This window comes from Paraburkholderia sp. BCC1884 (assembly GCF_900996225.1).
Lineage (GTDB): Bacteria > Pseudomonadota > Gammaproteobacteria > Burkholderiales > Burkholderiaceae > Paraburkholderia.
The window spans coordinates 1-114,586 of sequence record NZ_CAAJGL010000064.1; the positions used below are offsets into that span (position 1 = coordinate 1).

Annotated in this window: 102 protein-coding genes, 3 tRNA genes, 1 other RNA gene, 2 pseudogenes and 1 riboswitch (1 of these 109 cut by a window edge); of the genes and pseudogenes, 44 read left to right on the forward strand and 64 right to left on the reverse strand. The window is 63.4% G+C overall.

Annotation, left to right across the window (positions count from 1 at the left end):
* The 4 genes and pseudogenes from FQ705_RS05180 to FQ705_RS05195 all read right to left on the reverse strand — a co-directional run.
* Positions 1-134 (reverse strand): annotated as a pseudogene (locus tag FQ705_RS05180) (electron transfer flavoprotein subunit beta/FixA family protein); the annotation flags it as partial.
* 239 nt (positions 135-373) lie between these two features.
* A complete protein-coding gene (locus tag FQ705_RS05185; RefSeq protein WP_144138346.1) occupies positions 374-1,171 on the reverse strand; it encodes a MetQ/NlpA family ABC transporter substrate-binding protein in 798 nt (265 codons plus the stop codon).
* Between the two features lie 51 nt (positions 1,172-1,222).
* Positions 1,223-1,876, reverse strand: a complete 654-nt coding sequence (locus FQ705_RS05190) for a methionine ABC transporter permease (RefSeq protein ID WP_144138347.1) — start codon at positions 1,874-1,876, stop codon at positions 1,223-1,225.
* On the reverse strand, positions 1,866-2,900 hold the full coding sequence (locus FQ705_RS05195; protein ID WP_144138348.1) for a methionine ABC transporter ATP-binding protein: 1,035 nt from the start codon (positions 2,898-2,900) through the stop codon (positions 1,866-1,868). Before FQ705_RS05195 ends, FQ705_RS05190 begins: the two co-directional genes overlap by 11 nt.
* 240 nt (positions 2,901-3,140) lie before the next feature.
* Here FQ705_RS05195 and FQ705_RS05200 point away from each other — a divergent pair, with 240 nt between their 5' ends.
* Positions 3,141-4,040 (forward strand): alpha/beta hydrolase, encoded by a 900-nt coding sequence (locus FQ705_RS05200; protein WP_144138349.1) that lies wholly within the window; start codon positions 3,141-3,143, stop codon positions 4,038-4,040.
* Between the two features lie 21 nt (positions 4,041-4,061).
* Here the strand turns inward: FQ705_RS05200 and FQ705_RS05205 are convergent, their stop codons facing one another.
* Both FQ705_RS05205 and FQ705_RS05210 read right to left on the reverse strand, forming a co-directional pair.
* Complete coding sequence (locus FQ705_RS05205; RefSeq protein WP_144138350.1) at positions 4,062-4,862, reverse strand: enoyl-CoA hydratase; 801 nt, start codon at positions 4,860-4,862, stop codon at positions 4,062-4,064.
* A 52-nt stretch (positions 4,863-4,914) separates the two neighbouring features.
* The gene (locus tag FQ705_RS05210; RefSeq protein ID WP_144138351.1) at positions 4,915-5,838 is read right to left on the reverse strand and encodes a histone deacetylase family protein; all 924 of its coding nucleotides are present in this window, start codon (positions 5,836-5,838) and stop codon (positions 4,915-4,917) included.
* 288 nt (positions 5,839-6,126) lie between these two features.
* On the opposite strand from FQ705_RS05210, the gene mltB reads away from it, so the two are divergent.
* Positions 6,127-7,284, forward strand: coding sequence for a lytic murein transglycosylase B (mltB, locus tag FQ705_RS05215; protein WP_144138443.1), 1,158 nt, complete (start codon positions 6,127-6,129; stop codon positions 7,282-7,284).
* A 110-nt stretch (positions 7,285-7,394) separates the two neighbouring features.
* Here the strand turns inward: mltB and cysM are convergent, their stop codons facing one another.
* From cysM to gyrA, 17 genes are all read right to left on the reverse strand, one after another.
* The gene (gene cysM / locus FQ705_RS05220) at positions 7,395-8,297 is read right to left on the reverse strand and encodes a cysteine synthase CysM (protein WP_144138352.1); all 903 of its coding nucleotides are present in this window, start codon (positions 8,295-8,297) and stop codon (positions 7,395-7,397) included.
* Between the two features lie 289 nt (positions 8,298-8,586).
* Positions 8,587-8,952, reverse strand: coding sequence for a ComEA family DNA-binding protein (locus tag FQ705_RS05225; RefSeq protein ID WP_144138353.1), 366 nt, complete (start codon positions 8,950-8,952; stop codon positions 8,587-8,589).
* Positions 8,953-9,029: 77 nt separating this feature from the next.
* Positions 9,030-10,022: an ADP-glyceromanno-heptose 6-epimerase gene (rfaD, locus tag FQ705_RS05230; protein WP_144138354.1), complete on the reverse strand. Its 993-nt coding sequence runs from the start codon at positions 10,020-10,022 to the stop codon at positions 9,030-9,032.
* 91 nt (positions 10,023-10,113) lie between these two features.
* On the reverse strand, positions 10,114-11,121 hold the full coding sequence (gene rfaE1, locus FQ705_RS05235) for a D-glycero-beta-D-manno-heptose-7-phosphate kinase (RefSeq protein ID WP_144138355.1): 1,008 nt from the start codon (positions 11,119-11,121) through the stop codon (positions 10,114-10,116).
* Positions 11,087-12,490 carry a UDP-glucose dehydrogenase family protein gene (locus FQ705_RS05240; RefSeq protein ID WP_144138356.1) on the reverse strand — a complete coding sequence of 468 codons (1,404 nt, stop codon included), beginning with the start codon at positions 12,488-12,490 and terminating at the stop codon, positions 11,087-11,089. Before FQ705_RS05240 ends, rfaE1 begins: the two co-directional genes overlap by 35 nt.
* Before the next feature lie 144 nt (positions 12,491-12,634).
* The gene (lapB, locus tag FQ705_RS05245; protein WP_144138357.1) at positions 12,635-13,810 is read right to left on the reverse strand and encodes a lipopolysaccharide assembly protein LapB; all 1,176 of its coding nucleotides are present in this window, start codon (positions 13,808-13,810) and stop codon (positions 12,635-12,637) included.
* A 70-nt stretch (positions 13,811-13,880) separates the two neighbouring features.
* Positions 13,881-14,174: a lipopolysaccharide assembly LapA domain-containing protein gene (locus FQ705_RS05250; protein WP_144138358.1), complete on the reverse strand. Its 294-nt coding sequence runs from the start codon at positions 14,172-14,174 to the stop codon at positions 13,881-13,883.
* A 255-nt stretch (positions 14,175-14,429) separates the two neighbouring features.
* Positions 14,430-14,753, reverse strand: coding sequence for an integration host factor subunit beta (locus tag FQ705_RS05255; protein ID WP_007180889.1), 324 nt, complete (start codon positions 14,751-14,753; stop codon positions 14,430-14,432).
* Between the two features lie 21 nt (positions 14,754-14,774).
* Positions 14,775-16,508 carry a 30S ribosomal protein S1 gene (rpsA, locus tag FQ705_RS05260; protein ID WP_144138359.1) on the reverse strand — a complete coding sequence of 578 codons (1,734 nt, stop codon included), beginning with the start codon at positions 16,506-16,508 and terminating at the stop codon, positions 14,775-14,777.
* Positions 16,509-16,670: 162 nt separating this feature from the next.
* Positions 16,671-17,357: a (d)CMP kinase gene (cmk, locus tag FQ705_RS05265; protein ID WP_144138360.1), complete on the reverse strand. Its 687-nt coding sequence runs from the start codon at positions 17,355-17,357 to the stop codon at positions 16,671-16,673.
* A gap of 35 nt (positions 17,358-17,392) precedes the next feature.
* Positions 17,393-18,697, reverse strand: a complete 1,305-nt coding sequence (aroA, locus tag FQ705_RS34415; protein ID WP_260854398.1) for a 3-phosphoshikimate 1-carboxyvinyltransferase — start codon at positions 18,695-18,697, stop codon at positions 17,393-17,395.
* An 18-nt stretch (positions 18,698-18,715) separates the two neighbouring features.
* Positions 18,716-19,657, reverse strand: coding sequence for a prephenate dehydrogenase (locus FQ705_RS34420; protein ID WP_260854399.1), 942 nt, complete (start codon positions 19,655-19,657; stop codon positions 18,716-18,718).
* 52 nt (positions 19,658-19,709) lie between these two features.
* The gene (hisC, locus tag FQ705_RS05275) at positions 19,710-20,822 is read right to left on the reverse strand and encodes a histidinol-phosphate transaminase (protein WP_144138361.1); all 1,113 of its coding nucleotides are present in this window, start codon (positions 20,820-20,822) and stop codon (positions 19,710-19,712) included.
* Between the two features lie 119 nt (positions 20,823-20,941).
* Positions 20,942-22,024, reverse strand: a complete 1,083-nt coding sequence (pheA, locus tag FQ705_RS05280; RefSeq protein ID WP_144138444.1) for a prephenate dehydratase — start codon at positions 22,022-22,024, stop codon at positions 20,942-20,944.
* A gap of 63 nt (positions 22,025-22,087) precedes the next feature.
* On the reverse strand, positions 22,088-23,170 hold the full coding sequence (serC, locus tag FQ705_RS05285; protein WP_144138362.1) for a 3-phosphoserine/phosphohydroxythreonine transaminase: 1,083 nt from the start codon (positions 23,168-23,170) through the stop codon (positions 22,088-22,090).
* Positions 23,171-23,374: 204 nt separating this feature from the next.
* Entirely contained in the window at positions 23,375-23,977 is a 603-nt protein-coding gene (locus FQ705_RS05290) for a DUF2059 domain-containing protein (RefSeq protein WP_054037403.1), read from the reverse strand.
* Between the two features lie 119 nt (positions 23,978-24,096).
* Positions 24,097-26,733, reverse strand: coding sequence for a DNA gyrase subunit A (gyrA, locus tag FQ705_RS05295; protein WP_144138363.1), 2,637 nt, complete (start codon positions 26,731-26,733; stop codon positions 24,097-24,099).
* A gap of 476 nt (positions 26,734-27,209) precedes the next feature.
* Between gyrA and ompA the strand changes: the two genes are divergently transcribed.
* The 5 genes from ompA to FQ705_RS05320 all read left to right on the forward strand — a co-directional run bounded on the left by ompA (position 27,210) and on the right by FQ705_RS05320 (position 30,615).
* On the forward strand, positions 27,210-27,857 hold the full coding sequence (ompA, locus tag FQ705_RS05300) for an outer membrane protein OmpA (RefSeq protein ID WP_028200089.1): 648 nt from the start codon (positions 27,210-27,212) through the stop codon (positions 27,855-27,857).
* Positions 27,858-28,086: 229 nt separating this feature from the next.
* Positions 28,087-28,785 carry a bifunctional 2-polyprenyl-6-hydroxyphenol methylase/3-demethylubiquinol 3-O-methyltransferase UbiG gene (ubiG, locus tag FQ705_RS05305; protein ID WP_144138364.1) on the forward strand — a complete coding sequence of 233 codons (699 nt, stop codon included), beginning with the start codon at positions 28,087-28,089 and terminating at the stop codon, positions 28,783-28,785.
* 32 nt (positions 28,786-28,817) lie between these two features.
* A complete protein-coding gene (gene gph / locus FQ705_RS05310) occupies positions 28,818-29,531 on the forward strand; it encodes a phosphoglycolate phosphatase (protein WP_144138365.1) in 714 nt (237 codons plus the stop codon).
* A gap of 129 nt (positions 29,532-29,660) precedes the next feature.
* Positions 29,661-30,030, forward strand: a transfer-messenger RNA (tmRNA) gene (gene ssrA / locus FQ705_RS05315).
* 225 nt (positions 30,031-30,255) lie between these two features.
* Positions 30,256-30,615 (forward strand): hypothetical protein, encoded by a 360-nt coding sequence (locus FQ705_RS05320; protein WP_144138366.1) that lies wholly within the window; start codon positions 30,256-30,258, stop codon positions 30,613-30,615.
* Positions 30,616-30,748: 133 nt separating this feature from the next.
* Here FQ705_RS05320 and FQ705_RS05325 read toward each other — a convergent pair whose 3' ends face one another.
* Both FQ705_RS05325 and FQ705_RS05330 read right to left on the reverse strand, forming a co-directional pair.
* Entirely contained in the window at positions 30,749-31,015 is a 267-nt protein-coding gene (locus FQ705_RS05325) for a hypothetical protein (RefSeq protein WP_144138367.1), read from the reverse strand.
* Between the two features lie 114 nt (positions 31,016-31,129).
* Complete coding sequence (locus tag FQ705_RS05330) at positions 31,130-32,209, reverse strand: substrate-binding domain-containing protein (RefSeq protein ID WP_144138368.1); 1,080 nt, start codon at positions 32,207-32,209, stop codon at positions 31,130-31,132.
* A 134-nt stretch (positions 32,210-32,343) separates the two neighbouring features.
* Between FQ705_RS05330 and FQ705_RS05335 the strand changes: the two genes are divergently transcribed.
* The 4 genes from FQ705_RS05335 to FQ705_RS05350 are packed head-to-tail and all read left to right on the forward strand — an operon-like array spanning position 32,344 to position 37,644.
* On the forward strand, positions 32,344-32,862 hold the full coding sequence (locus FQ705_RS05335) for an NAD(P)H-dependent oxidoreductase subunit E (protein ID WP_144138369.1): 519 nt from the start codon (positions 32,344-32,346) through the stop codon (positions 32,860-32,862).
* A complete protein-coding gene (locus FQ705_RS05340; RefSeq protein ID WP_144138370.1) occupies positions 32,859-34,424 on the forward strand; it encodes a formate dehydrogenase beta subunit in 1,566 nt (521 codons plus the stop codon). Before FQ705_RS05335 ends, FQ705_RS05340 begins: the two co-directional genes overlap by 4 nt.
* Positions 34,425-34,438: 14 nt before the next feature.
* Positions 34,439-37,384: a formate dehydrogenase subunit alpha gene (fdhF, locus tag FQ705_RS05345; protein ID WP_144138371.1), complete on the forward strand. Its 2,946-nt coding sequence runs from the start codon at positions 34,439-34,441 to the stop codon at positions 37,382-37,384.
* An 8-nt stretch (positions 37,385-37,392) separates the two neighbouring features.
* Positions 37,393-37,644, forward strand: a complete 252-nt coding sequence (locus tag FQ705_RS05350) for a formate dehydrogenase subunit delta (RefSeq protein ID WP_144138372.1) — start codon at positions 37,393-37,395, stop codon at positions 37,642-37,644.
* Positions 37,645-37,665: 21 nt separating this feature from the next.
* Here FQ705_RS05350 and FQ705_RS05355 read toward each other — a convergent pair whose 3' ends face one another.
* Together FQ705_RS05355 and FQ705_RS05360 are read right to left on the reverse strand one after the other, a co-directional pair.
* A complete protein-coding gene (locus tag FQ705_RS05355) occupies positions 37,666-39,402 on the reverse strand; it encodes an FAD-dependent monooxygenase (protein WP_144138373.1) in 1,737 nt (578 codons plus the stop codon).
* 147 nt (positions 39,403-39,549) lie between these two features.
* Positions 39,550-40,560, reverse strand: a complete 1,011-nt coding sequence (locus tag FQ705_RS05360; RefSeq protein WP_144138374.1) for a cation diffusion facilitator family transporter — start codon at positions 40,558-40,560, stop codon at positions 39,550-39,552.
* A gap of 263 nt (positions 40,561-40,823) precedes the next feature.
* On the opposite strand from FQ705_RS05360, the gene FQ705_RS05365 reads away from it, so the two are divergent.
* Positions 40,824-42,671, forward strand: coding sequence for a tetratricopeptide repeat protein (locus FQ705_RS05365; RefSeq protein ID WP_144138375.1), 1,848 nt, complete (start codon positions 40,824-40,826; stop codon positions 42,669-42,671).
* 113 nt (positions 42,672-42,784) lie between these two features.
* On the opposite strand, the gene FQ705_RS05370 is transcribed toward FQ705_RS05365, so the two are convergent.
* Positions 42,785-44,086 carry an MFS transporter gene (locus FQ705_RS05370; RefSeq protein WP_144138376.1) on the reverse strand — a complete coding sequence of 434 codons (1,302 nt, stop codon included), beginning with the start codon at positions 44,084-44,086 and terminating at the stop codon, positions 42,785-42,787.
* Positions 44,087-44,389: 303 nt separating this feature from the next.
* On the opposite strand from FQ705_RS05370, the gene FQ705_RS05375 reads away from it, so the two are divergent.
* Positions 44,390-44,914, forward strand: coding sequence for a GNAT family N-acetyltransferase (locus FQ705_RS05375; RefSeq protein ID WP_144138377.1), 525 nt, complete (start codon positions 44,390-44,392; stop codon positions 44,912-44,914).
* 1,312 nt (positions 44,915-46,226) lie between these two features.
* On the opposite strand, the gene FQ705_RS05385 is transcribed toward FQ705_RS05375, so the two are convergent.
* The 3 genes from FQ705_RS05385 to FQ705_RS05395 all read right to left on the reverse strand — a co-directional run bounded on the left by FQ705_RS05385 (position 46,227) and on the right by FQ705_RS05395 (position 50,761).
* On the reverse strand, positions 46,227-46,943 hold the full coding sequence (locus FQ705_RS05385; protein WP_144138379.1) for a DUF2968 domain-containing protein: 717 nt from the start codon (positions 46,941-46,943) through the stop codon (positions 46,227-46,229).
* Between the two features lie 354 nt (positions 46,944-47,297).
* Entirely contained in the window at positions 47,298-48,875 is a 1,578-nt protein-coding gene (locus FQ705_RS05390; protein ID WP_144138380.1) for a gamma-glutamyl-gamma-aminobutyrate hydrolase family protein, read from the reverse strand.
* A 128-nt stretch (positions 48,876-49,003) separates the two neighbouring features.
* On the reverse strand, positions 49,004-50,761 hold the full coding sequence (locus tag FQ705_RS05395) for a cation:proton antiporter (RefSeq protein ID WP_144138381.1): 1,758 nt from the start codon (positions 50,759-50,761) through the stop codon (positions 49,004-49,006).
* A 164-nt stretch (positions 50,762-50,925) separates the two neighbouring features.
* Between FQ705_RS05395 and FQ705_RS05400 the strand changes: the two genes are divergently transcribed.
* The 10 genes from FQ705_RS05400 (at position 50,926) to guaD (ending at position 63,853) form a co-directional block, all read left to right on the forward strand.
* Positions 50,926-51,612 (forward strand): DUF2848 domain-containing protein, encoded by a 687-nt coding sequence (locus tag FQ705_RS05400; RefSeq protein WP_144138382.1) that lies wholly within the window; start codon positions 50,926-50,928, stop codon positions 51,610-51,612.
* Positions 51,613-51,619: 7 nt separating this feature from the next.
* Positions 51,620-52,966: an MFS transporter gene (locus FQ705_RS05405; RefSeq protein ID WP_144138383.1), complete on the forward strand. Its 1,347-nt coding sequence runs from the start codon at positions 51,620-51,622 to the stop codon at positions 52,964-52,966.
* A gap of 103 nt (positions 52,967-53,069) precedes the next feature.
* Positions 53,070-53,750 (forward strand): GntR family transcriptional regulator, encoded by a 681-nt coding sequence (locus FQ705_RS05410; protein ID WP_144138384.1) that lies wholly within the window; start codon positions 53,070-53,072, stop codon positions 53,748-53,750.
* A gap of 74 nt (positions 53,751-53,824) precedes the next feature.
* Positions 53,825-55,204, forward strand: coding sequence for an amidase (locus FQ705_RS05415; protein WP_144138385.1), 1,380 nt, complete (start codon positions 53,825-53,827; stop codon positions 55,202-55,204).
* A 112-nt stretch (positions 55,205-55,316) separates the two neighbouring features.
* Positions 55,317-55,826, forward strand: a complete 510-nt coding sequence (locus FQ705_RS05420; RefSeq protein ID WP_144138386.1) for a disulfide bond formation protein B — start codon at positions 55,317-55,319, stop codon at positions 55,824-55,826.
* A gap of 314 nt (positions 55,827-56,140) precedes the next feature.
* The gene (xdhA, locus tag FQ705_RS05425) at positions 56,141-57,688 is read left to right on the forward strand and encodes a xanthine dehydrogenase small subunit (protein ID WP_186307795.1); all 1,548 of its coding nucleotides are present in this window, start codon (positions 56,141-56,143) and stop codon (positions 57,686-57,688) included.
* Positions 57,688-60,111, forward strand: a complete 2,424-nt coding sequence (gene xdhB, locus FQ705_RS05430; RefSeq protein ID WP_144138388.1) for a xanthine dehydrogenase molybdopterin binding subunit — start codon at positions 57,688-57,690, stop codon at positions 60,109-60,111. The genes xdhA and xdhB overlap by 1 nt, the downstream gene beginning before the upstream one ends.
* Before the next feature lie 109 nt (positions 60,112-60,220).
* A complete protein-coding gene (gene xdhC / locus FQ705_RS05435; protein WP_144138389.1) occupies positions 60,221-61,237 on the forward strand; it encodes a xanthine dehydrogenase accessory protein XdhC in 1,017 nt (338 codons plus the stop codon).
* A gap of 93 nt (positions 61,238-61,330) precedes the next feature.
* On the forward strand, positions 61,331-62,383 hold the full coding sequence (locus FQ705_RS05440) for an adenosine deaminase (RefSeq protein ID WP_144138390.1): 1,053 nt from the start codon (positions 61,331-61,333) through the stop codon (positions 62,381-62,383).
* A 105-nt stretch (positions 62,384-62,488) separates the two neighbouring features.
* Entirely contained in the window at positions 62,489-63,853 is a 1,365-nt protein-coding gene (gene guaD, locus FQ705_RS05445; protein WP_144138391.1) for a guanine deaminase, read from the forward strand.
* 82 nt (positions 63,854-63,935) lie between these two features.
* Here guaD and FQ705_RS05450 read toward each other — a convergent pair whose 3' ends face one another.
* Positions 63,936-65,180, reverse strand: coding sequence for an NAD(P)/FAD-dependent oxidoreductase (locus FQ705_RS05450; protein ID WP_144138392.1), 1,245 nt, complete (start codon positions 65,178-65,180; stop codon positions 63,936-63,938).
* 131 nt (positions 65,181-65,311) lie between these two features.
* Between FQ705_RS05450 and FQ705_RS05455 the strand changes: the two genes are divergently transcribed.
* A complete protein-coding gene (locus FQ705_RS05455; RefSeq protein WP_144138393.1) occupies positions 65,312-66,040 on the forward strand; it encodes a class I SAM-dependent methyltransferase in 729 nt (242 codons plus the stop codon).
* A 16-nt stretch (positions 66,041-66,056) separates the two neighbouring features.
* Here the strand turns inward: FQ705_RS05455 and FQ705_RS05460 are convergent, their stop codons facing one another.
* The 18 genes from FQ705_RS05460 to FQ705_RS33975 form a co-directional block, all read right to left on the reverse strand.
* On the reverse strand, positions 66,057-66,479 hold the full coding sequence (locus FQ705_RS05460; protein ID WP_144138394.1) for a signal peptidase: 423 nt from the start codon (positions 66,477-66,479) through the stop codon (positions 66,057-66,059).
* Between the two features lie 38 nt (positions 66,480-66,517).
* Positions 66,518-67,756, reverse strand: a complete 1,239-nt coding sequence (locus FQ705_RS05465; RefSeq protein WP_144138395.1) for a beta-ketoacyl-[acyl-carrier-protein] synthase family protein — start codon at positions 67,754-67,756, stop codon at positions 66,518-66,520.
* The gene (locus FQ705_RS05470) at positions 67,753-68,979 is read right to left on the reverse strand and encodes a beta-ketoacyl-ACP synthase (RefSeq protein ID WP_144138396.1); all 1,227 of its coding nucleotides are present in this window, start codon (positions 68,977-68,979) and stop codon (positions 67,753-67,755) included. Before FQ705_RS05470 ends, FQ705_RS05465 begins: the two co-directional genes overlap by 4 nt.
* A complete protein-coding gene (locus FQ705_RS05475; RefSeq protein WP_144138397.1) occupies positions 68,979-69,704 on the reverse strand; it encodes a 3-ketoacyl-ACP reductase FabG2 in 726 nt (241 codons plus the stop codon). Before FQ705_RS05475 ends, FQ705_RS05470 begins: the two co-directional genes overlap by 1 nt.
* Positions 69,701-70,186, reverse strand: coding sequence for a hotdog family protein (locus tag FQ705_RS05480; protein ID WP_144138398.1), 486 nt, complete (start codon positions 70,184-70,186; stop codon positions 69,701-69,703). The genes FQ705_RS05475 and FQ705_RS05480 overlap by 4 nt, the downstream gene beginning before the upstream one ends.
* 8 nt (positions 70,187-70,194) lie before the next feature.
* Positions 70,195-71,379 carry a beta-ketoacyl-[acyl-carrier-protein] synthase family protein gene (locus FQ705_RS05485; RefSeq protein ID WP_144138399.1) on the reverse strand — a complete coding sequence of 395 codons (1,185 nt, stop codon included), beginning with the start codon at positions 71,377-71,379 and terminating at the stop codon, positions 70,195-70,197.
* The gene (locus FQ705_RS05490; protein ID WP_144138400.1) at positions 71,376-73,808 is read right to left on the reverse strand and encodes an MMPL family transporter; all 2,433 of its coding nucleotides are present in this window, start codon (positions 73,806-73,808) and stop codon (positions 71,376-71,378) included. The genes FQ705_RS05485 and FQ705_RS05490 overlap by 4 nt, the downstream gene beginning before the upstream one ends.
* Positions 73,808-74,494, reverse strand: a complete 687-nt coding sequence (locus FQ705_RS05495) for a LolA family protein (protein WP_144138401.1) — start codon at positions 74,492-74,494, stop codon at positions 73,808-73,810. Before FQ705_RS05495 ends, FQ705_RS05490 begins: the two co-directional genes overlap by 1 nt.
* On the reverse strand, positions 74,482-74,913 hold the full coding sequence (locus tag FQ705_RS05500; protein WP_144138402.1) for an acyl-CoA thioesterase: 432 nt from the start codon (positions 74,911-74,913) through the stop codon (positions 74,482-74,484). The genes FQ705_RS05495 and FQ705_RS05500 overlap by 13 nt, the downstream gene beginning before the upstream one ends.
* A complete protein-coding gene (hutH, locus tag FQ705_RS05505) occupies positions 74,910-76,523 on the reverse strand; it encodes a histidine ammonia-lyase (protein WP_144138403.1) in 1,614 nt (537 codons plus the stop codon). Before hutH ends, FQ705_RS05500 begins: the two co-directional genes overlap by 4 nt.
* Positions 76,510-78,219 carry a glycosyltransferase family 2 protein gene (locus tag FQ705_RS05510; RefSeq protein WP_144138404.1) on the reverse strand — a complete coding sequence of 570 codons (1,710 nt, stop codon included), beginning with the start codon at positions 78,217-78,219 and terminating at the stop codon, positions 76,510-76,512. Before FQ705_RS05510 ends, hutH begins: the two co-directional genes overlap by 14 nt.
* Positions 78,219-79,925, reverse strand: coding sequence for an AMP-binding protein (locus FQ705_RS05515; RefSeq protein WP_144138405.1), 1,707 nt, complete (start codon positions 79,923-79,925; stop codon positions 78,219-78,221). Before FQ705_RS05515 ends, FQ705_RS05510 begins: the two co-directional genes overlap by 1 nt.
* Positions 79,922-80,590, reverse strand: a complete 669-nt coding sequence (locus FQ705_RS05520) for a hypothetical protein (protein ID WP_144138406.1) — start codon at positions 80,588-80,590, stop codon at positions 79,922-79,924. Before FQ705_RS05520 ends, FQ705_RS05515 begins: the two co-directional genes overlap by 4 nt.
* A complete protein-coding gene (locus FQ705_RS05525) occupies positions 80,590-80,841 on the reverse strand; it encodes an acyl carrier protein (RefSeq protein ID WP_144138407.1) in 252 nt (83 codons plus the stop codon). The genes FQ705_RS05520 and FQ705_RS05525 overlap by 1 nt, the downstream gene beginning before the upstream one ends.
* 3 nt (positions 80,842-80,844) lie before the next feature.
* The gene (locus tag FQ705_RS05530; protein ID WP_144138408.1) at positions 80,845-81,141 is read right to left on the reverse strand and encodes a phosphopantetheine-binding protein; all 297 of its coding nucleotides are present in this window, start codon (positions 81,139-81,141) and stop codon (positions 80,845-80,847) included.
* Positions 81,116-81,910, reverse strand: coding sequence for a lysophospholipid acyltransferase family protein (locus FQ705_RS05535; RefSeq protein WP_144138409.1), 795 nt, complete (start codon positions 81,908-81,910; stop codon positions 81,116-81,118). Before FQ705_RS05535 ends, FQ705_RS05530 begins: the two co-directional genes overlap by 26 nt.
* The gene (locus tag FQ705_RS05540; RefSeq protein WP_144138410.1) at positions 81,894-82,625 is read right to left on the reverse strand and encodes a beta-ketoacyl synthase chain length factor; all 732 of its coding nucleotides are present in this window, start codon (positions 82,623-82,625) and stop codon (positions 81,894-81,896) included. The genes FQ705_RS05535 and FQ705_RS05540 overlap by 17 nt, the downstream gene beginning before the upstream one ends.
* 175 nt (positions 82,626-82,800) lie before the next feature.
* Complete coding sequence (locus FQ705_RS33975; protein WP_186307797.1) at positions 82,801-82,974, reverse strand: hypothetical protein; 174 nt, start codon at positions 82,972-82,974, stop codon at positions 82,801-82,803.
* Between the two features lie 89 nt (positions 82,975-83,063).
* Positions 83,064-83,281: riboswitch (yybP-ykoY riboswitch) on the forward strand.
* A 7-nt stretch (positions 83,282-83,288) separates the two neighbouring features.
* Here FQ705_RS33975 and FQ705_RS05545 point away from each other — a divergent pair.
* The gene (locus FQ705_RS05545) at positions 83,289-83,861 is read left to right on the forward strand and encodes a TMEM165/GDT1 family protein (RefSeq protein ID WP_144138411.1); all 573 of its coding nucleotides are present in this window, start codon (positions 83,289-83,291) and stop codon (positions 83,859-83,861) included.
* A 110-nt stretch (positions 83,862-83,971) separates the two neighbouring features.
* On the opposite strand, the gene FQ705_RS05550 is transcribed toward FQ705_RS05545, so the two are convergent.
* Positions 83,972-84,676 (reverse strand): DUF4136 domain-containing protein, encoded by a 705-nt coding sequence (locus FQ705_RS05550; protein WP_144138412.1) that lies wholly within the window; start codon positions 84,674-84,676, stop codon positions 83,972-83,974.
* A gap of 205 nt (positions 84,677-84,881) precedes the next feature.
* Here FQ705_RS05550 and pepN point away from each other — a divergent pair, with 205 nt between their 5' ends.
* The 5 genes and pseudogenes from pepN to FQ705_RS05575 all read left to right on the forward strand — a co-directional run bounded on the left by pepN (position 84,882) and on the right by FQ705_RS05575 (position 89,636).
* On the forward strand, positions 84,882-87,578 hold the full coding sequence (gene pepN / locus FQ705_RS05555; RefSeq protein WP_144138413.1) for an aminopeptidase N: 2,697 nt from the start codon (positions 84,882-84,884) through the stop codon (positions 87,576-87,578).
* 153 nt (positions 87,579-87,731) lie between these two features.
* A pseudogene (locus tag FQ705_RS05560) lies at positions 87,732-87,896 on the forward strand (type II toxin-antitoxin system RelE/ParE family toxin); the annotation flags it as partial.
* Between the two features lie 16 nt (positions 87,897-87,912).
* Entirely contained in the window at positions 87,913-88,368 is a 456-nt protein-coding gene (locus tag FQ705_RS05565; RefSeq protein WP_144138414.1) for a HigA family addiction module antitoxin, read from the forward strand.
* Positions 88,369-88,488: 120 nt separating this feature from the next.
* Entirely contained in the window at positions 88,489-89,505 is a 1,017-nt protein-coding gene (locus FQ705_RS05570; RefSeq protein ID WP_144138415.1) for a class 1 fructose-bisphosphatase, read from the forward strand.
* Positions 89,506-89,560: 55 nt separating this feature from the next.
* A tRNA-Thr gene (locus FQ705_RS05575) sits at positions 89,561-89,636 on the forward strand.
* 81 nt (positions 89,637-89,717) lie between these two features.
* Here FQ705_RS05575 and FQ705_RS05580 read toward each other — a convergent pair.
* Positions 89,718-89,912, reverse strand: a complete 195-nt coding sequence (locus FQ705_RS05580) for a hypothetical protein (RefSeq protein WP_144138416.1) — start codon at positions 89,910-89,912, stop codon at positions 89,718-89,720.
* A 214-nt stretch (positions 89,913-90,126) separates the two neighbouring features.
* Between FQ705_RS05580 and FQ705_RS05585 the strand changes: the two genes are divergently transcribed.
* The 3 genes from FQ705_RS05585 (at position 90,127) to FQ705_RS05590 (ending at position 94,360) form a co-directional block, all read left to right on the forward strand.
* A complete protein-coding gene (locus FQ705_RS05585) occupies positions 90,127-92,820 on the forward strand; it encodes an excinuclease ABC subunit UvrA (RefSeq protein ID WP_144138445.1) in 2,694 nt (897 codons plus the stop codon).
* Between the two features lie 511 nt (positions 92,821-93,331).
* On the forward strand, positions 93,332-93,481 hold the full coding sequence (locus FQ705_RS33980; protein ID WP_186307798.1) for a hypothetical protein: 150 nt from the start codon (positions 93,332-93,334) through the stop codon (positions 93,479-93,481).
* Between the two features lie 282 nt (positions 93,482-93,763).
* The gene (locus FQ705_RS05590; RefSeq protein ID WP_144138417.1) at positions 93,764-94,360 is read left to right on the forward strand and encodes a chorismate mutase; all 597 of its coding nucleotides are present in this window, start codon (positions 93,764-93,766) and stop codon (positions 94,358-94,360) included.
* Positions 94,361-94,532: 172 nt separating this feature from the next.
* Here the strand turns inward: FQ705_RS05590 and FQ705_RS05595 are convergent, their stop codons facing one another.
* Both FQ705_RS05595 and FQ705_RS05600 read right to left on the reverse strand, forming a co-directional pair.
* Positions 94,533-95,684: an exonuclease domain-containing protein gene (locus FQ705_RS05595; RefSeq protein ID WP_144138418.1), complete on the reverse strand. Its 1,152-nt coding sequence runs from the start codon at positions 95,682-95,684 to the stop codon at positions 94,533-94,535.
* Between the two features lie 249 nt (positions 95,685-95,933).
* On the reverse strand, positions 95,934-96,137 hold the full coding sequence (locus FQ705_RS05600) for a cold-shock protein (protein WP_144138419.1): 204 nt from the start codon (positions 96,135-96,137) through the stop codon (positions 95,934-95,936).
* Between the two features lie 395 nt (positions 96,138-96,532).
* On the opposite strand from FQ705_RS05600, the gene FQ705_RS05605 reads away from it, so the two are divergent.
* Complete coding sequence (locus FQ705_RS05605) at positions 96,533-96,781, forward strand: hypothetical protein (RefSeq protein WP_144138420.1); 249 nt, start codon at positions 96,533-96,535, stop codon at positions 96,779-96,781.
* Positions 96,782-97,310: 529 nt separating this feature from the next.
* Entirely contained in the window at positions 97,311-98,456 is a 1,146-nt protein-coding gene (locus FQ705_RS05610) for a porin (RefSeq protein WP_144138421.1), read from the forward strand.
* A 96-nt stretch (positions 98,457-98,552) separates the two neighbouring features.
* Here FQ705_RS05610 and greB read toward each other — a convergent pair whose 3' ends face one another.
* Positions 98,553-99,122 (reverse strand): transcription elongation factor GreB, encoded by a 570-nt coding sequence (gene greB, locus FQ705_RS05615; RefSeq protein ID WP_144138422.1) that lies wholly within the window; start codon positions 99,120-99,122, stop codon positions 98,553-98,555.
* Positions 99,123-99,242: 120 nt separating this feature from the next.
* On the opposite strand from greB, the gene FQ705_RS05620 reads away from it, so the two are divergent.
* Positions 99,243-99,319, forward strand: a tRNA-Arg gene (locus FQ705_RS05620).
* A gap of 124 nt (positions 99,320-99,443) precedes the next feature.
* On the opposite strand, the gene FQ705_RS05625 is transcribed toward FQ705_RS05620, so the two are convergent.
* The 5 genes from FQ705_RS05625 to FQ705_RS05645 all read right to left on the reverse strand — a co-directional run bounded on the left by FQ705_RS05625 (position 99,444) and on the right by FQ705_RS05645 (position 104,411).
* On the reverse strand, positions 99,444-99,932 hold the full coding sequence (locus tag FQ705_RS05625) for a phage protein NinX family protein (RefSeq protein WP_144138423.1): 489 nt from the start codon (positions 99,930-99,932) through the stop codon (positions 99,444-99,446).
* Positions 99,933-100,058: 126 nt separating this feature from the next.
* Complete coding sequence (locus FQ705_RS05630; protein ID WP_144138424.1) at positions 100,059-102,416, reverse strand: RelA/SpoT family protein; 2,358 nt, start codon at positions 102,414-102,416, stop codon at positions 100,059-100,061.
* A 108-nt stretch (positions 102,417-102,524) separates the two neighbouring features.
* Positions 102,525-102,728 (reverse strand): DNA-directed RNA polymerase subunit omega, encoded by a 204-nt coding sequence (rpoZ, locus tag FQ705_RS05635; protein WP_073427086.1) that lies wholly within the window; start codon positions 102,726-102,728, stop codon positions 102,525-102,527.
* 60 nt (positions 102,729-102,788) lie between these two features.
* Positions 102,789-103,469 carry a guanylate kinase gene (gmk, locus tag FQ705_RS05640; RefSeq protein ID WP_144138425.1) on the reverse strand — a complete coding sequence of 227 codons (681 nt, stop codon included), beginning with the start codon at positions 103,467-103,469 and terminating at the stop codon, positions 102,789-102,791.
* Positions 103,470-103,487: 18 nt separating this feature from the next.
* The gene (locus FQ705_RS05645) at positions 103,488-104,411 is read right to left on the reverse strand and encodes a YicC/YloC family endoribonuclease (RefSeq protein WP_144138426.1); all 924 of its coding nucleotides are present in this window, start codon (positions 104,409-104,411) and stop codon (positions 103,488-103,490) included.
* 222 nt (positions 104,412-104,633) lie between these two features.
* Between FQ705_RS05645 and rph the strand changes: the two genes are divergently transcribed.
* The 4 genes from rph (at position 104,634) to FQ705_RS05665 (ending at position 107,385) form a co-directional block, all read left to right on the forward strand.
* Complete coding sequence (rph, locus tag FQ705_RS05650; RefSeq protein WP_144138427.1) at positions 104,634-105,374, forward strand: ribonuclease PH; 741 nt, start codon at positions 104,634-104,636, stop codon at positions 105,372-105,374.
* Positions 105,367-106,014 carry an RdgB/HAM1 family non-canonical purine NTP pyrophosphatase gene (gene rdgB, locus FQ705_RS05655; protein WP_144138428.1) on the forward strand — a complete coding sequence of 216 codons (648 nt, stop codon included), beginning with the start codon at positions 105,367-105,369 and terminating at the stop codon, positions 106,012-106,014. Before rph ends, rdgB begins: the two co-directional genes overlap by 8 nt.
* On the forward strand, positions 106,011-107,240 hold the full coding sequence (gene hemW / locus FQ705_RS05660; protein ID WP_144138429.1) for a radical SAM family heme chaperone HemW: 1,230 nt from the start codon (positions 106,011-106,013) through the stop codon (positions 107,238-107,240). The genes rdgB and hemW overlap by 4 nt, the downstream gene beginning before the upstream one ends.
* Positions 107,241-107,295: 55 nt before the next feature.
* Positions 107,296-107,385: transfer RNA gene (locus tag FQ705_RS05665), tRNA-Ser, on the forward strand.
* 180 nt (positions 107,386-107,565) lie between these two features.
* On the opposite strand, the gene FQ705_RS05670 is transcribed toward FQ705_RS05665, so the two are convergent.
* Complete coding sequence (locus tag FQ705_RS05670; RefSeq protein ID WP_186307799.1) at positions 107,566-108,906, reverse strand: hypothetical protein; 1,341 nt, start codon at positions 108,904-108,906, stop codon at positions 107,566-107,568.
* 401 nt (positions 108,907-109,307) lie between these two features.
* Here FQ705_RS05670 and FQ705_RS05675 point away from each other — a divergent pair, with 401 nt between their 5' ends.
* The gene (locus FQ705_RS05675) at positions 109,308-109,763 is read left to right on the forward strand and encodes a hypothetical protein (RefSeq protein WP_144138431.1); all 456 of its coding nucleotides are present in this window, start codon (positions 109,308-109,310) and stop codon (positions 109,761-109,763) included.
* A gap of 10 nt (positions 109,764-109,773) precedes the next feature.
* Here the strand turns inward: FQ705_RS05675 and FQ705_RS05680 are convergent, their stop codons facing one another.
* From FQ705_RS05680 to FQ705_RS05690, 3 genes are all read right to left on the reverse strand, one after another.
* Positions 109,774-110,178 (reverse strand): RidA family protein, encoded by a 405-nt coding sequence (locus FQ705_RS05680; protein ID WP_144138432.1) that lies wholly within the window; start codon positions 110,176-110,178, stop codon positions 109,774-109,776.
* A gap of 25 nt (positions 110,179-110,203) precedes the next feature.
* Complete coding sequence (locus FQ705_RS05685) at positions 110,204-110,434, reverse strand: hypothetical protein (protein ID WP_144138433.1); 231 nt, start codon at positions 110,432-110,434, stop codon at positions 110,204-110,206.
* Between the two features lie 114 nt (positions 110,435-110,548).
* Positions 110,549-111,769 carry a Bcr/CflA family multidrug efflux MFS transporter gene (locus FQ705_RS05690; RefSeq protein WP_144138434.1) on the reverse strand — a complete coding sequence of 407 codons (1,221 nt, stop codon included), beginning with the start codon at positions 111,767-111,769 and terminating at the stop codon, positions 110,549-110,551.
* A 231-nt stretch (positions 111,770-112,000) separates the two neighbouring features.
* On the opposite strand from FQ705_RS05690, the gene FQ705_RS05695 reads away from it, so the two are divergent.
* From FQ705_RS05695 to ribD, 3 genes are all read left to right on the forward strand, one after another.
* Positions 112,001-112,582, forward strand: coding sequence for a hypothetical protein (locus FQ705_RS05695; protein WP_144138446.1), 582 nt, complete (start codon positions 112,001-112,003; stop codon positions 112,580-112,582).
* A 138-nt stretch (positions 112,583-112,720) separates the two neighbouring features.
* Positions 112,721-114,004, forward strand: a complete 1,284-nt coding sequence (gene hemL, locus FQ705_RS05700; RefSeq protein ID WP_144138435.1) for a glutamate-1-semialdehyde 2,1-aminomutase — start codon at positions 112,721-112,723, stop codon at positions 114,002-114,004.
* Positions 114,005-114,086: 82 nt separating this feature from the next.
* On the forward strand, positions 114,087-114,586 hold the start of the coding sequence (gene ribD / locus FQ705_RS05705) for a bifunctional diaminohydroxyphosphoribosylaminopyrimidine deaminase/5-amino-6-(5-phosphoribosylamino)uracil reductase RibD (protein WP_144138436.1). The gene runs 670 nt beyond the window's last position; 500 of the gene's 1,170 nt are visible here — the first part of the coding sequence; the start codon lies at positions 114,087-114,089; its stop codon lies off the right edge, out of view.

Genomic DNA, 114,586 nt, shown 5'->3' on the forward strand with positions numbered 1-114,586 from the left:
TCTTCCACGGCGATTTCGTCGAACGGATTCATCGACATCTTCACGTTCGCGATGTCGACACCCGTGCCGTCCGATTTGACCCGGACCTTCACGTTGTAGTCGACCACTCTCTTGACTGGCACCAGGATTTTCATGCACACGCTCCAAAGTTACGAATACGTCAACCCAGCGAACATTATAGCGACTGCCCTCATGGCAACCTTTTGTCGCGGGCGCTTTAGCAGGAGGATATCGCTCCCCAGCGGCGTGACGGCAATATCGAACGATCGTTCTATTTTAATCTCGAAAAAACCCGGGCGGCAACCCCGGGTTCCGACTTACGACTCTAATTTCGCACCGCCGTCGTGCTTTTTTACGTCTGAAGGCCGTCAGATCACCACGCGGTGATCACCGAGCCGCCGAATTTCGTGTCCACGAACTGCTTCACTTCCGGCGAATGATACGCCGCGACCAGTTTGGCCACCCACGGCTTGTTTCTGTCGGCTTCGCGGATCGCGATGATGTTCACGTACGGACCCTTCGGGTCTTCGATCGCAATCGCATCCTGCCTGGGCTTCAAACCCGCTTCCATCGCGAAGTTCGTGTTGATCGCAGCCGCATCCACGTCGTTCAGCGAGCGCGGAATCTGCGCCGCGTCGAGTTCGACGATCTTCAGCTTCTTCGGGTTGTCGACGATGTCGATCGGCGTCGCCTTCAGGCCCGCGTCCGGACGTAGTTTCAGCAGACCTTGCTTCTGCAGCAGCAAGAGTGCCCGGCCGCCGTTGGTCGGATCGTTCGGCACGGCGATCTTCGCGCCCGGCTGCAACTCGGCCAGCGTCTTGATCTTCTTCGAATAGATGCCCATCGGGTACGTGACCGTATCCGCGATACGGATCAGCTTGTAGCCGCGGTCCTTGACCTGCGCCTGCAAGTACGGGTCGTGCTGATAGCTATTAGCGTCCAGATCGCCGCCGGCGAGCGCGGCATTCGGCTGCACGTAGTCGGAGAATTCGATGATCTTGATGGTCAGACCGTTCTTCGCCGCGACCGTCTTCACGACTTCCATGATCTGCGCGTGCGGGCCGCCGGTGACGCCGACCTTGATCGTGTCGTCGGCGTTGGCGGCGTTGGCGGCGAACAGCGACGCGGCGCCCAGAGCCGCAGCGAGTTTGAGAATGAAACGACGTTGCATGATGGATCTTCTCCGAACCTGTTGATTCTATTTAGCGGGCTCAATGCCCTTTTATTTATGGCTCAAACGACGCACGAGCCAATCCCCGAACGACTGCACCAGTTGCACGAAGACGATCAGAATCACCACGACCGTCAACATCACTTCCGGCAAGAAACGCTGATACCCGTAACGGATGCCGAGATCGCCCAGACCGCCGCCGCCGATCGCGCCGGCCATTGCCGAATAACCGACCAGCGAGACGAACGTGATCGTCAACCCGGCGATCACGCCCGGCAGCGATTCCGGCAACAACACCTTGAAGACGATCTGGCTGGTAGTCGCGCCCATCGCCTGCGCGGCTTCGATCAGCCCGCGATCCACTTCGCGCAGCGCCGTCTCGACCAGACGCGCGATGAACGGCGCGGCTGCGATCGTCAGCGGCACGACGGCCGCCGCGGTCCCGATCGACGAACCCACCACCAGACGCGTGAACGGAATCACCGCGACCAGCAAAATGATGAACGGCGTCGAACGCACGGCGTTGACGACCACGCCCATCACGCGATTCACCGCGATGTTCTGCAACACGCCCTGACGGTCCGTCAGATACAGCAGCACGCCGAGCGGCAATCCCACCGCTGCGCCGACCAGTCCGGAAATGCCCACCATGATGAGCGTCTCCCAGAACGACTGGACGAACATATCGAACATTTCACTCAACATACGAGAGCTCCTCCACCACCACACCCTGCTCACGCAGATACGTCAGCGCCTGCGCCACCTTCGCCGGTTCGCCGCCCGCGAGCACCGCGAGCGAGCCGAACGCCTGCCCCTGGATCTCGTCGATCTGACCGTGCAGGATGTTGAAGTCGAGTTCGTAGCGGCGAATCGTCTCGGACAGAATCGGCTGGTCGACGCCCGTACCGGTAAAGGCCAGACGCAGCAGATGACCGCTGCCCGTCTTAAGCCGTTCGGCGACGCGCGCCTTCATGGCGGGCGGCAGTTCCTGCGCAATCACGTCGCCGATCAACGCGCGCGTGACCTCGTGATGCGGTTGCAGGAACACGTCGATGACCTTGCCTTCTTCGACCACGCGGCCCGCGTCGAGCACGGCGACGCGGTCGCAGACCTGCTTGATCACATCCATCTGGTGCGTGATCAGCACGATCGTCAGATTCAGTTCGCGGTTGATGCGCTTGAGCAGATCGAGAATCGCGCGGGTCGTTTCGGGATCGAGCGCGGAAGTGGCTTCGTCGGAAAGCAGCACTTTCGGCTTGCTCGCCAGCGCACGTGCAATGCCCACGCGCTGCTTCTGGCCGCCGCTGATCTGCGCAGGATAACGATCCTTTTGCGCCGACAAGCCGACCAGATCGAGCAGCGGCAACACATTCGCTTCGATTTCGGCGCGTTTCATGCCGGCGAGTTCGAGCGGTAGCGCCACGTTCCCGTACACCGTACGCGACGACAACAGGTTGAAGTGCTGGAAGATCATGCCGATTTCGCGACGCGCCTCGCGCAATTGCGCAGCAGGCAAGGTCGTGAGATCGCGGCCATTGACGACGATGTTGCCCTCGGATGGGCGCGTCAGCAGATTGAGGGTGCGCACGAGCGTACTTTTACCCGCACCGCTACGGCCGATGATGCCGAACACCTCGCCCGCCGGAATCGACAGATTGACGTTGTGCAGCGCCTCGACCCAGCCCCGGGGCCCGGCGAACCGCTGGGATATGTTGCGTATTTCGATCATGGAAAAACGAAACGGCGGACTCTGCCACAGAGCGTCTTGCGCTCCCGACAAGCGGCCGCCGTTGCTTTTATTGGGATTTGAGGCCGTAATTCTACCGCAGCGACGTCATTCCCTTTAATAATCAATTGCGAGCTTTTTATAACCTATGGGTATTAGAGGCCGTGTCTGTGAGACAAACTCGCGCCTTGACCATCGCTGCGACTATGATCGGGCGAAACAAATTCAGGACAGACCGCAGCCATGGAGACATCCCCAAGCAGCACCGCGCGCCCCGTCGGCATCAATAAGGGGGACCGCGCGCCGGAGCGCTCGTCGGTCACGACCCGCGACGGCGTGGAATTGCCACTGTACCGGTGGTCTGCCACCGCGCCGATGCGTGCCACGGTCGCGCTCGTCCACGGACTGGCCGAGCATGCGGGCCGTTACGCCGCGGTAGCCGCGCGTCTGAACTCGGCTGGAATCGAAGTGGTCGCGATCGACTTGCGCGGCCACGGACACGCGCCCGGCAAACGCGCCTACGTCAAACGCTTCGACGGCTATCTGCTCGACGCGCAAGCCCTGCTCGACGCCGCCGCGCAGAGCTGCGCCCCGCTCTTCCTGATGGGTCACAGCATGGGCGGCGCCATCGCTGCGCTGTATGCAATCGAGCGTCTCGGCGCGAGCGGCCGGAAACTGAACGGCCTGATCCTGTCGAGCCCCGCGCTGGCGCCCGGTCACGACGTGCCACGCTGGATGTTGAAGCTGAGCCAGGTAATCAGCCGCCTCTGGCCGAGCTTCCCCGCGATGAAAATCGATGCAACGCTGCTCTCGCGTCTGCAGCCCGTCGTGAAGGCGAATCTCAACGATCCGCTCGTGCATCACGGCGCGATTCCCGCGCGCACCGGCGCGGAACTGCTGCTGGCGATGGCGCGTATCGAACGGGGCCGCGCGGACTTGCGCGTCCCGCTGCTGGTCTATCACGGCACCGAGGACAAACTCACCGAGCCGGAAGGCAGTCGTCAGTTCGGCGCGCACGCGGGGTCGCCGGACAAGACGCTCACGCTGCACAAAGGCAGTTATCACGAGACGATGAACGATCTCGATCGCGATCGGGTGATCAATGCATTGATCGATTGGATCGAGAGACGACTAAGGGCGTAGAGCGGAGTCGGGAGCGCGCGTCTAGCGCTTCCAATCCGGCGGGCGTTTGTCGATGAAGGCCTGCACGCCTTCGAGCGCCGAGTCATCCATCATGTTGCAGGCCATGGTTTGGCCCGCAAGTTGATACGCGGCTTCGATGCCCATTTCCAGTTGACGATAGAACAGGCCCTTGCCCGCGCTCACCGCTTCGGCGGGTTTTGCGCAGATGCTGGTCGCGAGACGGGTGACTTCCGAGTCGAGTGCGTCGGCCGGCACCACGCGGTTCACGAGGCCCTGTTGCCGCGCCTGAATGGCGTCGATGAAATCGCCCGTGAGCAGCATCTCGAGCGCGGCCTTACGCGACACGTTGCGTGACAAGGGCACGGAAGGTGTCGCGCAGAACAGTCCCAGGTTCACGCCCGACACCGCAAAACGCGCCGTGTCGGCGGCGACCGCCAGATCGCACATCGCCACCAGTTGACAGCCCGCCGCCGTGGCGATGCCATGCACGCGCGCGATCACCGGCTGCGGCATGCGCTGAACGGTCATCATCAGTTTCGTGCAGCGGTTGAACAACGCCTGGTAGTAAGCCTGCGACGGCTCAGCGCGCATTTCCTTCAGATCGTGGCCCGCACAGAACGCGCGACCGGCGCCCGCTATCACGACCACACGCGCGTCCGACTGCGCGATCGCGTTCAGCGCCGTCTGTAACTCATCGAGTAGCGCTTCTGAGAGCGCATTGAACGCATCGGGCCGGTTCATCGTCAGACGCACGACGCCCGGCACGCCATACGCATCGTGTTCGACCTCGACCAGTGCAGCGCTGCGCACGTCGGCGTTCATAGCAGAAGCTCCTCTTTTAGCTGATGCCGTCCGCGCAGCAGCGCGTCGCGCTTCAGATACCGGCCAGCGAACGCACGTGCGCCACGACACTACGCCCGAGCGCCGACAGGTTGTAGCCGCCTTCAAGACAGCTGACGATGCGCCCACGCGCATAGCGCTTCGCTACCTCGCGCATCTGATCGGTGATCCACGCGTAGTCGTCCTCGACGAGACCCATGTTGCCGAGATCGTCCTCGCGATGCGCATCGAAGCCGGCCGAGATGAACAGCATCTCCGGCTTGAACTCATGCAGACGCGGTAGCCACAACATGTCCACCGCCTCGCGTACCGCCATGCCTTTCGAGCGCGCCGGCATCGGCACATTGCACATGTTCGGCGCCTGATTGTCGGCGCCGGTGAACGGATAGAACGGATGCTGGAAGATGCTGCACATCAGCACGCGCGGATCGCCCGAGAAAGCCGCTTCGGTGCCGTTGCCGTGATGCACGTCGAAGTCGATGATCGCGACGCGCTCCATGCCGTGCACGTCGAGCGCATGACGCGCGGCGATCGCGACGTTGTTGAAGAAGCAGAAGCCCATCGCGCGCGCCGGCTCCGCATGGTGGCCGGGCGGGCGCACACTGCAGAAGGCATTGTCGTAACGGCCTTCGATCACGGCGTCGGTGGCAGCCACCGCGGCGCCCGCCGCGCGCAACGCGGCTTGCCAGGTGTGCGGGTTCATCGACGTATCGGGGTCGATTTCGGCGTGGCCTTCGGTGGGCGAGCGGCTGCGGATGTAGTCGACGTGCGCCTGGGTATGCACACGCAGGAGCGCGGCTTCGTCGGCGAGCGGCGGCGACTCGCGCTCGATGAGCGAATCGATGCGGCTCGCGATCAATTGATCTTCGATCGCCTGCAGACGCGCGGGGCATTCGGGATGCCATTGCCCCATTTCGTGCAGCAGACAGTCGGCGTGGGAATAAAAGCCTGTTGCCATGATTCTCTTCTGCGGCGCGGCACCGTTTGAGGCGCGCGCGGCGTGTCTCCATCCAGGGGCGCGCGCCCTCGGCGCGCCAACATTTATCAAGTTACCACACGACGCCGCTGTCTCGCGTTCGGCACAGTTTTGCAGAAGGCGTCGGGTATACTGCCCCGAACTGTTTTCCTCTGTGTTCCTCCTGTCTCTTGCGCACTGCGCCCCTAGCTCACTATGACCGTCAAGCTTGCTCTGTCTGCACGAAACCGGCTACGCACCGTGGCCACCGCACTGTCCGTCGCATCGTGCATGTTCATGGCAACCACCCCGGCGCTAGCGCAGAGCGCCGGCAGGAAACCGCCGGTGCTGGTCGCGCAAAGCCAGCCGCAGCCCTCGGTGCCGCAAGGCCAGACGTTCGAAGAAGAGATCATCCCGCAACGCTACGCCAACAACGCGAATGTCGATGCGTTCATCAACGACATGGTCGCGCGCTACGACTTCGACGAAGCGTCGCTGCACGCGCTCTTTGCCGGCGTGAGCTATTCGGCGACCGCCGTGAAGCTGGTGACGCCTTCGCCCACGCCGTCGGTCAAGAACTGGCGCGTGTACCAGTCGCGCTTTCTCGATCAGGTCCGCATCAACGCGGGCGTGCGCTTCTGGCGCGCGAACCAGGCGACGCTGCAACGCGCTTATGAAGAGTTCGGCGTGCCGCCGGAAGTGATCGTCGGGATTATCGGCGTGGAGACGATCTATGGTCGCTTCATGGGCAACTTCCGGGTGCTCGACGCGCTGACCACGCTCAGTTTCGATTACCCGAGCACGGCCAATCGCGCGGATCGTCAGGCGACCTTCCGCAAGAATCTCGAAGACTATCTGGTGTGGACGCGCGATTCGCAGATCGACCCGACCACGGTGCTCGGTTCGTACACGGGTGCGATCGGCATTCCGCAGTTCTTGCCGAGCAGCATCGTGCAATACGCGGTGAGCTACGACGGCAACAAGCAGATCGACCTGCGCACGAGCCAGGCGGACGCAATCGGCAGCGTGGCGAACTATCTGCGACAAAACGGTTGGGAAAGCGGCCGGCCAGTGGTGTGGAAGATCGGTTCGGACGCCGGCAGCCTGGGCGTCGCACAAGCAGCGGCCGACGGTCAGCCGGAGCCGCACTGGCCGCTCGACCAGTTGCTGCGCGCGGGCTTGCTGCTCAACGAACCGGGCGTGGACGTCGCGTCAGAAGCCGGTACGCCGGTGACGGTGGTGGACCTGCCTTCGCCGGGTCGCGGCACCGAGTTCATGCTGGGCCTGAAGAACTTCTATGTGCTGACGCGTTATAACCGCAGCTTCTTTTACGCACTCGCGGTTTATCAGTTGGGCATGCGGGTCAAGGCGCAAATGGAAGCGAGCGACGCAGCCAGCGCAGTCAACAGCGCAGTCAACAGCGCGGCGCCGGCGGCGGCTTCGCAATAAATCGGCGATACGCGAATCGTTCAGTCCGCGTTCCCAGCAGGCAGATATAAAAAAGCGCCGGTTCTTCACGAACCGGCGCTTTTTCATTTAGCGAACTCGATCGAGCAAACTCAAGCGGGAAAAACGCCTGTCGACAAATACCGGTCGCCACGATCGCAGACGATGAACACGATCGTCGCGTTCTCGACCTGACGCGCCAGGCGCAGCGCCACTTCACACGCGCCGCCCGACGAGATGCCGGCAAAAATACCTTCCACCGACGCCATACGACGCGCCATCGCCTCGGCCGCAGCCTGGCTCACGTTTTCGACGCGATCCACGCGGCTACGGTCGAAAATTTTCGGCAGATACGCTTCCGGCCATTTGCGGATGCCCGGAATGCGCGAACCTTCTTCCGGCTGCGCGCCGACGATCTCGATCGCCGGATTCTCCTGCTTCAGATAGGTGGAGACGCCCATGATCGTGCCGGTCGTGCCCATCGACGATACGAAGTGCGTAATGCGCCCTTCCGTATCGCGCCAGATTTCCGGGCCCGTGCCTTCGACGTGCGCCGCCGGATTATCCGGATTGGCAAACTGGTCGAGAATGATGCCTTTGCCTTCGCGCTGCATCTGCTCAGCCAGGTCGCGCGCGTACTCCATGCCGCCGGTGACGGGCGTAAGGACGATCTGCGCACCATAAGCGGCCATGCTCTGACGGCGCTCCACCGACAGATCTTCCGGCATGATCAACACCATCTTGTAGCCACGGATCGCGGCCGCCATGGCAAGCGCGATGCCGGTGTTGCCGCTGGTCGATTCGATCAGCGTGTCGCCCGGCTTGATGCGGCCGCGCGCTTCCGCCTTCTTGATCATCGACAAGGCCGGGCGATCCTTCACCGAACCCGCGGGATTATTGCCCTCGAGTTTCGCCAGGATCACGTTATTGCGGCTGCGGATTTCGTCGTCGGGAAGACGGACGAGTTGCACGAGCGGCGTGTTGCCAATCGTGTCTTCGATGGTTTTGTATGCCATATCGGTTCTGGTGCAGTCGATGCGCGGAGTCTTCAATCCGTCGATTCTAAACCACCGTGCCCGCACCTGCCGTGCGGCCCTTCTGTCCGCATGGATGCACGAGCCCTCCAGTAAGCGCGCCGAAAGTGAGCGTCCAGGCAAAAAGCCCGCGGCTGAGAACCGCCGCGGGAGCCAGTCATCTGCATGACAGCTGAAGGAGTGCTGTTACCAGCTCCGACCATGAATGGGGTACTGCAGGAGCGGGCCACGCGCGCGGTCAACTGAAGCCGCGCGGGTGGTCCGCGTCGGGCTACTTCTTCACCGCCACCGTGGTGTTGGTCTTTGCGGCGTTGGCCGGAACGGCCGCGCCCTTGGTCTGTGCAGACGCCGCAGCCTGCGCGTTAGCAGCCGCGCCAGCCGGACCGACAGCGAGACCCTCCGCCTGCAGGCGCTCGACGGTATGCCCGCCCATGCCTTTGACGCGCTTGCCAAGATCGGCCGGGTCCTTGAACGGACCATGCGCCGAACGCTCTTCGAGAATGGCTTTCGCTTTGGCAGGACCGATGCCCTTGATGCCGCGCAGCGCATCTTCGTTAGCCGTGTTGACGTCGACGGCCGCATAAGCGTGACCGAAAGCGGCAAGCATCGCCGCGGTAACCAGAATTTTTCGAAACATATGGAATCTCCCTCGTACAACCGGTTGGCGACCATCACCAACCGGGAGATTCCAGTTTAAAGAGGTATCCGAATTATTTACACCTGGCCGAATAGCCAACGTACGTAGCGATCGACACCTTCCTGCACGCTCAGGAACGGCGCGTCGTAGCCGGCTGTGCGCAGCTTCGATTGATCGGCCTGTGTGAAGCACTGATACTTGCCGCGCAAAGCGTCCGGGAACGGAATGTATTCGATCAGCCCGCGCTGCACCTGATCCGCCAGCGACAACGCCGGCTCGTTGTTCAGCGCGCGCATCGTGTTGACCACCGTGCTCGCGATGTCGTTGAACGGTTGCGCGCGGCCGCTGCCAAGATTGAAGATGCCCGACTTGTCCGGATTGTCGAAGAAGAACAGGTTGACCTTCACCACGTCTTCGACGGAAACGAAGTCGCGCGTCTGCTCGCCTGCCGCGTAGCCGTTGTACTCGCCGAACAGCTTGACCTTGCCTTCGGCGCGGAACTGGTTGAAGTTGTGAAACGCCACCGACGCCATGCGCGCCTTGTGCGTTTCGCGCGGTCCATACACGTTGAAGTAACGAAAGCCCGCGATCTGGCTTTTCGCGGTGGGCAACACGCGGCGGATCACCTGGTCGAACAGGAACTTCGAATAGCCGTACACGTTCAGCGGCTGCTCGACTTCGCGCTCTTCGACGAAGCGGCTCGAACCGCCGTACGTAGCCGCCGACGACGCGTACAGAAACTGGATGTTCTGCTCGAGGCAGACATCGAGCACGTCGCGGCTATAACGGAAGTTGTTATCCATCATGTAGCGGCCGTCGGTTTCCATCGTGTCCGAGCAGGCGCCTTCGTGGAAAATCGCGCGTACCTTGCCGAAGTCACCACGCTTGAAGCGTTCGACGAATTCGGTTTTATCCACGTAGTCGTCGATTTCACAATCGACCAGATTCTTGAATTTGTCGGCGCGCGTGAGGTTGTCGACGGCGATGATGCGTTGTTCGCCGCGCTCGTTGAGCGCCTTCACGAGATTGCTGCCGATAAAACCGGCCGCGCCGGTGACGATGAGGGTCATGATGATCCTGCGGTAAGGAGTTTCAATCGACGCCCCGCGGATCTCGTTGCCGCGCTCGTGACGCGCGCGATGAGAGATCCGGCGGGCCGCATCAATGAAAGAGTTCGTCGTAATCGACGGTGGCGGTGCCGAGTTTGCCGACCACGATGCCGGCCGCGCGATTCGCCAGTCCGACCGCTTCGACCAGCGTGAGACCCGCGCCCAGCATGGCGGCGAGCGTGGCGATCACGGTGTCGCCGGCACCCGAGACATCATACACTTCGCGTGCGACAGCCGATGCGTGCAGGATGCCTTCGTCGGAGAAGAGCGTCATGCCCTCTTCCGAGCGCGTCAACAGCAGCGCCTTGAATTGCAGTTCGGCACGCAGCTTCGTCACACGCGCGATCAGATCTTCTTCCGACTTCCATTGGCCGACCACTTCGCGCAACTCGGCGCGATTCGGTGTGATCAGCGTGGCGCCGCGATAGCGATCCCAGTCGTCGCCCTTCGGATCGACTAGCACCGGCTTGCCCGCGGCGTGCGCTTTCGCGATCATCTGCGTGACGTGGGTCAGCCCGCCCTTCGCGTAATCGGACATCAGGATCACATCGTGCGACGGCAGCAGTTCGTCGAAACGCGCGAGACTCGCGAGCAACACTTCATGCGCGGGCGAGTTTTCGAAGTCGACGCGCAGCAACTGTTGCTGACGCGACAGCACGCGCAGTTTGATCGTCGTGAGCAGGTCCGGGTCGCGTTCGAGATGCGGCGTCACCCCGCTTTCGTCCAGCAACTGCACGATGCGCTCGCCGGGTTCGTCGTGACCGACCACGCACAGCAGACCCGCTTGCGCACCGAGCGCCACCGCATTGCGCGCGACGTTCGCCGCGCCGCCGAGGCGATCTTCCTGACGCTGCACGTGGACGACAGGCACGGGCGCTTCCGGCGAAATACGGTTCACGTCGCCGAACCAGTAGCGGTCGAGCATGACGTCGCCGACCACCAGCACACGCGCCGCGCCAAGCTGCTCGCGCGGCACCACGGTCAACTCAGGGCCCGCCGTGGACGCTGCGGCCTCGTGCATGATCTCAGGCATCGGCCGGGAGTTCAGAGGGTTGGGCATAAGGGCGTCCAATCGAGTGATAGTCGATGCCGATCTCCGTCATCGCGTCCGGTTCGTAAAGGTTGCGGCCGTCGAAAATCAACGGCGATTTCAGCACCGATTTCAGATGCAGGAAATCCGGGCTCTTGAATTCCTTCCATTCGGTCACGATCACGAGGGCGTCGGCGCCGGTCAGCGTTTCGTCCTGCGTGCTCGTGAAGGTCAGACGCGCGAGCTGGTCCGGCGTGTCGTGCAAATCGAGCGCGAACACACGACGTGCTTCAGCCACCGCCACCGGGTCGTACGCACGCACTTGTGCGCCACGCGCCAGCAGTTCGGCGATCACGCGACGGCTCGGCGCCTCGCGCATGTCATCCGTATTGGGCTTGAACGCGAGACCCCACACGGCGAATGTGCGGCCGCTCAAGTCTTCGCCGAGCTTCGCCGTAATCTTGTCTACCAGCACGTCCTTCTGCTTGTAATTCACTTCCTCGACTGCTTCGAGAATGCGCAGCGGGTGGCCGCTTTCGCTGGCGGTACGGATCAGCGCCTGCACGTCTTTCGGGAAGCACGAGCCGCCGTAGCCACAACCGGCATACAGGAAGTGATAACCGATGCGCGGGTCGGAGCCGATGCCGCGCCGCACCGATTCAATATCCGCGCCTACGCGGTCGGCCAGATTCGACATCTCGTTCATGAACGAGATGCGCGTGGCCAACATGGCGTTGGCGGCGTATTTGGTGAATTCGGCCGAGCGCACGTCCATGTATAACGTGCGTTCGTGATTGCGGTTGAACGGCGCGTAGAGACGCTTCATCAGCTCGCGCGCGCGCTGGCCGGCTTCGTCTTCGTCGAGACCCAGCACGATGCGATCCGGGCGCATGAAGTCGTCGACGGCGGCGCCTTCCTTCAGGAACTCGGGATTCGATACGACGGAAAAACGATGCTGCTCGCTGTCGGCGAGGCCACGCTTTTCGAGCTCTTCGCGCACCACGGCCTGCACGCGCTGCGCGGTGCCGACCGGCACCGTCGATTTATCGACGATCACCTTGAAGCCGTTCATCGTGCGGCCGATGTTGCGGGCCGCTTCGAGAACGTATTGCAGATCCGCGGAGCCATCTTCGTCGGGCGGCGTGCCGACGGCGATGAACTGCACCTCGCCGTGCGCCACGCTGGCTTCGATGTCCGTCGAAAACGTGATGCGGCGGGCGGCGCGTGTGCGGTTGATGATCTCCAGCAGGCCCGGTTCGTGGATCGGCACGCCACCGCTGTTGAGGATTTCGATCTTGCGCGGATCGACGTCGAGGCAGAAGACGTCGTGACCGATTTCAGCGAGACACGCGCCTGTGACGAGGCCGACATAGCCCGTGCCGATAATGGTGATTTTCATACGCTTTCCGGTAGAGGGTTCCGGTGATGATTCCCGGTGATGAAGCCGGTAACGAACACTTGGCGATAGCCGCGCGCGCCTGGATTTCGGCCCTGCGCGTGGCGCGCGAGCCGCACGGCTGAAACCGCCGCGGCCAGCGTGGCGTCAGTTCGACGCGGTGATCGGTTCGACTCGACGCGGCGCATAGGTTTCCCAACCGCTGCAACCCGGACACTGCCAGTAGAAAAGCCGCGCCCTGAAACCACAATTCTGGCACGTATACCGTGGCAGATTTTTGGTGCGCTGACGGATCAGCGTGCGCATCAGTTCGAGCTCGCTGCGGCGCGGCTCTTCCGCGACGGCTTGCTGCGCCTCGAGCAGACGGGTCATGCCGGCCAGATTCGGCGACTTCTGCATCTGCGAACGCGCCAGCGCATGCGCCGCGTCGGGTCCGCGCAGGGACGCGACGTGCTGGTAGGCCACGTCCAGCAGATCGTTGGTCGGATAGCGATCCACCCATGTCGTGAGCAGGTCGGCGCCCTCTTGCGGGCGGCCAAGCGCTTCGTAGGCCTTCATCAGCTTTTCCGCGACGAGCGGCAGATAAGCCGGATTCTGCTCCTCCACGCGCCGCCATTGAGCGATGGCGGCTTCCTGGGCGCCGCCGGCCGCGTCGACATCGCCGAACAGGATCGTGGCGCGCACGTTGTTCGGGTTGGCCTTCAGCGCGAAGCCGAGTTGACGGCGGGCTTCGTCGGGGTCTTTTTGTTGCAGCGCTTCTTGCGCGAGTTCGCAATGGAACTGGGCGATTTCCTTGTCGAGCGATTCTGCGCCCATCGTTTCGAGATGGCGGGCGGTGTCGATCGATTTGACCCAGTCCTTCTCGATTTCGTAGATGGTAAGGAGCGCGCGTTGGGCGCCGAGGGCGTAGTCGCCGGTTTCCAGCGAACGGAAGGTTTCTTCGGCGCGGTCGAGCAGACCGGCTTTCAGGAAGTCCTGACCGAGTTCGTAGAGCGCGTGGTCGCGCTCGGTGACCGGCAAATCGGCGCGGCTCAGCAGGTTCTGATGCACACGGATCGCACGATCCGTTTCGCCGCGACGCCGGAACAGATTGCCCAGTGCGAAGTGCAATTCGACCGTTTCCGGGTCGAGCTTGACCACTTCGATGAACGCATCGATCGCCTGGTCCGGCTGCTCGTTGAGCAGGAAGTTCAGCCCGCGAAAATACGATCGCGGCAGGTTGGCGCTTTCGGACAGCAGCGTCTTGAGGTCGTAGCGTGCAGCCATCCAGCCGAACGCGAATGCGACGGGTATGACCAGCAGCCACCAGAAGTCTAGATCCATGCGATTAATGCAAATGTGCGGGAAAGCGAAAACGGAACGCCGCGCCTGAGGCCGCGCGGCAGAAGACAGCTTAGATCAGCGGCGGCATGGGCGGCTGTTCGACCACCACAGGCGTTTCACGCGCTACTCGCAACTCGCGCTTGAGTCGGCCATTTTCCATGCGCAAGCGCAGCATGGCGGGCAACGACGACACCAGCCCGGCCAGCAGCCCCACCACGAAGAACGCAAGGCCGATCAGAATCAAAGGCGCCGACCACGCATAGCCAGCGAGGAAATTCAGCGTAGCAGGTTGTGTGTTGGAGAGCGCCAGCACCAGCAGCAGCACGAACACCAGCACACGGATCAGCCAGACGATAAATTTCATGAATTAGGTCTCTTGACGGCAGTTGCGGGGTGACGCCGGCTTGATGACGCGTCGCGCCACGGTGTTGCCCGCGCCGAAGTGACCCGTATTGTAATTGAAGCCCTCGCGGCTGGGCAGGAACTGCCTGATAGGGAAAGGAAGAACAGGAAAATGCGGGCGAAAAAAAAGCGCCCGGGGGCGCTTTTCTGGTCTTTTGCCGACTGGCTTTGGCCGCTGACGCTGCCAACACACGCTGCGAACCACACAGCGAAGCATTTACAGATCGTCATCCGGCTCTTCAGCCTTCAGCGGCTCGCCCGCGCGACGATCAACCCGTTCGCGCAACTCCTTGCCCGGCTTGAAGTGCGGTACGTACTTCTCAGGTACCAACACCTTCTCGCCCGACTTCGGATTGCGACCGACGCGGGAGGGACGACGGTTGAGGCCGAAGCTGCCGAAGCCACGAATTTCGATGCGATGACCGTTGGCAAGCGCCTCCGACATCGCATCAAGCATCGTCTTCACCGCGAAATCCGCATCTTTAAGAACAAGTTGCGGAAATCGCGTAGCCAGCTGGGCGACCAATTCCGATTTGGTCATACTGCAGCAGACCTCTCAGGCTTACTGGTTCTGGCCGTCGAGCTTGGCCTTCAGCAGCGCGCCGAGGTTCGTCGTGCCGGTAGCAGCCGAGCTCGAGTCCGACGAAGCCAGGCCGCGGATCGCTTCCTGTTGCTCAGCCGAATCCTTGGCCTTGATCGACAGGTTGATGCCACGCGACTTGCGATCGATGTTGATGATCATCGCGTTGACCTTGTCGCCTTCCTTCAGCACGTTGCGAGCATCTTCCACGCGGTCCTGGGCGATTTCCGAAGCGCGCAGGTAGCCTTCGACTTCCATCGACAGCTGAACCACTGCACCCTTCGCATCTACCGTCTTGACCACGCCGTCGACAGTCGAACCCTTGTCGTTCATTGCAACGAAGTTGCTGAACGGGTCGCCTTCGAGTTGCTTGATACCCAGCGAAATGCGTTCCTTCTCGACGTCGATGCCGAGAACGATCGCTTCCACTTCGTCGCCCTTCTTGTACTTGCGAACTGCTTCTTCGCCCGTTTCGCTCCACGACAGGTCCGACAGGTGAACCAGACCGTCGATGCCGCCCGGCAGACCGATGAAGACGCCGAAGTCGGTGATCGACTTGATTGCGCCTTGCAGCTTGTCGCCCTTCTTGAAGTTGCGGCTGAAGTCGTCCCACGGGTTCGGCTTGCATTGCTTCATGCCGAGGCTGATACGGCGGCGGTCTTCGTCGATTTCGAGAACCATGACTTCGACTTCGTCGCCCAGCTGCACAACCTTCGACGGCGCAACGTTCTTGTTCGTCCAGTCCATTTCCGACACGTGAACCAGGCCTTCGATGCCCGATTCCACTTCGACGAATGCGCCGTAGTCGGTGATGTTGGTGACCTTACCGAACAGACGCGTGCCCGACGGGTAACGGCGCGAGATGCCTTCCCACGGATCGTCGCCCAGTTGCTTGATACCCAGCGAAACGCGGTTCTTCTCTTGATCGAACTTGAGGATCTTCGCGGTGACTTCCTGGCCAACCGACAGCACTTCGCTCGGGTGACGCACACGACGCCATGCGATGTCGGTGATGTGCAGCAGGCCGTCGATACCGCCGAGGTCCACGAATGCGCCGTAGTCCGTGATGTTCTTCACCACGCCTTCAACGATCGCGCCTTCCTTCAGCGTTTCGAGCAGCTTTGCGCGCTCTTCGCCCTGGGTCGCTTCGATCACAGCGCGGCGCGACAGCACCACGTTGTTACGCTTGCGGTCCAGCTTGATGACGCGGAATTCCAGCGTCTTGCCTTCGTACGGGGTCGTGTCCTTGACCGGACGCGTGTCGACCAGCGAACCCGGCAGGAACGCGCGGATGCCGTTGACCATCACGGTCATGCCGCCCTTGACCTTGCCCGTGATCGTGCCGGTCACGAGTTCGTTGTTGTCGAGAGCCTTTTCCAGCGACAGCCACGAAGCCAGACGCTTCGCCTTGTCGCGCGACAGGATCGTGTCGCCGTAGCCGTTTTCCAGCGCGTCGATCGCGACGGAAACGAAGTCGCCCGCCTGCACTTCTACCTCGCCCGCGTCGTTCAGGAACTCTTCGAGCGGGATGTAGGCTTCGGACTTGAGACCAGCATTGACGACCACGAAGTTGTGGTCAACACGCACGACTTCGGCGGAGATCACTTCGCCGGCGCGCATGTCTTGCTTGGTCAGCGACTCTTCGAACAGAGCCGCAAAAGATTCGGTATTCGGGGTAGAGGTTTGCAGGTCGGACATAAAAATCAAAATTTGCATGGTTCTCGCGGTGCCCGGCTGGCCGGACGGTCAGCAACTTCGGCAAGAATGCGAATGCCACGCGGGGTTAAGGGGTTAATACAACGCTTCACGACGTTCGCGAAGCACCTACTGACAACGGACATCTACTGCTAGCACGCCTGATGCACAACACATACTTCATCAGGCATGCGGGACTAAAGCTTCGTACCATTGCACCACTTGCTCGACCGCCTGGTCGACCGACAAGGCGGAGGTATCAAGCAGCCTGGCGTCCGCTGCGGGCTTGAGCGGCGCGGCCGCGCGCTGACTGTCACGCTCGTCGCGCTCACGCAAATCCCGGAGCAAGTCATCTATATTAGCAGAAAATCCTTTTTGGATCAATTGCTTATGCCGGCGTGCCGCGCGGGCCTCCACGCTGGCCGTCATGAACACTTTCAGCGCAGCATCCTGGAAGATCACCGTACCCATGTCGCGGCCGTCCGCGACCAGCCCCGGCTCCTTGCGGAACGCCCGCTGGCGGGCCACCAGCGCGGCTCGCACGGGCGCATGTACCGCGATTGCCGAGGCACGGCTACCCACTTCCTCGGCGCGAATATCGGCTGAAACGTCGGCTCCGTCGAGCAACGCCAATCCTTCGCGGAAGGTGATGTGCAGGTCGTCGATCAGTTGCGTGAGAGCGCCGGCGTCATCCGCCACGACGCCGTAGCGCAGGCTCGCCAGCGCGGCGAGCCGGTAAAGCGCGCCGCTGTCCAGCAAGTGAAAGCCGAGGCTCGCGGCAACCAGCGCAGCCACGGTGCCTTTGCCGGAGGCACTCGGGCCGTCGATCGTAATGACGGGCGTCTGGTGAAAGGGACGGGTCGGTTTCATCGAAAAAGTCGCACGTCAGTCGATTCGGGAGCGAATCAGGGTTGAGCGAGCGCAATGAAGCGCTCGAAATAATCGGGAAAAGTCTTGCCGACGCATTTCGGATCGTTGATCCGGATCGGCACGCCGCCGAGGCTCACCAGCGAGAAGCACATCGCCATACGATGATCGTCGTAGGTATCGATCGCGGCGTTCGGGATCAGCTTTTCAGGTGGCTCGACGACGAGGAAGTCCTCGCCCTCCTGCACCTTGGCGCCGACCTTGCGCAACTCCGTCGCCATCGCCGCGAGGCGGTCGGTCTCCTTCACGCGCCAGCTGGCGATATTGCGCAGCGTGGTCGCGCCGTCCGCGAACAGCGCGGCGACGGCGATCGTCATTGCCGCATCGGGAATCAGGTTGCAGTCCATGTCGATCGGATCGAGCTTGCCACTGTCGTTACCGACGCCGCGCACTTCGATCCAGTCGTCGCCCATTTGCAGGTTCGCGCCCATGCGGATGAGCGCATCGGCAAAACCGACGTCGCCCTGGATGCTCTTGCGGCCGACGCCTTCCACCCGCAGCGGGCCACCGCCAAGCGCACCGGCCGCGAGGAAATACGACGCCGACGACGCGTCGCCTTCGACCATGATCGTGCCCGGCGACTGATAGCGCTGACCTGACGGCACGACGAACTGATGCCAGCCATTACGCTCGACATCGATACCGAAGCGCTCCATCAGCTTGATCGTGATCTCGATATAGGGCTTCGAGATCAGTTCGCCGTCCACCTGCACGGTAGTCACGCCGCTTTCGGTGCGCAGCAGAGGTAGCGTCATCAGAAGCGAGGTCAGGAACTGGCTCGACACATCGCCGCGCACGCGGATCGGCGCGTCAGCCGTGATCTGCGCCGGGCGAATCCGCAGCGGCGGGTAGCCTTCGTTCTCTTCGTAATCGATGCGCGCGCCGATCTGCCGCAAACCGTCGACCAGATCGCCGATCGGCCGTTCATGCATGCGCGGCACGCCGAAGATCCGATAGTCGCCGCCGTTCACTGCCAGCGCCGCGGTCAGCGGACGCACCGCCGTGCCCGCGTTGCCGAGGAACAGGTCAGCGGTACGTGCCGTGAACGCGCCGCGCGTGCCGGTCACGACGCAGGTGTCGCCGTCACGCTTCAGGCGCACGCCGAGCTTTTCGAGCGCGTCGAGCATCACGCGGGTGTCGTCGGAGTCGAGCAGATTCGTGATCGTGGTTTCGCCTTCGGCGAGCGCCGCGAGCAGGAGCACGCGATTCGAAATGCTCTTCGAGCCAGGCAGACGCACCGTGCCGGACGCACGAGTAAAAGGTCCGAGATCGAGGAATTCCATGATTGAGTCCAGTTCCGGTTATGTCGACGCGTCGCTCTGGGCGACGCTGGCAGCACGCTGCTCCTGCCATTCGGTACGCGCCACACGCGAGCGCGCGAATACGGCTTCGAGCGCGGCACCGTCGCCGGCTTCGATGGCGGCGCGCAAGCGCGCCAGCACGGCCGTGTAGGCATCGAGTTCGTCCAGCAGCGCAGCGCGATTGGCGACGCACACGTCGCGCCACATTTCCGGACTCGACGCGGCAATGCGCGTGAAGTCGCGGAAACCGCCGGCTGCGAATGAGAATTTCAGTGCGGCGTCGGGCGAGTTGAGAATCTGTTCCACCAGCGCAAACGACAAGACATGCGGCAAGTGACTGACCGATGCGAGCACGCGATCGTGCTGCTCGGGCGGCATGTCGCGCACGACGGCGCCGGTCGCGCGCCACATCGCCGCGACCCGCTCGACGGCTTCCGACGTGTTCTCCGGCAACGGGCACAGGATCACATTGCGGTTCACGTACAGGTCGGGCAACGCGGCGTCCGGGCCACTCGCCTCGCGGCCGGCAATCGGATGGCCCGGCACGAACTGGCCGATGCGCGCGCCAAGCGCCGCACGCGCTGCGGCGACCACGTCGGACTTGGTGCTGCCCGCATCGGTGACGATCGTGTCGGCGTCGAGAAATGGTGCGATGCGTTCGAGCAGAGGCTGCGTTTGCGCGACGGGCGCCGCCAGCAGCACGACGTCCGCGCCGGACAGCGCTTCGCGCAGCGCGGCGTCGTCGCCCAATGCGGCAACGCCGTCGACCACACCCAATTCCAGAGCACGCGCGCCCGACGTCGACGAGCGGCCAATGCCGATCACCCCACGCGCACCCGCCGTCTCGCCACGTTCGCGCAGCGCGCGCGCAAGCGATCCGCCGATCAGGCCGACACCGAAAATCACCAGCTTGTTAAAAGAAAACGCGGCCACATCGGTCACAGAAAAAGCGCGCCTTGCATGCAAGCCTGGCGCGCGGGTCAAAAGTCACCGCTTACGCGGCGGCGAGCGTCTTTTCGAGCGCCGCGAGGAACGCGTCATTTTCGTCGGGCAGGCCGATGGTAATGCGCAGCCATTGCGGCAAACCGTAGTTGCCAACCGGACGCACGATCACGCCCTGCTTCAGCAATGCGAGGTTGACGCGATTGCCCGCTGCGTCGTCGTGGCCGACGCGCACCAGCACGAAGTTGCCGTCCGACGGTACATATTCGAGACCGAGCTTCTCGAACGCTTCGGTCAAACGGCGATAGCCTTGCGCGTTCAACGCCGCGCTCTTTTCCAGAAACGCCGTATCGTTCAGCGCCGCGATCGCCGCAGCTTGAGCCAGCGTATTCACATTGAACGGCTGACGCAGACGATTCAGCAGATCGGTCAATTCAGGCTGCGCAATCGCAAAGCCGACGCGCAGTCCTGCAAGACCAAACGCCTTCGAGAACGTGCGCGACACCAGCAGATTCGGATAACGACGCACCCACGCGATCGAGTCGTAGCGCTTCTCTGCCGGCAGATATTCGGTGTACGCCTCGTCGAGCACGACGACTACGTGAGCCGGCACCTTGTCGAGAAACGCTTCGAGCTTCGGGCCTTCGATAAACGTGCCGGTCGGATTGTTCGGATTCGCGACGAACACGAGACGCGTGTCGTCGGTGATCGCGGCGAGCATCGCGTCGAGGTCGTGGCCGTATTCGACGGCCGGCACGACGATCGCGCGGGCACCGACGCCTTGCGTAGCCAATGCGTAGACCGCGAACGAGTACTGCGCGTAGACGATCGACTGGCCCTTCTCCACGAATGCGTGCGCGGCAATTTCGAGAATATCGTTGCTGCCGTTGCCGAGCGTGATCCAGTCGGCCGGCACGCCGTAGCGTTCGCCCAACGCAGTCTTCAATTCGAACGCATTCGCGTCCGGATAGCGGCCCAGTTCGCTGGCGGCCTGCGCCATTGCGCGTTGCGCCGACTCCGGCATGCCGAGCGGATTTTCATTCGACGCCAGCTTCACGATAGTCGCTTCATCCAGACCAAATTCGCGAGCCACTTCCGAAATCGGCTTGCCGGCGATGTAGGGGGCAATCGCGCGCACGTAGGAAGGACCGAAAGACGCTGTCATGACACTCTCCGAACGACTATGACTATGAATAAATGAATGGGCGGCGGGTGCGCTTTAGTACGTCACGCCAGTACGTCACGCAATGCCGCCGCAGTCCGGCCAGATCCGTCAAACGACGCTTAACGCGCGCGCGGATACGAGCCGAGAATTTTCAGGAACGCGGCTTTCTCACCGAGTTCGGTCAACGCGGCGGCGACCGCCGGATCGTCGCGATGACCTTCGACGTCGATGTAGAAGTAGTACTCCCACGTGCCGACGCGCGCGGGACGTGATTCGAAACGCGTCATCGATACGCTGTGGCGTGCCAGCGGCTCCAGCAGCTTGACCATCGCGCCCGGCTCGTTCACGACCGACACGATCAGCGACGTCTGGTCATAGCCGCTCACGCCAGCCGGCTGCTTGCCGATCATCACGAAGCGTGTGCGGTTGTGCGGATCATCCTGAATCAACGCGTAGGCCACTTGCAAACCATAGTGGGTCGCTGCGCGATCGCCGGCGATGGCAGCAATGGTCGGATCTTCCGCCGCCATGCGAGCGGCTTCGGCATTACTCGACACGGCCTGGCGCTCGAGATGCGGCGCGTTGGTCGACAGCCAGCGCTGACACTGCGCCAGCGCCTGCGCATGCGCGCAGACGCGCGTCACGCCGGCGAGCCCGCCATTCAGCGACAACAGATTGTGGTGAATCGGCAGAGCCAGTTCGCCGCCGATCGTGAGCTGCGTTTGCAACAGCAGATCCAGCGTGCGCGACACGGCGCCTTCGGTCGAATTCTCGACCGGCACGACGCCGAATTCCGCGGCGCCGGCCTCGACCGAACGAAACACCTCGTCGATCGACGGGCACGGTAGGCCTTCGATCGATTGACCGAAGTACTCATGCATCGCCTGTTCGCTATAGGTGCCGACCGGGCCGAGATAGGCGGCCTTGATGGTCTTTTCGAGCGCACGACTCGCGGCCATGATCTCGCGCCAGATTGCGCTGATGTGTTCGCTCGCGAGCGGCCCTTCGCTCATGTCCTGCAAACGCGCGATCACCTGCTGCTCGCGCTCGGGGCGGAACACCGGCGCGTTGAAATGCTTCTTGACCTCACCCACTTCGAGCGCCACCGCGGCGCGCTGATTGAGCAGCGCGATCAACTGGGCGTCGAGCGCGTCGATGCGCTCGCGAAGAGGTTTGAGTCGGGTATTGAGTTCGTCGTCCATGCGTGAAAACGGCCCTGCCGGGTAGCTGCTGGAAAGGATACGCGCACCGAATGCCTGAGGCACTCAGGCGCTGCGCTGTTCGAATTCCTTCATGTATTCGACAAGCGCTTTGACGCCTTCGAGCGGGACGGCGTTATAAATCGACGCCCGCATGCCGCCGACGGACTTGTGGCCCTTTAGCTGCACCATTCCCCGGGCTTTCGCACCGGCCAGGAAATCTTCGTTGCGCGACTCGTCGGCGAGGAAGAACGGTACGTTCATCCGCGAGCGCGAGCCACGTTCGACCTTGTTCAGATAGAAGCTGCTCGAGTCGATGGCGTCGTACAGCAGCTTCGACTTTTCGAGGTTACGCGCTTCCATCGCGGACAGGCCGCCCTGCTTTTTCAACCACTTGAACACCAGCCCGGCGACGTAGATCGCGTACGTGGGCGGTGTGTTGTACATCGAATTGTTTTCGGCGACGGTCTTCCATTCGAACGCCGACGGACAGATCGGCTGCGCGCGATCCAACAGGTCTTCGCGCACGATCACCACGGTCACGCCGGCCATGCCGATATTCTTCTGCGCGCCGCCGAACAGCACGCCATACTTGGCGATGTCCATGGGACGCGACAGGATATGAGACGAGGCATCCGCCACCAGCGGAATATCGCCGAGGTCGGGAATCTCGAAGGTCTCGACGCCGTGGATGGTCTCGTTCGTGCACAGATGCACATAAGCCGGATCGTCCGACAACTGCCATTCCGAACGCGCGGGCGCGCGCGTGAAGCCGTCTGCCGTCTGACCGCTTGCCGCAAGATGCACGGCGCCGTATTTCTGCGCCTCTTTAAACGACTTCTGCGACCACGAACCGGTCACGACGAAATCCGCGCGCGGTTTCGCGCCGAGCAGATTCATCGGCACGATCGCGTTTTCGCCCAGACCGCCGCCCTGCAGAAACAGAATGCGGTGGCTCGCCGGCACGTCGAGCAACTCACGCAGATCGGTGAGCGCTTCTTCATGGATCGACATGAACTCTTTGCCGCGATGGCTCATCTCCATCACGCTCATGCCGCTGCCATGCCAATCGAGCATCTCGTCGGCCGCCTGACGCAGCACTTCTTCGGGCATGGCCGCTGGGCCGGCGGAGAAATTAAAGAGGCGCATCGTGAGATCCTGGAAGCAGGCGCAAAAAACGAAAATCGCGCAGATTTCGCGCCAAAAAAGAAAATGGCCGTCTGCGCGTGTGCGCAAACGGCCATTATCGCATTGTCACCGCCAACCCGCCAAACCCGGCGCGCCATCAAACCCACGAGGCAGCTTACCGGATAGCGGCTAGCGCGATGTCAGCGCAGCCTGTCGATCTTGAACTTACTTGGCCGGCTTGACCGAAGCGACTTCCTTGTCAGCCTGGTCACGCGTTGCCTTGATCGATTGCGGCATGTACTTTTGCATCAAGCCATTCACGACGTCGCGGCCAACCTGGTCTTGCACCTGGATGAACTTGCGACCGGTCGGGCTCTTGTAAAACGCCGTCAGATCCTTGATTTCCGAGGTGCTGTAGTACTTCGCGTAAGCGTCGTACTGAGCTTGCATAGCGTCTTGACGGAACGAGTCCGTTGCAAACACTTGACCTGCGCCGTCAACCAGCTTCGGCACTGCGTTCTTCTGCAGCGTCGGGACGGAAGCCTGCTTCTGCTTGTCCGTCATCGTCTTGTTTTCGCTCAGGGCATCCGACAGAATCGCCGGAACCAGCTGCTTGGCCTGCATCTGGGCGCTGTTGCCGATTGCACCGACGAGCTTCTGCGCGTCGATTGCGTCCAGCAAGTCCTTAATTGCAGCCTGCTTGGCCGGATCAACCGGTGCCGCGGCAGCAGCCGGGGCCGCCGGAGCCGGGCTCTGAAGCGCTTGAGCCATAGCGAAGGTCGGCACGAGGGCAGCCAGCAACATCAGTTGTTTGAATCGTTTTTGCATCATCACTCCCTAGAGAAATTAATTTGAACTGCGCTGCGCGGGATACGTATCGGCCCGATACGCCATTATTCCCGGCGCAGCTTTCAACCAGTTACTGAGACTGAAAGCTGCTGACCCAATCAGGCCGCACCGCCTTCATCACCGCCGTTTGTACCTTCAGCGGGACCTTCGGCGTCGCTCTCCACATCACCTTCGGCTTCCGCTTCAGCAACCTGTTGCAGACCTGAAAGCTTGGTCCCTTCGTCAAGGCTGATGAGTGTAACACCTTGGGTTGCGCGTCCCATTTCCCGAATTTCCGATACACGCGTACGAATCAACACGCCTGTATTGGTGATCAACATGATCTGCGCTTCCGAGTCCACCAGCGTCGCGGCGACCACCTTGCCGTTACGTTCCGAGGTCTGAATGGCGATCATGCCCTTTGTGCCACGCCCGTGACGGGTGTACTCGATGATCGGCGTGCGCTTGCCAAAACCGTTCTCGGTTGCCGTGAGCACCGACTGCTGCTCGTCGCCGGCCACCAGCAGCGCGATGACGCTCTGACCGTCTTCGAGCTGCATGCCTCGCACGCCGCGTGCCTCGCGGCCCATCGGACGAACGTCGTTTTCGTCGAAGCGAACCGCCTTGCCCGAATCGGAGAACAGCATCACGTCGTGCTGACCGTCGGTAATCGCCGCGCCGATCAGGTAATCGCCGTCGTCCAGACCGACCGCAATAATACCTTTGCGCAGCACGCGGCCAAAAGCTTCTAGCGGCGTCTTTTTTACCGTTCCTAACGCAGTGCCCATGAAGACGAATTTGTCGGCCGAGAATTCCTTGACCGGCAAAACGACCGTGATCTTCTCACCTTCCTGCAGCGGGAAGATATTGATGATCGGACGGCCGCGCGAGTTCCGCGAACCTTGCGGCACTTCGTAGACCTTCACGCTATAGACGCGGCCGCGATTCGAGAAGCACAGAATGTGATCGTGCGTGTTCGCGATGAACAGCGTGTCGATCCAGTCGTCTTCCTTCATTGCCGTGGCCTGTTTGCCGCGGCCGCCACGCTTTTGCGCACTGTATTCAGACAGCGGCTGCGATTTCACGTAGCCCGCGTGCGACATGGTCACGACCATTTCCTGCGGCGTAATCAGGTCTTCGGTGTTCAGTTCGGTGGCGTTCAGCTCGATCTTCGAGCGGCGCGCGTCGCCGAATTCGGCTTTGATCGACGTCAGTTCGTCGACGATGATCGCCGTAATGCGTTCCGGGCGAGCCAGAATGTCCAGCAGGTCGGCGATCTGCGCCATCACTTCGCGGTACTCGCCGATGATCTTGTCCTGCTCGAGACCCGTCAGGCGCTGCAGACGCATCTGCAGGATTTCTTGAGCCTGGGTATCGGACAAACGGTAGAGGCCGTCGGTTTGCATACCGAACGTCGGATTCAGTCCGTCAGGACGATAGGCTTCGCGACCGCCAGCCGACGCGTTGTCCGTCTCGGCGCGCGCCAGCATCTCACGCACCAGCGACGAATCCCACGGACGCGCCATCAATTCCTGCTTGGCGATCGGCGGAGTCGGCGCGGCCTTGATGAGCGCGATGAACTCGTCGATGTTGGCGAGCGCCACCGCCAGACCTTCGAGCACATGACCACGTTCGCGCGCTTTGCGCAGCTCGTACACCGTGCGCCGCGTCAGCACTTCCCGACGATGCGACAGGAAACACGACAGCATTTCCTTCAGGTTCAGCAGCTTTGGCTGGCCGTCGACCAGCGCGACCATGTTCATGCCGAAGGTGTCCTGAAGCTGGGTCGCTTTATACAGATTGTTGAGAACGACTTCCGGCACTTCGCCGCGCTTGAGTTCGATCACGACACGCATGCCGCTCTTGTCGGACTCGTCGCGGATGTCGGAGATGCCCTCGAGCTTCTTCTCGTTGACCAGTTCGGCGATGCGCTCCAGAAGTGAGCGCTTGTTCACCTGATAAGGCAACTCGTCGACGATGATCGACATGCGCTGGCCGCGGTCGATCTCCTCGAAGTGCGTGAGCGCGCGCATCAGCACGCGGCCGCGGCCCGTGCGATAGCCGTCGCGCACGCCGGCCACGCCGTAGATGATGCCGGCGGTCGGAAAATCGGGGGCCGGAATGATCTCGATCAGTTCGTCGATCGTGGCTTCCGGGTTTTTGAGCAGATGCTGGCACGCGTCGACAACCTCGTTGAGGTTGTGCGGCGGGATGTTGGTGGCCATACCGACCGCGATACCCGACGAACCATTGATCAGCAGATTGGGAATCCGCGCCGGCAGAATGGCCGGTTCGTTTTCGCTGCCGTCGTAGTTCGGCGTGAAGTCGACGGTTTCCTTGTCGATGTCGGCGAGCAACTCATGGCCGATCTTGGCCATGCGGATTTCGGTGTAACGCATCGCGGCGGCGTTGTCGCCGTCGACCGACCCGAAGTTGCCCTGGCCGTCCACCAGCATGTAGCGCAGCGAAAAGTTCTGCGCCATCCGGACGATGGTGTCGTAGACAGCCGTGTCGCCGTGCGGGTGATATTTACCGATCACGTCGCCGACGATACGCGCCGACTTCTTGTAAGCCCGGTTCCAGTCGTTATTCAGTTCGTGCATCGCGTACAGCACGCGCCGGTGGACCGGCTTCAGGCCATCGCGAACATCGGGAAGCGCACGCCCCACGATTACGCTCATCGCGTAATCGAGATACGAACGGCGCATTTCCTCCTCTAGGGAGATTGGCAGAGTCTCTTTGGCGAATTGATCCATTATCCGTATCTTTTACGTGCCAAGGCGCGGTATTAACCGCGCCTTCGCGTAAGCATTGCAGGCGCAACGCATCACGCGATTCTAACATGCCGTGAATCCGCTCCCGTCGGGGGGACGTATACCTATTAGAGGAAGGCAAGTGACACGAACCGCGACGCCCCAATTTAGCGCCGGTCAGGCTCGATTCGTGCGTGGGGCAATCCGCCGCTCAGCCATGACTGGCGGCGCCTCCAGCGGATTACTTCTGTTGCGCATGCACCACATTTGGAAGGCGATTTGATTGGGGGCAGATTTTTTTATCGTTGGAAGGGAACGATATGGCAAAATGCCAACGCACAAAGAGTTAGACACTGCTCGAAGTCTACACAGCACGTTTTTTGTTCTACACCGATGTTATACTTCGAGCAATGTATGACTTGTCTTCGTCAACAGGCTCGCAGTAAACCTGCGGTAATCTCAATTTCGAGAGGAGAAATATGAATAAACTTTCAAAGCTCGCGTTCATTGCAGCTACCGCAGTTATGGCTGCATCCGCTATGGCGCAATCGGTGCCGGCGTCGCGACAAGCCACGAACGACAACTGGGTGAATGGTACCGGCGAATACGTGTGGATGAACGGCACGAACGAGCTTTGCTGGCGCGATGCATTCTGGACGCCGGCAACGGCCAACGCAAAGTGCGATGGCGCCCTGGTTGCCCAGGCTCCGACCCCGCCGGCTCCGGTCGCTCCTGCTCCGGCGATCACCAGCCAAAAGATTACGTATCAAGCTGACGCACTGTTCGACTTCGACAAGGCAATCCTGAAGCCGGCTGGCAAGGAAAAGCTGGACGATCTGGCATCGAAGATCGGCGCGCTGAATCTCGAAGTCGTCGTCGCAACGGGTTACACGGACCGTATCGGTTCGGACAAGTACAACGACCGTCTGTCGCTGCGCCGTGCACAAGCTGTCAAGGCATACCTGGTCAGCAAGGGCATCGAATCCAACCGTATCTATACGGAAGGCAAGGGCAAGCGCAACCCGGTCACGACCGGTTGCAACCAGAAGAACCACAAGCAACTCATCGCCTGCCTCGCACCGGATCGTCGCGTGGAAGTCGAAGTTGTCGGTACTTCGAAGCAGTAAGCTACAGGTTATCGCAGCATCAAAAAGCCCCGCTTCGGCGGGGCTTTTTTTATGCCACGCGTGATCCCGTAGGCCTGTTGCCTGCTTCGACTGTCGAGAAGTAGCGCACCGCGCCCGCGAATCCACGCCATGGACGGGGGCGCCATTTTGCCGCCCCGCTCCTCGGCCTATATACTCAGGGTTTATCCTCGAGCGCCGATTTACCGCTCTCATCGAGGCAGCTTCCGCCATGACCAACGCCGATCCCCACGAATTGCAGAAATTCAGCGACCTCGCACACCGCTGGTGGGACCCGAACGCCGAATTCAAGCCACTCCACGAGCTCAACCCCATCCGCCTGAGCTGGATCGACGCCCATGCGCATCTGGCCGGCAAGAAGGTGCTGGATATCGGCTGCGGCGGCGGCATCCTGTCCGAGTCGATGGCCGGGTTGGGCGCCCACGTGAAGGGCATCGACCTGTCGACTCAGGCGCTCGGTGTGGCCGATCTGCACAGCCTTGAAAGCGGCGTTACCGTCAACTACGAAGAGATCGCTGCCGAAGCACTGGCTGCCCGCGAGCCGGGCACGTACGACGTCGTGACCTGCATGGAAATGCTCGAACACGTGCCGCAACCGGCCGCCATCGTCGAAGCCTGCAAGACCCTGGTGAAGCCAGGCGGCTGGGTGTTCTTTTCCACCTTGAACCGCAACGTGAAGTCGTACCTGTTTGCCGTGATCGGCGCCGAATACATCGCGCGCATGCTGCCCAAGGGCACGCACGATTACGCCCGCTTCATCCGTCCGTCGGAACTGGCCAGCTTCGTGCGCGCCGCCGACCTGCGCACGGCGGACATCAAAGGTATCGTCTACAACCCGCTCAGCAAGCATTTCACGCTGTCCGCCGACACGAGCGTGAACTACATGCTCGCCTGCCGCCGCGACGTCTGATCCGCCCCGACCTGCCGGACCCGAACCCATCAATGAGCGATCCCACGCCCCTGCCCCAACGCGAAGATAACGAAGACGCACTCGGTCTTTGCCAGGCTGTCCTGTTCGACCTCGACGGCACGCTTGCCGACACGGCGCCGGATCTTGCGGCCGCCGTCAACAAGATGCGCCACGATCGTGGCCTCGAGATGGTGCCGCTCGAGGATCTGCGCCCGCTGGCCTCGGCTGGCGCGCGCGGCCTGATCGGCGGTGCGTTCGGCATCGGTCCGGACGATCACGAGTTCGCGTCGATGCGCGAGGAGTTTCTCGCCAACTACGAAGCGGACCTGTGCATCGAGACCACGCTGTTTCCCGGCGTGCCGGAATTGCTCGACGATCTCGACGCACGTGGCGTGCGTTGGGGCATCGTCACGAACAAGGTTGCCCGACTCACCGAGCCGCTGATCGCGCAACTCGGCCTGGAAGAGCGCGCCGGCTGCGTGGTGAGCGGCGACACGACGCCGCACTCCAAACCGCACCCGGCGCCCTTGCTGCATGCCGCACGTGAGCTCGACGTCGTGCCGGAGCGCATCGTCTACGTCGGCGACGATCTGCGCGACGTGCAGGCAGGTTTCGCCGCCGGCATGAAGACGATCGCGGCCGCCTACGGCTATTGCGGCAACGACATTCCGCCGACCCAATGGCACGCTCAGCACGTCGTCAATTCGCCGGCTGAGTTGCAGAAGCTGTTGCGCGACATCGGCTAAGCAGTGCTGTCGAGCAGCCCAGACGCGAGCCGGGCACTGCGCCGCTCGTGCCCGGCCAATCAGTCGGCACGCGGCCGTCAATCTATTGTAAAATCTACGCTGGCTCAGACGTTTTGAGCAACGAACCGCGGGGGCGACCTGGTTTCGACAGGGGTTGCGAAGCGGCTAGGGCATGTCGAGGACCCGTCACCTCGTTAATCAATGGGAAAAACGTAACTGCAAACGACGAAACGTTCGCACTGGCAGCCTAAGGGCCGCCGTCCTCTGCCTAGTTCACTGACGGGCTAGAGTCGCAAGACCGGTAGCAATACCGACAGAGGTCATATACGTCAGTTAAGCCTTGGTGGTGTCACGACATCCGGGTCGAAAACCTAGTGAATCGCCTGAGTGCAGCGTGTTCGTCCGCGTCGCTCGGGTTAAATCAAATGACAGAACTAAACATGTAGAACTAGTCGTAGAGTGCTTCTGGACGCGGGTTCGATTCCCGCCGCCTCCACCAGACACCGTTTCAAGCTGCACCTTCAAGTCTTACCAGAAACCCGCAAACAGCCTGCTGCTTGCGGGTTTTTTGTTGTCCGCACGCGGCGCGAAAAGGCGTCTAATAAAGCAGCACGAACTCTCGCACGGAATAACCCCAGTCCGCCGACCGTTTATGCCGCACGCGCACACGCCGCGTTCTCGCGCTTCGCGCGACACCAACAGCAAAAGATCAGGAGCCCACATCATGCGCAAGACTCTGTTCTGCCTCGCCCTCCTCGCACTGCAACAAAGCGCCTTCGCCGAAGCGCCCAAAGTCATGGACGGCCGTTTCGTCAACGCGGACGGCATGACCCTCTATACCTTCGACAAGGACACCAAGCCCGGCGCGAGCGCCTGCACCGGCGGCTGCATGAATTACTGGCCGGCAGCGATGGCGAGCGCATCGGACAAACCGTCCGGTGACTGGACGCTAATCGCCGCCGCCGACGGCAAACAGCAATGGGCGTACAAGGGCCATCCGCTGTATCGCTACGCGGCGGACAAACAGGCAGGAGATATGAAGGGTGACGGCTTCAAGGACATGTGGCACACGGCCAAGCCTTAACCGGCAGCCGCGCAAACCGCCGCGCCCACCGCGAGCCTCAAAAAGAAAACGCCGGCAGACTGCCGGCGTTTTTACAGCTACGAACACTGAAACCGCGATAAAAGCTACGCGAGCTTCAAACGCGCGTATCCGCTCATTCGTCTTTAGGACACTGCAGATTACAGCCGTTCGGATCGCCATTGTCGCCGCGCTTGCGCATAGCCGATTTCTTGTCGGACTGGAATTTGTCCGACGGCGAGGAAGCGGCAAACGGCATCTGCGGATGCTCGGCAAGCCGGAACTGGTCCTGCAGGATGCCGCCCGGCACGCCCGGCGAATTCTGGGCGAAAGCCAGGGAAGCGGTGGCGAGCAGCACACCGGCCGTCGCGGCGGCAGCACATGCGTGAAGAAGAACTTTCATATCGGTTCGGTGCGACAAAGCACGCGGTTAAGGCGAAAGGGGAACAGCAGTCTAGAGATTATCCCAAACGAACGCCACACGCAGTGCCGATCGCAGCTTTCTGGTTACTGCCTCTTACACCGTCGCCTCGCCGAGCCCCTCTTCGAGATCGACCAGTTCGCCGCAATCGCACGGATCATAGCCTTCGAGCAGCTCGACGCTACGGTGAAACGGGCTGCCGCGCAGCAGCTCGATCACCGTCGCAAGCGGCGCTCGCTCGAGCCGGGCACGGTCGCAGGCGAAGTAATAGTCTTCGTCGACGACCGGAATGAAGTCGAGGCCGAAGTGATGCGCCGCCGGTTCCACGCCGAAGCCCACATCCGCCATACCGCTTGCGACGAACGCCGCGATCGCCGAGTGCGTCAGCTCCGTCGACGCATAGCCATTGACCCGATCCGGATCGACGCCGACCTTGCGCAACGCCAGATCGAGCACCATGCGCGTGCCGGAGCCGGGCTGACGGTTGACGAAGCGAATGTCGTCGCGCGCGAGATCGCCAAGACCGGCGATGCCGCGTGGATTGCCCTTGCCGAGAAAGAGTCCCTGCTTGCGGCGCGTGAGATGCACGAGCACGTGACGCTGCGGATCGAGCCAGCGCCGGTAGGTATCGGCGCAGGCCGCACGAAACTCGCCGCGTGGCAGATGAAAGCCCGCCATATCGCATTCGCCCCGCGCGAGCGCACTGACGGCGTCCGCGCTGTCGCGGTATTTGATGTCGACGGGCAGATCCTTCGCGACCAGCGCCGTCACCAGTGCCGCTACGGCGTAGCCATGCGAGGCGTAGATGCGCACGTCGTCGGCGGGGGGCGCAAGCCAGCGGTTCAGGTCGCTCGCCACTTCGCTCGCGAGTGCCTGCATGTTGCCGTCGAGCCGTTCGCCGCACAGCCGCTGCGCGCGTAGCACCGCCTGCCCGAGTTCGGACAGCACCGAGCCGCGTCCGCGCTCCTTCGCGATCAACGCGCCGCCCAAACGCTCTTCGATGCTGCGCAATAAACCCCACGCATGGCGGTAGGACAAACCCTTAAGCGTAGCCGCTTGCGCGATGCTGCCGGATTCATCCACCAAGGCAAGCAAGGGCACGACGTCCGACAGGCTTGCCTCGCGGCCGTCCGGACCCTTCACTACCAGCTGCGCCTGACACTCGATTCTGATCATATATGCTTAACGCCTTCCTATTGCGCGTGCTATTTACCGCGCCTATTGTACGGCTACACCATATCGAATAAACGAAGCATAGGTGCACGCATTATGAATAACAAGTGCATATATGACTTCTGGAGGAGCCCCAATTGGATGATTCCATCGCCATCGCGCCGGAACAGCTCGTGCAGCGTCACGCGCAGCCGGGAATGTCGCTGCTAGCGGTACTGCATGCGATCCAGGACGAACTCGGCTACGTGCCACCCGACACGGTTGCGCCGCTTGCGCGTGTGATGAACCTGTCGCGCGCGGAAGTGCACGGCGTCATCACCTACTATCACCATTTCCGCACGCAGCCCGCCGCGCCCGTCACGGTTCAACTGTGCCGCGCGGAAGCCTGCCGCAGCATGGGTACCGAGGCGCTCGCGCAGCATATCGAGCGGCACACGGGCTGCCGGTTCGACGCTGAGCACGGACAAGCCCACGAGCACGGCCCGGACGCGACGGTGGAACTGCAATCGGTCTACTGCCTCGGTCAATGCGCGCTCTCGCCGGCCATGACGATCAACGGCACTTTGCACGCCAAAGTCACGCCGAAAAAATTCGACGCGCTATTCGACGCGCTTTTGGCCGCGGCCGCCAATAAATGCGTGGAGGTGATGGCATGACGCGCCTCTACGTTCCGCGCGATTCGTCCGCGCTGGCGCTCGGCGCCGACCGACTCGCCGAGACAATTGCAGCCGAAGCCGCGCGTCGCGGCATCGAAATCGAACTGGTCCGCAACGGTTCGCGCGGCCTGCTGTGGCTCGAACCGCTTGTCGAAGTCGCGACGCCGGCAGGCCGCATCGGCTACTCGAATGTCGAAGCAGACGACGTCGCCGCGCTGTTCGACGCCGGCTTCCTGCAAGGCGGCGAGCATGCGCAGTGTGTCGGCGTGGTCGATGACATTGCGTATCTGAAGAAGCAGCAGCGTCTGACCTTTGCGCGCATCGGCATCACCGATCCGCTCTCCATCGACGACTACCTCGCCCACGGCGGTCTCCAAGGTCTGCGTGAGGCGCTGCAAACCGACGGCGACGCCGCCTGCGAAGCCTTGATCGAATCCGGCCTGCGCGGCCGCGGCGGCGCAGCCTTCCCGGCCGGCATCAAATGGCGCACGGTGCGCGGCGCGAAAGCGGCGCAAAAGTACATCGTCTGCAATGCGGACGAAGGCGATTCGGGCACCTTCTCCGATCGCCTCGTGATGGAAAGCGATCCGTACATGCTTATCGAAGGGATGATCATCGCGGGCATCGTGACGGGCGCGACAGTCGGCTACATCTACGTGCGCAGCGAGTATCCGCATTCGATCGCCACACTCGAAGCCGCCATCGCCAAAGCACGCGCCGCCGGCTGGCTCGGCGACAGCGTACTCGGCTCGGCCGCGCATCGCTTCGATCTGTTCGTCGCGAAAGGCGCAGGCGCATATGTTTGCGGCGAGGAAACCGCGCTGCTCGAATCGCTCGAAGGCAAACGCGGCATCGTGCGCGCGAAGCCGCCGGTGCCGGCGCTGGTCGGCCTGCACGGCCAGCCGACCGTCATCAACAACGTCATCACGCTCGCCACCGTGCCGATCATTTTCGCGCGCGGCGCAGCGTTCTACAAAGACTTCGGCATGGGCCGCTCGCGCGGCACGCTGCCGTTCCAGCTAGCGGGCAACGTCAAACAAGGCGGCCTCGTCGAACTCGCGTTCGGCGTGACGCTGCGCGAACTGCTGGTCGACTACGGCGGCGGCACGGCGAGCGGACGTCCGGCGCGCGCGGTGCAAGTGGGCGGCCCGCTCGGCACCTATCTGCCGGAAACCCAGTGGGACATTCCGATGGACTACGAGGCTTACGCGGCAGTCGGCGCAGTAGTCGGCCACGGCGGTCTCGTCGTGCACGACGACACGTCGAATCTCGCCGAACTCGCGCAGTACGCGATGCATTTCTGCGCGCTCGAATCATGCGGCAAGTGCACGCCGTGCCGGATCGGCTCGACACGCGGTGTCGAAGTCATCGGACGGATTCGCAACGGCGATACGTCCACCCGGCAAGTGCAACTGCTGCGCGATCTGTGCGACACGATGGTGTCCGGCTCGCTGTGCGCGATGGGCGGCATGACGCCGTTTCCGGTGCTGTCCGCGCTCGATCATTTCCCCGAAGACTTCGGTCTCGCCGATGTGTCCCAACACGCGCCCAAAGCGGCCTGACCCAGGAGCCTCACATGTCCGACCTGCTCAACTCCCCTGCCGGCGGCTGCGGCTCCGGCAATTGCGCCTGCAAGCAGCAGGTGCAACAACGCGCGCCGCACTCCTTCTTCGATGACACCGACTACGGCACGCCCGCGCGTCACGCCGACGTCGACGTCACGCTCGAAATCGACGGTCAAGCGGTGACGGTGCCCGCGGGCACCTCGGTGATGCGCGCCGCCGCCGAAGCCGGCGTCAACGTACCGAAGCTCTGCGCGACCGATTCGCTCGAACCGTTCGGCTCGTGCCGTCTGTGTCTCGTCGAGATCGAAGGCAAGCGCGGCTATCCGGCTTCCTGCACGACGCCCGTCGAAGCCGGCATGAAGGTCCGCACGCAAACCGACAAGCTGCAGTCGCTGCGCCGCAACGTGATGGAGTTGTACATCTCCGATCACCCGCTCGATTGCCTCACCTGCCCCGCCAACGGCGATTGCGAATTGCAGGACATGGCGGGCGTCACGGGTCTGCGCGAAGTGCGCTACGGTTTCGACGGCGCCAATCACCTGAAGGACAAGAAGGATGAATCGAATCCGTACTTCACCTACGATCCGTCGAAGTGCATCGTCTGCAATCGCTGCGTGCGCGCCTGCGAAGAAACCCAGGGTACCTTCGCGCTGACCATCGCGGGACGCGGCTTCGAGTCGCGCGTGGCGGCAAGCGATAACCAGCCGTTCATGGAATCGGAGTGCGTCTCGTGCGGCGCCTGCGTGGCCGCGTGCCCGACCGCGACGCTGCAGGAAAAGACCGTCATCATGCTCGGCCAGGCCGAGCATTCGGTCGTCACCACGTGCGCGTACTGCGGCGTGGGCTGCTCGTTCAAGGCGGAGATGAAGGGCAATCAGGTCGTGCGCATGGTGCCGCATAAGAACGGCCAGGCCAACGAAGGCCACGCGTGCGTGAAGGGCCGCTTCGCATGGGGCTACGCGACGCACAAGGACCGCATCACCAAGCCAATGATCCGCGCGAAGATCACCGATCCGTGGCGCGAAGTCAGCTGGGAAGAAGCGCTCACTTACGCGGCTTCGGAATTCCGCCGCATCCAGGCCAAATATGGCCGCGATTCGATCGGCGGCATTACGTCGTCGCGCTGCACGAACGAAGAAACGTATCTGGTGCAAAAGCTCGTGCGCGCCGCGTTCGGCAACAACAATGTCGATACCTGTGCACGGGTTTGCCATTCGCCGACGGGCTACGGCCTGAAGACCACGCTCGGCGAATCGGCCGGCACGCAAACCTTCGCCTCGGTCGATAAAGCCGACGTCATCATGGTGATCGGCGCGAATCCGACCGACGGTCATCCGGTGTTCGGCTCACGTCTGAAGCGCCGCGTGCGCGAAGGCGCGAAACTGATCGTGGTCGATCCGCGCCGCATCGATATCGTCGATACGGCACACGTGAAGGCCTCGCATCATCTGCAATTACGGCCGGGCACGAACGTGGCGATCGTGAATGCGCTCGCCCATGTGATCGTCACCGAAGGCCTGGTGAACGAAGCGTTCGTCGCCGAGCGTTGCGAAACGCGTGCGTTCGATCAATGGCGCGATTTCGTCGCACTGGCCGAGAACGCGCCGGAGGCAACCGAAGCCATCACCGGCGTGCCGGCGCAAGCCGTGCGCGAAGCCGCGCGCATCTTTGCCACCGGCGGCAATGCCGCGATCTATTACGGCCTCGGCGTCACCGAGCACGCGCAAGGCTCGACCACGGTGATGGGCATCGCCAACCTCGCGATGGCGACCGGCAACATCGGCCGCGAAGGCGTGGGCGTGAATCCGCTGCGTGGCCAGAACAACGTGCAGGGCTCCTGCGACATGGGCTCGTTCCCGCACGAACTGCCGGGCTATCGCCACATCAGCGACTCGATCACGCGCGCGCTCTTCGAGGAAGCCTGGAACGTCACGCTGCAACCCGAACCCGGCCTGCGCATTCCGAACATGTTCGACGCCGCCGTGCACGGCACCTTCATGGGCCTGTACTGCCAGGGTGAAGACATCGTGCAGTCGGACCCGAATACGCATCACGTGTCGGCGGCGTTGTCGTCGATGGAATGCATCGTTGTGCAGGACATTTTCCTCAACGAGACTGCCAAGTACGCGCACGTGCTGCTGCCGGGCTCGTCGTTCCTCGAAAAGGACGGCACCTTCACCAATGCCGAGCGCCGCATTTCACGCGTGCGCAAGGTGATGCCGCCGGTGCCGGGCTACGCGGACTGGGAAGTCACGGTGATGCTCGCACGCGCCCTCGGCTATGAAATGGGCTACACGCATCCGTCGCAGATCATGGACGAGATCGCACGACTCACACCGAGCTTCCACGGCGTGTCGTATCGCAAGCTCGAAGAACTCGGCAGCATCCAGTGGCCGTGCAACGACGCTGCGCCCGAAGGGACGCCGACCATGCACATCGACACCTTCGCGCGCGGCAAAGGCAAGTTCGTCATCACGAAGTTCATTGCGACGCCGGAAAAGGTCACGCGCAAATTCCCGCTGCTGCTCACCACGGGCCGCATCCTCTCGCAGTACAACGTGGGCGCGCAGACGCGCCGCACCGAGAATTCGCGCTGGCACGACGAGGACCGGCTGGAGGTGCACCCGCACGATGCCGAAGAACGCGGCATCAAGACGGACGACTGGGTCGGCATCGAATCGCGCGCGGGACAAACCGTGTTGCGCGCGAGGGTAACGGAGCGGATGCAGCCGGGCGTGGTGTACACCACCTTCCACTTCCCCGAATCGGGCGCGAACGTAATCACCACGGATAGCTCCGACTGGGCCACCAACTGCCCCGAATACAAGGTGACCGCGGTGCAGGTGATGCCGGTCGAACAACCGTCGCAATGGCAGCAGGATTACTCGCGCTTCAACACCGAGCAGCTCGATCTGCTCAGGCAGCGCGAGCTGGCCAACGCGACGTCGGGTAAGTGAGGCGAGCCATGGACAATCAGAACCTGATCGACATGGCGAACCGGATCGGCGAGTTTTTCGATTCGATGCCGGATCGCGAAGAAGCGCTCACGGGCATCGCCGATCATATTCGCCGTTTCTGGGAGCCGCGCATGCGGCGCGCGCTGCTGGGCACGCTCGACGAGCCGGATGCGCAAGGCGTGGAGATGCTGGGCATCGTCAGGGAAGCGTTGCTGAAGCATCGCGAGCAGCTGACGCCTGCGGCACCGGCGGCGGTTTAGCGCGGCGATTGTCGCGCCCTGCTACAACGCGGCCTGCTCCGGTATCTCGCCGCCCACCGCGAACCAGGCTTCGCAATGCCGCAGCAAGCCGTGCAGATCGGAGCCGGTGCGCCCGCGCGCGCCGATGTAACCGTCGGGGCGCACGAGATAAAACGACGGCCGCGTGCGTCCATACGATTCGGACAACGGCGGTGCACCGTCGCCATGGGTATCCGTTACGCGCCAGATGCGCACCGCGCCCGGCAACAGCCGCTCGACTTCGGCGGCAAGGCGCTCGATTTCCTTATCGGGCGGCGCTTCATGTTTCGCAGCCGGATCGAGCGGCTTTTCGTCGACCGGCAGCGGCGGGATCAGCAGAAACAGCGAGAAGAACGCCGGGTCGTGCAAGTCGAAAATGCAGCCGACGCCCGGCGCACGTCCCAGCGGTCCGTCCACCACATGCACCAGCGCATCGGGCGCGCGCTCGCCGGCGCGTGGTCCGCCGTCAAGCACACGCTCGAGCGTCAGCGGACTGCGGCGATACTGGATCGACAACTCGCTGATAGTCAGACGCGCGGCGTCGCGTAGCGGACCGAGCGCGGCCAGCACCGGCATCACGCGTTCGCGCAGCAGCTTCAGCGGCCCGTGATCGGCTTCGGCCATGTGGGTGATGAAGCCGGTTTGCCGCAGCACGTCACGCTCGATCGGATGCCGTTCGAGGTGATACGTATCCAGCAACCGATCCGGCGCCGCGCCCCTGATCACTCGCGCGAGCTTCCAGCCGAGATTGAGCGCCTCCTGAATGCCGGTATTCATGCCTTGCGCGCCGGCGGGGCTATGCACATGCGCGGCATCGCCCGCGAGAAAGATGCGGCTGGCACGCAGCCGGTCCACCATGCGGCTATTCAGATGAAAGTACGACGACCACGCGAGATCCGACACGGCGACGCGTTCCTGCACGCGCCGCGCGATCAGCGCCTTGCATTCCTCCAGCGAGGGCGCCGGCACCCGGTTCAACGGAGGTTCGCCCAACACGGCGGGCGTGACCGGCGCAGCGACCGCCGCGGGCTCGACGGCATGGTCCGCAATCAGTCGATGGCGGCCGTGCCCCATCGGAAACAGCGCGACCAGTCCCTCGCCCGAGGCGAAGATGTGGAACTCGTCATCGGGCCAATCGGTTTCGGCGTGCAGGTCGGCCAGCAGGAAAGTCTGCTCGAGGGTCTTGCCCGCGAAGTTCAAGCCAAGCCGGTGACGAATTGTGCTGTGCGCGCCGTCGGCGGCGATCATGTACGACGGGCGCATCGTTTCCGTGTGACCGTCCGCGCGACGCAGCGTGGCCTGAACGCCGGTGGCGCCCTGCGCGAACATCGTCAGCTCGACGCCGCGTTCGACCGTCACGCCGAGCGTGGCGAGATGCTCGGTGAGCAGACGCTCGGTCACGGACTGTTCGATAAACAGCAGATAAGGATAGCGTGTGCGCAAAGGATCGAAATCGAGCTGCGCGAGACGCATGCCGTTCGAAAACAGATTGGCAATGCGGGCACGGTGACCGAGTTCCAGAAACGGTTCGACGAGACGGTGCTGTTCAAGCAGTTCGAGCGTGCGCGCCTGGATGCCGATGGCCCTTGAATATGGGTTCGGTTGCATGGCTTTGTCGATCAGCCGCACGGGGATGTGGGCACGCGCCAGACTCATGGCGGCGGCGAGCCCGGTGGGGCCCGCTCCGACGATCAGCACCGGCGATGGGTCGTTTGCAGCGCCGTTTGCAGCAGCGTCCATGCGCAACTCCGGAACACGACAGTGCACACTAGTGTACGCCCGCCGGAGGACCGCCTGGCGACGCCGCCGGTGCGTGGTTCGACGGTGCGGCGCATCGATCGTCGGCCTGGCCGGCCGGCGATGCGGCGATGCCGATGCTGCGCCGCGTCAGTGCGCGTGATCCATCGCGCAACGATGCCGCGTGGTGCCGAGGTCCACTTGCAGCGTCGCGTGCTGCATCGAAAAACGTTCGCGCAAGACGATGACGATGCCGTCGAGCGACTCGTCGCCCGGATGCCCTGCCGGCATCACCAGATGCGCGCTCAGCGCGTTGCCGGTGGTGGAGAGCGCCCACACGTGCAGGTCGTGCACGTCGACGACACCGGGCTGCTCCGCCAGATAGGCGCGAATCAGTTGCAGGTCGACGCCGGGCGGCACGGCGTCGAGTGCGAGTCGCACGGAATCGCGCAACAACCCCCAGGTGCCGTAGACCACGACCGCGACCACCAGCAGGCTCATCGCCGGGTCGAGCCACGTCCAGCGGGTATAGAGAATCACGAGCCCGCTGATAGCGACGGCCGCCGAAATGCCGGCGTCGGCCGCCATGTGCAGGAAAGCGCCGCGAATGTTGAGATCTTCCTTCTGGCCGCGCATGAAAAGCCACGCGGAAACGCCGTTCACGACCACCCCGATTGTCGCGACGACGAACACTGCCAGCCCGGCCACGGGCGCCGGATTCATGAGCCGCCCGATCGCCTCGGCGACGATCACGCCGCACGCGAACAGCAGCAGCCCGGCATTGACGAGCGACGCGAGGATCGACGAACTGCCGTAGCCGAAGGTGTAGCGCGCCGACGGCTGGCGGGTGGTGAGCCACGTGGCGCCCCATGCGAGCAGCAGACCGAGCACGTCGGAGAGATTGTGGCCGGCGTCGGCGAGCAGCGCGGTGGAATGCGCGAGTACGCCGTAGATAGCCTGGATTATCACGATGGCGATGTTCAGCGCAACGGCGAGTGCGAAGGAGCGGCCGTGGCCGGGCGCTGGAGCGTGGGCGTGGCTGTGGCCGGCGTGGTTGTGACTGGCGTGGTCGTGGTCGGCGTGGTCGTGGTCGGCGTGGTCGTGGCCATGACCGTCCAGATGTTCTTGCGCGTCCCGCTCCGGGATGCAGTTTTTCGTCATGACGGGTCCTGAGAATAATCACCGGCCGGTGGCTCGGCCGCATGTGCGAGCATGCAGGCACAGCATCTCATCGATATGCCGGTCGCTGCGTGATAGAAGCCCTACCGGCCAAGGTGACGCGAACCGCGGCGGGTGGGCTGTCAGCCGACCCACAAGCCGCTACTCACAGGTTAGGGCGATCGACACCACCGGTCAATTTCGGGCAGCCACCGGCGAGTGTGGGAAAATGCGGCCTCTGCCTCATCGAACACCCATCCCCCGTCATGCAACCTGTATTTGACCGCGCTTTCGCGGCGCATCGTGACGGCCGCCTCGACGACGCCGAACGCGGCTACCGCGCGACGCTCGACGGCAATCCCGCGCATGTCGATGCGTTGCACCTGCTGGGCGTCCTGCGCCACCAGCAGGGCCAGCACGCCGAAGCCGCCGCGCTGGTGCGGCGCGCGGTCAAACTGCGCCCCGAAGACGCCGCATTGCAACTGAATCTGGGCAACGCGCTGCGCGCGCTGGGCCAGATCGACGACGCCATCGAGCAATTCCGCAACGCGCTGACTCTCGCGCCCTCGTTTCCGATGGCGCATTACAACCTGGGCAACGCGTACGCGTCGCAGGGCCGTCATGCCGACGCCGCCGATGCCTTCGAGAAGTCGTTGCGCCTGCAGCCGGAAGACGCCTCGTCGCACAACAATCTCGGCAATGCGCTGCACGCGCTCGGACGCCACGCGGAGGCAATCGCGTCGTTCCAGCGCACGCTCGAACTGCGCCCCGGCCACGCCGGCGCGCTGAACAACATGGGCATGTCGCTGAACGCGCTGGATCGGGCCGACGAGGCGCTGCCCTGCTTCCAGGCGGCGCTCGCCGCCGAGCCGCGTTTCGTCGCCGCGCATTTCAATCTCGCCAATACCTTCGACGCCACCGGCCGTCACGAAGAAGCGGTCGCGTCGTTCCGCACGGTGCTCGAATTGCAGCCGAATCTGCCGCCGGCCATCTTCGGCATGGGCAATGCGCTCGCGGCGTTGGGGCGTCACGCGCAAGCGCTGCCCTATCTGGAGCGCGCCGTCGGCCTCGATCCGCAGTTTGCGTTGGCCTGGCTGAGCCTCGGCAATGCGCACCAGGCACTGGGCGCGCGCGCGCCCGCGATACGCGCGTTCGATCAGGCGCTGCGTCTGCGCCCCGATCTCGCGTCGGCGCACATGAACCGCGCACTCTCATGGCTCGCGCTGCGCGACTTCGCGCGCGGCTTGCCGGAATACGAATGGCGCCTGCAAACCATGGCGCAGCCCGCGATCCAGACGCTGCCGCGCTGGCACGGCGAGCCGATCGCACAGCGCACGCTGTTCATCCACGCCGAGCAGGGTTTTGGCGACACCTTGCAGTTCGTCCGCTTCGTGCCTCTCGCGGCGCAGCGCGCGGCGCGCGTCGTGCTCGAAGTGCAGCCGCAACTGCTGCCGTTGCTGGCGCCGGCGGCGCAAGCGTGGCGTGTCACGCTGATCGCTCAAGGCACGCCGCGTCCCGCGGCCGATCTGCATTGCCCGTTGCTGAGCCTGCCGCTTGCACTCGGCACGACCTTCGACACCATCCCGGACCGCACGCCTTATCTCAGCGTGCCGCCCGCCTACGGCCGCAAATGGCGCGGCTCGCTCGGCGGCCAGGCCAAGCGCAAGATCGGAATTGCGTGGTCGGGACGCATCCAGCAAAACGAAACACGTTCGATGCCGCTCGCCGCGCTCGAGCCGCTCTTCGCACTCGACGGCATCGACTGGATCGTGCTGCAACCGGAACTCAGCGTCGAGGAACGCGCGGCGCTCGATACGCATCCGCGCGCGGCGTCGATCCATTACTTCGACAAACGCATTGGCGATTTCGCCGATACCGCGGCGGTGATCGAACGGCTCGATGCGGTGGTGTCGATCGATACTTCCATCGCCCACCTGGCCGGCGCGCTGCGCAAACCGTTGTGGCTGATGCTGCCGTACGCGGCGGATTGGCGCTGGTTCGCCGGCGAGACGCGCAGTCCCTGGTATCCCGGCGCGACGCTCGTGCGGCAAGCGCAACCGGGCGCATGGGGCGACGTAGTCGACGCCGTGGCGAATGAATTGCGCAAGGGCTGAGCGAACACGGTCGCGCGAACCGGAACCGATCGATGCGCCGCGCTGCGCCCAATAAAAAACCCCGCGCTCTCACGAGCGCGGGGTTTTTCTTTTCAGGCGAAGCCGGCGAACCTTCAGGCTGCCCGATACTGATTGCGAGCGTCCGGCGTGCGATACAACACGAGCGTCGCGATGAGGCCGCAGATTGCCGCGGCACCCAGGAACAGGCCAGGTGCGGCCTTGTTGCCGGTGGTGTGAATCAGCAACGTCGAGATAGCCGGCGTAAAACCGCCGATCGTCGTGGCAAGGCTGTAGGCCAGCGAGAAACCGGCGGTCCGCACTTCGACCGGCATGACTTCCGTGAGCGCCACCACCATCGCGCCGTTATAGCAGCCGTACAGGAACGACAGCCACAACTCCACCACCAGCAGCCGCGCGAACGACGGTTCGGCGACCAGCCATTGCAGCGCCGGATAAGCGGTGACGATCGTGAGAATCGTGAAAATCAGCAGCACCGGACGGCGGCCGATACGATCCGACAGCGCGCCCGCGAGCGGCAGCCAGACCAGGTTCGACAGACCGATACAGACAGTGACGACCAGCGTATCGATCGACGACAGCTTCAGCACTTCCCTGCCGAAGGTCGGCGTGTAGGCGGTGATCATGTAGAACGACACCGTGGTCATGATGACCATGCCCATGCCGCCCAGCACGATGCCCCAGTTGGCGGCCATCGTCTTCATGATCTCGCCCATGCCCGGACGATGTTTGCGCGCCTTGAACTCTTCGGTTTCCTGCAGCGAGCGGCGGATCAGGAACAGGAACGGCACGATCAGGCAGCCGATCAGGAACGGCACGCGCCAGCCCCAGGCACCCATCTGGTCAGCCGGCAACACCTTGTTGAGCACCACGCCGATCAGCGCGGCGAACACCACGGCGACCTGCTGGCTGCCCGACTGCCATGCGCAGTAGAAGCCCTTGTTGCCCTTGGTCGCGATCTCCGACAGATACACGGACACGCCGCCCAGCTCGACGCCGGCAGAAAAGCCCTGCAACAGACGGCCGAACAGGACGAGCGCCGGGGCGAGCACGCCGATCGTCGCGTAACCGGGTATGGCCGCTACCGTGAGCGTGCCGAGCGCCATCAGACCGAGGGTGAGGATCAGGCCTTTGCGCCGGCCATGATGGTCGATGTAGGCGCCGAGCACGATCGCGCCGAGCGGGCGCATCAGGAAGCCCGCGCCGAACACCGACAGCGACAGCATCAGGGAAGCGAATTCGTTGCCGCTCGGGAAATAGGTCTTGGCAATCGCCGAAGCGTAATAGCCGTAGACCATGAAATCGTACATCTCAAGAAAGTTGCCGCTGACGACGCGGAATACTGTCTTGACTTTGGATTCTTCCGATGAGGAAGTGGCGTGTGACGCAGTAGACATGACATTCTCTGAGAGGCCCGTCACCGCGAAAGAACCAGCGGCGCTCAGGCAGTTGATACGATCCACTGCGCTCAGCAAGCGGATGCCGCCGCACGGAATAACGCGCCGGGGGGCGCTGCATTTTCATGCCGATCGCATTCACGCGATATCAGGGTAAACGTTGTGAATCGCGCCGACCCTACGACGCCTAATGTTACCGTTGACAGCGCTGTCGCGTGATCCATACGGAATCATTACAGGAGACGGTGCCGGCCGGCGCGGTAGACTTTCGCAGCCATGCATTTCCGTCGACTCCACACTCCGATGCACACCACCCAGACCCTGACATTGCGCCCCGCGACGCTTGCGGACGCCGCGCTGATTGCCTCGATTCATAGCACCAGTTGGCAAGCCACCTATCGGGGGCTGCTGCCCGACGGCTTTCTCGACGGCGAAGTCTCGCAGGAGCGCGCCGCCTATTGGGAAGCACGGCTCGGCGCGCCCGGCGGCGAGCGCCGCATCATCCGCATCGCCGAGCTCGCGGGCAAGCCGATCGGCTTCGTGTGCGTCGAGCATCAGCCGGAGTCTGCGTGGGGCTTGCTGCTCGACAACCTGCATGCGCTGCCCGGCTACCAGGGAATCGGCGTGGGCAAATTGCTGATGCGCGCCGCTGAAGACTGGGCTCGCGCGCTCGGCGAGGCTCAACTGTATCTGTACGTGCTCGAAGGCAATACGCCGGCGATTGGTTTTTACGAGCGCCAGGGATGGCGCTTCGTCGGTGCCGAACCCGATCATATGGGCGGCGTGGATATCACCGCGTTGCGCTACGTGTATCGGCTGGATCGGTGAGAGAACTCATTTCGGAACTGTCCGATCGTTAGACGGAGGAGTTCCGAGCATCATCTTCCGCACCCCAACGGCTGCACAGTCAACGCTCACGCGCGATCATTTCATGCGCGTCATGACGAGGCCCGAGCCGCATAGACCACCGGGGCCGCCGGTCGGCGGTCCTTGCACGAGGCGCCGGAATAGATCGATGTCCACCCTTCCCTTTACCCTGATCGAAGGCTCCATGGCGCTGCCGCGCGTAAGGCCGTTCGGGCATCTGCCGGCGCCATTCGGCCGTGATTGGGCGATGCTGCCGCCGGGCTATAGTTTGCGCGCGGAACTCAAAGCGCTTTATGCCGCGATGCTGCGTACTTTCTGCATGAGCGATCAGGCGATTCGCTCGATCTGCAGGTGGGTGCCACTGGATGCAAACCAGCAGCCCGTGCTCGAGGGTTCCGGCGCGGATGGCACGCAGGCGACCATTTTCGACCCGCCGCTGGAACGCGTTGCACCGTTGTCGGCGCCGACGCATCGAGCGGCATCGTTGGACGAACGCGTGTTTGCGCCTGTTCCGCGCAAAGCATCGGTACATTGGGGAGCGGTCGCGGGCGGCGCCTGCGCACTGGGCGGTGTCGCGATATTAGGATGGATAGCGCTGGGTCATCTTTCGCAACGCCCCACGACGATCAATCCGAAGCTCGCTGGCACTGTCTCGGCCGTGGGCGAATCGCGGTTGACCCGTGCTGGTTTGCCGGATGCAGTTGCCCGTCGAGAAGCTGGTCATGACTCGGCTGAAGCTACTTTGCCGTTTGTCCCTTCTCCTCGCGCTGTCGCCGCACCTGTTCTGGTTCGCGATGTCGCGGACAAACCCGGCCCCGCGCTGCGCTCCAGGCCTCAGGAAAAAGCGGGCCGACCGCACGAAGTAAGCCGCCGTCGGGAGGCACAGGCCGCATCGGCAAATCGCGCATCGCGTCCGACTTTCTCGCCCCGTCATCTTTCACGCAGCATGGTTCCGGCAAATGCCTCGATGTCATCGCCGAAACCGTCGAGTGCGGGGCCCTATTCGCCGTTGACGCCATCGCGACTCGGTGTCGATGAATACGCTTCCGTGACCCTGTCCGCGGCTACACCAGTCCGCGATATTGCAACGCTGCGTCCGGCCTCTTCGCGCGCGACTTCCGCAACAGCCGGGACAGAATGGATGAATCACTTGTCGCAGCGTCGCATTACCGAAGTCCCGGATCAATTCGCCAGGTAGACGCGCGTTTTTGCGATGTCGCCAAAACAAAAAGCCCGGCTATTTCAATGGCCGGGCTTTTCTCATATCACCTCACTACTTCTGAACCGGCAATCCCGATTCGGTCTGTCTCTGTAACTGCATCACTTCACCCTGCACCTGACGCAACTGCGCTTGGGCCTTTTCTTTCTCCGCGTGCAGCGTCGCAGCTTCGCCCTGCGTTTGCCGCTGGTAATCGTTGACTTTGGCCTGCTGGGCGCGTGCCACGTCGAGATCGGCTTGCAGGCGCTTCGCGCGGTCTTCGGAGATCGCGATGATGTCTTCGATATAAGCCTTCTGTGCCTGCAACTGCGTGCGACGGATTTCGACATCGGCAAGTTGCGCGGTTTGCAGGACGAAGCCCGCATAGACCGCTTCCGCACGCGCCACGTCTTCCGTCCTGATCACGCGCCAGAAGTGTTTGTCTTGAAATAACGCAACGTAATACGTCATTTCCTGAGGATAGAAAAACAGACTCGCGCCGTAACTGCCGTTATAGGTAGTGCGCAATTCGCTCAGCTTCGCGTCGTGAATCATCTGCATCAGGTCGGCGACATTGCCTTGCGCGTCGCCGGCAACGGCCGGTGCATCCGATGCCGCATTGCGCAGCGCCTCGGCAACCGGCTGCGGCGTCAGCGCGTTCATGGCGGGCCGCGTGCCGACCCTGGGCGCGGCGTCGTCGCTCTGCGCCGCCAGCACGTAACCGCCGTGCTGCAGCAGCGCACACGAGGTCGCGAGCAGCATGGCGCGCCGTACAATTAAGGGGTACTTCATACGTGCATGCTCCATGCAAATCCAAAACAGCCCCGGATTATCGCGCGGATTAGTCGCCAAGCGAAGCACTCAAGCGTCGCATGAACGCACTTTAAATCGAGATAAATGGATCACGCACGAATTGGTCGAATCAGTCCGGCAATCGCGAAATAAAAGCATTCGGAAAAGGTAAAAACGCGACGATCCGCCTCGTGCAGATAATTCCGAATCTATCTTGAACGACGCTAATGCAAGCAGAAATAGGCTCGCAATAGAGAGATAGCCGGCCGCTCAAAAAACGAGACACGTGCGCATGAAAAAGGCGTTGCCGCGACAATACGGCAACGCCTGACACAACGGGTCGAACAGATGCGGTCAGAAACGCGTTTCGCGCGCCACCCGCAGAAAAGTATCGAGCAGCGGCGTGCAGTCGAGCAACTCCGCGCCGCCCGCGCGATGAAACTCCGGATGCCACTGCACCCCCATCACGAACGGCGCGCGCCGATAGCGCACGGCTTCGATGATGCCGTCCGAAGCCGACACCGCTTCGATATTGAGATCACGTCCGAGTGTTTTCACCGCCTGGTGATGAATCGAATTGACGATCGCATCGCGCCGGCCGGGGAACATGTTCGCGAGCGTCGAGCCGTCGGGAAAATGAATCCCATGCCGATGCTGGTCGTAGTTCTCGTTGACGTGCGCATCGGCGGTCGGCACATCGGTGGCGATGTCCTGATACAACGTGCCGCCGAAGGCGACGTTGATGAGCTGGCAGCCGCGGCACACGCCGAGCACCGGCTTGCCCGACTCGACGAATTCATGCAGCAGTTCGAGCTCGTACATATCGCGCACGCGATCGCCCGGCCAGTCGGGGCTGGTCGCCGCTTCGGCGTAGGACTGCGGGGAAACATCGGCGCCGCCCTGCAGCAGCAGGCCGTCCAGATGCTTCGCATAGTCGCGCAGGCGGATGTTACTCGGATGCAGCATGCCCTGATGGCCGACCGTCGGAATCATGAAGACCAGCACGTCGCGCGACATCACCCAATGCGCGATCGACTCTTCGAGATACTGCAGGGTCTTGCCGCGCAGTCCCTTGGCACCAGGCTCCGGATGAAAGATCCGCGCCGACACGCCGATGCGCAGCGTGCGCTGCGTGATCCGTTGACCGGCCCGATCGAACAACTGCCGGGCGCGCGCGGCGACGATGCGACCGAACACCGTCCATGCCGAATCGCTCTGCTTCAGATAGCGCGGCGGCGATGGCGGCAACGCATTGGGCGGCGGCGGGTTGGATGCGGTGAAGTCAGGCGCCGCACCGAAACCCGGTGGCGGCGAGCCCGACTTTTTCTCGGTGGCGCTGCTGGAGACTTCCTCGATCACTTCGACGTCTTCCACCGAGGAAATCAACTCGCCTTCGATCGGCTCGCGGCTCGAAACGGTCGACGCGGGCTTCGCAGCGAACGTTCCGCTGCGGCGCGCGTCCCGTTCATGCACCGCCGCTTCCTGCTTCGCGGTGGAAGCCGCTGCGGAACTGCGTGCTTCGGCGGCGTCGCGTTGCCGCGCCGCTTGCGTGTCGGTGGGCGTCACGGTGGAGGCGCTAGCGGGTTCGTCGGTCGACGATCGCACCGCCGCCTCTTCGGCAGCCGGCGTGGTGGCGGAAGCCGCCGGTGCATTGGCCGATGCGTCCTCGGGCAAGGCCGTCGAACGCGCCGCGCCGGAAACCGGCGAAACGGGCGAAACGGGCAACCCGGGCGCAACCCCCGGCTCGGCCGCGACGGAAGCCGCCGGCTTCACATCCTTGATCGGCGACTGAATGGCATCTTCATGCGAGGGAGGTAAGGAGGTCGCCGGCTCGACCGGCTTGACGCCGACGGTGGGCGCGTCCGCTGGCGACGCCGACGGCGACGATGGGCTGCCGGGCTGGCCGGCGTTTTCGGGTTTGTTTTCGCTCATGACAGTCAGACAGGCGCCTTCCACGCGAACGAATGAATATGCCCTGATTATCCGCTAGCGCGCCAAGCGCCGCAAACCCGCACACAATTGCTCACATTGTTGCGGCTCGCGACGCAAACCTGTCTGACTTAAGGATCCGGCTGCTCGTCGAAAGTTTCGCGCAGTGCGATCTGCATCGCCGCGTGAATCTTGACGCACCAGCGCCACACCAGTGCGAGCAGCAGCGCCGCGCAGATCAGCACCGCCACGAGCAGGCCGGTCGGCGGCAGAATGCCGCCCGAGAGCGCCGCCAGCAACAGAAACACGCCGACCATCGAGACGACCGGCACCAGATCGGAGATCGCGTAGCGGATCGCGCGGGTAAAGCGCCCCGCCGTCGCCGGCTGCACGCTGACTTCGGCGAGCAGCAGCGCGAGCGATTTGGTCTTGCGATAGACAGCCACGAGAAACGGCAACGATACGACCAGCGCGACACTCCACAACACCACGCGCTGCATCGGCTCGGCACTCAGCCAATGCGCGAGCAGGCCACTGGTATAAGGCGCACTGTAAGAGACGATCAGAAAAATCGCCGCGACCAGCGCCAGATTGACCGCAATCTGCACGATGATCCGCCGCGTCATGCTGAACAGCGTCGGTTCACCCGTCCCCGTGCTCAGGCTGCGCAGCCATTGGCCGTACAGGCCGAATACGTTGGCGAGCGTGCGCGGCATCGACCGGCTCAGCCGCTGGGTCAACGGATCGGCGGCCCGGATCAGATACGGTGTGAACAAGGTGGTCAACGCCGACACGGCCACCGCGATCGGATACAGAAACGCACTCGTCACTTTCAGCGTCAAACCGAGCGAGGCGATGATGAACGAGAACTCGCCAATCTGCGACACGGTCATGCCCACACGCATCGCCGTGCGTCCATCCTTGCCGGCGAGAAAAGTGCCGAGTCCGCACGACACGATCTTGCCGACGATCACCGCCACCGTGATCACCGCGATTGGCCACGCGTAATCGACCAGCACGGCCGGGTTCAGCATCAGGCCGATCGTCACGAAGAAGATTGCCGAGAACGCGTCGCGCAACGGCGCGATCAGATGCTCGATGCGATGCAGATGACGCGACTCGGCCATGATCGCGCCGATCAGGAACGCGCCGAGCGCAATGCTGTAGTCGAGCTTGACCACCAGTAGACAGAAGCCGAAGCAGAAGCCGAGCACCGACACCAGCAACATCTCGTCGCTGCGGGCGCGCGCCACGTAGTTCAAGGCGCGCGGCACCACCAGAATGCCCACCACCAGCGACACCGTCATGAACAGCAGCAGCTTGCCGAGCGTGACGACCGCGACGCCCGCGCTCAATTGCCCGGTCTGCGCAATGCCGGAAAGCAGCACGAGCATCGCGATGGCGAGAATGTCCTCGACGATCAGAATCCCGAACACCAGTTGCGCAAAGCTCTCGCGCTTCAGGCCAAGTTCGGAGAGCGCCTTGACGATGATGGTGGTCGACGAAATCGCGAGGATCGCGCCGAGGAACAGCGAATCCATCGAACTCCAGCCGAACGCGCTGCCGATCTCGTAACCGATCCACAGCATCAGCACGATCTCCGATAAAGCCGCGACGATCGCCGTCGCGCCGACCTTGAACAGCTTGCGCAGACTGAACTCGAGGCCGAGCGAAAACATCAGGAACACCACACCGAGTTCGCCGAGCGTCTGAATGGTCTGTTCGTCGTGGATCAGCTGAAACGGCGGCGTGTATGGCCCGATGATCACCCCAGCGGCGATGTAGCCCAGCACCACCGGCTGCTTCAGGCGATGGAACAGCACGGTGACGACGCCGGCCAGCGCCATCACGACCGCCAGATCCTGAATGAAGCCAATGCCGTGGTGCATGAACGCGATCCTTACAAAAAGTAATCTCTAAAAGGCGCAGTGTAGCAAACGGACACGACACGCCCATTCACGCTGGCTGGTCCACGCCGGAATGTTTTTGACACGCTGGACGTCTGTGAAATATCACAATAATATTTGCTGCATATTTTTACAGGAGTCGTGTGATGCAGCAGGTGTCCTTCAACGTTGTAGACCGTTCTGGCGGCAGCCGCGCCGCGCGCGTCGACGTCAATCGGTTGACGATCGCCGGCTGGGCGGGCCGGGATCAGGCGGCCATCGAGCATCACATCGCGGAGCTGGCCGAGCTCGGCGTGAGGCGGCCGTCCACCACGCCCTGCTTCTATCGGCTGGGCGCGGAACTGCTGACGCAGGCCGAGCAGATCGACGTGGTCGGCGTGAAGTCGAGCGGCGAGGCCGAATGCGTGCTGCTGAATTCGAATGACGGCCTGCTCGTCACGGTGGGCTCGGATCACACCGACCGCGAAGTCGAGGCCTACGGCGTGACCGTCTCCAAACAGGTGTGTCCGAAACCGGTCGCGCGCGACGCCTGGCGTTTCGACGACGTCGCCGGCCATTGGGATCAACTGGAATTGCGCGCCTATGCCGTCGCCAACGGCGAACGCCGCGTCTATCAGCAGGGCAGCGTCGCTTCCCTGCTGCCGGCGGCCGATCTGCTCGAACGCGCGCCGCTCGCCCAGGGCGCGGCGATGTTCTGCGGCACGCTCGCTGTGCAGGGCGGCATCGTCGGCATGACCGACGGCGACGCGCTCGAACTCGAACTGCACGATCCCATCCTGAACCGCACGCTGCGCCACGCCTATCGCGTGAGCGCGCTACCACTCGTCGAATGAGGCACCCATGAGCTCCCCTTCGCTATCCGCCGACGCCTCCTCCGACGCGTGGCTCGAAGCCGCCGCGATCCGCAAGATCACGTGGCGCATCATGCCGTTCCTGTTTCTCGTCTATGTGCTGTCGTACCTGGATCGCGTCAACATCGGATACGCGAAGCTGCAGTTCACCGGCGACCTCGGCCTCTCGAATGCGGCGTACGGACTCGGCGCGGGGATCTTTTTCTTCGGCTATTTCGTGTTCGAAGTACCGAGTAATCTGCTGCTCAGGAAGTTCGGCGCACGCGCCACGATCGCCCGCATCACGATGCTGTGGGGCCTGCTGTCCTGTCTGATGATGTTCGTGCACACCGAAACGATGTTCTACGTGCTGCGCTTTTTCTTAGGCGTCGCCGAAGCCGGGTTGGTGCCGGGCGTGGTGCTCTATCTGACCTTCTGGTTTCCGGCCGACCGGCGCGCGCGGATGGTCGCCGTGTTCATGGCGGCGATTCCGGTGGCGGGCATCATCGGCGCGCCCTTGTCAGGCTTTCTGATGTCGGCGCTGCACGAAGCACACGGCCTGCGCGGCTGGCAGTGGATGTTCCTGATCGAAGGCATTCCGTCGATCCTCGCCGGCTTCTGGGCGCTCGCCGTGCTGCGCAACACGCCCGCCGAAGCCGCGTGGCTGAGCGACGACGAAAAGCGCGTGATTCTCAGCCGCCTCGCCCGGGAAAACAGCGCGGCCGCTGCAGCCGGCGCCGAACACAGTCTCGCTGTCGCCTTGCGCTCCGGCCGCTTCTGGCTGCTGACGCTGATCTACTTCTGCCTGGTCACCGGCAATGCGGGCTTCTCGTTCTGGCTGCCGCAGATCGTCAAGGATCTTGGCGTGACGAACCTGGTCACCAACGGTTTCGTGACCGCGATTCCCTATCTGGCGGCGGGCATCGGCATGATCCTGATCGGGCGCTCGTCGGATATCACCGGCGAACGGCGCTGGCATTACGCCGTGTGCTGTTTCATCGGCGCGGCGGGATTGCTTGGCAGTGCCTCGGTCACCAACTCGATTCCGCTTGCCGTCACCGGTTTGTCGATCGCGTACATCGGGATTCTGGCGGGCTTCGGCATCTTCTGGTCGATGTCGACCACCTTCCTGCAAGGCACGGCGGCCGTCGCGGGGATCGCGGTGATCAACTCGATTGCGAACCTCGCCGGTTACGTGAGCCCGTACGTGCTCGGCATCGTCAAGGATGCGACGCATAGCGTGACCTTCGGGCTGGTGCTGATCGCCGGTGCGCTGATCGTAGGCGGTCTCGTCACGCTGATGATGCCGCGCGTGAAAGTGCAACACGCGGCGGCGGCTTCGCCGAGCCGCGCCTGATCCGCGACGCTCCGGGCGCAGCGCGGGTTCGCCCGGATCGGGCGGCGCCTGCGCAAAACCTTGCTCTACAATGCGGACGACATTGCCCGCTCCCGCTCTACCCATGACGCTTTTGCAAACTGCCCGTCCTTCTAGGCCCTCACGCGAGACCGCTGCCGCGAGTCTCGCCGAGCAGGCCTATGCCTTCGTCAAACGCGAGATCATCACGATGCGCCTGCGCCCGAGCGAAGTGCTCAACGAGGCGGAATTGATGGCGCTGACCGGCATCGGCCGCACGCCCGTGCATCAGGCGCTGCATCGGCTGGTGCACGAAGGCATGCTGACCATCATGCCGCGCAAGGGCATCATGGTTCGCCCGGTTTCGCTCGACGACGTGCTGGCGATCATCGACGTGCGGCTGGTGAACGAAAGCTACTGCGTCGAGCTGGCCGCGCGTCATGCGCAGCAGCATGATTACGATGCGATGCAGGCGCTGCTGGAGCGCTCGTCCGTGTGCGTGGCGGCGCACGATATCGAAGGCATGATGGATATCGACCGCGAGTTTCATCTGGCGATTTCGGCCGCTTCGCGCAATCCGGTGCTCGCCGACATCCTGCGCGGACTGCATGAACGCTCGCTGCGTTTCTGGTTCATCTCGCTGTCCGAGCCGCATCATCTGGAAGACGTGCACGAGGAACACCTCGAACTGTTTCGCCTGCTGCGCGAACGCGACGCCGAAGGCGCGCGGCAATCGGTGCAGAAGCATATCGAGGCATTCCGCGCGACGCTCTTCAGCCGTATCTGATCGACCGTCTTCATTCGAACGCTTTTAGTCCACTCAACCGGCTTCTCGCGGTTCAACCGGATTTCTACGACATCATGGCCACTGAATTCACGCCCTTCCCGCCCCTCGCCCAACTCGCCGCCGACCTCGCCGCCGGACGCACCACGAGCCGCGCGCTCGTCGAAACGGCGCTCGAACGGATTGCCGATCCGGCTGGCCAGGGCGCGGCCGTCTTCATGCATGTGGACGCCGACAGCGCCCGCACCGCCGCCGACGCGCACGACCGTCTACGCGCGGCCGGCACGGTGCTCTCGCCGCTCGCCGGCATTCCGGTGTCGGTGAAGGACCTGTTCGACATCGAAGGCCAGCCGACCCGCGCCGGCTCGGTCGTGCTCGCCGACGCGCCCGCCGCGAAGGCGGATGCGGTGGCGGTCGCGCGCCTGAAGCGCGCGGGCGCGGTAATCGTCGGACGCACCAATATGAGCGAGTTCGCGTTTTCCGGGCTCGGGCTGAATCCGCACTACGGCAATCCGCTGTCGCCGTATCAGCGTGGCGTGAAGGGCGACGAGCGGATTTCGGGCGGCTCGTCCTCGGGCGCGGCGGCGTCGGTCGCGGACGGCATGGCGGCGATTGCGCTCGGCACCGATACGGGCGGCTCGATCCGCATTCCGGCGGCGCTGTGCGGGCTGACCGGCTTCAAGCCGACCGCCGACCGCATCCCCAGGCAGGGCGGCGTGCCGCTTTCGACGACGCTCGATTCGTTTGGGCCGATCGGCGTCTCGGTGGCGTGCTGCGCGCTGGTCGACCGGATGCTGGCCGGTCTTGAACCGCGCATTCCGGCCGCCCGGCCCCTCGAAGGCGTGCGGCTCGGCGTGCTGACCAATTTCGTCACCGACGGCGTCGAACCGGCCGTGGCCGCCGCCATCGACACCGCGCTGAAGCATCTGGAAGCGGCCGGCGCGATCGTCAGCGAAGTGCGTTTCGCGCCGCTCGACCGCTTGCCCGACATCAACCGCTTCGGCTTTTCGCCGATCGAAGCGTATGCGTGGCACCGTCCGCTGCTGGCCAGGCATCGCGAGCAATACGATCCGCGCGTGCTGGTGCGCATTCTCAAAGGCCAGCCGGCGAGCGCCGCCGACTATCTGGACCTCGTCGCCGAACGCGAAGCAATGCTGGCGGAGGCCGACCGCACGTTGTGGCAGCGGTTCGACGCGCTGGTCGCGCCGACCGTGCCGGTCGTGCCGCCGCGCGTGGCCGATCTGGCCACCGACGATGACGCTTTTGGCCGCACCAACGCGCTGATCCTGCGCAATCCGAGCGTGTTCAATTTCCTCGACAGCTGCGCACTGTCGCTGCCCTGCCATCTGCGCGGCGACGCGCCGGTCGGCCTGATGCTGGCGGGCGCCCCGCACGCCGACGACGCCTTGCTGGCGATCGGCCGGGCGGCCGAAGCGGTGCTCAATCCGATCCGCTGAGCCCATGCAGGCTGCATAGCGGCGCAGCCGGGGCAAAGACGCGGCGGGGGTGGGGTTCGCGCTAGAATCGCGGGCACCCGCCCTTTCTGATTTCAGGACAGCCACACGACCCATGAATAACGATAATGCAATGCTGCGCCGCGAGCGCTCCCTGCTGGTTCTGCTTGGCCTGATCTGCGTTGCCCTCGTGGCCGGCGCGCTCTATCTGCAATACGGTCTGCACGAAGACCCGTGCCCGCTGTGCATCATCCAGCGGTATTTCTTCCTGCTGATCGCGATTTTTGCGTTCCTCGGCGCGCGTTTTGACAGCTGGCGCGGCGTACGCCTGCTGGAAGTGCTGGCGGCGCTGTCGGCGCTGGCCGGCGTCGTGACAGCCGCGCGGCATGTGTATGTGCAGGCGAATCCGGGATTCAGCTGCGGTTTCGATGCACTTCAGCCGCTGGTCGACAGTCTGCCGCCCGCGCATTGGCTGCCGGGCGTGTTCAAGGTCGCCGGGCTGTGCGAAACGGCTTATCCGCCGATTCTCGGCCTGACTTTGCCGATGTGGTCGCTGCTGGCATTCGTGGTCGCCTTCATTCCGCTGGCGCTGAGCCTCACGCGCAACCGCCGCCGCATCGCCTAAGCGGACTTTTCTCGGCGAGTCGAACCGACGCCGGCCTCCAGCCGCCCGTTTGTGGGCGCTGAAGGCCGGCGTTTTCACATGGGTTGCCTCCTTTGATCTGGCCCCCGCGACCTGCCGCCACCACGCAACTTCCCGCGATGTTGCGAATCGTACTCATGACCGTCCCCGAATAAGCTTCATGCGATATGGGAAATCTTTTCGAGACAAGGTAATGCTATCTTCGGACCTGGATGGCGATCTACGTGCGCGAGGCCGGCTTTGGCGCGACCCCACGCGTAACGCGCGCCCGGTCCGCACTGTCTTCTGGATTCGCCATGACAACGCAAACCATCCGCTTTTATCACCAGGGGTCCGTCCGTGAGGTTGCGGGCGTCCCGGCATCGCGCACCGTGCTCCAGCATCTGCGCGAAGATTTGCATTGCACCGGCACCAAGGAAGGCTGTGCCGAGGGCGACTGCGGCGCCTGCACGGTAGTGGTCGGCGAACTCGACGCCCACGGCGCCTTCGCCCTGAAGGCGGTCAATGCCTGCATCCAGTTTCTGCCGACACTCGACGGGAAAGCCCTCTTCACCGTCGAAGACCTGCGCGCCGCCGATGGCGCCCTGCACCCCGTGCAACAGGCGATGGTCGATTGCCACGGTTCCCAATGCGGTTTCTGCACGCCCGGCTTCGTCATGTCGATGTGGGCGCTGTACGAAAACCAGCCCGCCGCCGCCGGTCTCCCCACCCGCGATGAAATCAACGCTGCGCTCTCCGGCAATCTGTGCCGTTGCACCGGCTACCGGCCGATCGTCGATGCGTCGCAGAAAATGTTCGATTACCCGCAGTACCCGCGCGTAACGCTGGACCGCACGGCGATCGCCAACAAGCTGCGCGAACTGCAACGCCACGACACGTTCGAATACAGCGCGCCCGACACGCGCGGCGCCGCATTCGGCGCGCCAACCTTCCACGCGCCCGTCACGCTCGACGCCTTCGCCAAACTACGCGCCGGGCATCCTCAAGCACGGCTGCTGGCCGGCAGCACCGACGTCGGCCTGTGGGTCACCAAGCAATTCCGCGATCTCGGCGACATTCTGTATATCGGCAACGTCGCCGAATTGAAGACGATCGAGCGCGATGCGCAGACGCTGACGATCGGCGCAGCCGTGACACTCGAAGACGCCTACGCAGCCCTCGCCGTGGACTATCCCGAACTCGCCGAACTGTGGACGCGTTTCGCGTCGCTGCCGATCCGCAATGCCGGCACGCTCGGCGGCAACGTCGCCAATGGCTCGCCGATCGGCGACTCGATGCCCGCGCTGCTCGCGCTCGGTGCCGAAATCGTGCTGCGTCACGGCGCGAAAACCCGCACTCTGCCACTCGATACGTTCTACCTCGGCTACCAGAAAACCGCCCTCGCAGCCGGCGAATTCGTCGCGGCGCTGCGCGTGCCGCGTCCGCTGGGGAATCTGCGTTTTCGCACGTACAAAGTCTCGAAACGCTACGATCAGGACATCTCGGCGGTCTGCGCAGCATTCGCCTTGCACCTCGGCGAAGACGGCGTCATCACTCAGGCGCGGATCGCCTTCGGCGGCATGGCGGCCACGCCGAAGCGCGCCGCGCAAACGGAAGCCGTCCTGACCGGCGCGGCATGGAACGAAACTACCGCGCGTCAGGCGATGAACGCGCTCGTCGCCGATTATCAGCCGCTCTCCGATATGCGCGCGTCGAGCGCTTACCGGCTGAAGGTGGCGCGCAACGTCCTGTGGCGCTTCCACCTCGAAACGCGCGATGTCGCGCCGCTCGCCCTGTTCGACGTGAATGCGTTCGCGTTCGAAGCCGGCGCGCCGGACGCGATCCTTGCGAAGGAGTCGTCGTGATGAACCGGACCGATGCTTTTGTCGAACACGCGGGCAAGCACGCCGCGCTTCAGGATGGCGACGCGGCGATCGGCATTTCGCTGCCGCACGAATCGGCCGCGCTGCATGTGAGCGGCGAAGCCACGTACACCGACGACGTCCCCGAACTTCACGGCACCTTACACGCCGCGCTCGGCCTCTCGCGCCACGCGCACGCGCGCATCGTTTCGATCGATCTGGATGCGGTCAGAAAAGCACCCGGCGTGATCGCCGTGTTGACCGCTGAAGACATCCCCGGTGAAAACAATTGCGGCCCCGTGCTGCACGACGATCCGATTCTCGCCGTCGACGAAGTCCTGTACCTCGGCCAACCGGTGTTCGCCGTCATCGCCGAAAGCCACGAACTCGCGCGCCGCGCGGCCGCGCTCGCGAAAAGCGATGACGTGATCCGCTACGAGCCGCTCGAAGCCGTCCTGACGCCGGCGCAAGCCAGGGCCAACAAGCAGTTCGTGCTCCCGCCGCTGCATCTGAAACGCGGCGAGCCTGGCGCGAAGATCGCCGCAGCGCCCCACAAGATCAAGGGCACGTTCGAAGTGGGCGGCCAGGAACAGTTCTATCTGGAAGGCCAGATCGCCTACGCCGTGCCGAAAGAGATGGACGGCATGCTCGTCTACAGTTCGACGCAGCATCCGAGCGAAATGCAGCAGGTGGTCGCGCATATGCTCGATTGGCCCGCGCATAGCGTGCTGTGCGAATGCCGGCGCATGGGCGGCGGCTTCGGCGGCAAGGAATCGCAATCGGCGCTGTTTGCCTGCGTGGCGTCGCTGGCGGCGAAACTGCTGCGCCGTCCGGTGAAACTGCGCGCCGATCGCGACGACGACTTCATGATCACCGGCAAGCGCCACGACGCGATCTACGAATACGAAGCCGGCTTCGACGACAACGGCCGCATTCTCGGCGCACGCGTCGAAATCGCTTTACGTGCGGGCTATTCGGCGGATCTTTCGGGCGCCGTCGCCACCCGCGCCGTGTGTCACTTCGACAACGCGTACTACCTGTCCGATGTCGATATCGTGGCGCTGTGCTGCAAGACCAACACGCAATCGAATACCGCGTTTCGCGGCTTCGGCGGCCCGCAAGGCGCGCTCGTGATGGAAGTGATGCTCGACAGCATCGCGCGTCAATTGAACTGCGATCCGCTCGACGTGCGCCTTGCCAACTACTACGGCATCGGCGAGCGCGACACGACGCCGTACGGGCAACGTGTCGAAGACAACATCATCGCGCCGCTGACCGACGAACTGCTCGCCACCAGCGACTATCGCGCGCGTCGCGAAACGATTGCCGCATTCAATGCAACGAGTCCGGTGCTCAAACGCGGCCTCGCGTTTTCACCCGTTAAATTCGGCATCTCGTTCAACGTGCCGTTTCTGAACCAGGCAGGCGCTCTGGTTCATGTGTACAAGGACGGTTCGGTGCTGGTCAATCACGGCGGCACCGAGATGGGCCAGGGTCTCAACACCAAGGTCGCGCAGGTCGTCGCCAACGAACTCGGTCTGAAGCTTTCACGCGTGCGGGTGTCGGCAACCGATACCTCGAAGATCGCCAACACGTCGGCCACCGCCGCGTCAACGGGTAGCGATCTGAACGGCAAGGCTGCCGAAGCGGCGGCGAAAACCATTCGTGGACGGCTCGCCGAACTCGCGGCCAAACAACTCGGCGGCAACGCCGGGGACGTTCAGTTTGCCAACGGCGAAGTGTCGGTGAATGGCGGTGCGATGCCGTTCGAACAACTGATCGGCGCCGCGTATCTGGCGCGCGTGCAGTTGTGGTCGGACGGTTTTTACACCACGCCGAAAGTGCATTGGGACGCGAAAACGCTGACCGGTCATCCGTTTTATTACTTCGCATACGGCGCGGCCGTGTCGGAAGTCGTGATCGATACGCTGACCGGCGAATGGAAACTGGTGCGCGCGGATGTGCTTCACGATGCCGGCCAGTCGATCAATCCGGCGATCGACATCGGCCAGGTGGAAGGCGGTTTCATTCAAGGCATGGGCTGGCTCACCACCGAAGAACTCTGGTGGAACCGCGACGGCCGTCTGATGACGCATGCACCGTCCACGTACAAGATTCCTGCGGTCAGCGACACGCCCGCGGCTTTCCATGTGCAGCTCTTTCAGAACCAGAACGCCGAGCCGACCGTGTTCCGTTCGAAGGCCGTCGGCGAGCCGCCTTTGCTGCTGCCGTTCTCGGTGTTTCTCGCGATTCGCGACGCCGTCGCCGCCGCGGTGCCGGGCGCGCAACATGCTCCGGCATTGCGCGCGCCGGCCACACCGGAAGCCATTCTCGACGCGCTAGATGCGTTGCAGGCGCCAGGCACGCCACCGCCCGGCGCGACTGCACCCGAAACGGAACCCGCAACCATCGACACGACAGCGTAAACATCGACCGAACGACAATGCCCGACGGCGCGCGGCGACACGAACGCCTCGCGCCCTACACAACCGGCCGCACGGACACCCCGCGCGGCCTCGCATGGAGAATCGCCGGATGCAAGCCTGGCTACCTGACCTGCAACATCTGCTCGCGCACGGCGACGCCGCCGTGCTGGTGACGGTCGCGCGCGTCGAAGGTTCGGCGCCCCGCGAAGCCGGCACCAAGATGATCGTCACGCGCGATTCAGCGAAGCATACGATCGGCGGCGGCCACCTCGAATGGAAAGCCATCGAGACCGCGCGCCAGGTGCTGCGCGACGGCATGCGCTCGCCGCATATGCGCCGGCTGGAGCGTTTCGCGCTCGGCCCGAGTCTCGGCCAATGCTGCGGCGGCGCCGTGATTCTCGCCTTCGAGCGCCTCGACATCGGCGACCTCGGCTGGATCACATCGCTGGCAAAACGCGTGGCCGCAGGCCAATCGACGGTGCGTAGCGTATCATTCGGCCCCGCACCGGATGCGGTGATGCTGTCCGACCCCGAGCCGGGTGTCGACGCCGCCGACTGCCTGCTGTGGGACGGCGCCGGCTTCGACGACAGCGGCGCGCTACTCACCGAAACCGTCGCGCCAGGCGACTTCCCAGTCGTGCTGTTCGGTGCCGGTCACGTGGGCGCCGCGCTGGTTCGCGTACTGGCCACGCTGCCCTGCACGGTCCGCTGGGTGGACGAGCGCGACGCGCAGTTTCCTCCCGCGCAATCGCTGCACGCGGCGAACGTGAAAATCGATCCGAACGACGCCCCCGACGAAGCCATCGACCAGGCTCTGCCGAACACGTACTTCATCGTGATGACGCATAACCACGCGCTCGATCTCGAGTTGGCCGAGCGCATTTTACGGCGTGGCGATTTCGCGTTCTTCGGCATGATCGGCTCGCACAGCAAGCGCAAACAGTTCGAACACCGGCTGGCCGCACGCGGGCTCGATCCGGCGCTGATCGGGCGAATGAAGTGCCCGCTCGGCGTGGATGGGATCGTCGACAAGTCGCCGGAGATCATCGCGATCTCGGCGGCCGCGCAGGTCTTGCAGGCCGTCGAGGCGAATGCGGGCGCGCATCACGCGCCGCATACGGTGTGACGCTGTAACCGTGTGACACGACGGCGCTTTGTCCTGACAGCCATCAGCCAACGCATCCGGCGTGAGCCGACTCCAACGAAAACTTGACCGACCATGAATACAACGACTGCAACCTCTACGACACTCGCTGAAAAAACCGCGCTCGCACCGAAGGCCGAGCTGCATATTCACATTGAAGGCTCGCTTGAACCCGAACTGATTTTCGCGCTCGCCGAACGCAACGGCGTGAAGCTCGCGTATGACTCGATCGACGCATTGCGCGCCGCCTACGCATTCACCGACCTGCAATCGTTCCTCGACATTTACTACGCCGGCGCAAGCGTGCTGCTGCAGGAGCAGGACTTCTACGACATGACGACGGCGTATGTCGAACGCTGCCTCGCCGACAATGTGATTCACAGCGAAATTTTCTTCGATCCGCAGACGCACACCGAGCGCGGCGTGTCGATCGCGACCGCCGTCGCGGGCATCGAACGCGCGCTGGCCGACGCGGAAAAGCGCGGCATGACGAGCAAGCTGATTCTGTGTTTCCTGCGCCATCTGTCCGAAGAAGACGCGCTCGCCACCTTCGAAGAAGCGCGGCCGTTGTTCGAGCAATACAAGCATCGCCTGATCGGCGTGGGTCTGGATTCGTCGGAGCGCGGCCACCCGCCTTCGAAGTTCAAACGCGTGTTCGCCAAGGCGCGCGCGCTCGGTCTGAAGCTCGTCGCGCATGCCGGTGAGGAAGGGCCGCCGTCGTATATCTACGAAGCGCTCGACCTGCTGAAGGTGGACCGCGTCGATCACGGCGTGCGCAGCATCGAGGACCCAGCGCTCGTCGCGCGTCTGGCCGATTCGCGCGTCGCGCTGACCGTGTGCCCGCTGTCGAACCTGAAGCTCTGCGTATTCGACGACATGACCAAACACACGCTGAAGGACCTGCTCGATCGCGGCGTCGCCGTGACGGTGAATTCCGACGATCCGGCTTACTTCGGCGGTTACGTGAACGCCAACTATTTCGCCATCATCGACGCGTTGAAGCTCAACGATGCCGAGGTCTACACGATCATCCGCAACAGCTTCGAAGCGTCGTTCGTCACGCCCGGGCAACGCAGCGAACTGATCGCGAAGCTCGACGCGCACTGGCAACCAGACGGCCCCCACTGACGGGCCGATAGATAGCAGCCGGCGGCGTAGGCTCGTTCGAAAGAGCCGAGCAAAAAACCCGTCGTCCGCGCTGTTCAGCTTCCCACAATCGGAGACGGTTTTTCCATGACTCATTCGGCCAACCCGGCTAAACCAGGCCAAACGGCGTTTCGCGCGCAACTGCTGACTTTCAACGGCGATCCCGCGCAATCGCCCCATGCGGCAGTCTTCAACGAAGACGGCCTGCTGATCGTCGAAGACGGCCATGTCGTCGCGGCAGGCGCGTATGCCGCGCTCGCCTCGCAACTCGCGCCGGGCACGCAGGTGCAGGACATGCGCGACAAGCTGATCGTGCCGGGCTTCATCGACACGCACATTCACTATCCGCAGACGGACATGATCGCCTCGCCGGCGCCGGGTCTGTTGCCGTGGCTCGAAACCTACACGTTCCCGACCGAGCGCCGCTTCGCCGATCCGGCCTATGCACGCGACACGGCGAGCTTCTTCGTCGAAGAACTGCTGGCCTGCGGCACGACCACCGCACTCGTGTATTGCACGGTCCACAAGGAATCGGCCGACGCGCTCTTCACCGAGAGCGAAGCGCGCAATCTGCGCATGGTGGCCGGCAAGGTGCTGATGGACCGGCACTGCCCCGAGTTCCTGCAGGACACCGCGCAATCGGGCTACGACGACAGCGCCGAGCTGATCGGCCGCTGGCACAATCGCGGCCGCCAGATGTACGCGCTTACGCCGCGCTTCGCGCCGACTTCGACCGAAGCGCAACTCGAAGCATGCGGTGTGCTGGCAAAGCAGAATCCGGATATCTTCATCCAGAGCCACGTCGCGGAAAACACCGACGAAGTGAAATGGGTCGCCGATCTGTTCCCGGGTCATCGCAGCTACCTGGACATCTACGATCACTATGACCTGCTGCGCCGCCGCGCGGTGTACGGCCACTGCATCTACCTCGACGAAGAAGACCGCAAGCGCATGGCGCAAACCGGCGCAGTCGCCTCGCACTGCCCGACCTCGAACCTGTTCCTCGGCAGCGGCCTGTTCGATTTCGACAAGGCCGACGAAGCCGGCATGCCGGTCGCACTTGCGACCGACGTCGGCGGCGGCACCTCGTTCTCGATGCTGCAGACCATGAACGAAGCGCACAAGGTCGCGCGCCTCACGGGTCATCATCTGACGGCCACGCGCATGTTCTATCTGGCAACCGCGGGCGCCGCGGCAGCACTCGATCTGGCGGACAAGGTCGGCACCTTGAAGCCGAAGTCGGAAGCCGACTTCGTCGTGCTCGATCCGCAGGCGACGCCGTTGCTCGCGCGCCGCACGGCACGCACCGAGTCGCTGGAAGAACTGCTGTTCGCGTTCGCGCTGCTCGGCGACGATCGCGCGATCTACGAAACGTATGCGGCGGGCAAACGTGTTCACCGTCGTGACGACGTGCGGGTGCACGCACCGCGTGTAGCGAAGATCGCGGCCTGATTCAGGCTAAGCGGCAGAACGAAAAACGGCGCTTCGATTCGAAGCGCCGTTTTTTATTTGCCTTCCGTCACACGCAGACCGCTCAACGCTGTGTGCACACCTCATGCAACGCATTCAGGCGTCGCACCGGATCGGCAACATAAGGGTTCGTTTCATCCCACGCGTAACCCGCCAGCACCGCGCTGATCATGCGCCGAATCGACGGCGTCGGGTCCGGGTAGAAAATGATGTCCTGCAACTCACCCGTGTACCACCGCTCGACAAACGCCCGGAACGTATCGATCCCCTTGCGCAGCGGCACGTCGTAGTCCGCGGACCAGTCGACCGTTGCGCCATCAAGCTGCCGGTTCAAGGTCTGCACCGCCAGATGCGCCGAGCGCAGCGCGATCGTCACACCGGACGAAAAAACCGGATCGAGAAACTCACCCGCATTGCCGAGTAGCGCGTAACCGGGACCATGCAAGTGCTCGACATTCGCCGCATAGCCGCCGATGTGGCGCACCGGCATCAGAAACGGCGCCTCACCGATCAGGCGGTTGAAGGTCGGCTCCTGCTGGATCAGCGCACGCAGCGTCGCGTCGCGCTCCGCATCGGGCACATCGAGGAAACTCGCCTCGGCCACGCAGCCCACGGACGAGCGGCCGCCCGCCAGCGGAATCATCCAGAACCACACATCCCGGCGCTCGGGATGGGTCGCCACGCAGATCTTGTTGCGATCCGTGGTACCGGTCGGAATGCCGTCCTGCACGTGCGTGAAGATCGCGGCGCGCGTCGGCATGCGCGTGGGCGCTTCGAGGTTCAGCAGGCGCGGCAGCACGCGCCCAAAGCCGCTCGCGTCGAATACGAAACGCGCTTCGATCTGATACGCGTGGTCCGCTTCGTCGACCACGTCGACGAGCGGCGCAACTCCCGTGTGAACCGCGCGCACCGTGTGGCCAAAGCGCACGTCGGCGCCCTGCTGCGCGGCGCAGCGAATCAGGATGTCGTCGAACACCGCGCGCTCGACCTGGTAGGTGGTGCCCCAACCCGCCGAATGCTTGTCACGGAAATCGAACGCCGACGACTGGTCGCGATGGATGAAATGCGCGCCGTTCTTGTACTGGAAACCGGCTTCGACGACGGCCTGCAGCATGCCGGCTTCTTCGAGGTAGGCCATGCTTTGCGGCAGCAGGCTCTCGCCGATCGAGAAGCGCGGAAAGTGCTGACGCTCCAGCACCAGCACCGAACGGCCTGCCTTGCGCAGCAACGCCGCCGCGACCGAACCTGCCGGGCCCGCACCGATGATCACGACGTCGACCGTCGCGCGCTTTGACGAATGTGTACTCAAGTTAGCCTCGATCATGTGAATCGTTTGCTTGCCCGGAAAAGCTCAATGCTGCATCCTTACTTATGGTTACAATTGCGCGTCGCCCATGTGCCTTGGAGACGGCAAAACAAAATTTCGCCGGGGAGTCCAGCGTGTCGCCATCCGAAACATCCAGCGTACCGTTCGTACCGGAAACGGTCTTTGGTATCTGGTTCCTGCGCACCTACACGTGGGAACATCATGTCCTGCGCGTGGCGATCAATGACCTCAAACGCCTGATCGATCACCCGTTGCCCGAAGCACCCGTCATCGTCGACGTCGGCTGCGGTCAGGGCATTTCGTTTCGGCTGCTTGCTGAAGCATTCAAGCCGCGCCGTATCGTCGGCATCGATTTCCACCAGGACTCGCTCCGGCTCGCCGCACAGGCCGCCAATGCCTGCCGCGAGCAACTCGCCGATATCGAACTGCTGCACGGCGATTGTGCGAAGCTGCCCTTGCCCGACGCCAGTGCCGACATCGTGTTCTGTCACCAGACCTTCCACCATCTCGTCGAGCAAGACCTTGCGCTCGCGGAATTCCACCGCGTGCTCAGACCGGGCGGCGTGCTGCTATTCGCCGAATCCACCGAGGCTTACATCAGGTCGTGGGTAATCCGCCTGCTGTTCCGTCATCCGATGCAAGTGCAAAAGAGCGCCGAGGGCTACCTCGATATGATTCGCCACGGCGGCTTCCGCTTCGGCGAACGCAATGTCTCTCTCCCGTACCTCTGGTGGAGCCGCGCCAAAGACTTCGGCCTGCTCGAACGACTTGGCCTCTACACACCGAAACCCGGCAAACGTCGCGAGACGCTCGTCAATGTCGCGGCGGTGAAAGCCGACTAAGTCAGACCGGCTACGCTCAATTCGAGTCCAGCACCACGAGCTGACCGCTCACCGCAATCGCGGCGGCGCTCGGACTCACGCCGCAGGTGAACTCGCTCGACGAATTGGTTTGCGTGCTATGAAAGCGCGTCTGCACGCCGATCACCGCGTTCGCGTGGCGCGCGAGCGCTGCGGCGCGCAACTTGTCGACTGCTTCGCCCAAGGCTTCGTGGCAGGCTTCGTCCTGGCTGGCCACCTTGCGAGCGATCCGGACCGAGTACGAGACGTCGCCCAACTGAGTCTTGATGGCCGGGTGGTCCTGTTGACCGAAATACACCTGCACGCCGCCACTCGATTGACCACCGGCCGCCGCGAGCGGCAGCGACTTCACCTGCGTTGCACAGCCCACCTGGGTCAGCACCACGGCAACCAACGCACCCACTACCCACGCTTTTTTCATTCTTATCACTCTCGTTTTTTAAAATTAAACGGACGACGTCAGCCGCCTCGCCACGCTTGGAACATCAGGCTCGCGCAACTGCCGCCGAAACCGTACGACACCGACATCGCCGTATCGATGCGCGCCTCGCGCGTCACGCGCACGAGCGGCATAGCGGCGACTTCCGGCTCCATCGCATCGATCTGCGGGGTGCCCGCGACGAAGCCGTCGCGCATCATCAACAGCGTGTAGATAGCCTCGTGCGCGCCGCATGCGCCCAGCGGATGCCCAGTCATGCCTTTGGTCGACGAGAACGCCGGCACGTCATGTCCGGCTGCCTCGAACACCTCGTTCAAGGCGCGCAATTCCTCGACATCGCCGAGCGGGGTCGACGGTGCGTGCGTGTTGATGTAGTCGGGTCGCTTGCCCGCTTCGCGTAACGCGCCGCGCATGGCTCGCGCAATGCCCGCCGCGCGCGGCGTGACCATGCCGCCGCTGTCGGTGCAGTCGCCGAATCCACTCAGTTCGGCGTAGATACGGGCGCCGCGCGCCAGCGCATGATCGAGCGATTCGAGCACCAGCACACCGCCGCCCGACGCGATCACGAAACCGTCGCGCAGTCTGTCGTACGGCCGCGAGGCTCGTTCAGGTGTGTCGTTGAAGCCCCGCGACAATGCGCCCATCGCGTCGAACATCAGCGTCATGCTGTCGTGCAGCGACTCGCTGCCACCCGCCAGCACGACCTTCTGGCGACCCGTCTGGATCAGTTGCATCGCCTGCCCGATCGCCAGCGCCGAGGTCGTGCACGCCGACGACGGCGAGTAGCCGACGCCTTCGAGCCCGAACACCTGGGCAACGTTGGCCGACGCCGTGCTGCTCATCGCATGCGGCACGACGTAGGGCGGCACCTTGTCGACGCCGCGCACGTCGGCGATCTGCATGGCCGCGTCGTAGCTCGACATGTTGCCGACGCCCGAGCCGATCACCGTGCCGGCGAGCGACGAGCGCAACATGGCTTCGTCGAGCCGCGCGTCCACGATCGCTTTACGCGCGGCATGACACGCAAAGCGCGCGGTATCGCCCATGAACCGTTCGAGCTTGCGCGCGAACGGTGGCTCCTGTGCGACCGAGGCGACGCCCGCGACTTGCGAGCCGAAACCCCGCTCGCGCCACGCGTCGATCCGCTCGATCCGCGAGCGGCCACTGCGCAAGGCGGCCGCGACTTCATCGAGCGTATTGCCGAGACACGACACGATGCCCATGCCGGTGACGACCACGCGTTGCAGCGTACCGCTCACGGAACGCGCCTGAAAATCAGCGACGTATTGATGCCGCCGAACGCAAAGTTATTGCTCATCACGTGCTCGGCGTCGATCTCGCGACCTGCGCCGACGATGTAGTCGAGCGGCGCGCAAGCCGGGTCGACGTTGTCCAGATTCAGCGTCGGCGCGAACCAGTTGCGCTTCATCATTTCGATGGTCCACCACGCTTCGAGCGCGCCGCATGCACCGAGCGTGTGACCGACGTAACTCTTGAGCGAGCTGATCGGCATGCGCGCGCCGAAGGTCTGCGCGGTTGCATGGCTTTCGGCGACATCGCCGCGATCCGTCGACGTGCCGTGTGCGTTCACATACTGAATCGCTTCGGGCCGCAGCTTTGCGTCGCGTAGCGCGAGCTGCATCGCGAGCGCCATGGTTTCGGCGGTCGGCTGGGTCATATGCGCGCCGTCCGAGTTGCAGCCGAAGCCGACGATCTCCGCGTGAATCCGCGCGCCGCGCGCCACCGCGTGTTCGTATTCTTCGAGCACCAGCGTGGCCGCGCCTTCGCCGACCACCAGGCCGTCGCGCGCGGCGTCGAACGGACGGGGCGTCAGATGCGGTTCGTCGTTGCGCGTGCTGGTGGCGTAGAGCGTGTCGAACACCGCCACGGCCGGGCCCGACAATTCTTCCGCGCCGCCTGCCAGCATCAGCGTCTGCTTGCCGCTCTGGATTGCCTCGAAGGCGTAGCCGATCGCCTGGCTGCCGGAGGCGCAGGCGCACGAGGTCGGAATGATCCGCCCTTTCAGGTCCCAGAAGAGGCTCACGTTGACGGCCGTGGTGTGCGGCATCATCTGCACGTAGCTGTTGGAGGTCACGTCGCTCATCGAGCCGGTTTCGAGCATGGTGCCGAACGCGCGGATCGGCTGCACCGAGCCCGACGACGAACCATACGCGACGCCCATGCGGCCATCCGCGATGCTCGCGTCTTCCGCCAGCCCGGCGTCGGCGAGCGCGAGTTCGCTTGCACGCACCGAATACATCGACACGAGACCCATCGAGCGGGTCTTCTTGCGCGGGTAATGCGTCGGCGCCTTGAAGTCCGGCAGCGGACACGCGAGCCGCGTGTGCAGCGACTCGAAGTAATCCCACTCGGGCATGCGCCGCACCGCGTTCACGCCGCGCCTCAGGCGCGTTTCGATGACGTCCCAGCTATCGCCCAATGCCGTGACCCCGCCCATGCCGGTAATGACGACGCGCTTCATCAGATCATCCCGCCGTTGACGCCGATCACCTGGCGCGTGACATACGAAGCCGCATCCGACATCAGGAAGCCGACCACGGACGCCACCTCGGCAGGCTGGCCGACGCGGTTCATCGGCACCGTTTTCAAGGCGTGTTCGAGCGGCATCTCGTCGAGCATGCCGGTTTCGATCAGACCCGGCGCGACGCAGTTGACGGTGATGCTGCGCGAAGCCAGCTCGACCGCCAGCGCTTTGCTCGCGCCGATCAGCCCGGCCTTCGCCGCGCTGTAGTTGACCTGGCCGCGATTGCCCATCACGCCCGACACCGACGCGATCGTGACGATGCGGCCGCCCTTGCGAGCCCGCACCATCGGCATGGTGAGCGGATGGACCACGTTGTAAAACGCGTCCAGACCGGTTTCGATCACGATGTCCCAGTCTTCCTCGGTCAGAGCCGGGAAAGCGGCGTCGCGGGTCACGCCCGCGCTGCACACGATGCCGTAATACGGACCGTGCGCGGCGACATCCGCTTCGAGCACTTCGCGGCACACGGCCCGCTCGCGTACGTCGAATTGCAACACGCGCGCCGTGCCGCCCTGGGCGGCGATGCCGGTCGCCACCGCTTCCGCTTCAGTACGTCCCGTGCGGCAATGCACGGAGACCGCGAAGCCGTCGGCGGCCAACTTGTACGCAATCGCGCGGCCAATGCCACGGCTTGCGCCGGTAACGAGAACACGCCGGCTCATGAACTGACACTCCCTTCGATGAATGACTGAAAATCGGCCGGTTGAAAGACCTTGACGACGGCTTCGGCACACCGCACGTCGCCATGATGGATCGTGCATTCGTAGGCGCCGTGGCCTTCTTCGCTACGCAGCAATTCGACGACCTGCACGATCAGTTGCGCACCGGCAGCAAATGCGGGTTGCAACGCTTTATAGCTGCGTGAGCCGAGCAAGACGCCGGGACGCGCCCGTCCGCCGCCGCGCATCGCCAGCAAGGCGACGTGGGCCGCAATCGCCTGCGCCATCAGTTCGATGCCGATCCATGCGGGCATCGCGCCGTCGGCGTCGGCGTACCAGGCGCCGGCCTGCACCGAGGCGCAAGCAGTTAGCGTTTCTTCGTCGAAAGCGTTCACGGCGTCGATCAGCAGCATGCTGCCGCGATGCGGGATGATCGCTTCGATCGGTTGCCGGAGCAGGTGCTCGTGAGTGAGCGTCGGGTTCATGGCGCGCGTCATCGTGCGAGGATCAGGCTGACATTGCTGCCGCCAAAAGCGAACGAGTTGCTCATCACGTACTGTGCCGTGCCGCCGCGCGGCAAGCATCGCTCGGTCTCGACGAGGTCCAGCACGGGCAGCGCGGGGTCGGGCTCACCGTCCCATAGATGACGCGGCAGCGGCACGCCCTCGCGCGCGAGCGTCAGCCACGCAAAGCCGAGTTCGGTCGCGCCCGCTGCGCCGAGTTGGTGACCCGTCAACGGCTTGGTGCCGCTCGTCGCCACGCGCCCGGGAAACACGCGCGCCATCAGCGTCGCTTCCATTTCGTCGTTCTTGCGCGTCGCCGTGGCGTGCAGATTGACATAGCCGATCGCCGAGGCCGCGATGTCCGCGTCGGCGAGCGCCTGGCGTAGCGCCAGCTCGCCGCCCACGCCGCGCGGATCCGGCGAGGAAATGTGATGCGCGTCGCTCGATTCACCCACACCCGCGAGACGCACCGCCGCTTCATCGCGGCTCATCAGGAACACGGCCGCGCCTTCGCCGACATTGATGCCGCAACGGTTGCGGCTCATCGGATTGCTGCGCACGCCGCTGGTCGATTCGAGCGACGCGAAACCCTGCACGGTCAGCTCGCACAAGGAGTCGACGCCGCCGACCACTACCGCATCGCACAGTTGCAACTGCAGCAGACGGCGCGCAGACGCGAAGGCCTTCGCGCTCGACGTGCAGGCCGTGGAAATCGTCAATGCGGGACCCTGCACGCCCAGTGCCGCGGCAGCGAACGGTGCGACCGTACCGATCTCCATCTGCCGGTAATTGAAGTTCGCCGGCAGATTGCCGGCCTGCGCCTGATAGACAAAGGCGGCTTCGGCCGCTTCGATGCCCGACGTGCTGGTGCCGAGCACGACGCCGATGCGATGCGAGCCATAACGCTCGCGCGCCGCCTCGACGGCAGGTGCGATCTGCGCCAGGGCGGCAAGCAGCAGACGATTGTTGCGGCAGTCGTAACGTGCGAGATCGGCGGGCGGCGCCAGCTCCAGCGGCGCGAGCACGCTGCCGAGAAACGCCTCGCCGATACCCGTATGCGCGTTGGCCATGCCGGGCGAACGCGCGGCGGCCAGGGCCGGCACGATACTGTCGAGGTCGCCGCCGAGCGCGTTGATCATGCCGAGCGCGTGCAAATAAACTGATGGCGCTTTCAAGCGGCCCTCCTTGATTCCGATGGCATACCGATCGGCGCGAGCAGCACCGACACCAGGATGCCGAGCGCGAGCGTGGCGCCGAAGCTCTGCAACGCGGGCATCGCGCTCATGCCGAGCATGCCGAACGACAACAACGTGGTGGCCGCCGACAGCAGCACGCCCGTCCACACCGCGCCGAGGTCCGCGTCCGCGCGCAGGCAGCCTTCGCGCAGGAACACGGCATAGTTTGCGCCCACGCCGAGCACCAGCATCAGCGCAAGCCAGTTGAAGAGATCGAGCGGCATACGCGCGTAGCCGAACACCGCGAGCGACACGCCCACGGCGAGCAGCACCGGCAACGTCACGGCGATGCCGCCGCGCACGCGGTAGCGCAGCATCAACAGCGCGCAAACCAGGGCGAGTGCGCCGCCGAGCCACCAGCCGCTGTCCACGCGATACTCGCCGAACAGCTTCGACACGCTCGCCGCTTTGTCGACGAAGACGACGCCGGGCAATGCCTTCGCGATGGCCATCAGCGCGGGTTCGTTCTGCGGCGTCACGCCTTGGGGAATCACGACCGACGCATAGGCTTGGGTGGCCGCATCGACTTCGCCCAGCCAGAGATGCCTGTAGGGCTGCGACCATGGCGCAGCGAGCCACGTGTCGACGGTGAGCGGCGCGTGCGGCCTCGCGTAAGCGGCGAGCCAGGCGTCGGCGACCTGGTCCTTGAAGCCGGCTTGCAGAAGCGTGGCGCGTAGTGCGGCCGGGTCGTCGAATACGTGCTGCGCGAGCAGCGCGCGGTCGGCGTTCTGCTGCCGCGCGGACGGCACGAATTGCACGATCGACTGATAGTTGCCCACCTTGTTCGCGGTGCCGTTCAACGCGTCCAGTTTTGCGTCCAGGGCTTCGGCGCGTTGCAGCACGGCCTCTTGCGTGTCGCCGCGCACGACGAAAAACTGTGCGCTGTTATCGACACCCACCGCATCGCGTACCTTGTCTTCCTGCGCGACGAGCACCGGATCGCGCTGGATCAGCAGGTGAATATCGTCGTCGCTGGACAGACGCAGCCAGCCCGGAATCGCCACGACCAGCAGCAGGGCCGCGACGAACCACGCACGCTTTCCACCGATCACGCGATGCCAGGCGCTCAGCAGGCGCGCGGCTCCGGCGAATACGCGCTGCGGGCTGCGCGTCGGCGCGCGGGTGAGCAAGGCAGGCAACAGCCACAGTACCGAGGCGAAGGCCGTGGCGATACCCACCATCGCAAAACACGCGATCTGTTTGAGCGCGGGAAAAGGCACCCACGTGAGGATCGCATAGCCGAGCAGACTCGTCGCCAATGCGACACTCAATGCCGGACGCACCGCTCGCGCGCCGCGTCGCGCGTCCCAATCTTGCTGTGCGCCGAGATAGATCACGAAGTACTGGATCGAATAGTCGACTGCTTCGCCGATCAGACTGGCGCCGAACACCAGGGTCAGCAAATGCAGTTGGCCGAACACGAGCAGCGTCGCCGCCAGCGCGCAAACGATGCCGAGTGCGGTCGACACGAAGCCGAGCAGCAGCAGACGCGGCGAGCGGAACACCCACATCATCAGCAGCGCGATACCGCACAGCGAGGCCACGCCGATCAGATGCACCTCGTGTTCCGATGCACTGCGAGCGGACTGCGCGTAAAACACGGCGCCGGTTCGCGCGACGGCAACATCCGGGAAGGCCTGCTTCAACGCCCTCTCGCCCTGGGCAAGTGCCGCGAGTACGGCGCGCTGCGTTTTTGTTTCGTAGGCGGAGCCCGGCAACGTCGCGACGATCAGCACGCTGGTGAGGCCGCCGTGATGCGAGACCAGCAGGTTGTCCTCGAGTTCGAGGTTCGACGTGGCGAGCGGCAGATTGCCGAGCCAGTGTTCGAGCCAGCCGAAGGGGTCGTCGGTGAGGGACGTAGTCAGGCCACCGCGCAAGGGACTGTAGAGGCGCTGGGCGAGCGCGTCATGCAGTGTGGTGTCTTTTCCGCCGTTCGGTCCGGCGCCTGTACTGACGCTCGCGAGCGCCGTGCGATCGGCCGGCGTCAACAAGCCGAAGCGATACGGCATGTACAACGTGGCGATTTGCGACAGATCGAACGGCGGCAACTCGGCCGTCACCGAACCGAACGCCCCGCTCTTCTGCAGCGACGCGCCCAGTTGCTTCGCCGCCGCTTTCGCGCGCGCATCGTCGCGGCCGGTGACGAGAAAAACGGTACGGTCCCCAAGCGCGCTCGCCAGTGTATCGACCGCTTTTTCGGCGACCGGGTCGGCTTCGGTGGCGGGCAGCAACGCCAGCAGATTGGTCTGCAACGGCGACGGTCCCGCGAATCGCCAGCCGCAATACAGCGCCGTGACGAGCGCGAGCAACAGCCACGCGGCACGCATGCCCCACGCCCGTTTCGCGGATGGCTGCTGCGACATGTCCATCAGTGCGCCCCGAACAGGCCGAGTTCAGCCGCCGTCGGTTCGTCGACCGTCACGCTCTTTGCAAAGTCGAGACGCGTGAGGTCGCCGTTCGCGAGCGTGATATGCAAACTTTGCAGAAAGTCGCCGCCGTTCATCGCCAGAGCTTTGATCGATTGCGCGATCTGCGGCTGGTTCGGCGTGAGCTGCATACGCCATTGAGCGGCACTGCCTTCGGCTTGCACGTCGAATTGCGAGTACAGCGAGGAAAGATCGCCGCCGAGCATCGCGCGCATCATCTTCGACACTTCAGCGACGCCACGCGCACCTCGTGCGCTATGGCTCGTCACGCGCTGCCCGGTGGCGTCGAGTTCCGTGACGCCGGCATCGGTGATGACATAGGTGGCTTTGTACGGTGTGTCGATCTGCCAGATCACGCCGCGTTCGCGGAAGAACAGCAGCGAGCCCGTGCTCACGAGCGGCTGCTTCATCGCGGCGAGCGTCTGCGTCTGCGTGAATTGCGCGCGGACGCCTTTGGCCTGGGCAAGGTGCGCGGCGATCTGCGAGACTAAAGCGGGGTTGCCGGCGCTTGCCGTTGAATGCGTCGGTTGTGCCGGCGGGGCCGCTCGTGCAGCAGAAGCCGCGAACGCTGCCAGCAAGAGCGCGCCCAGTACTTTGACCATCGCCGCACGCCGTCTCATCGTCCCCATACGCGCTCCAGCTTTTCGAACACCACCGGCGGGGACACGAATTGCAGTTCCTGAGTGACGGCATCCACCGCGACCTGGATCGTATAGCCCTTGGTCAGTCGCGTGCCGGACGCACAATCGACGATTTCATAGCCTATTTTCAGGCGGTTTTCGTGTTCGAGCAGTTGCGTGCGCACTTCGATCTGCTGACCGTAAGTTGCCGGACGCACATACTTCAGATGCGCCTCGACGATCGGCCACAGATAGCCCGACGCCTGCATCTCGCGGTAGTCGTAATCGAAGACGCGCAGCAGGGCCGCGCGGCCGATCTCGAAGTACTTCAGATAGTGGCCGTGCCAGCACACGTTCATCGCGTCGACGTCGTGAAACGGCACTTCGACCGTCGCGCTCGCGCTCAGTACCTTGCGGGGTTCCGTCATGGGTTCGATCCTCCGCGATAGTCGTGCAGCAGATCGCACGCGGCAATGCGCGCGTTCAACGCGCGCAGGTCGCTCTCCAGCGCGCGGTCTTCGTCGACGAACGGCGATTGCGCGCTCACGCTTTCCACGAACTTTTGCAACGGCGCGGGCACCGGCGTCGCGCTGTCGATCTTCAGACGCAAACGCGCGGCCTGCACCGTCGCGAGCGTGTGCGCGGCCGCGACCTGCTCGGTCAATTCCAGCACGCGCAAGCAGTCGCGCGCGGCGATCGTGCCCATGCTGACCTTGTCCTGATTGTGCGCTTCGGTCGAGCGCGAAAAGACGCTCGCGGGCATCGTGTTCTTCAACGCTTCGGCAGTCCAGGCAGACGACGAAATCTGCACGGCCTTGAAGCCGTGATTGATTGCGGCACGCGCGGGCGCCGCGCCCGACAGATTGCGCGGCAGGCCATTGTTGAAATTCACGTCGACCAGCAAGGCAAGTTGACGATCCATCAGATCGGCGAGATTGGCAACCGCGACTTTCAGCGAATCCATCGCGAACGCAATATGCCCGCCGTAAAAATTGCCGCCGTGCAGCACGCGTTCGTTGTCGGGATCGATCAGCGGGTTGTCGTTCGCGCTGTTCAGTTCGTTCTCGATGTCGCGACGCACCCACGTCAGCGCGTCGCGCGCCACGCCGATCACGTGCGGCGCGCAGCGAATCGAATAGCGGTCCTGCAGACGATGGCCGGGCGTATCGTCGCGTCCGCTCAGATCGTCGCGAATCCACGCGGCGGCTTCGGCCTGGCCCGCGTGCGGTTTCACTTCGAAGAGCGTGGCGTCGAAGTGCGCAGCGCGGCCGTCGAGCGCAACCGTGCACAGCGCCGTGAGGCGTGCACACAGGCGCGTCAGATGATCGGCGCGGGCGAAGGCGAGACACGCGAGGCCCGTCATGACCGCGGTGCCGTTCATCAGTGCGAGGCCTTCTTTCGGCGCGAGCGTGAGCGGTGCCTGGCCGAGTTCGGCCCACACGTCACGCACATCGCGCGACTGTCCTTCGAACATCACTTCGCGCTCGCCGGCGAGCGCGGCGGCCACGTACGACAGCGGCGTGAGATCGCCACTGGCGCCGACCGAGCCTTCCGAGGGAATGCGCGGCAGCACGCGATGGTTGATGAGATCGGCAAGGCGTTCGAGCAACACGGGACGCACGCCGGAAAAACCATACGCCAGTGAATTGAGGCGCGCGGCGATCACCGCGAGCGTCTGTGCGTCGTCGAGATACTGGCCCATGCCGCAGCCGTGATAACGCGTGAGTTGCAGCGGCAAGGCCTCGACCAGTTCCATCGGCACGTCGACCACGCAGGCGTCGCCGTAACCGGTGTTGACGCCGTACACAGTGGCGCCCGCCGCCAGATGCCGGCGCAGAAAATCCGCGCCGCGTTGAATCCGCACACGCCACGCCGGATCGGCGCTCAGGGAAACCGGCGCACGATGCCGTGCAATCGCGACGACCTCTTCGATCGTCAGCTTGCGGCCGCCGATCGTAACGGGCGTCGCTTCGTCCGCATTCGCTCCTGCGCTCACCGCGGCATGCAGCGGCACGTCGATCAAATCATGTTCGGCCATTCGCGCCTCGTTTGGGGCTGGCCCAGAAATCGAAGAAGTTGAACCATTGATAAGGTGCCTTGCGGCAATAGTGTTCGAGACGCGCGGCATAACGCTGCGCCCACGCCGCGAGATGCTGCGCGCGTTCGCGGCGCGGCAACTCGATGCGCTCGGCAAAGGGCTCGAAATATAGACGATAGCCGTCCTGCTCTTTCAGACAGAAGAACAGATAGACCGGGCAGCCGAGCGCATGCGCGAGCACATACGGACCCTGCGCGAACGGTGCGGTCGAGCCGAGAAATTGCGCTTCCGTGGTGCGGCCCGCTTCGCGAGCAGGGACGCGATCGCCGACGATCACGAGCAACTCGCCCGCATCGACGCGCTCCTGCATCATCATCGCAGTCTCGGGTCCGAAGTCGCGCACTTCGAGCAAATGCCGCGCGAATTCGCTATTCGCCGACGCCAGCACGCTATTGAAACGGCGCGCGTGTTCCGTGTAGACGACCGCCGTGACTTTCGCATAAGCGCCCTGTGCGGCGAGCGCGCGGGTCATTTCCAGATTGCCGAGATGCGCACCGATCACGAGCGCGCCCTTGCCGCTCGCCGCCAGCGCCTGGAACGCGGACGGGTCTTCGAATTTGACGTCGGCGTTGTTCACACGCCCGGACCACGCGGCAAGTTTGTCGAAGCCCGACTGCGCGAACGCCAGCATGTGCCGATAGGCAGACAGCCAGCCCGGACGCGGCGTGCCGCCGTTCGGCGCGGCTTCGCCGAGATGCCTGAAGTAATTGCTCGACGCTTCGCGCGCGGCGCGGCCCGTCAGCAGAAAATAGGCAACGACCGGATGCAGCCATAGCGCGGTAAAGCGACGGCCGAACAGCTTGCAACTGAGGGCGAGCAAGGACATGCCGAGATGACTGCCGCGCTCCGCGATCCGCCACCAGTCCTGCTCGTCGCCAAGCGCGTCGGCCCGGCGCGGCATCACCTTGTGTGCGAGCAGCAGCGGCAGACGCCCCAGCATGCCGAACACGAGACGCGTATGACTACGACTGATGCGCACGTTGTCCCACAGCACGTCGAAATGCGAAACGCCGTCGCTTGCGTAAGTCACGTGCGTCGGAATCGAGCGGAACGCCGCGCGCCGCCAATAGAGGCGCACGAGAATCTCGATGTCGAAATCCATGCGCGTCGGCAGTTGCACGCTGTCGATCAGGTCGCAGGCAAGTGCGAGCGGATAGAGCCGGAAGCCGCACATCGAGTCGCGGATCGTCAGCGAAAGGGTTTCGATCCACACCCACACGTGCGTCAGATAGCGGCCGTAGAGGCGCGCTTTCGGCACGCTCTCGTCATAGACCGGGCGGCCGAGAATCACCGCGCCCGGTTCGGCGCGCGCGGCTTCGATGAAACGCGGCACGTCGGTGGCGTCGTGCTGGCCGTCGGCGTCGATCTGCAAGGCGTGCGTGAAGTGCGCCGCGCGCGCAGCGCGCAGGCCCGCCATCACCGCCGCGCCTTTGCCGCCGTTGACCGGCAGGCGCAGCAGCGTGAGTTGCCCGGCGTATTGCTGCGCAAGCGCAGCGAGCACGTGCTGGGTGGCTTCGTCGCTGCCGTCGTCGACGACGAAAATCGGCAGGTCGTGAACCGCCAGATTGGCGATGGTCGCGCCGATCGCATCCTTGTGGTTGTAGATCGGAATGACGATGCACGGGGCGAAGCTCATCACGCGCCCTCCCCGTAGACGATCACACCGGATGCGCAATCGCGGCCGCCCAACCGGTACGCGAACTGCATGCGCCGGCGTGACGCGTCGTGGACCAGCGTGAGCCTGAGCACGGCACCCGGCGACACCGGCGCCATGAATTTCAGACGATCGATCGACGCGACCGCGCGTGCCGCAGGCACATGGTCGGCGGCAAGACGCACGGCCCAGTCGACTTGAACCACGCCCGGCAAAATCGGCAGACCAGGAAAGTGGCCGGCGAAATGCACAAGGGTTGGCGGCACGCGCAATTCAAAGTGCAGTGTGTCGCCGCTACGCGCTTCGGCCAGCACTTCCATGCCTTCGGCGCGCGGCTCGAATGCGGCCGCCACGGCGCTTACCGGCAGCTTGCCGCGCGCGTCGAACGGCAAGGTGACACGGAAGCGCCAATGACGCGGCAGCACCACGACATCGAAATAGTCGGCGAGATGGCGGCGCAGCGTCTTTGCAAGTAGCACGCGACCTTCGCTGCGTAACGCTTCGCTGCCGACTTCCGTCAACGCCACGACGGCGCCGACGCGCTCGCGCGAGGCGCCCTCCAGCGGCACGACGGCCGCTTGCGCGACATACGGATGCAGCGCCAGCCGCACTTCCAGTTCCGGCAACGACACGCGTTTGCCGTCGAGCTTGAGGACGCGATCGAGCCGGCCTTGCAGACGGAAACGGCCTTGCTCGTCGAATACGATGCGATCGTCCGTCCGATGCCAGCCGCGATGATCGAGGTGCGGCGAGCGCACGTTCAGCGCGCCGTCTTCATCGCGACGCACTTCGATACCGGCGACCGTCTGCCATGCATCGGTCTGGTCCTGACGCCGCCACGCGATGCCGCCGGTTTCCGTGCTGCCGTAAATTTCCAGCGGCGCGGCGCCATAGGTTGCGGCGTATTCCTGCGCGCTCTCCAGCGCAAGCGGGCCGCCCGACGAGAAAAACGCGCGCGGCGCAGGCGTCAATGCAGCGAAGCCCGGCAACGCGGGCCAACGCGATAGTTGCGCGGGCGTCGAGACGACCACGGTCGCGCCGGATTGCTCGATCTGCGTTTGCAGATGCAAGGGTTCGATGCTGAGCGCGCGGTCGAATGCACGTCCCGCAGCCAGCGGCCACAACACGCGAAACAGCAAACCGTAGATATGATGATGCGGCACGCTCGCGAGCATCGTCGCGTCGCCGATCAACGCGCCCCACTGCGTCTCCAGCGTGTGCACTTCGGCGTTGAATTGCGCGAGCGTTTTACTGATCGGTTTCGGTATGCCGCTGCTGCCCGAGGTGTAGAGCGTGAGCGGAGCCTGGGGGTCGATCGTGTAAGCGGTGCGTGACGGCGCTGCCTCGGCGCTGCCGCCCGACGATGCGAATGGCGGCAAGTCTGTGCCAGTCAGCACGACTTCATACGCACCGGCGAGATCGGCGAGATAACCCGGCGTCGAATTCGCCGGAATCACCGGCTCCTTGCCGCTCGCGAACAGGGCGAACAGCACGCACGCGAAATCGAAGGGATCGTCGATGCACACGGCGTAGCGCCGTGCGTTTCGCGTTTGCAATAGTGGCACCAGCTGCGCGACCCGTGCACGAAATGCCGCGCGATCGAGCACGAGGGAGCCGTCCCGGCAAACCGGCGCAGTCGGCGAGTCGCCCCGATGGTCCGCCGACAACAGGTCGTGCAACGCGATCATGCCGCCCCCGACCGCGCGGCTCGCGGCAACACGACCAGATAGCGCCAGATGACCTCGGCCACCAGCAGCACGCCGATCAGCCCATAAGCGATTGCGCCGTTATAGAGCGACCAGCTCGCGCGGCTCCAGTACAGCGCCGTATAAGCGGAAAACGCGCCGTTCAGCGCGAAGAATCCGCACCAGACCTGGGTCACGCGATGCGTATGGCGCACCGCGCCCGGCGGCAGATCGGGATTGCCGAGCCGCGCGAATTTTTCGATCATCGATGGGCCGCGCACGAGCGTCGCGCCGAACGCGATCAGCAAGCCCAGATTCACCAGCGACGGATAAAGACGCAACAGCAACTCGCTGTTGGTCAGCACGATGGCCGCCGAGGCGCAGCTCAGCAGCCCGACGACGACCCAGTCGATCGTGGCAAGACGGCGCAGCGAGGTAGCGACGGGACCACTGCCCGCCCAGCGCTGCAGCCACAAAATCGCAAACAGCATGCAGCCGACGTAACGCGGCGTGTCCCAGCGCCACGCGCACAGAATCAACGCGGGATACGCGAGCTTCAGGAGAACCTGCACGACGGTTTTGCCCAGGTGGCGCTCCGTCTGGATACTGGCCGAATCCGCGACAGGCCCCCCGGCCGCCGTTCGCGATCGCGATCGCGCGAGAGGCATCAGCCTTGTGCCGCCAGCAGGGATTCGACCGCGACGATCACATCGCCGACCGTGCGCACCGATTTGAACTCTTCCGGCTTGATACGGCGGCCCGTCATTTCCTGCAGCTTGATGGCGAGGTCGACGGCGTCGATGCTGTCGAGATCGAGGTCTTCGAACAGATGCGCGTCGGGCGTGACACGCTCCGGCTCGATCGCGAAGTTCTCTCTGAAGATGGCGCGGATGCGCTCAAGAATCTCTGCCTCGGACACGGTTCATTCCCCCTTCTTGGTTTCGTTCGCAGCGTGCGCCGCTTCGCGTTGACTCGCGACCAGCGCGGCCAGCGAGCTGATCGAGCGGAAGTGTTCGCGCGTGCGTTCGTCGTTCGCTGCGATGGTCAGTTGGTATTGTTTGCGCAGCACGATGCCGATTTCCAGCGCGTCGATCGAGTCCAGACCGATCCCGTCGGTCTCGAACAACGGTGCATCGTCGTCGATGTCGGCCGGGCTCAGGTCTTCCAGATCGAGGGCTTCGATCAGGAGCTGTTTAATTTCCAGTTTTAAAGAATCCATAATCGAACAGGTGCTGTGTAATGTGGGCTTCGACGGCGCTCGTCACGCTGCGTGCCGCGAGAGCCGGTGGAGTGTCATGCGCCGCGAGCTGCTCGATGCCCAGCGGCTCGAGCACGTTCACGCGTATCCGGAAGGCGCGCGCCGGCACGTCGTACCAGCGCATCTGCTTGGTGAAGGCAGGCGGATCGCAGTCCATCAACACCGGCACGATCGGCGCGCCGACCTTCAGCGCCATATGCGCGAAACCGCGTGAAAACGCGTGCAGCCGGTTCGGCGCGGGACTGCGCGTGCCTTCGGGAAAAATGATCATGGTATAGCCTGCGGCCAGTTGCTTCGCGCCGGCTTCGACCAGTTCCATGGGATCGGCATTGCTGACGTACTCCGCCGAGCGCACGATGCCCCAGAAACACGGGTTGCTCCAGTGGGCGTTCTTCACCACGCAACAGGCGTGCGGCGTAAGCGAAAGCAGCACCATCACGTCGAGGTAAGTCGGGTGATTGGCGACCACGATCGCCGGGCCGCCCTTGCGCAATGCCTCGACGCCCGACACTTCGAGCTCCATCACGCCGACGCGCTGCAACACGGCCACCAGCGCGCGGAAAAAGCCGTGAATCACACTCGTTACCGCGAACTGGCGCGATGCGCGGTGCGGCCACAGCCAGGCGAACGGAAACACCAGCACCGAAAACAGCACGCCGCATAGGCCGAACACCACGAACGCGAGGCCCGTCGCGCACAGGCGCCAGAGGTAATCAAGCCGCGCGGTCATGCCAACTCCAGTGCCAGGCGGCGCCCGTGCCTTGCCAGATGGCGGGATCGCCCGTTCCCAGGCAGTGCAGCAACGCCTGGCTCTGCGTGGCGAAACGCGCCGGCGCGTCCGGGTTGCCCGCTCGGTTGCCGTGCTGGCCGGTGCCGGCTCGCTGTCCACTATCAGGAAACAGCGTGCAAACGAGCTGGCCGGTCGCCGCATCGTTATCGAGCAGGATGGCGATCGCCCCGCCGTGCACTTCGTCTTCGATCGTGCCGTAGGCCGGATCGGCCGGTTCGTCGGCATACACCACGAGTACCGGCGAATCCGGCTGGGTGGCGTACTGCGCGTACGCCTCCAGCAACGCGTAGCCGAGCGTTTCCGCGCCGGCCGAGATCGCGCTCGCCGCAGACCGGTCGCCCCGCGCGATACCGAATACACCGGTCATCGCATTCAGCACCGACAGGCTGAAAGCCGTGGGCGACACCGGTTCGCCCGCGCTGATAGCGCGCAAAATGTCCGTGGTGCGGCGCAATTCGCCGTGGCGCGATGCGAAGACGACCCGGGCGTCCGTCTCGGCGATGCAGTCGTGCGCCACCTTCAGCGCGACTCGGGACAGAGTGCTCAGACGACGCCGCACGATCGGCTCGATAAAGCCAATATCGGGTGCGGCAGATGCGGCAGCAGGCCAGCTAGACCAGCGAGCGATCGGAATGGTCCAGTGCAGATCGGGCATATCGGTGTTCGCGCGTAGATGCGAGGAGAGGCTGAGGCGCCTGACGGCATACGCCGACGTTGCAGCGTGCGCGCGCCGCGCGGGCCGGCAATCTCCGGCCGGGAATCAATCCAGTCTTCTTATATAAGGTTCAGCGACTTAACGGCACGTGGCCCCGATTATTTAGGCACACACGTCAATTAGTCTGAAGGATCGGCTCAGGCACCCTTTGGTCGCCGGAATCATACTGAATATTCTGGATTAAATCAGCCTTAAAAGACGTATCCATCTGTATCCGTACCGCCGCGCCGACGCTGCCGGCAAAAAACGCGATCGCACGCCGATCCGGCACTAACGGGAAGGCTTTCATTCGACTTTCTAACAGAGTGTTTCACTTTCGAAGGCGGTGCCATGCCCGCGCCGCGAATGCGCCGCAGCGCGGAGCGCGCCTGCTATACTCCGTCCCTCATTGGGGAGTAGCCGCCCCGCGGCACGTCCGCACCGCGAGTACCCGGTGCGTCGCATGTGCGGTTCGCGGGGGCGCCTGTCAACAGACTTGGCCTGTACGGCCATGGCAGCCGCAGCCTCTGGCCTGGCGAGACCGATGATCCACACGCGCCGCAACAGGGCCCGGCGTGTCGTGGGTCGTCGCTCGTTCATATCTCGGCCCGGGGAATCAACCACGTGGATCACGCTTTTCTCATTTCGACCGGAGCGGTCGCGCTCGCCGAGATCGGCGACAAGACGCAATTGCTCTCGCTCGTGCTCGCCGCGCGCTATCGCAAGCCGCTGCCGATCATTCTCGGCGTGCTCACCGCCACCCTCGTCAATCACGCCTGTGCCGGTGCACTCGGCGCCTGGCTCGGCTCGCTGCTCACGCCGACCATCATGCGCTGGGCGCTGGCCGCCTCGTTCATCGGCATGGGCTTGTGGATTCTCGTGCCGGACAAGCTCGACGACGAGGAAGCCAACACTAGCCGAACGCACTTCGGCGTGTTCGGCGCGACGGTCGTGACGTTCTTTCTCGCTGAGATGGGCGACAAGACGCAGATCGCGACGGTCGCCCTCGCCGCGCGCTTTCACGACTTCTTCGGCGTGGTGGGTGGCACGACGCTCGGCATGATGATCGCCAACGTGCCGGCGATCCTGCTCGGCGACCGCTTCGCACATCGTTTGCCGACCAAACTCGTGCACGGCATCGCTGCCGTGATGTTCGTGATTCTCGGCACGATGGCGTTGTTCGGCGTGGGCGTTTAAGCGCGGTTCGCGCACAAATAAAAAGGCCCGGCAGGTCGTCCCTGCCGGGCCTTTTTGCTTCTTGCCGTTGTAGCGCTACGGTGACTGCATTCCGCTGCGGCCACCGTCTGTCACTGCACGACCTGCGCCCCCGAAGCCGCCGCGGGCGCGGCAGCAGGCGCGGCGCCCGCCGCGGCCACTTCGTTCGACGGAGCCGCGCCGCTTGCCGGATCGAGCGGAATCTTGACGGTATGGACGACGCCGTTGCCGAGCGGGAAGTCGGCCAGCGCGCTGCGCGCCAGATACGGCATGGCGCGCACCAGCGACGACTCGCCGCCCGTGTTACGCGCCGTCACGTTGTAGACCTCCTTGCCCGTCGCGCGCTCGGTGATCCGTACGCCCAGCAGATGCGTGAAGACCGGATAGCTCTGGTTCACATAAGCATCCGGAAACGGACCCCACGGCCCCCACGGATCGAACGGGCGACCCCAGTAAGGCCCCGGCCACGGGTTGTAATAGACCGGCTGGGCAACCGTCACCATGTCGGAGCGAATCCCATACGACAGCCCGACGAGATAGCGGGCCTGCGCGCTGTCGACCTGACGGAACGAATGCGTGGCGAGTTCGTTGCCGACGAGCCGCTCATAAGTGGTGAGTTCGAGATTGTTCTGCTCGCCCGCCGGACGCGTGAACGCGAACGTGCGCGTTGCGTCGCTGCCGTTCCAGTCGGAGAAAGCCGTGACCTGGGTGGTCACGTAGGTCGTACACCCGGACAGCAGCACCGTGAGCGTCCCAAGCAGCAACGTGACGCGACGGGTCCATCGATCGATTTTCATGGTCTACCTCGTGAAGCCTATGGATTGCCTCTGTGTTGCCCGTCGTCGCTAGCTGCAAGCGGGCGCCCGATAATACGCTGACCTGGCCATTCGGTAAAAAGTTCGTTTCGCACGATCGGCCGAGGCTTTGTACAATGGCTCGACAAGCCCGGCTCGCACGTCAGAAGCGAGCTTGCCGACTCGAGTTCCCATCCTACAGAACGCCATGGCCGATACCGCAACGCCCAATGTGATCCGACGCGCCGATTACGCGCCGCCCGCTTTCCTGATCGACACCGTCGCACTCGAATTCGATCTCGTCCCCGAACGCACGGTGGTCAGGAACACCATGCGGGTGCGCCGCAACCCGGACGCATCGCGTGCGTCGCATCTGGAGCTGATGGGCGAGCAACTCGAATTCGTCGGCGCGACGATCGACGGCCAGCCGTTTGCCAACGCCCACGCGCATGAACACGGCCTGCGGCTCGACAACGTGCCGGATGACTTCGAGCTGACGCTCACCAGCCTCTGCGATCCGGCCGCGAACACCACGCTATCGGGCCTGTACGTCTCGGGCGGCAACTTCTTCACCCAGTGCGAGGCCGAGGGCTTTCGCCGCATCACCTATTTCCTCGACCGCCCGGACGTGATGGCGACCTACACGGTCACGCTACGCGCCAACAAGGCAGATTATCCGGTGTTGCTATCCAACGGCAACCTGCTCGAAGAAGGCGATCTGCCGGACGGCCGCCACTTTGCCCGCTGGGAAGATCCGTTCAGGAAACCGAGCTATCTGTTCGCGCTGGTCGCGGGCAAGCTGGTCGCGCTGGAAGAGCGCGTGACGAGCGGCTCCGGCAAGGAAAAACTCCTGCAGGTCTGGGTCGAGCCGCACGATCTCGACAAGACGCAGCACGCCATGGATTCGCTGATCAACTCGATCCGCTGGGACGAGGAACGCTTCGGGCTCGAACTCGATCTGGACCGCTTCATGATCGTCGCCGTGAGCGACTTCAACATGGGCGCGATGGAAAACAAAGGGCTCAACGTCTTCAACACGAAGTACGTGCTGGCGAACCCCGAAACGGCGACGGATACCGACTTCGCCAACATCGAGGCGGTGGTCGGTCACGAGTACTTCCACAACTGGACCGGCAATCGCGTGACTTGCCGCGACTGGTTCCAGCTGAGTCTGAAAGAAGGCCTGACGGTATTCCGCGACCAGGAATTCTCGGCCGACATGGCAGGCGGCGCCACCGACGAAGCCGCGCGCGCCACCAAGCGTATCGAAGACGTGCGCGTGCTGCGGCAGATGCAGTTCGCCGAAGACGCAGGTCCGATGGCGCATCCGGTGCGCCCGGAGAGCTACGTCGAGATCAACAACTTCTACACGATGACGGTCTACGAGAAAGGCTCGGAAGTCGTGCGGATGTATCAGACGCTGTTCGGTCGCGACGGCTTCCGCAAGGGCATGGACCTGTACTTCAAGCGCCACGACGGCCAGGCCGTGACCTGCGACGACTTCCGCCACGCGCTCGCCGACGCCAACGGCCGCGATCTCGCGCAGTTCGAGCGCTGGTACAGCCAGGCCGGCACGCCGCGCGTGTCCGTGCGCACGCAGTACGACCCGGCACAACAGCGCTACAGCGTGACGCTCAAGCAAGGCTATGGCGAAGGCGCCCCGGCCACCCGCGACACGCAAAAGGGACCGCTGCTGATCCCGTTCGCGATCGGCCTGATCGGCAAGGACGGCAAGGATCTGCCGCTGCAACTCGACGGCGAAAGCAACGCTTCGGCTGCGACCACGCGCGTGCTCGAGTTCACGCAGACCGAACAGACCTTCACGTTCGTCAATGTGGCGCAGGAACCCCTGCCCTCGCTGCTGCGCAATTTCTCGGCGCCGGTGATCGTCGAATACGACTACTCGGCGGATCAACTCGCGTTCCTGCTCGCGCACGACAGCGATCCGTTCAACCGCTGGGAAGCCGGTCAACGACTCGCCACGCGCGAGCTGCTGGCGCTCGCCGGCCGTGCCGCCACGGGCGTGCCGCTGCAACTCGACGACTCCGTGGTCGCCGCGTTCGCACGCGTGCTGACCGACGAAACGCTCTCGCCGTCGTTCCGCGAACTGGCCTTGATGCTGCCCTCCGAAGCCTATCTGGCCGAGCAGATGGCGGAGTCGAATCCGGCTGCCGTGCACGCGGCACGACAGTTCGTCCGCAAGCGGCTGGCCAACGCGCTCAGGAGCGACTGGCTCAAGGTGTACGACCAGCATCGCACGCCGGGCGCCTATGAGGCGACGCCCGAGGCTTCGGGTCACCGCGCACTGAAGAATCTCGCGCTCTCGTATCTCGCGGAACTCGACAATCCGGCCGAGGCCGTGCGCCTCGCGTCCGCACAATACGACTCCGCGAACAACATGACCGACCGTTCGGCGGCGCTCTCTGCGCTGCTCAATGCGTCGGCGGCGCAAGGCGGCAGCGTCGAAGCCCAGCAGGCGCTCGACGATTTCTACCGGCGCTTCGAGAAAGAGCCGCTCGTCATCGACAAGTGGTTCGCGTTGCAAGGTACGCAGCGCGGCAGCGCACAGCGTCCGGTGATCGAGATCGTGCGCAAACTGATGGCGCACCCGGCCTTCAACCTCAAGAACCCGAACCGCGCGCGCTCGCTGATTTTCAGCTTCTGCGCGGCGAACCCGGCGCAGTTCCACGCAGAGGACGGCTCGGGCTATGCATTCTGGGCCGAACAGGTGATCGCGCTGGATGCCATCAATCCGCAAGTGGCCGCGCGTCTGGCCCGCTCGCTGGAATTGTGGCGCCGCTTCACGCCGACGCTGCGTGACGGCATGCGCGCGGCGCTGGAAAAGGTGGCTGCGCAGGTCAAGTCACGCGACGTGCGCGAGATCGTCGAGAAAGCGCTGGCGTGATGTTCGCGTGAAGGCTGCTTCAGTCTTGAAAAGCCGGCATATATGCCGGCTTTTTTTCGTCCTGAATTTGTGCGAAGGCCGCATGGCGCTCGCTAACGTTAGCCATCTGGACGACTGTTCGTCGCGCTCCAAACAAGGGAAGGTAAACGCATCGCGGAGTCCATCTGCGATCTGCATGCGCCGCCCGGCAACCGGCTCGAAGCTTTGCAAGGGCAGCGCAGCGGACAGTGGAGCATCCGGATCAATGCGCAATGGCGCATCTGCTTTCATTTCGTCGACGGGGAGGCGCTGAATGTCGAAATCGTCGACGATCACTGATTATTGGGAGACCAGCATGGTCATCAAACGCGCCGATCTGGGCAGCATCGATTTCTCGGACATCGACACCGGCGAGCGCATCCCGCAAATCCATCCGGGCGAGATTCTGCGCAGCGAGTTCCTCGACCCGCTCGGCATGTCCGTGAATGCGCTTGCGCTCGCGCTGCGCGTGCCGGCGCCGCGTATCAACGACGTCGTGCGCGGCAAGCGCGCCATCTCGGCGGATACCGCGCTGCGACTCGAACGCTACTTCGGCGCGAGCGCGCAGTTCTGGCTCAACCTGCAAATCGCCTACGACCTAAGCGTCGCCACCGCAGCAGCGGGCGAGCAGATCGAACGCGAGATCGAACCCATGCCGACGGCGGATCGGCCTGCCATGCCGGCTATCCCGGCCGGGCACGCGCGCGCGGCCGCGCTCGCCGCCAGCCTGAGCGGTCGCGCCAACCCCGGCAAGCCGCGTCGTAAGGCCTGAACTGCCGGGCAATGCCGTGTTACGCGGCACCGCTACACGCACTGACTCAGTAAAAGCACGGAGTCGACACAACGAGCGGTTAAAATCGAGATATTCCTCAAGCCTTCCCGGAGTACAGCAATGGCTTTGCAACGTCGTACCACTCTCACGAAGTACCTGATCGAGCAGCAGCGCGAGACCAACAATCTGCCCGCCGATCTGCGCCTTTTGATCGAAGTCGTCGCGCGCGCGTGCAAGGCGATCAGCTACCACGTCAGCAAGGGCGCGCTGGGCGATGCGCTCGGCACGGCGGGCAGCGAGAACGTGCAGGGCGAAGTGCAGAAGAAGCTCGACATCCTCTCGAACGAAATCCTGCTCGAAGCCAATGAATGGGGCGGCAATCTGGCCGGCATGGCATCCGAGGAAATGGAACAGTTCTTCCCGATCCCGGCCAACTACCCGAAGGGTGAATACCTGCTGGTGTTCGACCCGCTCGACGGCTCGTCGAATATCGACGTGAATGTGTCGATCGGCACGATCTTCTCGGTGCTGCGTTGCCCGGACGGCCAACAGCCCACCGAGCAATCGTTCCTGCAACCGGGCACGCAGCAGGTTGCCGCGGGTTATGCGGTCTACGGCCCGCAAACCGTGCTGGTGCTGACCACCGGCAATGGCGTGAACTGCTTTACGCTCGACCGCGAACTGGGCTCGTGGGTGCTCACGCAAAGCGATATGCGCATTCCGGTCGAAACGCGTGAATATGCGATCAATCAGTCGAACGAGCGCCATTGGTATCCGCCGGTCGAGCAGTACATCGGCGAATTGAAAGACGGCAAGGACGGCTCGCGTCAAAGCGATTTCAACATGCGCTGGATCGCGTCGATGGTGGCAGACGTGCACCGTATCCTGAATCGCGGCGGCATCTTCATGTACCCGGCCGACAAGCGCACGCCGGACAAGCCGGGCAAGCTGCGTCTCATGTACGAAGCGAACCCGATGGCGTTTATCGTCGAGCAGGCGGGCGGCGCTGCCACCAACGGCGAAAAACGCATTCTCGATATTCAGCCGAAGAGCCTGCACGAACGCGTAGCCGTGTACCTCGGCTCGAAGAACGAGGTCGACCGCATCACCCGCTACCATCTCGAAGCAAAAAAGTGAGTTTAGGGACTTGCCAAAGTCATAAAAGAGTCCCTATAATCTCGTTTCTCCTGATGCCGGAATAGCTCAGACGGTAGAGCAGCGCATTCGTAATGCGAAGGTCGGGGGTTCGATTCCTCTTTCCGGCACCACAAGATTCAAGCAAAAAGCCCAGTCCTCGCGACTGGGCTTTTTGCTTTCCGCCGTGCTTTTTTCTCTTTCCCCACCCGCCTCTATCGCCGATCAAATTGCGCCGTAACGCCCAGATTGCGCGCGACGACGGCATTCTCGACGATCGCCGGTTCTGTCGTTGCCTTCGGCGCGCCATACGCGGCCATGGCCTCCAGCGGCGCCGATGAAAACCACATGATCCGGCCGGCACACTCAATACCGACCTGACGTCCTTTCCAATACACAGCGTTTTCCATGACGAACTCTCTGAAGGGCTAAGGCTGCCATCATCCGCGCGAATCGCGACGCGTCCGTTGGCCACCGCACGCGAGGCGGTGGATCGCTATATTTAATGATAGAAGGTGATCACGATCTCTTCACGCGCAAGCCAACCCGGGCATGCTCCGTGCAACTCCACCGTGGTTCGCCGGACGTCAGTTCCGGCGTCGCGCCACTCCGCTATCGATCGACATGGACGCCATCCGCAAGCAAGCCGACACCCCGCCCAACGCCGAGCCCTTCTCGCCCACCGGTTTCGTCCGCGTGCGCGGCGCGCGTGAACACAATCTCAAGAACGTCGATGTGCAGATTCCCCGCGACGCGCTGGTGGTGTTCACGGGCGTATCCGGTTCGGGCAAATCGTCGCTGGCATTCGGCACGCTATACGCCGAGGCGCAGCGCCGCTACTTCGAATCGGTTGCGCCCTATGCACGGCGCCTGATCGACCAGGTCGGCGTGCCGGAAGTCGACGCCATCGAAGGACTGCCACCCGCAGTCGCCCTGCAACAGCAACGCGGCACACCGAGCGCGCGCTCGTCGGTGGGGAGCGTGACGACGCTGTCGAGTCTCGTACGCATGCTCTACTCGCGCACCGGCGACTATCCGCCGAAGCAGGCCATGCTGTTCGCCGAAGACTTTTCACCCAACACCGTACAAGGCGCCTGCCCGACCTGTCATGGACTCGGCCGCGTCTACGAAGTCACCGAAAAAACCATGGTGCCGGACGACTCGCTGACAATCCGCGAGCGCGCTATCGCCGCGTGGCCACCCGCCTGGCACGGGCAGAATCTGCGCGACATTCTGGTGACGCTCGGCTACGACGTCGACACGCCCTGGCGCGACTTGCCGAAAAAAGATCGCGACTGGATTCTCTTCACCGACGACCAGCCGACCGCCCCCGTCTATGCTGGCCTGACGCCCAAGGAAACTCGCGCTGCGCTCAAGCGACGGGACGAACCGAGCTATCAGGGCACCTTCACCGGCGCACGTCGCTACGTACTGCACACCTTCGCGAACACCCAAAGCGCGCTGATGAAAAAGCGCGTGTCGCAGTACATGATCGGCAGCGTCTGTCCGGATTGCCAGGGCAAGCGGCTCAAGAAAACCGCGCTGTCGGTGAAGTTCGCCGGGCTCGACATTGGGGAGTTTTCGCAGTTGCCGCTGGCACGACTGGCGGTGCTACTCGAGCCGATCGCACGCGGCGAATGGCCCGACGCCCACAGCACGAAGCCAGCCAAAAAAGGCGGCGTGCTCAGCAAGAGCGAGAGGCGCGACGCGGTCGACCAGCGGGTCGCCGGCGGCGGCTCCGCGCACAAGGCGTCGCCTGACGTGAGGCGCACGCCGAACCTGTCCGGGGAGAAACGCCTCGCGGCCCAACGCATCGCCGCCGAACTGCTCGAACGGTTGACGACGCTCATCGATCTCGGTCTCGGCTACCTTGCGCTGGACCGCGCGACCCCCACGCTGTCGTCGGGGGAATTGCAGCGCTTGCGGCTCGCCACGCAATTGTCGTCGCAGCTCTTCGGCGTGGTGTATGTGCTCGACGAACCCTCCGCCGGCCTGCATCCCGCCGACGGCGAGGCGCTCTACAGCGCACTGCAAGGACTGAAGGCGGCGGGCAACTCGCTGTTCGTCGTCGAACACGATCTGCAGATGATGCGACGCGCCGACTGGCTGGTCGACGTCGGCCCGGCCGCGGGGGAAGCGGGCGGCCACGTGGTCTATAGCGGACCGCCGGCCGGTCTGGCGCAAGTCGAGGCATCGCAAACCCGGCGGCATCTGTTTGCGCCGCCCGCACCAGTGGAGAGAACGCCGCGCAAACCGCGCGGCTGGCTGCGGCTCGCCGGCGTCACGCGAAACAATCTGCGCGGCCTGAACGCCGCGTTCCCGCTCGGCTGCTTCACCACGGTCACGGGCGTGTCGGGGTCGGGCAAGTCGAGTCTGGTAAGCCAGGCGCTGCCGGAGCTGGTCGCGAGCCACCTGGGCAAGATCATCGAAAGTCCCGATGACGACGAGCAGGATCCCTTGCTCGCCACGACCACGGCGCCCACCGGCGGCGAGATCACCGCAGGCATGGACGCCCTGCGCCGGCTCGTACGCGTCGACCAGAAACCGATCGGGCGCACGCCGCGATCGAACCTCGCCACTTACACGGGCCTCTTCGACCACGTGCGCAAGCTGTTCGCAGAGACGCCGCTGGCGCGCAAACGCCGCTATGGCGCCGGCCGGTTTTCGTTCAACGTCGCGCAGGGGCGATGCCCGACCTGCGAGGGCGAAGGCTTCGTCAGCGTCGAGCTGCTGTTCCTGCCGAGCGTCTACGCACCCTGCTCGACCTGCCACGGCACCCGCTACAACCCACAAACGCTGGAAGTGACGTGGCGGGATAAAAATATCGCCGACGTACTCGGCCTGACGGTCGACGCCGCCTGTGCTTTCTTCACCGAAGAAGGGAGCGTGATGCGCGCCTTGAGCGTGCTACGCGACATCGGCCTGGGCTATTTAAGGCTCGGCCAGCCGGCCACCGAGTTGTCCGGCGGCGAAGCGCAGCGGATCAAACTCGCCACCGAGCTGCAACGTGCGCAACGCGGCGACACCCTGTACATCCTCGACGAGCCGACGACCGGACTGCATCCCGCCGACGTCGACCGGCTGATGGTGCAACTGCAGGGGCTCGTCGATGCCGGCAACACCGTGGTGGTGGTCGAACACGACATGCGCGTGGCCGCGCAGGGCGACTGGATCATCGATGTAGGCCCGGAGGCCGGCGATGCCGGTGGCCGGATCGTCGCGCATGGCACGCCAGCAGAAGTGGCGCTAGCGAAGGCGAGCCGCACTGCCCCCTATCTGCGGCAGCAATTCCCTGGCGGAGCCTCAGGCGTCGACTGACACAGTGCTACGCATACCGATAAATCATCAGGTCGCGCGTGAGTGCACTGATTTACTCCGCCGATGTAGAAAAAGTGTTCGCGCTCGTCAACGGACTCGCGAATCGCTCGTTTACAAAATATGAGGGGTTGAATAAACAGCTGATTCGGCCGATATATAAACGAACGTTCGGCCGCTTAAGTCACCTCAAACGGCGATGTGGCACTGCACAAAATAGCCTGACGCTTCTTCATATGAACTGAAGTAAATGTGCGGCGCGCAACATAAGCGATCGATTCGCTAAAAGTGACGCGGCATAAAGCGGAAAGCAAATGGACGACGGAGAGATTGGCTGAATTAGACGGATCACGGCGCGCAACGTAGAGCAGCAGTGAATCAATAAATTCTATTGAAACATTCTGCTTCGATGTCGCGCTGTTCCGTTAAAGCAACACAGAAGATGCGACATTCATCAGGCGCTGGTGCAAAACGGGGACCGAGGCAGATAATCGGTTCGTAAAGGAGAAAGATCATGGATGCCAAACCACCGAAGATTCCGACCCCGGATAAAGTTTTTTGCCCGGATCCGGAACCCGCTGGCGTCGAGTTTCTGGGGGCTGAACTGCCTGAGCACGTTCGCGCCTTTTTCGACGAACAACGTAAGTCGTGCGACTCAAAGTAATTGTGCAGTGTCGCAATGCGGCATCGGCGTCCGCGCGTTTCGCACGCGACGTCGGTTCATGCACGTCCGCGTACATGGCTGATGCGCGATTCATGACATCGAACGGGATCGCCTGATTGCTCTGACGCCGCCACGCGGTCCGGCGTCCGGTCTTGCACGCTTCCGCGAGCGCGCGCAAATATGTTTCGCCGCCGGCCTTCTGCGCCGAAAATGCCTGCGCTCGCCAGGCATCGTCTATTCTTCTGGTTTTCTTTGCCGGCCGCCGCGCCGCTGCACTCCTCCATGAATCGTTCGTTCCGTTTCGCTGCCGTCTGCGCGCTCGCGTCCTTCGTCCCGCTTGCCTTTGTGTCGACTCCCGCTCTCGCGGATGGCGACGACACCGCCCTCACCAATCTGATCGGACTGGCGTCACAGCGCCTCGCGCTGGCCGAACCCGTGGCACGCTGGAAATGGGCGAACCATCAGGCGATCACCGATACGCCGCGAGAGAACGCGCTGCTCGCCGACGTCGGGAAACGCGCTGCGGCGGCGAACGTCGACCCTGCGTTTGCCCGCGCTTTCTTCCAGGATCAGATCGACGCCAGCAAGGACGTGCAGAACGCGCTGTTCGCCGACTGGCACGCGACGCAGCCGCCGCAAGGCCCCGCTCCCGATCTTGCCGGCAGCACACGGCCTCAACTGGACCGGTTGACGAAATCGCTGATGGCCGGCTTAGCACAGGTCCAGCCGCTAAGAAGCGCGCCGGATTGCCCATCCCGAGTCGCGCGCGCGCTGGCTAACTGGCGGTCTCTGACACGTTATGACTCGACGCGCTCGAGCGCGCTCACTCGGGCGCTAGGGCACGTGTGCGAAACAGGTGGTGTGGGGGCGACGGGCTAAACGATTCCGCGCGTTCGCGACGCAGGCGTCCCTGCCGCAAGTTCGGCTCTCGCGGCAGCGCGGACGGTTGAATTCTGCTTTGGACATAACCCGCCGCAACACACGGCTTGAGACGCAGACGGGCGCAACAGGTCCATCACCCGCTCGCTGAGCAAGCGGGCCACCTGCCCTATCAGGCGAGGCTCGCAGCGGGCGCGCCGCTCGACACGCTCAGCGGCATTACGCGCAGGCCTCGCGCGAGGTGACTCTGCAAGATGCGATACGTCGACAATTCGAATGGCCCGACGACGCTCGTCGCGTGAAGCTGCGCGGCTTGGGCCAGCGAAGGCGCATGACCGATGTAACGCCAGCCGTCGACGACATGAAATGCGCGCGCCGGCGATGCGTCCTCGCGCTCCTCGAACACGATGGGCCCCTGGAACGGCCACGGCGCATCCGCAGGATCGCTCTTCGTGACACGCGGCACGCGATTGTGGCCGGGACGCAAGGTCGCGATCCATTGCGCTTCCGCGAGCATTGCGCCCAATTCGCCGCCCGTCGCACGCCATTCGACCCGCCGCACCTGCTGTGCAAGCCGGACATCCTTCGACGAGCGCTTCTCGCCGGTCAGATGCGAGCGCAGGCGCTGACGCACACGCACGCTCCGTCCGACATACAGCGGCAGATCCTCCTCGCCATAAAACGCGTACACGCCGCATCCTGCCGGCGCGGTGTCGAGCAAATCTTCGGTGATGTCGCCGGCCAAACGGTAGCGTCGCGTCGTGCGCTCGATTTGCGCGCGCAACACTTCCAGCGGCACGAGACCGTGCAGACGCTGCCAGAATTGCCAGATCAGATCGGCATCGGCGAGCGCGCGGTGACGATCGGACGGCACGAGCGCGTGACGCTCCACCAGCGCGTCGAGGCCATGACGTTTTTCTGCCGGGAACAGCGCGCGCGACAGGCGCACGGTACACAACACGTCCGGATCGAAAGCAAGGCCGACCCGGCGAAACTCGCCGCGCAGGAAACCCCGATCGAAACTCGCGTTGTGCGCCACGAAGAGCTTACCGTTGAGGCGTTCGAACAGTGCCGGGGCGATCTGATCGAAGGTCGGCGCGCCCTGCACCATCGCGTTGGTGATGCCGGTGAGTTGCTGGATGAACGATGGAATCGGCTGCTGCGGATCGACGAGGCTGCTCCAGCGCGATACGCCGGCGGGCCCTATTTCGACCACGCCGACTTCGGTAATGCGATGCTCACTGGTGGAACCGCCGGTGGTTTCAAGGTCGACGAAGGCAATCGGGCCATTCAGGGCCGGTTCCAGCAAAAACTGTTCAGACATGGAAAGAGAGACTTTGGACGCGTGGCTTTGCGGGAAGTATGCACCAGTTGGCCGCTACGCACCCGCATCCTGTGTCGGCGCGGCGCGCGTCGAGCCGTCCGGCCTGTTAATCCGGACCAGATAGTTGATGCCTGTTTATCTCGCGCGACCAAAAAACCAAATGATAAAAAAGCCCTCGCATCGAGCGAGGGCTTTGGCTTGCACAAGCTGGTCGCACGACCACGCCGCGCCAGAGTGCGGCGCCGTCTGTTACAGCGGCTGAATATTCGCTGCCTGCTTGCCCTTCGGGCCCGCCTTGACCTCGAACGACACGCGCTGGTTTTCCTTCAGCGACTTGAAGCCGTCGGCACGAATCTCCGAAAAGTGTGCGAACAGGTCGTCGCCACCCGAATCCGATGTGATGAAGCCAAAGCCCTTAGCATCGTTGAACCATTTGACGATACCGGTTTCCATGTTCCAGTTTTCCTCGATGATTTATTAAAATCGGGCATTGCCCTCACACTGAAATCCGCCGCCATCAAGTGGCTGAAATTCAGAATTGCCGTTATACGGGGAACGAAGAATAACCGTCAAGCAAATTTTCGGTATGCACTTATCGCGCATCAAGATAATGCCGGGCGGCCAGAATAAAAATCTTTAAAGCATATTCAGGATGCGCTGAATAAAGATCAAGTCAATATTACCTCTATTAGCGCGATCATGCTGAGTAAAGGGAAAAATTACGACTCGCGGCATGTCATATGTAACAAACTTTGTTTTTGGTAAGTGTTTGTCCGGGTTGTTGCACCGCACGCGTCCCCGCATGATTGAAATCATGCCGTCGTAGTAATGCGTTTTGGGAGATTGCCATGCTGTTCAACGAAATTCGCCGCCTCGTCACCTGGCTGACTCAGTCACACGCAAAACCCGCTTCTGCACAGTCGGATCCAGCCGTCAGCGCGCCATCGCTGTTTGAATTCGATCCCATGTGGCACGGAGATCACTGGCAAAACCTGCTGTCGTCCCCCATGGACGCGCGCCACTACGTCATGGAAGATTGGAGCGTCTCCAATTCCACCGATTGGAACGAAGTGGACGCGGCTGCGGCGGCACACTGATCGACCGCGGCGGTTCGTGACGGGAAAGACGAAAAAAAAGCGCGACTGGGAAGTCGCGCCGACAAAGGTTTGGAGATCTTTTTCGTCAACGAAAAAGTCTGCTTCGGAAAGCAGAAGTTTCAGTATAGCGGCCCATCTCATTTCGATTATTCACATAAATAACAATCATCTATTTCACTAACAACAACAATCAATTTTTACGATTTGTTGCGTTGTTTTTTTGCGTCGATTACTGTAGCTAACGAGCAACGCAAACTGATTCACTCGTCGCCTCTCACTCCCTCGATACCGCCGGAAGCCTTTATCTATAAGGCTTCGATGGCATTCGCACATCGTTTCTAATCGCGTAATACTTTATTGCCGAAATCGGAACGTCCAATTGCCGGGACCTCTCTCTACACTCTGCGTAACAGGAAACCGGCGCGAATTTTATTCAGCGCTTTTCACACGGATTTAGCCTCTCGCAGCACCCGCGTGAAGGTCTCCCTAAGCCAGGGTTAAAAACCCACTCTCGCTCTCGGAGTAGAAGATGAAAAAGACTCTTATGGTCGCGGCCCTTACGGGCGTTTTTGCAACGGCAGCACACGCCCAGAGCAGCGTCACGCTGTACGGCTTGATCGACGCCGGCATTACCTACACTAACAATCAGCATGGCCACAGCAACTGGCAAGAAACTTCCGGTTCGGTTAACGGCAGCCGCTGGGGTTTGCGCGGCTCGGAAGATCTGGGCGGCGGTCTGAAGGCGATTTTCACGTTGGAAAACGGCTTCGGCATCAATGACGGCACGCTGAAGCAAGGCGGCCGCGAATTCGGCCGCCAGGCGTTCGTCGGCCTGTCGAGCACCCAGTTCGGCGCCGTGACCCTCGGTCGTCAATATGACAGCATGGTCGACTACGTCGGCCCGCTGGCACTGACCGGCACGCAATACGGTGGCACCCAGTTCGCTCACCCGTTCGACAACGACAACCTGAACAACTCGTTCCGCGTCAACAACTCGGTCAAGTACCAAAGCGTGAACTACGGCGGCTTCAAGTTCGGCGCGTTGTACGGCTTCTCGAATCAGGCTGACGGTTTCGCAAACAACCGCGCTTATAGCGCGGGTGCGTCGTACAACTGGGGCGGCCTGAACCTCGCAGCGGCTTACCTGCAACTGAACAGCAACGGCGCGACCGGCGCGGCTGCTGCGTTCAACTCGGGCGGCGCGGTATCGAGCGACAACACGTTCTTTGCTGCCCGTCAGCAAACGTGGGGCGCAGGCGCGAACTACGCGTTCGGCCCGGCAACCGTCGGCCTCGTGTACTCGCAAACCAACCTGTCGGGCCTGGCTGGCATCGGCGCAGGTGCGTCGGGTCAAACGGGCGGTATCGGCTTCGGCGGCAGCAGCGCTCACTTCCAGAACTTCGAAGGCAACCTTCGCTACGCTCTGACGCCGGCGGTCAGCATCGCTGGTTCGTACACCTACACCAAGGCGAGTCTGGCAGGCACGAGCCCGCACTGGAACCAGTTCAACCTGCAAACGGCGTACGCACTGTCCAAGCGTACCGACGTGTACCTGCAAGGCGAATACCAGCAGGCCAACGAAGGCGCCATCGTCGACGCCGACATCAACGGTCTGTCCGCCTCGGGCAACAACAAGCAGGTCGCTGTTACCGCAGGTCTGCGTCACCGCTTCTAATACGGCAAGTACCACCCCCCGTATCGAAGGCGCCGTTCGCGGCGCCTTTTTTTATGCGCCGCAATATCACATCGCTCTGCCTGCGGCCAGCAACCGCTAGCTGTCACCGCCGGGCGGCGGATACTTGACGTCGAGTATGTCGATCGCCTGCGGCCCTGCCGGGGTGTGCAAGGTGACCGTGTCGCCGATCTTCGCCTTCAACAGCGCGCGTGCCACCGGCGAGATCCAGCTCACGTGCCCGATATCCAGATCGACCTCGTCGACGCCGACAATCGTCACCGTCTGCACCTCGCCGTCTTCCGACGCGTATTCCACGGTCGCACCGAAGAACACCTGATCGACGTTCTCCTGCTTACTGCTGTCCACGACCTCCGCAATGTCGAGACGCTTGGTCAGGAAATAGATTCGCCGGTCGATTTCGCGCAAGCGACGCTTCCCGTAGATGTAATCGCCATTTTCCGAACGATCGCCGTTCGAGGCCGCCCACGACACCAGCTTGACCACTTCAGGCCGGTCGACGTCGATCAGATGCAGGAGTTCATCGCGCATGCGCCGGTAGCCGGCGGGCGTGATGTAGTTTTTGGTACCCGCCGGGATTTCCGGCTGGGCGACGTCGAGGTCGTCGTCGTTCTCTTCACTCGACTCTTTGACAAAGGCCTTGTTCATGATCTTCCGTTGACTGCAGCAAGCGACTGCCTATCAAGGGTACACGATTGGGGCAATGAGACAAATCGCACTTACACGCTTCCCTTTTTCAAAACCTTTGCTATAATCTCGTTTCTGCGTGCGGCTGTAGCTCAGATGGATAGAGTACTTGGCTACGAACCAAGGGGTCGTGGGTTCGAATCCTGCCAGCCGCACCACTTATGAAGGGCCTTCCGATCGGAAGGCCCTTTGTTTTTGTGCCGCAGTTTTGCCGCCAGTCTTCGGTCGAGCGAAAAAACCGCACCGCCGCCGGACGCTCCCGGCGACGCACCGCTCCCGCTCTTATCTTGGCGCCGACTGGATATCGCCAATCTCCCCGTCCGGGTCCGACTCTTCCGCGAACGAACCCCGCTCCATTTCCTCGCCGATCGTCCGCGCTGTGTCGCCGGTCACGGCTTGTGCCTCGTGCAGCACGTCGTCCACGGTGTCGCCGAAACGGCTTTGTACGAACGCTCGTAGCAGCGCGACGCGCAACGAGTCGCCACGCCCTTCCGCGGTTCGATGCGAGCCCTCGAATTCCGCGACGCAGTAAGCCGCACCCTGATGGGTTCGCTCCCGCACTTCCAGCCGTTGTGCGCGCTCCAGCACCGTTGCCGCGGCCTCCCATGACGTAGAGGGCGTGAAACGCCCATCCCACGGACGGCCGCGATCATTGCCGCGAACCGAGACAGTTTCGCCGCTATCGGTAAAGTGGATTTCGCGCACGAAGTCGTGCAGGCTGCGGGCGACCCAATAGTCGAGCGCAAGGCCGGTGAGATCAGCTACGTTCATAAGCGTCCTCCCTGAAAAACAGGTGGGACCCGCCTGCCGCAAGGGCGTTCAGATTCCGGCAACGCCGCTTGACGATGGCTCCTGAAGCCGCAAAACGAGCTCAGCCGTCCTCAAGCCAACGCCGGATCAGTAATCCGCCCGCTCGCGGTCGATACGCATCCCACCATCATGACGATGATGGCCCTCTTCGCTCGGCCGCTCCCGCGCAATGCGCATGACGTCAGGGTTCGTGCGCACCCGGCGCATGACATTGGCCAGATGGACACGATCGCTCACCTGAATCACGAAGCGCAGCACGGTGGATTCCTGCGACAGGTCTTCGTCCATCGCGATGTGGACGATGTTCGCATCCGCCGAAGTAATATCCGCCGCGACGCGGGCGAACACACCCTTGGTGTTCTTCACCAGCACCTTCACGGCGACGTCGAACAGACGCCCCGGTTGCGGCGCCCACGCCACATCGATCCAGCGACCCGGATCGCGCTTATGGATTCGCTGCGCGACGCGGCAATCGGTGGTGTGAATCGCCATGCCGAGGCCGATACCGATATAGCCCATGATGTCGTCGCCCGGAATCGGACGGCAGCACGCGGACAATTGCACCGACATGCCCTCGGTGCCCGTGATAACGACCGGCGGCGCATGCGGCAAATCGGAATTGGAGCGCGAGCCGTCATCGTCGGCGTCGCGGCCGCTCATCAGCACTTCGATGCGCTTGGCCATGACGGCCGCGACACGCCGGCCCAAGCCGATGTCCGCGAAAATTTCCTGACGGTTCTTGTTGCCCGTCCACTGCACCAGTTTTTCCCACGCTTCCGGCGTGACATCCGACAGCGCCAGTCCGTAACCCTTGAGCGCCTGGTCGACCAGCCGCTCGCCGAGCTGCACGGACTCGTTCAGCCGCATGGTCTTCAGATAATGGCGAATCGCCGAACGGGCCTTGCCGCTGCGCACGAAACCGAGCCACGCCGGATTCGGCTTCGAATACGGCGCCGTGATGACTTCGACGATATCGCCGCTCTTCAACTCGGTACGCAGGGGCAAAAGCTCGTTGTTGATCTTCACCGCGACGCACTGGTTGCCCAGGTCGCTGTGGATCGAATACGCGAAGTCGAGCGCCGTGGCGCCGCGCGGCAGCGCCATGATCTTCGACTTCGGCGTGAACACGTAGACCGCATCCGGAAACAGATCGATCTTGACGTGCTCGAGGAATTCGCTCGAATCGCCCGCTTCGCTCTGAATGTCGAGCAGCGACTTGAGCCACTGATGCGCGCGCTTTTGCACATCGTTCAGGTCCGCGCTGCCGTTCTTGTACAACCAGTGCGCAGCCACGCCTGCTTCGGCGATCTCGTGCATCTTGCGCGTACGCACCTGAAACTCGATTGGCGCGCCGAACGGGCCGACCAGCGTGGTGTGCAACGACTGATAGCCGTTCACCTTCGGGATCGCGATGTAGTCCTTGAACTTGCCCGGCACCGGTTTGTAGAGCGCATGCAGCGCGCCGATGCAGGTGTAGCACTCCAGCGCGCTTTCCACCACCACGCGGAAACCATAAACGTCGAGCACCTGCGAGAACGACAACTGCTTGTCGCGCATCTTCTTGTAAATGCTGAAGATGGTTTTCTCGCGGCCAGTGACTTCGGCGTCGAGCTTCGCCTCGGTAATGGCGCGCTGCACCGACTCCAGAATCTTCCCCACCACTTCGCGCCGATTGCCACGCGCGGCCTTGACGGCCTTTTCGAGCACGGCGTAGCGATGCGGATTGAAGTTCGCGAAGCTCAGATCCTGCAATTCGCGATAGGTGTTATTCAGGCCAAGCCGATGCGCGATCGGTGCGTAGATATCCAGCGTTTCGCGCGCGACACGACGGCGTTTGGCGGGCGGCACCGCACCGAGCGTGCGCATGTTGTGCAGCCGGTCGGCAAGCTTCACCAGAATCACGCGGACGTCGCGCGCCATCGCGAGCAGCATCTTGCGGAAGTTCTCCGCTTGCGCCTCTTCGCGATTGCGAAACTCCATCTTGTCCAGCTTCGACAAGCCGTCGACCAGTTCCGCGACCTTCGTACCGAACGGCTCGGCAAGCTCGGCCTTGGTCACGCCCTGGTCTTCCATCACGTCATGCAGCAGCGCCGCCATGATCGACTGGGCGTCGAGATTCCAGCCGGCGCAGATTTCCGCGACGGCGACAGGATGCGTGATGTAAGGCTCGCCACTCTGGCGGTACTGGCCGAGGTGGGCTTCGTCGCTGAAATGAAAGGCCGCCTTGATGTCCTTGATCTCTTCCGGCTGCAGATAGGCGGATAAGGCGGACGTCAGCTTGGCAATCGAAACGACGTCATGCCGGCGCGGTTGCTCCGGCGTGGCGGTCGGCCCGAACAGATGGCGAAACGACTGTTCGAGGACCGCGTCGATGTACTTGCGTGCGGACGAGGGTGAGTCGGCGTCGTGTTCCACTTCCGTGGCGGTGGGCGGGGTAGTACTCATGGTCGCCTCCGTAGCGGTTAGGGTTGGACGCCGGTCTGCTCGTTGATTCAACTACATGCTGCAAATGCGTGTGGCCAATGCCGGCAATCGAAAACAGAACCGTGCGCCTTAAACCGGCACCTTCTTCAGCATTTCGACGCCAACCATGCCGGCTGCGATTTCGCGCAGTGCGACGACCGTGGGCTTATCACGGCTTTCGATCTTCGGCGTGTGACCTTGCGCGAGCTGACGCGCGCGATAGGTCGCGGCAAGCGCGAGTTCGAAACGGTTCGGGATCTGTTTGAGGCAGTCTTCGACGGTAATGCGGGCCATGTTGGGTTCCTTCTCAGTATGTTGCTTATTCTACCTTATGTGCTCGACACACCGCCGCGCTCACGCATGCGGCAGGTGAATGCCGAGCTGCACGAAAAGCTGCGTGTGGCGCGCGTATTGCGACGCGAAGCGCGAGCGCGTGGCGGCCACGAGGCACTGCAGTTCGCTCAGAGCGCGCTCGAACTTCTCGTTGATCACCACGTACTCCGCTTCGGCCGCGTGCGCCATCTCGCTACCGGCTGCGAGCAGCCGGCGCGTGATCACGTTCGGCTCGTCCTGGCCGCGTTTCTTCAGACGCTCTTCGAGCGCTTCGAGCGACGGCGGCAGGATGAAAATTTCCACTGCGTTGTGAAACTGCTTCTTCACCTGCTGCGCGCCTTGCCAGTCGATTTCGAGCAGCACGTCATGGCCGCTTTTCATCTGTTCCTCGATCCACACGCGCGAAGTGCCGTAGTAGTTGCCGTGCACTTCCGCGCTTTCGAGAAACTCACCGGTGTCGTGACGCTTCATGAAGTCGTCGACGGTGGTGAAGTGGTAATGCTCGCCGTCCTGCTCTTTCGGACGCGGCGGGCGCGTGGTGTACGAAATCGACAGACGGATCGCGTCGTCGCCGGCGAGCAGCGCGTTCACGAGCGTCGACTTGCCCGCGCCCGAAGGCGCGACAACCATGAACAGATTGCCGGGGTAGGAGCCGGCGTACGGATTGCGCGGCGCGCCGGAGTCGCGTGTGTGGTCGGTCATGTTGGTGGTGCTCCCGCTTTATTCCAGATTCTGTACTTGCTCGCGCATCTGTTCGATGAGCAGCTTCAGGGTCATCGACGAATCCGCCAGTTCCTTCGCGGCCGCCTTCGAACCGAGCGTATTCGCTTCGCGATTGAGTTCCTGCATCATGAAGTCGAGGCGCTTGCCGACCTTGCCGCCCTTCTGGATCACGTGACGCGTTTCGTTCAGGTGCGCGGTGAGGCGCGACAGTTCTTCCGCGATGTCGATGCGAATGCCATACATCGTCACTTCCTGGCGAATCCGCTCGTTGATCTCTTCGCGCGACACGCTGGTCGCCGCCGTATCCGGCGCGGCGATGCCCAGCGCTTCCTGCAGTCGCTCGACAATCTTCTGCTGATGCTTCGTGATCAGTTCCGGCACGAGCGGCGTGATCTTCGTGACGATCGCTTCCATTTCGGTGACGTTGGCGATCAGCATGGTCGCCAGTTGCGCGCCTTCGCGGGCCCGCACGTCGATCAGATCGGTGATGGCCTGTTTGCCGCAGGCGAGCACCGCCTCGCGCAACACTTCCGGTGCCACGCCGGTCTCGGCCAGCACGCCCGGCCAGCGCAGAATTTCGCCGGTGCGCAAACGGCCCGCTTCCGGAAACGTCGACAATACCGTGCGTTCGAGCATGGCCAGTTGCGTCAGGGCGTCGCGATTGATCGAACCGGCGTTGGCCGACTGCTCGCTGCGTTGCAGGTTGATACGGATATCCACCTTGCCGCGCGACAACTTGTTCATCAGCATTTCACGCAGCGTGGGTTCGCACACGCGCACGTCTTCCGGCATGCGGAAGTTCAGATCGAGAAACCGCGAGTTCACCGTGCGCAGTTCGACCGAGACGCTCACGCCGCCGGTGCCCGACGCCGCCACGAGTTCGCGCGTGGCGCTCGCATAGCCAGTCATGCTGTAGATCATCGTATTTCTCGCGATTGCGGCCATGCGTTTGACGATGGCCAGAGAGTCGAATCGCCCGGCGTGTACGAGACGCGGGGCGGGGAATCTGCATTATCCCATTTTTGCCGATGGGACCCCGTGGAGAGCCCCGGCGCATGCGGGCAACCGGCCTGCGGCCGTCGCTTGCCGATCGGCGGTAAAATCGCGGTTTCCCTCCTGCCTTTCTTCCTGACCCATCCCGACATGACCAACAACACCCATCGCCCGAGCGGCCGCCAGGCCAACCAGTTGCGCGACGTGCGCATTACGCGCCACTACACGAAGCATGCGGAGGGCTCGGTGCTGGTCGAATTCGGCGACACCAAAGTGATCTGCACCGCGAGCATCGCCGAGAGCGTGCCGTCGTTCCTGCGCGACCGCGGCCAGGGCTGGCTGACCGCCGAATACGGCATGCTGCCGCGCGCCACCCACACGCGCAGCGACCGCGAAGCCGCACGCGGCAAACAGACCGGCCGCACCCAGGAAATCCAGCGTTTGATCGGCCGCGCGCTGCGCTCGGTGTTCGATCTGGAGAAGCTCGGCGCGCGTACGCTGCATATCGACTGCGACGTGATTCAGGCCGACGGCGGCACGCGCACGGCGAGCATCACCGGTGCCTTCGTGGCCGCGCATGACGCGGTGGCCAAGCTGCTGGCCACGGGCCGCATCGAAAGCTCGCCGATCAGCAACTACGTCGCGGCTATTTCGGTGGGCGTCTACAACGGCCTGCCGGTGCTGGACCTCGATTACGACGAAGACTCGCAGTGCGACACCGACATGAACGTGGTGATGACGGGCGCGGGCGGTTTCGTCGAAATTCAGGGCACCGCCGAGGGTGAGCCCTTCTCGCGCGACGAAATGAATGCGCTGCTGGATCTGGCAAGCGACGGCATCAACACGCTGATCGCCAAGCAGAAAGAAGCGCTGGAGCAAAAGAGTGAATGAAGTCAGTCAGAACGACGGCGGGTTGGTTTCCGGCTCGCCGCTGAAGAAAGTCGTGCTGGCGTCGAACAACGCGGGCAAGCTGCGGGAGTTTGCGGCGCTGCTCGGCGCGGCGGGCATCGAACTGATTGCCCAGGGCGAGCTGAACGTGCCCGAAGCGGAAGAGCCGCATCCGACTTTCGTCGAAAACGCGCTGACCAAGGCGCGCCATGCCGCGAAGCTCACCGGCCTGCCCGCGCTCGCGGACGATTCGGGCCTGTGCGTACGCGCGCTGCGCGGCGCGCCGGGCGTGTATTCGGCGCGTTACGCGCAGCTGGCGGGCGGCGAGAAAAGCGACGCGGCGAACAACGCGCGGCTGGTGGACGCCCTGCAGGGTGAAGCCGATCGCCGCGCCTATTACTACTGCGTGCTGGCTTTGGTACGTCACGCGGACGATCCCGAGCCGCTGATCGCCGAAGGTCGCTGGCATGGCGAGATGCTCGACGCGCCGCGCGGCGAGAACGGCTTCGGCTACGACCCGTACTTCTTTTTGCCGACGCTGAACGCGAGCGCCGCGCAACTCGAACCAGCGGTGAAAAACGCCAGCAGCCACCGCGCGATTGCGTTGCGGCAACTGCTCGCGCGTTTGACGGAGGAAGCGTGATTCCGATCAAGCCGGCGCCCGCCGATATCGGCAACGGCGTCATCAAGGCCTTCACGTCGCCGGGTAGCATTCGTCTGACTTCGCTGCCGCCGCTGGCCTTGTATGTGCATTTCCCGTGGTGCGTGCGCAAGTGCCCTTACTGCGATTTCAACTCGCACGAATGGAAGGGCGACACGTTTCCGGAGAAAGAGTACCTCGACGCCCTGCGCGCCGATCTGGAGCTGGCGCTGCCGTTGATCTGGGGACGCCAGGTGCATACGGTGTTCATCGGCGGGGGCACGCCTAGCCTGCTTTCCGCTGCGGGACTCGACCGCATGCTGTCCGACATCCGCGCCTTGCTGCCGCTCGATGCCGACGCGGAGATCACGCTCGAGGCCAACCCCGGCACGTTCGAAGCCGACAAGTTCGCGCAGTTTCGCGCGAGCGGGGTGAACCGGCTGTCGGTGGGCATCCAGAGTTTCAATGAAGCGCATCTGAAGGCGCTCGGCCGGATTCACGACTCGACGCAGGCGCGTCACGCAGTGGAAGTGGCCGCGACCACGTTCGACAACTTCAACCTCGATCTGATGTTCGCGCTGCCGCGCCAGACGCTCGCCGAATGCCAGGCGGACATCGAGACCGCATTGTCGTTCGCGCCGCCGCATTTGTCGCTGTATCACCTGACGCTCGAACCGAACACGCTGTTTGCGAAATTCCCGCCCGCGCTACCCGACGACGACGCCTCCGCCGACATGCAGGACTGGATTCACGAACGCACGACGGCGGCCGGTTATGGACGCTACGAGGTGTCGGCGTATGCGCAGCCGCATCGGCAGAGCAAGCACAATCTGAACTACTGGCGCTTTGGCGACTACCTCGGCATCGGGGCAGGCGCGCATACGAAGCTGTCGTTTCCAAATCGCGTATTGCGCCAGGTGCGTTACAAGCATCCCACCACGTTTATCGAGCAGGCATTGGCCGGCACGGCGGTGCAGGAAGAGCATGAAGTCGGACCGCGCGATCTGCCGTTCGAATTCATGCTGAATGCGCTGCGGCTCGTGGAAGGTTTCCCGGTGCATCGTTTTATCGAGCGAACCGGGCTGTCCATGACGTCGATCGAGCCGGCCTTGCAGGAGGCCGAACGTCGCAAGCTGATCACGCGCGACCACGAAAAAATTGCGCCGACGCCACTCGGTCAGGCGTTTCTGAACGATCTGCAGGAGCTGTTTCTGAAAGATCCGCAGTGATCGCGGCTTCACCGGGCGCCGCAGCATGGATTTTTCAGGTTACAATTTAGGGCTTGGAGGTGTGGCCGAGTGGTTTAAGGCACCGGTCTTGAAAACCGGCGAAGGAGCAATCTTTCCGTGAGTTCGAATCTCACCGCCTCCGCCAAGACAAAACGGTTTGCCTCATCGGAATCGCTCCGATTCCTGAACCGGGCAATTTGCGGACAACGCGACCTGGCATCTGCGGCACACATATTCCTTTTGAACCTCAGCGGTTGGACCGAGTTCCAACCGCTGAACAGTTCGCCACGCCGTTACCCGAAACCCACACGAATCAAAACAGCGCCTATTGCTGCTGCATCTGTTGATGCACCTGCTGTAATTGCTGTTCCAACTGATTCAGCTGATTGGTCAGGTTATCGCGCCGACTAGTTAGCATGTGATGCAGATGCGCCAACTCCAGCCCTGACCGATTCGCGTTCCCGGGCCCCGGAAACTGATTGATCTGGTGTTCCACGTCTTGCCGCTGTTGCAGCAACTGTTGTCGCTGATTTTGCAATTCCATCTGACGCGCCTGCAAATGCAGCGGAATGTCGCCCTGCTGCGCCCAGCCCATCGCCGGGCGTTGCGACTCTCCGCCCCCACCCTTGAGACCGACGTCGTTGTGCACTTGCCAGTTGCCGTGCTCGTCCGGTTTGACGGGATATTGCGGTTTCGCCGGGTCGTCGGGACGATACGCTCGCCAGGTGCCGTTGTCCTTGTCGTATCTGACCGCATAGGTTTGATCGCCCGCCTTGATAAAAGCCTGGTCCTTGTCGTCACGGAATAAGCCGCGAGTATCGGGATCCATACGCACCTGCCCACTCGGGTTGTGCGCGTAGCCATCGGGCACGGTCCATGGCGCACTGGTCGTGGGCGACGCGTTCGCACCGGCCTCCCGAGCTTGCGGCGCACCGCCGCCTTGTGCGTCGGCACTCCCCGCTTTATCCATGTATGACGCGTCGACCCGCGGTTTGGCCGACGGCGACGGAGCAGGCGCAACAGCCGGATTATTACGTCCTTTGGGCACCTCCTTTGCCGCTCCTGCATGGGCGCCCGTCTGCTTCGTCGATGCCGCTTTGGACGGCAAGCTCTCCGGCAACTCGCGCACCCGGCCTGCTGCTCGGGTCGCCCCGAGCGCGTCCGGCTGAGCATCGGGAGACGGAAGCTCGGGGCTGCCGTCCGACGTTTTTTGCCCAACGATGCCGCGGGTCATCGTCAATGCGTTGCCGACCACCGGCAGTCTTTCGAGGACCCCGTCGGCCTTCTCACCGGCCTTTTCACCATCGCCCGATCGATTGCCTGTTTGCATATCCGTGATCTTGCCGATGGTTTGTCCGGGATGCGTGAATCCGTCTTCGAAGCCGCGTCTGAACACGGTCAGCTGCGTGTCGTCCTCACTATTGTCATGCAGCCGACGTGGCACTACTTGAGCACCGACAAGTTGAGGCTTGCCGTCGTCGTCCAGTCTGAACGTGGTCTTAATGTTGGCACGCGAACCGTCCGCCTGATTCGCTCCATAAGCTTCGGTCAGAACGGGCTTGTCACGCTCATCGCGCTTCCACACGCTTTCGACGCCGTTCGATTGCTGCACATACGTGCTGCCGGCCGCTTGATTTGCAGGCGGTGTCAACGTGGCATTCGGCACGGTGTCCGCATCGGCCGAGCTGTTGTTCCTGGCATCATCGGCATCGGAAGTATCGAAAACCGCCGGCGATACCCGAGGCGTCCCACCTTGCCCACTATCGCGCGCCAGTAAGTCACGACTCGAGTCGTTCAGTTGTCCGTTGATTTGCTGGACTTTCATTTCGCCATCCGTATTGGTGTGAAACGTAGAAATCGGCTTCGCCGAACACGACTTCTTTGAAGACGTGCGAGTCCATTGCAACAGGTGAACACGATGACAAGGTCGTATTTATATCCATGCAAATTGAAACAGGTGTTTGTCTCAACAAGCAAATAGTTAGGAGAAGTCCTCCCTCAACTTTCGTGCGGCATGGTCGATATCAAGGCTATGCGTGGACAAACTCAAACGCCCGGGAGGCGCTCATGAAAGTCCGTTCTTTGGCCCTTGCCTTGATCTCTGCTGTCGCGTGCCTGAGTGTCTCGTCCGCGTTTGCGGGCACCGCACCAACGCTCTCCGACGACAGCACCGCCGTATTCGGCTCAGCCAGACTATCGAATCTTCAGGTTATCGGCGGCAGCGCGACACTCGGTGCGCCGTCCGCGTCAGTCGGCGCAGATGCCTTGCGCGGCGCAAGCGGCAACATCGGCGTCAATCTCGCAGCGGGCGCATTGAACGCACAGGCGAATCAGATCGCCTTGATCACGACGCCGCAAGCGGAGATTGTCAGCCAACAGAATGTGCACGCCGTCGCGCAGTTGAACGGCAGCGCAACGGCGGGACTCGGTGCAGGCGTCATGGCGGGGGCAAGCGGCAACATCGGCGTGAATATCGCCGGTGGAATAGCAAACGCGCAGTTCAACGGCTTAGTGGTGCATTGAGCCGATCCGCTCAAAGCATCGCCGTCGCCTCGACTTCGATCTTGAATCCGTAATGCAGACGAGGAACCGGCACGACCGCGCGCGCCGGCCGTGCCTCGCCGGCCCACCGTGCGTAGATCTGATTGAAGCTCGCCCAATGCTCGACGTCGACGATGTAGACGCGCATCTGCGCCAGTTGCGCGATGCTGCTGCCCGCGCCTTCGAGCGCTGCCTGCACGTTGGCGAGGACCTGTTCGGCCTGCACCTCGAAGCTCGCGTCCGCCAGCTTCTCGCCCTGCGCGTTGATCGGCAACTGCCCCGACACGAACACCAAGCCGTTCGCAATGGCGACGTGACTGTAGTGTCCACCCGGTTTCGCGAGCGTGGAAGGATTTTCCATGCGCGGCACACTCGTGCCGTTCTGGCCAGAAGCCATCAAAACCACTCCCCAAGTATCGGCATCACACGCTAAGCATCTCCAGCTTTTCGCGTGCGTCGGCGCAACGACGATTCAGGTCGCGATGCATCAGCTGGCTGTCGAGCAGCGCGGATACATCGGACAAGCCGAAATCAAAGCGCAGGACGTATTCGATGTCCGTGTAATCGTGATAGGCGCCGCTGTCAGCCAGCTTCTGCGCTTCGGCGAAAGCGGCATGTTGCCGTTCGCCATTCATCAAGTCTCTAATCGCCATGATTGCCGCTCCGAGGAACAGTGACTCCATCATAGCAACGCCGCCCGCGACGCACGGTCGCGCGCGCGCAACACCTGGTGTTTTCCTTCCGTGCTTACGCGCGCCTCACCTGCCCTACACCGCGGCGACGGGCACCTTGGTGCCGTGCCATCGCACGACCAGAATCCGCCCGACGTAGCACAACACACCCGCCACGCCGACTACGATCCCCATGCCCTTGGGCGAGCCGTCCTGCCACACGCCCACCGCGAGACTCGACAACGCACCGAGCGCCAACTGCACGGCGCCGAACACCGCCGCCGCCGCGCCGGCATTCACGGGATAGCGATGCATCAGATCGGTCGTGCAATTTGCCGACAGCAGACCCACCACGCCGACCACGAAGAACAGGCCGAAGACGATCGACCACAAGCCGCCCCAACCGGTTAGCGAGACGAGACAGACGAACAGCGAAGCGATGCAGCTCACAGTCGCCGCGAAGGAAATGATCGGCAGCGAGCCAAGCCGTCCGACGAGCCGCGTATTCATGAAGTTGCCGAACATGATGCCGACGATATTCAGCGCGAACAGAAAGCCGTAATGCTGAGCCGATACATGGAAGTACTCGATGTACACGAACGGCGTCGCCGTGATGTACGCGAACATCGACGCGAACGCCATACCGCCGCACAGCATATGCCCCCACGCCACCGGATCGCGCAGCAACTTGCCATACGCGCCGAACGATTTCAGCAGCGCCGAATGCGCGCGCTTCTCGCGCGGCCATGTTTCCGGCACCTTGAGGAACGCGGTCACCGCGCACACCGTGCCGAACAGCGTCAGCACGACGAATACGACTCGCCAGCCGCCGAGCAACAGCAACTGTCCGCCGATCAGCGGCGCAAGCAACGGCCCGATCGAGGTGACGATGGCGAGCATCGACAACACGCGGGCTGCGTCGGTCGGACCGTGCGCGTCGCGGGCGATGGCGCGCGCCAGCACCGAAGCCGCGCCCGCACCGAGCGCCTGCACGAAGCGGAACGTCACCAGCGAGCCGATCGAAAACGACAGGGCGCACGCCACGCTCGCAAGCGCATACATGATGATGCCGCCCAGCAGCACCGGCCGCCGGCCATAGGTATCCGACAGCGGACCGTACAGCAGCATGCCGATCGAAAAGCCGAACATGAAACTGGTTAGCGTGGTTTGCGCGGAGCCGGTGCTGATCGCGAATGCCTGCGCGATGGTCGGCAGGCTCGGCAGATACATATCGATGGAAATCGGCCCGCATGCGGCGAGCGCACCGAGCAACAGAATCAGCCGACCATCGGGCCGGCTTCTGGTGACGTAAGACATGGGAATCCAGATGAGGCGCCGCGCCGTGATCGGCAGCGGAACGGTGAGACGGGCAACGTCAACTTGACGAGAGGAATTGTACGCGAGGGCCGGGGCATCCGCTGATGGCGGCGGCATACCCACGGCGCACGGCGTGCGCGCTGCCACAATCGGTTAAGCTGCGCCTGACCGCCTGGACGCCACCGGAACGAGCCCGTGGCGCCTCCTCCACTCTTCCGTTCAGACCACGCGATGACCGCCTTCCTGCTGATCTGGAGCCCCAAGAAATGGCCGTGGCCCGAGTTGCCCCAGCTCGCCAAACGCGTCGCGACGGGGGTCGCCGTCGCCGACGTCTGGGGCTGCGGATTCGCGCGCGGCATCCTGCCGGGCGATCGCGTGTTCCTGCATCGGGTCGCTCAGGAGCCCAAGGGCATTTTCGGCTCCGGCTACGTGACGCGCGCGCCGTACGAGGTGCCCGACGCAGCCACCAAACGCGGCTATCGCCTGTGCATCGACTTCGTGTACGACTGGCTCGTCGACGCCCACAACGAGGTGGTGATCCCACGCGAGATGTTGCGCACGCATCCTTTCTCAGTGCAGACGTGGGACGCACAAAGCTCGGGCACGGTAATCAAGCCGATCGCGGAAGGCGCGCTGGAAAAGCGCTGGGCGGCACTCACCGGCAAGCGCAAGCCGCCGCCGCTCGAGGCGCCCGCCGGCCCCACCCGCTCAAGCAAAGCAACGGCTCACGCCGCGGCGGCGCAAAAGAGCGCTGCGCAAGCGCGCGCGAACGCAAAGCCGAAGGCGGCAACGAAGCGTTCGCCGAAAAGCTGACCGGAGAACCCGCTCCCCGGGCGTGGCCATCAACCCGTTCACGCTGACTCCGGTACAATTTCCCCACCTATCCCAGCGCCGCGCGAACCGCCCACAGGCAAGCCGCGCCGCTGCGCAACCCCAATTCCAGTCATTGCCATGTCCAAAAACGAAACCCTTTTCGAACGCGCGCAACGCACCATTCCCGGCGGCGTGAACTCGCCGGTTCGCGCTTTCCGTTCGGTCGGCGGCACGCCGCGTTTCATCGAACGCGCGCAAGGCGCCTACTTCTGGGACGCGGACGGCCAGCGCTACATCGACTACATCGGCTCATGGGGCCCGATGATCCTCGGCCACGTTCACCCGGAAGTGCTCGAAGCCGTCCAGCGCGTGCTGGGCAACGGCTTCTCGTTCGGCGCGCCGACCGAGTCGGAAATCGAAATCGCCGAGGAAATCTGCAAACTGGTGCCGTCGATCGAACAGGTCCGCATGGTGTCGAGCGGCACCGAGGCGACCATGAGCGCGCTGCGTCTCGCGCGCGGTTTCACGAACCGCAGCCGCATCGTCAAGTTCGAAGGCTGCTATCACGGCCACGCCGACAGTCTGCTGGTCAAGGCCGGCTCGGGCCTGCTGACCTTCGGCAATCCGACCTCGGCGGGTGTGCCGGCCGATATCGCCAAGCACACCACCGTGCTCGAATACAACAACGTCGCCGAACTCGAAGAAGCGTTCAAGACATTCGGCAACGAGATCGCCTCGGTGATCGTCGAACCGGTGGCCGGCAACATGAACCTCGTGCGCGCCACGCCCGAATTCCTGCAAGTGCTGCGTCGCCTGTGCAGCGAATACGGCTCGGTGCTGATTTTCGACGAAGTGATGTGCGGTTTCCGTGTCGCCCTGGGCGGCGCGCAGGAGGTCTACGGCATCACGCCGGACCTGACCTGCCTCGGCAAGGTGATCGGCGGCGGCATGCCGGCAGCCGCTTTCGGCGGACGGCGCGACATCATGGCTCACCTCGCACCGCTCGGCGGCGTCTATCAGGCGGGCACGCTGTCCGGCAATCCGATCGCGGTCGCCGCAGGCCTGAAGACGCTGCAACTGATCCAGGCGCCCGGCTTTTACGACACGCTCACGGCACGCACCGCGCGCCTCGCGCAAGGTCTCGCTCAGGTTGCGCACGAAGCCAGGGTGCCGTTTGCGGCCGATTCGCTCGGCGGCATGTTCGGCCTGTACTTCACGGATTCGGTGCCGACCAGCTTCACCGAAGTCACGAAGAGCGATGTGCCGCGCTTCAACGCGTTCTTCCACAAGATGCTCGACGCCGGCGTGTACTTCGCGCCGTCGGCCTATGAAGCGGGTTTCGTGTCGATCGTCCACGACGACGCAATCATCGACGCCACGATCGACGCAGCGCGCGGCGCGTTCGCCTCGCTCGCGGCCTGATGGCCTCGCGAAGATAAGCCGCGCCCCGACCGTCACAATCAAACCTCGCGACTACCCAGCCACCGCACCCGACCGGAACCCGATGTTCTCGCAAACCGACTTCGTCCATATGGAACGCGCGCTCGCGCTGGCCAAGCGCGGCATGTACACCACCGACCCGAATCCGCGTGTGGGGTGCGTGCTGGTCAAGAACGGCGAGGTGATCGGCGAAGGCTTCACCCAGCCGGCCGGCCAGGATCACGCCGAAATCCGCGCGCTGAAAGACGCCCGCTCGCGTGGTCACGATCTGCGCGACGCGACCGCTTACGTGACGCTCGAACCGTGCAGCCACTTTGGCCGCACGCCGCCGTGCGCGAACGCGCTGATCGAAGCGCAGGTCTCGCGCGTGGTCGCGGCAATGGAAGACCCCAATCCGCAAGTGTCCGGACGTGGACTCGCCATGTTGCGCGACGCCGGCATCGAAGTACGTTGCGGCCTGCTCGCTCACGAAGCGCACGAGTTGAACATCGGCTTCGTGTCACGCATGACGCGGGGCCGCCCCTGGGTGCGCATGAAGGTCGCGGCTTCGCTGGACGGCCGCAC

What these genes read in the sequence shown, in the direction of transcription:
- FQ705_RS05185 (WP_144138346.1), bottom strand. Translation starts at nt 1,171, where the DNA reads ATGCAACGTCGTTTCATTCTCAAACTCGCTGCGGCTCTGGGCGCCGCG.
- FQ705_RS05190 (WP_144138347.1), bottom strand. Translation starts at nt 1,876, where the DNA reads ATGTTGAGTGAAATGTTCGATATGTTCGTCCAGTCGTTCTGGGAGACG.
- FQ705_RS05195 (WP_144138348.1), bottom strand. Translation starts at nt 2,900, where the DNA reads ATGATCGAAATACGCAACATATCCCAGCGGTTCGCCGGGCCCCGGGGC.
- FQ705_RS05200 (WP_144138349.1), top strand. Translation starts at nt 3,141, where the DNA reads ATGGAGACATCCCCAAGCAGCACCGCGCGCCCCGTCGGCATCAATAAG.
- FQ705_RS05205 (WP_144138350.1), bottom strand. Translation starts at nt 4,862, where the DNA reads ATGAACGCCGACGTGCGCAGCGCTGCACTGGTCGAGGTCGAACACGAT.
- FQ705_RS05210 (WP_144138351.1), bottom strand. Translation starts at nt 5,838, where the DNA reads ATGGCAACAGGCTTTTATTCCCACGCCGACTGTCTGCTGCACGAAATG.
- mltB (WP_144138443.1), top strand. Translation starts at nt 6,127, where the DNA reads ATGTTCATGGCAACCACCCCGGCGCTAGCGCAGAGCGCCGGCAGGAAA.
- cysM (WP_144138352.1), bottom strand. Translation starts at nt 8,297, where the DNA reads ATGGCATACAAAACCATCGAAGACACGATTGGCAACACGCCGCTCGTG.
- FQ705_RS05225 (WP_144138353.1), bottom strand. Translation starts at nt 8,952, where the DNA reads ATGTTTCGAAAAATTCTGGTTACCGCGGCGATGCTTGCCGCTTTCGGT.
- rfaD (WP_144138354.1), bottom strand. Translation starts at nt 10,022, where the DNA reads ATGACCCTCATCGTCACCGGCGCGGCCGGTTTTATCGGCAGCAATCTC.
- rfaE1 (WP_144138355.1), bottom strand. Translation starts at nt 11,121, where the DNA reads ATGCCCAACCCTCTGAACTCCCGGCCGATGCCTGAGATCATGCACGAG.
- FQ705_RS05240 (WP_144138356.1), bottom strand. Translation starts at nt 12,490, where the DNA reads ATGAAAATCACCATTATCGGCACGGGCTATGTCGGCCTCGTCACAGGC.
- lapB (WP_144138357.1), bottom strand. Translation starts at nt 13,810, where the DNA reads ATGGATCTAGACTTCTGGTGGCTGCTGGTCATACCCGTCGCATTCGCG.
- FQ705_RS05250 (WP_144138358.1), bottom strand. Translation starts at nt 14,174, where the DNA reads ATGAAATTTATCGTCTGGCTGATCCGTGTGCTGGTGTTCGTGCTGCTG.
- FQ705_RS05255 (WP_007180889.1), bottom strand. Translation starts at nt 14,753, where the DNA reads ATGACCAAATCGGAATTGGTCGCCCAGCTGGCTACGCGATTTCCGCAA.
- rpsA (WP_144138359.1), bottom strand. Translation starts at nt 16,508, where the DNA reads ATGCAAATTTTGATTTTTATGTCCGACCTGCAAACCTCTACCCCGAAT.
- cmk (WP_144138360.1), bottom strand. Translation starts at nt 17,357, where the DNA reads ATGAAACCGACCCGTCCCTTTCACCAGACGCCCGTCATTACGATCGAC.
- aroA (WP_260854398.1), bottom strand. Translation starts at nt 18,697, where the DNA reads ATGGAATTCCTCGATCTCGGACCTTTTACTCGTGCGTCCGGCACGGTG.
- hisC (WP_144138361.1), bottom strand. Translation starts at nt 20,822, where the DNA reads ATGACAGCGTCTTTCGGTCCTTCCTACGTGCGCGCGATTGCCCCCTAC.
- pheA (WP_144138444.1), bottom strand. Translation starts at nt 22,024, where the DNA reads ATGGACGACGAACTCAATACCCGACTCAAACCTCTTCGCGAGCGCATC.
- serC (WP_144138362.1), bottom strand. Translation starts at nt 23,170, where the DNA reads ATGCGCCTCTTTAATTTCTCCGCCGGCCCAGCGGCCATGCCCGAAGAA.
- FQ705_RS05290 (WP_054037403.1), bottom strand. Translation starts at nt 23,977, where the DNA reads ATGCAAAAACGATTCAAACAACTGATGTTGCTGGCTGCCCTCGTGCCG.
- gyrA (WP_144138363.1), bottom strand. Translation starts at nt 26,733, where the DNA reads ATGGATCAATTCGCCAAAGAGACTCTGCCAATCTCCCTAGAGGAGGAA.
- ompA (WP_028200089.1), top strand. Translation starts at nt 27,210, where the DNA reads ATGAATAAACTTTCAAAGCTCGCGTTCATTGCAGCTACCGCAGTTATG.
- ubiG (WP_144138364.1), top strand. Translation starts at nt 28,087, where the DNA reads ATGACCAACGCCGATCCCCACGAATTGCAGAAATTCAGCGACCTCGCA.
- gph (WP_144138365.1), top strand. Translation starts at nt 28,818, where the DNA reads ATGAGCGATCCCACGCCCCTGCCCCAACGCGAAGATAACGAAGACGCA.
- FQ705_RS05320 (WP_144138366.1), top strand. Translation starts at nt 30,256, where the DNA reads ATGCGCAAGACTCTGTTCTGCCTCGCCCTCCTCGCACTGCAACAAAGC.
- FQ705_RS05325 (WP_144138367.1), bottom strand. Translation starts at nt 31,015, where the DNA reads ATGAAAGTTCTTCTTCACGCATGTGCTGCCGCCGCGACGGCCGGTGTG.
- FQ705_RS05330 (WP_144138368.1), bottom strand. Translation starts at nt 32,209, where the DNA reads ATGATCAGAATCGAGTGTCAGGCGCAGCTGGTAGTGAAGGGTCCGGAC.
- FQ705_RS05340 (WP_144138370.1), top strand. Translation starts at nt 32,859, where the DNA reads ATGACGCGCCTCTACGTTCCGCGCGATTCGTCCGCGCTGGCGCTCGGC.
- fdhF (WP_144138371.1), top strand. Translation starts at nt 34,439, where the DNA reads ATGTCCGACCTGCTCAACTCCCCTGCCGGCGGCTGCGGCTCCGGCAAT.
- FQ705_RS05350 (WP_144138372.1), top strand. Translation starts at nt 37,393, where the DNA reads ATGGACAATCAGAACCTGATCGACATGGCGAACCGGATCGGCGAGTTT.
- FQ705_RS05355 (WP_144138373.1), bottom strand. Translation starts at nt 39,402, where the DNA reads ATGGACGCTGCTGCAAACGGCGCTGCAAACGACCCATCGCCGGTGCTG.
- FQ705_RS05360 (WP_144138374.1), bottom strand. Translation starts at nt 40,560, where the DNA reads ATGACGAAAAACTGCATCCCGGAGCGGGACGCGCAAGAACATCTGGAC.
- FQ705_RS05365 (WP_144138375.1), top strand. Translation starts at nt 40,824, where the DNA reads ATGCAACCTGTATTTGACCGCGCTTTCGCGGCGCATCGTGACGGCCGC.
- FQ705_RS05370 (WP_144138376.1), bottom strand. Translation starts at nt 44,086, where the DNA reads ATGTCTACTGCGTCACACGCCACTTCCTCATCGGAAGAATCCAAAGTC.
- FQ705_RS05375 (WP_144138377.1), top strand. Translation starts at nt 44,390, where the DNA reads ATGCACACCACCCAGACCCTGACATTGCGCCCCGCGACGCTTGCGGAC.
- FQ705_RS05385 (WP_144138379.1), bottom strand. Translation starts at nt 46,943, where the DNA reads ATGAAGTACCCCTTAATTGTACGGCGCGCCATGCTGCTCGCGACCTCG.
- FQ705_RS05390 (WP_144138380.1), bottom strand. Translation starts at nt 48,875, where the DNA reads ATGAGCGAAAACAAACCCGAAAACGCCGGCCAGCCCGGCAGCCCATCG.
- FQ705_RS05395 (WP_144138381.1), bottom strand. Translation starts at nt 50,761, where the DNA reads ATGCACCACGGCATTGGCTTCATTCAGGATCTGGCGGTCGTGATGGCG.
- FQ705_RS05400 (WP_144138382.1), top strand. Translation starts at nt 50,926, where the DNA reads ATGCAGCAGGTGTCCTTCAACGTTGTAGACCGTTCTGGCGGCAGCCGC.
- FQ705_RS05405 (WP_144138383.1), top strand. Translation starts at nt 51,620, where the DNA reads ATGAGCTCCCCTTCGCTATCCGCCGACGCCTCCTCCGACGCGTGGCTC.
- FQ705_RS05410 (WP_144138384.1), top strand. Translation starts at nt 53,070, where the DNA reads ATGACGCTTTTGCAAACTGCCCGTCCTTCTAGGCCCTCACGCGAGACC.
- FQ705_RS05415 (WP_144138385.1), top strand. Translation starts at nt 53,825, where the DNA reads ATGGCCACTGAATTCACGCCCTTCCCGCCCCTCGCCCAACTCGCCGCC.
- FQ705_RS05420 (WP_144138386.1), top strand. Translation starts at nt 55,317, where the DNA reads ATGAATAACGATAATGCAATGCTGCGCCGCGAGCGCTCCCTGCTGGTT.
- xdhA (WP_186307795.1), top strand. Translation starts at nt 56,141, where the DNA reads ATGACAACGCAAACCATCCGCTTTTATCACCAGGGGTCCGTCCGTGAG.
- xdhB (WP_144138388.1), top strand. Translation starts at nt 57,688, where the DNA reads ATGAACCGGACCGATGCTTTTGTCGAACACGCGGGCAAGCACGCCGCG.
- xdhC (WP_144138389.1), top strand. Translation starts at nt 60,221, where the DNA reads ATGCAAGCCTGGCTACCTGACCTGCAACATCTGCTCGCGCACGGCGAC.
- FQ705_RS05440 (WP_144138390.1), top strand. Translation starts at nt 61,331, where the DNA reads ATGAATACAACGACTGCAACCTCTACGACACTCGCTGAAAAAACCGCG.
- guaD (WP_144138391.1), top strand. Translation starts at nt 62,489, where the DNA reads ATGACTCATTCGGCCAACCCGGCTAAACCAGGCCAAACGGCGTTTCGC.
- FQ705_RS05460 (WP_144138394.1), bottom strand. Translation starts at nt 66,479, where the DNA reads ATGAAAAAAGCGTGGGTAGTGGGTGCGTTGGTTGCCGTGGTGCTGACC.
- FQ705_RS05470 (WP_144138396.1), bottom strand. Translation starts at nt 68,979, where the DNA reads ATGAAGCGCGTCGTCATTACCGGCATGGGCGGGGTCACGGCATTGGGC.
- FQ705_RS05475 (WP_144138397.1), bottom strand. Translation starts at nt 69,704, where the DNA reads ATGAGCCGGCGTGTTCTCGTTACCGGCGCAAGCCGTGGCATTGGCCGC.
- FQ705_RS05480 (WP_144138398.1), bottom strand. Translation starts at nt 70,186, where the DNA reads ATGAACCCGACGCTCACTCACGAGCACCTGCTCCGGCAACCGATCGAA.
- FQ705_RS05490 (WP_144138400.1), bottom strand. Translation starts at nt 73,808, where the DNA reads ATGGACATGTCGCAGCAGCCATCCGCGAAACGGGCGTGGGGCATGCGT.
- FQ705_RS05495 (WP_144138401.1), bottom strand. Translation starts at nt 74,494, where the DNA reads ATGGGGACGATGAGACGGCGTGCGGCGATGGTCAAAGTACTGGGCGCG.
- FQ705_RS05500 (WP_144138402.1), bottom strand. Translation starts at nt 74,913, where the DNA reads ATGACGGAACCCCGCAAGGTACTGAGCGCGAGCGCGACGGTCGAAGTG.
- hutH (WP_144138403.1), bottom strand. Translation starts at nt 76,523, where the DNA reads ATGGCCGAACATGATTTGATCGACGTGCCGCTGCATGCCGCGGTGAGC.
- FQ705_RS05510 (WP_144138404.1), bottom strand. Translation starts at nt 78,219, where the DNA reads ATGAGCTTCGCCCCGTGCATCGTCATTCCGATCTACAACCACAAGGAT.
- FQ705_RS05515 (WP_144138405.1), bottom strand. Translation starts at nt 79,925, where the DNA reads ATGATCGCGTTGCACGACCTGTTGTCGGCGGACCATCGGGGCGACTCG.
- FQ705_RS05520 (WP_144138406.1), bottom strand. Translation starts at nt 80,590, where the DNA reads ATGCCTCTCGCGCGATCGCGATCGCGAACGGCGGCCGGGGGGCCTGTC.
- FQ705_RS05530 (WP_144138408.1), bottom strand. Translation starts at nt 81,141, where the DNA reads ATGGATTCTTTAAAACTGGAAATTAAACAGCTCCTGATCGAAGCCCTC.
- FQ705_RS05535 (WP_144138409.1), bottom strand. Translation starts at nt 81,910, where the DNA reads ATGACCGCGCGGCTTGATTACCTCTGGCGCCTGTGCGCGACGGGCCTC.
- FQ705_RS05540 (WP_144138410.1), bottom strand. Translation starts at nt 82,625, where the DNA reads ATGCCCGATCTGCACTGGACCATTCCGATCGCTCGCTGGTCTAGCTGG.
- FQ705_RS33975 (WP_186307797.1), bottom strand. Translation starts at nt 82,974, where the DNA reads ATGAAAGCCTTCCCGTTAGTGCCGGATCGGCGTGCGATCGCGTTTTTT.
- FQ705_RS05550 (WP_144138412.1), bottom strand. Translation starts at nt 84,676, where the DNA reads ATGAAAATCGATCGATGGACCCGTCGCGTCACGTTGCTGCTTGGGACG.
- pepN (WP_144138413.1), top strand. Translation starts at nt 84,882, where the DNA reads ATGGCCGATACCGCAACGCCCAATGTGATCCGACGCGCCGATTACGCG.
- FQ705_RS05565 (WP_144138414.1), top strand. Translation starts at nt 87,913, where the DNA reads ATGGTCATCAAACGCGCCGATCTGGGCAGCATCGATTTCTCGGACATC.
- FQ705_RS05570 (WP_144138415.1), top strand. Translation starts at nt 88,489, where the DNA reads ATGGCTTTGCAACGTCGTACCACTCTCACGAAGTACCTGATCGAGCAG.
- FQ705_RS05580 (WP_144138416.1), bottom strand. Translation starts at nt 89,912, where the DNA reads ATGGAAAACGCTGTGTATTGGAAAGGACGTCAGGTCGGTATTGAGTGT.
- FQ705_RS05585 (WP_144138445.1), top strand. Translation starts at nt 90,127, where the DNA reads ATGGACGCCATCCGCAAGCAAGCCGACACCCCGCCCAACGCCGAGCCC.
- FQ705_RS33980 (WP_186307798.1), top strand. Translation starts at nt 93,332, where the DNA reads ATGGATGCCAAACCACCGAAGATTCCGACCCCGGATAAAGTTTTTTGC.
- FQ705_RS05590 (WP_144138417.1), top strand. Translation starts at nt 93,764, where the DNA reads ATGAATCGTTCGTTCCGTTTCGCTGCCGTCTGCGCGCTCGCGTCCTTC.
- FQ705_RS05595 (WP_144138418.1), bottom strand. Translation starts at nt 95,684, where the DNA reads ATGTCTGAACAGTTTTTGCTGGAACCGGCCCTGAATGGCCCGATTGCC.
- FQ705_RS05600 (WP_144138419.1), bottom strand. Translation starts at nt 96,137, where the DNA reads ATGGAAACCGGTATCGTCAAATGGTTCAACGATGCTAAGGGCTTTGGC.
- FQ705_RS05605 (WP_144138420.1), top strand. Translation starts at nt 96,533, where the DNA reads ATGCTGTTCAACGAAATTCGCCGCCTCGTCACCTGGCTGACTCAGTCA.
- FQ705_RS05610 (WP_144138421.1), top strand. Translation starts at nt 97,311, where the DNA reads ATGAAAAAGACTCTTATGGTCGCGGCCCTTACGGGCGTTTTTGCAACG.
- greB (WP_144138422.1), bottom strand. Translation starts at nt 99,122, where the DNA reads ATGAACAAGGCCTTTGTCAAAGAGTCGAGTGAAGAGAACGACGACGAC.
- FQ705_RS05625 (WP_144138423.1), bottom strand. Translation starts at nt 99,932, where the DNA reads ATGAACGTAGCTGATCTCACCGGCCTTGCGCTCGACTATTGGGTCGCC.
- FQ705_RS05630 (WP_144138424.1), bottom strand. Translation starts at nt 102,416, where the DNA reads ATGAGTACTACCCCGCCCACCGCCACGGAAGTGGAACACGACGCCGAC.
- rpoZ (WP_073427086.1), bottom strand. Translation starts at nt 102,728, where the DNA reads ATGGCCCGCATTACCGTCGAAGACTGCCTCAAACAGATCCCGAACCGT.
- gmk (WP_144138425.1), bottom strand. Translation starts at nt 103,469, where the DNA reads ATGACCGACCACACACGCGACTCCGGCGCGCCGCGCAATCCGTACGCC.
- FQ705_RS05645 (WP_144138426.1), bottom strand. Translation starts at nt 104,411, where the DNA reads ATGATCTACAGCATGACTGGCTATGCGAGCGCCACGCGCGAACTCGTG.
- rph (WP_144138427.1), top strand. Translation starts at nt 104,634, where the DNA reads ATGACCAACAACACCCATCGCCCGAGCGGCCGCCAGGCCAACCAGTTG.
- FQ705_RS05675 (WP_144138431.1), top strand. Translation starts at nt 109,308, where the DNA reads ATGAAAGTCCGTTCTTTGGCCCTTGCCTTGATCTCTGCTGTCGCGTGC.
- FQ705_RS05680 (WP_144138432.1), bottom strand. Translation starts at nt 110,178, where the DNA reads ATGGCTTCTGGCCAGAACGGCACGAGTGTGCCGCGCATGGAAAATCCT.
- FQ705_RS05685 (WP_144138433.1), bottom strand. Translation starts at nt 110,434, where the DNA reads ATGGCGATTAGAGACTTGATGAATGGCGAACGGCAACATGCCGCTTTC.
- FQ705_RS05690 (WP_144138434.1), bottom strand. Translation starts at nt 111,769, where the DNA reads ATGTCTTACGTCACCAGAAGCCGGCCCGATGGTCGGCTGATTCTGTTG.
- FQ705_RS05695 (WP_144138446.1), top strand. Translation starts at nt 112,001, where the DNA reads ATGACCGCCTTCCTGCTGATCTGGAGCCCCAAGAAATGGCCGTGGCCC.
- hemL (WP_144138435.1), top strand. Translation starts at nt 112,721, where the DNA reads ATGTCCAAAAACGAAACCCTTTTCGAACGCGCGCAACGCACCATTCCC.